Origin of the sequence: Paenibacillus algorifonticola (genome assembly GCF_000971975.1) — a bacterium.
GTDB classification, from domain to species: domain Bacteria; phylum Bacillota; class Bacilli; order Paenibacillales; family Paenibacillaceae; genus Pristimantibacillus; species Pristimantibacillus algorifonticola.
Genome location: NZ_LAQO01000016.1, coordinates 115,344 through 200,917 on the forward strand (window position 1 = coordinate 115,344; position 85,574 = coordinate 200,917).

The window sequence follows — 85,574 nt, forward strand, 5'->3', positions numbered from 1 at the left end:
GTAGAAGGGTGTTTGCATGATGGGGATAGTATAGCTGTACTTAATAGCTCAGGAATTGCCGATACGCTACCTAAAATACAGAATAGATCGGAACAATGATAGCATTATCGTTGTACGATCTATTCTGTATTTAATTATAGCCCCGTTTTCTTGACAACAGCGTATTGGTAATGTCAAAGTAGAAAGAGTTTGGGAAAAGTACAGCAAGTGAGGTGAGCAACCAATGGAAGAGCTTATTGCCAGAATTAATGAATTATCCCGTAAAAATAAAACGGTCGGTTTGACGCCCGAGGAACTGACGGAACGGGCTGAGCTGCGCAGTAAATATATGGAGCAGTTTAAAAGCAATTTTCGCCAGCAGCTTGATACGATTAAGTTTGTAGAAGATGAAGAGAACGAGGCGGGAGACGAGAAGCCACAGCATTAATGATTTTAATGGGAGAGGCGGGCTTTATTTATGAAATATCGTTTGCTTGGACGTAGTGGACTAGCTGTTTCTGAACTTTGTCTTGGAACGATGACGTTTGGCAATACAACGAATGAGCAGGACTCGCTTGAAATGATTAATCGTTTTGTGGAGCGCGGCGGTAATTTTCTGGATACGGCAAACGTCTATGTAAGCGGACGTTCTGAAGAGATTGTCGGCAAAGCGATTAAAGGCCGTCGTTCGGAGATGGTCGTTGCGACGAAAGTTAGAATGACAACATCGCCTGATATTAATGGAGTAGGGTTGTCCCGCAAGCATATCATGGACGGCGTGGAAGCGAGCCTTAAACGACTGCAAACCGACTACATTGACTTGTATCAGGTCCATGTCTGGGATCATGCTACGCCGATTGAAGAGACGCTGCGTACGCTGGATGATCTTGTTACCTCTGGCAAGGTGCGTTATATCGGCTGCTCCAACTTTTTTGCTTGGCAGCTTATGAAATACTTGGCTTGGAGCGATGCTAATCGGTATGTACGCTTTGTTTCGCTACAGCCTCAATATAGCCTTGTTAGCCGCCAGATGGATCGTGAAATGATGTCGCTTTGCCTAGAAGAAAACGTTGGCGTTATTCCATGGGCTCCGCTTGGTGGCGGTTTTCTGACGGGCAGATATGATCGTACAGAGCCGATAGAGGGCAGATTGACAAGCAAAGTAGGCGAAAGTGCTTGGGCAAACCGGGCAAATGAGCAAAATTTTGCTGTTCTGGATGCTGTAATGGCAGCTGCCAAGGAGCTTGATAAAACACCTGCTCAAGTTTCATTGAATTGGCTGCTGCAAAGGGAAGGCATTACGTCCCCAATCTTTGGAGCGAGTACGCTTGCGCAATACGAGGATAATATGGGGGCTATTGGCTGGACGATGCCTGAAGAGGTATGGAACCGTCTGGACGAGGTGAGCGCGCTTGCCGAAGACTATCCGAATCGGTTTATTGCTAAATTCAAACGCCCGTTTTAACAGATGACAGTTAAAGTCAAGAGATATACGGTGTCAGCCTGTATCACTGCTCAAACTTGATTGATAAAGCTTGATTTTGTGCTGCAGCATTATAAGGAGGAACGACTTTGTCACGTACATGGGAGCGCAAAGTGCGCCGAAATACGAATCAAATTAACAAAAATCGCAAAAAACAGGGTGGTCCAAGCTTTAAACCTGCTGGAACCCAGTCAGATCGTTTTGTTGGCCGCAGCTTTATTGCGCCGATTTTGCTCCTGCTGTTTATTGCCATGTACGTTTTGCTTGCACAAATGGACCCGCAATTTAAATTCGACACCTTGCTGGGCGTGACGATTGGTTGTTATGTGTTTTTAGCAGTCGTGTTTTTCCTGCGGCGTCCGTATATCACAATTGGTAAAAACTATGTTCAAACTCGCAAGCTGACCGGCGACAAGCGTCTCGGTGCGGAAGCGATCAAAACGATCCGCGTACAGCCCGGCTATGTGTCGATTGAACCACAAAAAGGGTCGTCGTGGGCATTTTCACGCGTATTTCATCGTTATCCAACGGATGAAATCAGCACGAGATTAGAGCAATTTGCCAAAGAGAACGGCATAACATACGAACAAAAATAAATCGATCAGGAGAGTCAGTGAACAATGGCAAAGCTAGCGGTATTATTTGATTTGGACGACACGCTGCTATGGGATGACCGTAGTGTGAAAGAAGCATTTGATGCGACCTGTCAAGCAGGTGCGGAAGCAGCGGGCGTAGATGCGGTAGAGCTGGAGGAAGCTGTTCGCAAGGAAGCTCGCAGCTTATATGAGTCGTATGAAACGTTCCCTTTCACGAAAATGATCGGAATTAATCCTTTTGAAGGCCTGTGGGCTAACTTCCGTGAGGGCGAGCAGGAGGAGTTTAGAAAGCTGGAGCAGCTTGCACCAACTTATCGTCGTGAAGCATGGACGAAAGGGCTTAAAGCACTTGGTGTAGACAATCAAGAGCTTGGCGCCAGACTGGCTGAGCAGTTTCCAGCAGAGCGCAGAGCGCGCCCGATTGTTTATGATGAAACGTTTCGCTTGCTAGATGCGCTGAAAGGCAAATATAAGCTGCTGCTGCTAACGAACGGTTCCCCTGATTTGCAGCAGGAGAAGCTGACAGGCGTTCCGCAGCTTGCGCCTTATTTTGATCATATCATTATTTCTGGCGCTTTCGGAGAAGGCAAGCCAGCAGTTTCAATTTTCCGCCATGCGCTGGAGCGCCTTGGCATTGAGCCAGAGCAGGGAATTATGGTTGGGGACAAACTGACTACGGATATTTTGGGTGCGAATATAATTGGAATGGATTCGGTATGGATTAATCGCCATGGCGCTGTTCGCTCGGATGAAATTGTGCCTACATATGAAATTAAGCATTTAGAGGAATTGCTGCCGCTGCTTGGATAAGCGCTTATACTCCAGCCATTGCTGCTGCATAAGCATAAGAAGAAGCCCCTTGGTCCATTGGAAATGGCTCAAGGGGCTTGCTGTATAGTTTTCAGTAGGAAAAAACAATTAAGCTTTAATAAAGGCAGGGTCTTCGAACGGATGCGCAATCCAGCCTTCTGTTTCAATAAACAGGCGAACAGCGACGATTTGACGGTTATCCATCAAAGTGAAGAAGTGCGGAATCGTTTCTGGAACCGAAATAACGTCTCCAGCTTCCAGCTCAACGTCGAAATAACCGACATCTTCGCCGCCTTTAATAATAAAGATGCCTCGTCCGGCTGTAATCGCCCGTACTTCATCTTCCGTATGAGTGTGCACTTGCTCAAAACGTTTCAAAATATCATCAAGACCTGGGGTAGCGTCTGAAAGGGCAACGATATCCCATGTTTTGTAACCGCGACGCTCGGCAAGCTCACGAATTTCAACATCGTAAGTAGCGAGAATTTCCGCTTTCTCCTCATCGGATAATACAAATTTATCTTGAAGATGGCCTGGCAACTTGCTAGCATCCCAGTGTTCATAAAGTACTTCTTGGCTTTCCAAAAATGCGCGAACGTTCTGTTCGCCAGAAATTCTTTCCTCAGTATTGCGAATTCTAATCTCAGCCATCACAATTCCCTCTTTTCCTATTGAAATTAAATGTTATATTAAATATATAATGATTATAATGCAAAAACAAGCGATTGTCGATTGCAATTGCTTTTCACATTGCGTCGATTCTGTTAAACTGAATGTTAGTGATTTTCACAGGAAGGGTGCACATAATTGTCGAAACCAACCATACAAGAAATGATGCAAAAGCGGATATTGATTTTGGACGGAGCAATGGGAACGATGATTCAGCAGGCTGACCTTACGGCAGATGATTTTGGCGGTGAGGATATGGATGGCTGTAATGAAATACTCGTGCTGACGCGTCCTGATGTAATCCGTACTATACATGAACAATATTTGGAGGCAGGCACGGACATTTTGGAAACGAATACGTTCGGAGCAACGAGCGTCGTGCTGGCTGAATACGATATACCGGAAAAGGCGCGCGAAATCAACCTTGCTGCGGCAAAAATTGCCCGTGAAGCGGCGGATAAATATTCGACGCCTGAGCATCCGCGCTATGTGGCAGGAGCGCTTGGTCCGACGACGAAGACGCTTTCCGTAACAGGCGGGGTTACTTTTGAAGAGCTTGTAGACAGCTATTACGAGCAAGTTATTGCGCTCATGGAAGCAGATGTAGATGCGCTGCTTCTGGAAACGTCCCAGGATACGCTTAATGTAAAAGCGGGCAGCATCGGCATTCGCAATGCGTTTGAGACGATGGGACGCGAGCTTCCGATTATGATTTCGGGAACGATTGAGCCTATGGGAACGACGCTAGCGGGACAAAGCATCGAATCGTTCTATATTTCACTAGAGCATTTGAAGCCCATATCAATGGGGCTAAACTGTGCGACAGGTCCTGAGTTTATGCGTGACCATATTCGGACGCTCAGCGAAATTGCCAATTCGGCAGTAAGCTGTTACCCGAATGCAGGCTTGCCGGATGAGAACGGAAATTATCATGAGTCCCCGGAATCGCTGGCGAAAAAAATGTCTGCTTTTGCCGAGCAGGGCTGGCTGAACATTGCTGGCGGCTGCTGCGGTACGACGCCGGAACATATCCGCGCACTTGTCGAAACGATGGCGAAATATCCGCCGCGTACAAAATATGGCGAGCATCCTGCAGCTGTATCCGGCATTGATACCGTCTATATTGAGCCGGAAAACCGCCCAATTATGATTGGGGAGCGCACGAACATTTCTGGCTCGCGGAAATTCAAGCGTCTCATTAAAGAAGAGAAGTTTGACGAAGCTTCGGAAATTGCCAGAGCGCAAGTCAAAGGCGGAGCCCATGTCATTGACATCAACTTGCAGGATACGGATATTGATGAGGCGTATGCTGTTCATCAGTTTTTACCGCAAGTCGTCAAAAAGATTAAAGTGCCGCTCATGCTCGATTCGACCTACGATCATATTATTGAGCTGGGCCTTAAATATTCGCAAGGCAAAGCGATCATTAACTCCATTAACCTGGAGGATGGCGAGTCCAAGTTTGAAAAGATTCTTCCGCTTATCCATCAATATGGCGCAGCTGTCGTCATGATTTTAATTGATGAGCGCGGTCAGGCGGTAAGCCGTGAAGCGAAGCTCGAAGTAGCAGAGCGTTCCTACCGTTTGTTAGTAGATAAGTATGGCATGAATCCGGAGGATATTATTTTTGACCCGAATATGTTCCCGGTCGGCTCTGGTGACCCGCAATATATTGGCTCAGCGGTGGAGACGATTGAGGGTATTAAGCTCATTAAAGAAAAATATCCGCTTGCCAAAACCATTCTCGGCCTTAGCAACATTTCATTCGGTTTGCCAGATGCAGGCCGCGAGGTGCTGAACTCCGTTTATTTGTACCATTGTACAAAAGCGGGGCTCGATTACGCCATTGTGAACACCGAGAAACTGGAGCGTTATGCTTCGATTCCTGAAGAGGAGCGCAGACTGGCAGAGGAATTGATTTTTAATACGACAGATGAGACGCTGGCTGCTTTCGTTGCTGCCTTCCGTGAGAAGAAGGTGGTCAAGAAAGAGAAAATCTCCAACCTGACGCTGGAGGAAAGACTCGGTTCTTATGTCGTTGAAGGTACGAAGGAAGGGCTCCTTCCTGATCTGGATTTGGCGCTTGCCAAATACACGGCGCTGGAGGTCATTAATGGACCGCTCATGCGGGGGATGGAAGAGGTCGGCAGACTGTTTAATAATAATGAGCTGATTGTGGCAGAGGTACTGCAAAGCGCAGAAGTCATGAAAGCTTCGGTTGCTCATTTGGAGCAGTTTATGGAGAAGGATGAATCGTCCGTAAAAGGGAAAATTATATTGGCGACGGTAAAGGGCGACGTGCATGACATCGGCAAAAACCTCGTTGAAATTATTTTGTCCAACAATGGTTACAAAATCATTAATCTCGGCATTAAAGTACCGCCTGAGAAGCTCATAGAAGCTTACCGCAATGAGAAGGCGGATGCTATTGGCCTGTCGGGCTTGCTCGTTAAATCGGCGCAGCAGATGGTCATTACGGCTCAGGATATGCGCAGTGCAGGCATTGATGCGCCGATTCTTGTCGGTGGTGCGGCATTGACCCGGAAATTTACGAAGACGCGGATCGGGCCGGAGTATGACGGCTTGGTGCTTTATGCGAAGGACGCGATGGACGGGCTGGATATTGCCAACAAGCTGATGGATAAAACTCACCGTCAACGGATGGAAGATGAAATGGCGGAATACAAAGCGTCGGGCGGGGAAGAAGAGGTTCAAAGCAAAGAGCTGCCTAAGCTCACCCGGATTGAGCGCTCGAAAATTTCTGTAGACGCGCCCGTGTACATTCCACCTGATTTGGATCGTCACATTTTGCGCGATGTTCCGCTGCCACATATTATTCCTTATATTAATATGCAAATGCTGCTCGGTCATCATCTTGGCCTGAAGGGCAATGTGGAAAACCTGCTGAAGGAAAAGAACGAGAAGGCGGTTCATCTCAAAGAAACGGTAGACGGCATTTTGCATGAAGGAACGACGAACGGGATTTTGAAGGCTAACGGCATGTACCGCTTCTTCCCGGCGCAGTCCTCAGGCAATGATATTATTATTTACGACCCTAACAATCAGACGCAGGAAATCAAACGCTTCACCTTCCCGCGCCAGCAGGTAGAGCCATTCCTTTGTTTGGCGGATTTCCTGAAGCCTGTAGATAGCGGCATTATGGATTATGTTGGATTCCTCGTCGTAACGGCTGGCGAAGGCATTCGCGATTTGGCGGGGCAGTGGAAGGATCAAGGCGATTACCTGCGTTCGCATGCGCTGCAATCGGTGGCGCTTGAAGTGGCGGAAGGACTCGCTGAGCGCGTCCACCATATGATGCGGGATATTTGGGGCTACCCGGATCCGCATACGATGACGATGAAGCAGCGCCACGGCGCACGTTATCAAGGGATTCGCGTATCGTTTGGCTATCCGGCCTGTCCGGATCTGGAAGATCAAGGCCCATTGTTCGAGCTGATGAAGCCGGAGGATATTGGCGTTGAGTTGACAGAAGGCTTCATGATGGAGCCGGAAGCATCGGTATCTGCGATGGTGTTTTCCCACCCGGAAGCGCAATATTTTAACGTAGAAAAGGTTGAGCGTTAGGAGCATAAATAGCACCATAAATAGCAGGGAGAGCCTCCGTAAAATCGTTTTTTAACGATTGGCGGAGGCTTTATCCTATTTTTGAACAGGAGGCGGTAGGAGCATGGAAATTTGGTTTCTTGGAACAGGTGCAGGACGGCCGTCAAAAGAACGTAATGTGACGTCGATTGCGCTGCGGCTGCCAGAGCCGGATGGCGGGCTATGGATGTTTGATGCAGGCGAAGGTACCCAGCATCAAATGATGCGCTCCTCGCTGAAAATGGGCAAGCTGAATGCTTTATTCATCACGCATCTGCATGGCGATCATACCTTTGGCATTCCGGGTCTGCTTAGCACAAGGTCTTATTCCGGCGGCAAAGGTCCGCTCCGTTTGTTTGGTCCTGTGGGAATTGAAGAGATGGTACGAACCGCGCTGCGGCTGAGTGGTACGCATATTGATTATGAGCTGTTGATTACCGAGATCAAGGAAGATGGCGTCATTCACGAGGATGAGCGTTTTGTTGTGGAAGCGTGGTCATTAGATCATCGCCTGCCCTGTTATGGCTACCGCTTGATGGAGCGCGATTGTCCAGGCAAGCTCAATACCGAGCGTCTGAAAGAGCTTGGGGTGCCGGCAGGACCGCTGTATGGAAAGCTCAAGCAGGGAGAAGATGTACAGCTGCCAAATGGTACAACTGTGTGTGCTGCTGATGTAGCTGGAGCTCCGTTAAAAGGAAGAATCATCGCAATTACTGGTGACACCAGCCCATGTGCTAACATTGCTCGGCTTGCTCAAAATGCAGATTTGCTCGTGCACGAAGCGACGTTCGCAGAGGGACAGGAAGAGAAAGCGCATGAATACGGACATTCGACCACGGTTGAGGCGGCGCAGGCTGCTAAGGATGCAGGCGTGCAGCAGCTGATTATGACGCATTTCAGCTCGCGTTTTCTGCTTGAGGATATGCCGATGCTGAAGGAAGAGGCGCAGCGTATTTTTCCACAATCCGAAGCGGCTTATGATCTGTTCCATGCTAAAATAGCGCGGCGCAGCGACTGCTAGTCTTGGGGGACTTCTGTTCAGCCTACTACACCCGATGTCCCCCTTACGAAATCAACATATGCTGAAAATAATGCGTTGACATTAGCCCCGTATGATGACTGTGAACAGCAGTATACACATCGGGAGGCTGATACGTGATGGATACAGCAAGCCATTTATTGTTCGGCGCAACACTTGGGGGACTCGCGATGCTCGACCCTGCGCTGGCTGCGCAGCCAACTGCGATGCTTGCCGTATGGACGGCGACGCTGCTCGGCAGCCATGCACCGGATTTTGATACGGTGATGCGGTTTAAAGGTCAAGCGGCCTATGTTCGCCATCATCGCGGCATTACGCATTCGCTGCCTGCACCCGCCATTTGGTCGTTGCTGGGCTTGCCGATTGCGTGGCTTTATGGCGTGCCGGAACTTTCCTGGCAAGTTGTAGGCTGGATGTTCGTAGCGGTCTGTTTTCATGTTTTGCTGGATTTGTTCAATTCCTTTGGGGTGCAATGTGCCAGGCCTGTTTCGCCGAAATGGCTGCATTTAGATACGTTATGCCTATTTGAACCGTATTTGTTTGCTTTGCATGCGTCTGGCTGCATCCTTTGGGCGTCGGGAATAGCTGAGCCTGGTCCGATGTTTGCCATCATATATGCCATCACGGCCCTTTATATCGGCTGGAGGCTGCGGATAAGCCGAAAGGTGAAGCGGCTGCTGCGAGAACATTTTGGCATCCGCACGGGCATAACGCTTGTGCCATCTATGCTAGGCTACAGCTGGCAGTTTACAGCAGACTGCGGCGACCATTATGCGGCGGGAACGGTTGCCGGAGGTGTGGTTACGATTGAGACGACAGTCAGTAAGTCGGATGACGCGGAGCTGGCTCCGGTCGTGCGTGCGGCGATGAACGAAGAAGGCGTGAAAGCTCTCTTGTCCTTTTCCGAGCGGGTTCATGTGAATGTGCAGGAAAAGCTCGATGGTTACGAAGTGACCTGGAGCGATGTGCGTTTTTGGAATAAGCAGCAAATGCCGTTTGGGGTAGCTGTGACGCTCGATTCGGATATGAAGGTGCTCAATCACCGACTGGGATGGAATAAAAAAACGTGGGAGCCACCCCACGTGTAGGTATACATTTTGAAAAAAAGCACAGCTAGCGCTCTTCCAAGGGCGCTAATTTTTTTTGGCAACCAAGACCGAAGAGATAACGGACAGGATCGAAACGAGCACGACCACCGTCAGAAAACTGATGAGCTGCAGCATGCTTGGCAGGAACACCGTCACAATAATGAGAAAGCCGCCCCCGAAAAATATTTTTGCCGAAAGCTGATGCGTTTTGCGCCATACTTGTTCGTTATTCAGCGTTAGCGGTGTTTTGATGCCGACAAAGCGATTGGGCTTCATGCGCGGCAAGTAGTTCCCGATCGTGATGAACAAAATGCCGATAAACGGGATAACGAACATCTGAATATTCAGCTTGACGCCATAGCCATAAGCTATGATGAAGCCTTGTAGAGCGGCTAGGCCAAGCATCAGCACTTGATTGATGATATCGGTGCTTTTAATGGCGCTGGAGCTTGCTGCAAGCTTGGGGTCGATTTTCGGCAAATATTTAAATAATAGCATAAGCAGCACCATCAATGCCGGGATGAGAAATAAAGCAAACATTTTGCCGGTATAACGGTCGGGCTCGCCTAACGCATTCCAATGTACGGGCAAGGTGGCGGGCAGAGAAGAGTAGGAGATTATCCCGGCAATAAACGAGAGTGCGATAATGAGCCAGGTCCAAATGTTCTTTTTCATCATTCATCGTTCCTTTCCAAAGTCAGGTCGTTAATCGGTTGAGATTTATTGAAACGAAGCAATCCATTTGAGTAAATCCTGAAAGACGGTCGTATTTAGCGAGTAGTAAATATGCTGCCCTTTGCGCTCATCCGACACCAGCTCAGCCTGCTTAAGCAAGCTTAAATGATGGGAAATGCTCGGCTTGGTCATTTGAAAATGGTCAGCAATTTCCCCCGCTGTCAAATCCCGCTCTTTCAACAAATCAAGTATCGTGCGTCTCGTAGGATCGGATAATGCTTTAAACGCCTGGTTAATCGACAATGAGGGATTATCTCCTTTCGATATTTAGATAATTATCTAATAATCTAATATAATCACATTGTAATCGCCACGCCCTAAGCTGTCAATAAACGGATACCCAAAAAATAAAATTGCAGGCCGAACATGTATTCTTGTAAAATGAAAGAAACGAGTGAACTTGAAAAGTCAGGATACAAGGAGAGAAACAGTCATGAACCGCTGGACGGGAAAGACCTCGGGACTCGAGGAGTGGCTGGAGCTGCTGAAGCACGACCAGGACATAACGGACAATATTACCCATTGGCGGACCATTCCGCCTCGCGAGGCTTGTACCGCGGCATTGCCTGCGGATCTGCATCCAAAGCTTGCGGAAGCGCTGCGCACAAAGGGGATTGATGAACTATATACACATCAGGAGACGGCCTATCGGTTCGTTCGAGAAGGCCATAGCATTGTTACGGTCACCCCGACTGCCTCTGGCAAAACCTTATGCTACAACCTGCCGGTGCTTCAGTCTTTATTAGAACAGGACGAAGGTCGCGCGCTTTATTTATTTCCGACGAAGGCGCTGGCGCAGGATCAGGTGGCGGAGCTTCAGACGCTCGCCGATCTCATGGGTGTTGATCTCAAGACGAATACATACGACGGGGATACCCCCCCGACTGTGAGGCAGGTGATACGCAACGCCGGACATATCGTCGTGACGAATCCGGACATGCTGCATTCGGCGATTTTGCCGCATCATACGAAATGGGTTAAGCTGTTTGAAAATATTAAATATATCGTGATCGATGAGCTTCACGCATACAGAGGCGTGTTCGGAAGTCACGTTGCAAATGTGATCCGCAGGCTTAAAAGAATTTGCCGGTTTTATGGGTCGACCCCGCAATTTATTTGTGCATCAGCGACCATCGATAATCCCGCCGAGCATGCGGCAAAGCTAATAGGCGAGCCTGTGCGGCTTGTAGATAATAATGGCGCGCCAACGGGCGAAAAGCATTTTATTTTTTATAATCCGCCTGTTGTGAACAGGCAGCTCGGCATTCGCCGCAGCAGTGTGCTGGAGACGAGGAAGCTGGCAGGCTTACTCCTGCGCCAAGGTGTGCAGACGATTGTATTTGCCCGCAGCCGGGTGCGCGTGGAGCTGCTGCTAACCTATTTGCAGGACATCATTAAAGACAAGCTTGATGCGAAGACGATTCGCGGCTACCGCGGCGGGTATTTGCCCAAGCTGCGGCGGGAAATTGAGCGCGGCCTGCGCAGCGGTGAAATTCGCGGCGTCGTCAGCACGAATGCGCTGGAGCTCGGCATTGACATTGGCCAGCTTCAAGCTTGCGTGCTGAACGGTTATCCAGGCACAGTGGCAAGCACTTGGCAGCAATCAGGACGTGCGGGACGCCGGCAGGGCAGCGCGGTTACTTTTTTAGTTGCAAGCAGCAATCCTTTGGATCAATATATGATTCAGAATCCTGATTTTTTCTTCAATCGCCCGCCGGAGCGTGCGCTTATTCATCCCGATAATTTGCTTGTGCTCATTGACCATGTGAAATGTGCGGCATATGAGCTTCCTTTTGAAGAGGGAGAGAAGTTTGGCGAGGAATCGCTTGCGGACATGATGGAGTTTTTAACGGAGGAAAAGGTGCTGCACCGCGCGGGCAGCCGCTGGTATTGGATGGAGCAATCGTTTCCCGCCCATAATATTTCGCTGCGCTCCGCGGCGCAGGAAAACTTCGTCATCATCGATATGACAGAGGGCAGCCGGGTACTGGGCGAAGTGGATCGCTTCAGCGCACCGACGCTTATTCACGAAGAAGCGATCTATATTCACGAGGGTGTGCAGTATCAGGTCGAGAAGCTGGATTATCCTGAAAAGAAAGCATATGTGCGCAAAGTCGATGTCGATTATTACACCGATGCGAACCTCGCAGTTGAGCTGAAGGTGCTTTACGTAGACAAGGAGCGCGAATCGGGCGAGCTGACGAGGCAGTACGGAGAGCTGGCGCTGAATGCGAAGGCGACGATTTTCAAAAAAATTCGGCTGCGCAGCCATGAAAATATTGGCTCAGGTCCGATTCATTTGCCGGAGGAAGAGCTGCATACGAGTGGCTACTGGTTCTCGTTCAGCGAAGAGGCTGCAGCGCGCAAAAGTAAAAATGAGATGCAGTACGCGCTGCTAGGCATTGCGAATGTATTGGTTCATATTGCACCGCTTTATCTGATGTGCGATCCCTATGATATTCGCGTCGTGCCGCAGGTGAAGGCTGTGCATACACAGAAGCCGACGATTTATTTTTATGACCGGTATCCGGGCGGCATCGGACTGAGTGAAAGATTGTTTGAGGTGCATGATGAACTGATCCGGCAGGCAAAGTCGCTCATTCGCGGCTGCACTTGCCTGAGCGGTTGTCCAGCCTGTGTTGGGCCGATTGAAGAGGTCGGTCTGCTTGGCAAAGAGCAGGCGCTAAAGCTTCTGGAAGAAGCGGAGGGAACTACATGAGCAGTTTGCGAGAGCGAATGAATCGCCTGCGCAGCAGCACAGGCGGAACGCCAGAAAGTGCAGTGCAGCAGCCTTCTAGAGGGTCTGATATAGAAACCCCTCTAGAAAGCTATAATGAAACCAATAAAGAAACTAATATAGAAGCGTATGAGCTTCACGATTCCCATACGGACGGCACTGTTTCGGAAGCAGAAGCAGGCACCGAGCAGCTTCCAGAGAGCTGGCTTGCCATGGGCGTTAAGCTGCAAACCAATGAAGTCGGCACCTTCTTGCTGCGTGAAGTGAAATATTCTGCGGACCATCAGCATGGCATTCATCGGCTTTCGGAGCTTGAGGAGGCCAGCAAAGGGCTTTCTGCTTTTCACGGGGAGCAGATTGGAGCAGAGCACTTGCTCATTCTGGATTTGGAGACGACCGGCCTCGGTGTCGGGACAGGCAATGTGCCGTTTATGGTGGGCATCGCCTACTGGCAGGGTCAGCAGTTTATTGTAGAGCAGGCGCTAATTCGCCACCCGGCCGAGGAACGGGCGATGCTGGCCTATTTGAAGGAAAAGCTGACGGCCTATGCGTATCTGGTCACGTACAATGGACGAACGTTCGATTGGCCAGTTATGCTGAATCGATTTATATTGAATGGCTTCGGCAGCAAAGTGTGGGCGCCGCTGCATCTGGATTTTCTGCATCCTGCACGCAGCGTTTGGCGCAATACGCTTACTTCATGCAGGCTCAGCCATGTAGAGGAAGAGCGGCTTGGCATTGAGCGTGTGGATGATGTGCCGGGTTCGCTTGCCCCGCAGCTGTATTTTCAATATTTAGCTGATCAAAATCCGGAGCCGCTGGCAGGCGTATTCCGCCACAATGAAATCGATATGCTTTCTCTCGCGAGTTTAGCGATCCGTTTTGGACATTTGCTGGGCGGCGAAGCAGGCTGCGGCCCGCTGCCGATGCCGGAAGAACCGGAGGAAATCGTGCGAACAGGGCTATGGCTGGAGAAGATGGGACAGGCGGAGAAGGCGGAACGATTATTTGCGGTGGCGGAGCAGCAGCAAGGCATGACGCTTAATGCCTTGCTGCTGCTCGCGGCACGTGACAAGAAGGCTGGAAATTGGCGGCGAGCTGTGTTATTGTGGCAGAAGGCTGTAATGTTGCCTCTCAAATTTGGGGCAAGCGATGACAGCGCCTTTATCGAACTCGCTATGTATTATGAACATAAGCTGAAAGATTATGAATCGGCTTTATTATATGCAGACGAAGCGCTGCAGATGGCGCTTAGTCATCCGCTTCGGGGGCGTCAGACTGCCAAGCAGCGGGCGGAGCTTGCAGAGCTTCGCAAGCGGTCATTGCGCTTGCAGGGCAAGATAGGAAGGAAGCTGGGGAGTCATGGGACATAATTTGCCTGAAATGCGAGGCTTGCTCATCGATCTCGATGGCACGCTTTATCATGGAAAGAGAAGAATTGATGGTGCAGATGCATTGCTGCGCAAGCTTAAAGAGCTGAACCTTCCTTACCGGTTCGTCACGAACAACTCCTCTGCCACGCCGGGAGACGTAGCGGAGCGATTGAACAGGATGGATATCCCGGCGGAAGCGCAAGATGTGTGCACATCGGCGCAGGCTGCTGCTGAATATGTGGCTTCCGTGAAGCCGGGGGCTTCGGTTTTTGTGATTGGGGAGGCAGGCCTGCGTGCAGCTATTGAGGGAGCCGGCTTGCGGTTAACAGAAGAACAACCGGATTTTGTTATTCAAGGTATCGACCGAGAGCTCAGCTATTCGAGGCTTTCGCTTGCGGTTCGCTATATTCATGGCGGAGCCCCGTTTATTTTAACGAACCCGGATTTGCTGCTTCCTTCGGAAGGTGGCTTAATGCCGGGGGCGGGTTCAATTGGAGCTATGCTGCAAGCAGCAGGGGGCAAGGAGCCGATTGTCATTGGCAAGCCTTCATCAATATTGATGGATTACTCCTTAAAACAGCTGGGCCTTCCGGCTGCGGACACTTGGGTAATCGGTGACAATCTGGCTACGGATATTGCGGCTGGCCGCGCTTCGGGCTGTGGGACGCTGCTCGTTTTGACAGGACTTACAACGGAGCAAAATTATAAGCAATATTCGGAACGAGCGGGCTGCGAACCGGATAAAATATGTAGAAATTTAGATGAGCTGATCTCTTATATTACAGAAACTGCGAACAGCTGACATAGAGATAGCGTACAGACAGGAAGGAAGCGAACAGCAATGCCGGAATTGCCGGAAATCGAAAATTATCGCGTATTATTAACAGAACGGCTCGCAGGAGACCGAATTACAGGCACACAGGTGCTGCAAGAGAAGCATCTAAATGTCTCCGCTGAGGAGTTTGATGAGGCGCTTGCGAATAGAACGATCTGGTTTGTAGAGCGCCGTGGCAAGCATTTACTGCTGCATCTTGACAACGGCAAGCGGTTGCTTGCGCAGCTCCATGCTGGAGCCGCGCTGTTTTATGGGCAAGGCGAGGAGCGCCCGCAGAGCGAGGCGCAAATCGTCATTCATTTGGAAAAGGGCAGCCTTTATGTTGCAGGAATGCGGCAGGGCTTCGTGCATCTTTTATCGGTTAAAGAAACTCAGCAGGTGCTCGCAGAGTTGGGGCCTGATCCTTTAGATAAAAGGCTGACGCTTGAAAAGTTTACCCAGCTGTTCCGTAAAAAACGCGGTGCATTGAAGGCTGCGTTAGCTGATCAGCAAGTGATTAGCGGAATCGGCTCATTTTATGCCGATGAAATTGCATTTGCTGCCGCCGTGCGACCAGATATCAAAATTCCGCTTATTCAGGAAGACGCATGGCAGCGTTTATATGAGGCGATGCATGTGGTACTGAAAGATGCAGCGGCTAAGGGAGGCAGCATTGAGCAGCCACTTACAATAGACGACAAGCTGACAGGCGGCTACTACACACAGCGCCGTGTCTACGAGCGTGCGGGGGAAGCATGCGGCACTTGCGGCACCCCAATTGAGGTAGTTGGCACTGCTGCGCGCAAGGCGTTTGTCTGTCCTTCCTGCCAGCCGGAGCAAGAGGAAAGCTAAAGTCGCGAACGGGGGAAACGTTCATGATTCATCTTTTTTTAGACGATTACAGGCATTGCCCAAAAGGGTTTGTCCTGGCTTTGACAGCTGAGCAATGCAAACAAATCATTGATACGGAAGACATTGATATTTTATCCCTTGATTATGATTTGGGCTGGAATCAGGATACGGGTGCGGAGGTTGTTCGCCATATGGTGAGCACGGGACGTTATCCGAAGCAGGTTTTCCTGCACACCTCCAGCGCAGCAGGGCGGGTACAAATGTATCAGATGCTGTACGCCAATGCGCCGAAGGAAACGAAAGTGCATAATGGGCCGATGCCGTTCTCGCTGCTGGAGGAAATTGCTTCATTGTAAAGGTTTGTGTGATGTTAGGGAGGTGGCGTTATGAGCCGGTGGATTGGTACGGCTAATCAAGGATATGCTGCCTATGCGGTAGAAGAGCTGAGGCGTTTATTAGGCCAGCTGAAAGTGACGCAGCTTGCGGCTGGTGAAGTGTTTTTATTTGAAAGTCCGCTTTCAAGGGAAGAAACCTTGGAAGCGGTTCAACGGCAGCTGCCGATTTTTTTGCGGCATTTGCAGCCGGTTGACCGCGTCATTGAGGGTAGCGGCAATGCGGATGATTTGGAAGAGCTATCCAGAGTGGTGAGGAATGCGCAGCTTTCTTTTGTGGACAAGCAGGTATCAATTCATTTGCGCAAGGCGAAGGTGACCGTCTACCCGTATTCTGCGGCGGATACGAAAGCGGTGCTCGATGCGGTGCTCGAAGAAATCGGTGCCGAAACAGCGAGACAAAAGCCGGATATGATTATTGCGATTTACGCGGCAGCAAGGCAGCTTTATGTAGGCTGCGGCACACCAGCAGAGATGTTGTCTGATTGGCCGGGTGGCGCTGTGCGTTTTCAACGGGAGGAAGGGCAAATTTCCCGTGCGAAGTTTAAGCTGCTCGAAGCGGAGCGGGAGTTCGGCCTGCACTATGAAGCATTCCAGCAAGCGCTGGACATTGGTGCAGCACCGGGAGGCTGGACGTCGCTGCTGCTGGAACGGGGCCTTCGAGTAACGGCCGTCGATCCTGGCGAGCTGCATCCTTCGTTAAATGGACATCCCGCTTTGACCTACCATAAGCGTAATGCTTCGGATGTTAAGCTGCCCGCAGAAGCATATGATTTGCTCGTCTGCGATATGAGCTGGAGCCCGATGCAAATGAGCAGGCTTGTGCTTGACCTGCAGCAGTCATTAGCGCGTGAAGCTACAGCGATTATTACAATTAAGCTCATGCACCGCAAGCCGCTGCAAACGATTCGAGATGTGTCAGAGCGGCTCAGCTCTGCTTTTACGATTGAGAGGGCAAAGCAGCTGTTCCACAATCGCGACGAAATTACATTATATTTAAAATATCGCAAGGCCTAGAATAGAAGCAATTCGTGATGAGCGCTCCAACCGGGGCGCTTATTGTCGATAAGGGGGCAGTTCCTTTGCGTAATATGAGAGCGCTTTATGCGAATTTGCGTATTAAACATAAGCTGTTCCTTCTCCTCTCCGCCGTCCTCTTAACCGTTGCGGTGCTTGGCGGCGTTCTTCAGCAATATGCCTTCGACATCTACGATCGGAAAATCTATGAGCAATCTGCCAAAGCGCTAAGTCTCTCTGCTGTAAGCATTGAGAATGAGCTTCGTAAAATCGAGCAGTTGTCCTATACGATTGCAACAGACACCAAAGTACAGGAATATTTGCGGACCATTAAGAGCGGTGGAACGGAATACGATAACTACGTGCTTCAAGTAAATATTCAGGACCGCGTCGTCAATTTGGGCGGCTTGGATAAATATATTCATTCCGTTCAGTTATATGATGTGCATGACAAGGCTTATGCAACCGGAGTGCGAACGATAAATTTGTCCGATTCAAGACTGGAGCGGCTTAAGCTGGAGACGAAGCGAAATGAAGGGGGCAATACGTGGGTAGCGCCAGGCGAAAGTGACAGCGCGTTGTCGGCAGCCCGTGAAATTCGCAGCTATAAAAATTTGGATATGGATTATTTAGGCACCATTGTCGTGCGCGTTGACGCGGTCAAGCTGTTCCATGATTTGTCGGCTGGCCTTGACAGCAGCGGAGCTAATATGATGATTGCCAGAGGTGCGGAATTAATATATCCGGACAAGGCCATTTTTTCTATCGAAGAGCTCTTAAGTTTGACAGCTGGCTCCAGCGGATACCGCATTATGGAGCGGGAAGGCAATTCCTTTTTTGTCACCTACGTCGCTTCCAACCGAATGAATTGGTATTATTATACGATCATCTCGTTTGATGATATTTTTCGCAATTTAGTATGGGTCAAAAATTTCGTTATCGCGGCTTTTGGCTTGCTGTTTATTATATCGGGCATATTTGCACTGCGAGTTGCTAATGGCATCACCAAGCCGATTGAACGGCTTAACGCCAATATGAAGCGCATTCAACTGGGGTATTTCGATTATGTGGAGGACCCGGCGGAGCGGGCGCTTGCGATGGATGAGGTTGGCCAAATGCAGCGCAACTTCCGCATTATGGTCGAGCGAATCAATGAGCTGATTCATGAAAACTATGTCAAGCAGCTTGCGATTAAGGATACGCAGTTCAAGGCGCTGCAAGCGAATATTAATCCGCATTTTTTGTATAATACACTAGATTCAATTAATTGGAGCGCCAAAATGAGCAATCAGCTGCAAATTTCGCAAATGGTGGAAGCGCTCGGCTCCTTGCTTCGCACGTCGATCAACTTGAAGGAGTCGATTATTCCACTGCGGACGGAGCTGGAAATCGTCAATCATTACATTACGATTCAAACGTTTCGCTTTGAGGAACGCCTCGACTTTAAGCTTGATGTTCCGGCGGAACTGCTCAGTTGTGGTTTGCCAAAGCTGGCGCTGCAGCCGCTGATTGAGAATGCCATTCATTATGGGCTGGAAGAAATGATTGACAGCTGTACCATTCGCATTCAGGCTTATACAGAGGGGGAGTACCTGTATATCGTTGTACGGGATAACGGTCCCGGCATGGAGCAGGCCTACGCAGATAAGCTGTTAAGCGGCGAGGTGCAGACGAAAGGAACGGGGCTTGGGCTGCGAAATATTGATGAGCGCATTAAGCTGCTGTATGGCGAGGAATATGGCCTTCATGTGAGCAGCCAGCCGAATGAAGGGGCGGCGGTCAGCCTGAAGCTGCCTTACGAAAGGAAGGATTAGCTTGTTCAAAGTGCTGTTGGTAGACGATGAACGGATTATTTTAGAAGGAATTTCACAAATTGTTCCGTGGACAAGCTCTGGCGCAGAGCTAATCGGCACAGCCAGAAATGGCCTGGAAGCATTGACTTTCATGGAAGAACAACAGCCAGATATTATTATTTCTGATATCAAGATGCCAGGCATGGACGGGCTTCAGCTCGTAGAACGGGTAAAAGAGCTGTATCCGCAAATTGCATTCATATTGCTTTCTGGGTTTAGTGAATTTGACTATGCGCGCACCGCGATGGCTTATGGGGTCAAGCATTATTTGCTTAAGCCTTGCAATGAGACGAAGATTACGGAGGCGCTCACCGAGGTTATCGAAGAGCTCCAGTCGCAGCTCACGCAGCATCAATTCGTTCAAACGATTCAAAGCGAGCTGACCAGAGTGCTTCCCCATGCGAAAGCGCAATTTCTTAAAGAGCTGGTTACGAATAAAACGTATGGCAAGCGCGATTGGGATACGTACCGCAGGATGTTTCATATTACGCATGACACTTTGCCAATCAGGCTCATATTGATGCAGGTGGAAGGAATGTTTGAATACGAGCATATTTTTGCGCTGACGAACATTGCCGAAGAAAAGCTTGGCGAGGAGATTGTGCTGCTTAGTACAACGATTGGTCGTCACGTCCTGCTGCTTATTCAGGAAACGGAGCAGCAGGAGCAGCTGTTGTCGCGACTGTCAGGCATGAAATGCACCTTCACTGATTTTTATAAGCTTGAAACGACGATTGCCGTCAGCGGTGCAGGGGGAATTACCGATGCACGTAAAATGTACCGCGAGACGCTTGAATGCCTGAACTTCCGCTTTCATGTAGGGGAGGGTGCGATTATTACGCCTCAGGATCTTTCTACCGCAGCGGCGGCACGGCTTTCGAGCTTTGACTATGACGAGGAGCAGCTCGGCATGGAGCTGAAAGCGGGAAACTGGGAAGCCGCGAGCGAGGAGCTTGGCCGTTTTTTTCAATTGCTCGCCGATCAGCGCATGGATACGGTGCTGACGAAATCATATGTCATTCCGCTCTTCGTTTCCATTGCACGGCAAAGCGCACCGGAACGATTAAACGATTATTTGCAAATGCTTGCACGGCTTGATGAGCTGGAGACGCTGAAGGCCATTGAAGCTTTCGTGAGTCAGGCGGCTAAGGACATATGCGATGCGAATTTTGATTCATTTGCAAGCAAACAATCGACGGTTATTAAAAAAATGATTGAAGTCATAGCATCCAATCTTGCTGATCCGGCATTGTCACTCAACTGGGTAGCCAATGAAATTTTATATATGAATGCTGATTACTTAGGCAAGCTGTTCAAAAAGGAAACGGGCGAGCGCTTTTCAGCCTACGTCATGAAGCTGCGTGTGGAGAAGGCGATGGAGGAAATTGTGCGGACGGAGGACGTTAAAGTATTCGAGCTTGCGGAGCGTTTTGGCTTCGGTGATAATCCGCAATATTTCAGCCAAGTTTTTAAAAAGCATACCGGCTATACGCCATCCGACTACAAGAGATCACTATAAACGTATAGTGATCTCTGTTTTTTTAACAAAAAAAGCGGTTTTCTTTATTAAGAAAACGCATACAAAACGCTATAATTTGATTTGTAAGCAACGTAAATAATCATTAAGAAGAAATAAGGGGGAATACGAAATGAAGAAGCAAGCTAAAAAAGTTGTTCTCGCCCTCATGGCGTCCGCACTCATGCTGGCTACTGCTTGTGGCAGCAACGCAGGAACGAATTCGGAAACAGGCACAAATGCAGGTACGAACAGCGGTGGCGGCGACAAGCCGATAACGCTTCGCATGGCATGGTGGGGTTCTGAAGCGCGCCACGAATATACGAAAAAAGTCATTGACCTTTACAAAACGAAAAATCCAAATGTAACAATTGAAGTTGAATATGCAAACTATGATGATTATTGGAAAAAAATCGCTCCGCAAGCAGCAGCAAATGAGCTTCCCGACATTATGCAAATTGATACTGGCTACTACGCACAATATGCAGGCAAAGGCCAACTGGCGGACCTAACACCGTATTTTGGCAAAGAAATTGATGTAACAAACATTTCTGAAAATGCTTTGAACGGTGGCAAATTGGGCGATGGCGTGTTCGGGATGAACCTTGGCGTCAACTCCCTCGGCTTCCAATACGATCCGGCAACGCTTGCCAAAGCTGGCATAGACAGCATTCCAGAAAATTGGTCGTGGGATGACTATCTGTCCATCGCGGCGAAAGCGAAGGAGAACGGCATTTATATCGACGGCGGCATGCGAGCAGAAGTTTTCTTCGGCTACTACCTCCGTACAGTAGGCAAGAAGCTTTACAACGATGCAGGTAATGGACTTGGCTATGAAGACGATCAATTGTTCGTAGATTTCTTTGGCAAACTGGCTGATCTCGTGAAATCCGGCGCAGCGCCAACTCCAGATACACTCGCTCAAATTAAGGGCGTTGAAGACGATATGACAGTAAAAGGCACGCAAGTCGGCGTATGGCAGTGGTCCAACCAGTTTGTTGCTCTTCAGCAAGCGGTTAACCGTCCTATGGAAATTGCTCCAATGCTGAACCCAGGAGCAAAAGAAGGCCTGTATCTGAAGCCAAGCATGTTCTTCTCAATTTCCAAAAACTCGAAAGCGAAGGAAGAAGCAGCTAAATTTATTAACTTCTTCGTTAACGATGCAGAAGCAAACAAGCTGATTCTCGGCGAGCGTGGCGTTCCAGTATCCAGTGTTATTAAAGAAGAGCTTAAACCGCTATTGTCCCCAGAGCAAGTTCAAGTATTTGATTATGTAGCTTGGTCGGAAGCAAACAGCTCCCCAATGGATCCGGTTGATCCTATCGGTGCTATCGAAGTATTTGCTTCGCTGAAAAGCTTGACGGAGCAACTGAACTACGGACAAATTTCGGCAGAGGATGCTGCTAAGAAATTTAGAAGTGAAGCAGAAAACGTATTGAAGAAAAATAAATAAAAGTTGGAAAAGCGGGCGATGGCGCTTGTTAGGCGGCCCATCGCCCTTCCCTTAAACCGACTTAATAGACTTCACTAGGAGCAGGAGCTGGTTATGATGAAATCATTGTCCTTGCGTAACAATCTGGTTGGCTATACCTTTATATCTCCGTTTGTCATTGGCTTTCTTATTTTCACCCTCATACCTGCGGCTGCGTCCCTTTATTTCTCCTTTACGGATTATGATTTGCTGTCAGCGCCGAACTGGATAGGGCTTGAAAATTATACGTCCATGTTTACCTCGGATGACCGCTATATGCAATCGCTTAAGGTGACTATGCTTTACGTGTTTCTGGGTGTTCCACTGCGGCTGATTTTCGCTTTATTCGTCGCTATGATCTTGAATACAACCTCGAAAGCTGTCGGGTTATATAGAACGGTGTATTATTTGCCTTCGATTATTGGAGGAAGCGTCGCAGTATCGATTATGTGGCGGAACTTGTTCGGTGATCAAGGGGTTATCAACGTGATGCTGAACTCGATAGGAATAGACAGTGTGCGCTGGTTCGGTGATCCCAATGCCGCATTGTTCATGCTCGTAACGCTATCGGTATGGCAGTTTGGTTCTTCCATGCTGATCTTCCTAGCTGGTCTGAAAAATATCCCGACTGAATTATATGAAGCGTCCGGAGTTGACGGTGCGGGCTTCTTTACAAAGTTTTTCCGTATCACATTGCCAATGCTGACGCCAATTATTTTGTTCAACCTGATCATGCAGTTGATTAGTGCTTTTATGACCTTCGTTCCAGCCTATATTATCTCCAAAGGCGAGGGCGGTCCATTAGATGGCACGCTGCTGTATTCCTTGTATCTGTTCCGTCAAGCCTTCGTGTTTTTCGATATGGGTTATGCATCTGCAATGGCATGGGTTATGCTCATCATCGTTGGTGTTTTGACAGCGGCAGTATTCGCAACATCGAAGCTATGGGTTCACTATGAAACGGAAGGAGGCCGCTAAACATGATATTGAAAAAATTTAAGTGGCCGATTTATCACATTTTCGTTGGCTTGCTGGCGATCGTTATGGTGTATCCCGTTATTTGGCTGCTCATGAGCTCTTTTAAGCCTAGTAATCTTATTTTCACAACTTCAAGCTCGCTCATTCCTGATCCATGGATTTGGAGCAACTACGTTACAGGTTGGATTGGGTCCTCTGGACAATCATTTATGAGTTTTATTACAAACTCGCTGAAAATCGTTATTTTTTCGACGATCGGTGCCGTATTGTCTTCGGCTTTTATCGCCTTCGGTTTTGCACGCCTGCAGTTTAAGGGCAGAGCGATCTGGTTCGCAGTTATGATGGTTACGCTGATGCTGCCGCATGACGTTGTACTCGTTCCGCAATACATTATGTTTTCCAAGCTGGGCTGGATTGGTACGATTTCGCCGATTGTTGTACCTCAATATTTCGGTGTTCCATTCTTCATCTTCCTGATGGTTCAATTTATTCGGACCATTCCAAGAGAGATGGATGAAGCGGCTACGATTGACGGAGTTGGAAAGTTCGGATTGTTTTTACGCATTATCCTGCCGCTCATTATTCCGGCGCTGGCAACAGCTTCGATTTTCTCCTTCTACTGGCGTTGGGAAGATTTGATGGGACCATTGCTTTACCTGAATAAACCAAGCTCTTATACGGTATCGCTCGGTTTGAAAATGTTCCTCGACAGCGAAAGTGTATCCAACTGGGGTGCCATGTTCGCGATGTCGATCGTAAGCTTGATTCCGGTTTTAGGCGTATTCTTCTTATTCCAGCGTTATATTGTTGAAGGAATAAGCACAAGCGGGTTGAAATAGTAATGATGAATAATGAGGAGACGAGTGAAATGACACAACTGCAATTTGATGAACAGCATTTACGTGTTGTGATCGATAAAGTCGTAGACCGTACGTTCCGTATGGATTTTGGCTGGGATTGGCCCGGCGGCGTCGCATTCTTCGGCGTATGTGAAGCTTATGAGGCAACGGGGAATGAAAAATACTTAACGCTGCTTAAAGAATGGGTGGACGAGAAGCTTGAGGACGATCTTCCTAAGCTTTCGGTTAATGGCGTATCGATTGGCCACGCTCTCATTACGTTGTACAAGGCAACCGAAGAGCGTAAGTATTTAGATATTGCAATTAAAATGGCAGATTATTTGCAAAACGATGCGGTACGGTTTGCCGAAGGCATTTTCCAGCATACGGTTAATTCTGAAACGTACAATTTCCCTGAGCAGGCTTGGGTCGATACGATGATGATGGCAGGTTACTTCCTCATTCGCATGGGCGAGCTTCTGGGACGGGAAGATTATTTGGAGGACGGACTGCTGCAATATCATGGTCATGAGCGTGTATTGCAAGACCCTATCAGCAACTTGTATTATCATGGCTGGGATAATATTGCACAAAACCATATGTCGAGCATTTTCTGGGCACGCGGCAATGGCTGGGCTGCGCTTACGATGGCAAAAGCGCTTCCGCTCATTGCAGTACAACACCCATCCTTTATGATTATTGAAGGGTCGCTGCGCGATCAGGCAGCTACGCTAGTGCGCCTGCAATCAGAGAAGGGACTCTGGCATACGATTGTGACCGACCCTACCTCCTATGAGGAAACTTCCGGTTCGGCAGGCATCGCGGCAGGCTTGTTCACTTTTGGGTCGCTGTACAATAAATATATCCAGAAGTCGATCGACGGTATTTTGGAGCAAATTACCGAAGATGGCGCAGTACAAGGTGTATCGGCTGGTACGGCTGTTATGAATGATGCGGAAGGCTATAAAGGAGTATCCTATAAACGGATTCAAGGTTGGGGTCAAGGGCTGACACTCGCTTTCCTGGCAACGGTGCTGCAATCTAAAAAACGCGAGTTTTCGTAGAAGATAGCCAAGGGAGAGAACATTATGCTGCTTGATCAAATCGAGCTTTATAATATTCAGGAAGCAGTAAAGGTGGGGGACGGCTATCGACTTAGCCGCGTCCCCGCTTTTGTGCGAGAAGGCTTGAACGGTCATGCTGCGCTGCGGGCGTTCAATACTTGCGGCTCCGAGCTGCGCTTTCGCATGGTGAGTGATGAAGTGAAGGTGACGCTGCGCCGGGAGCATGCCGATACAGCAACGCGGAACGGGGTAGCGGAGGTTTTTTTTGGTTCTTTTCAAGCGCCATATGGCATTACCCCGCAAGTGATTAGCACAGAAGCGACAACCTTCGTCATTAAGAAGCCTGATCACATAGATCAGCTCAAGCTGCTTGCGAAAAATCAAAGCATGCGTTTTGATGCAGAGCTGGTTCGAGTGCTGCTGCCCTATGATTGGGAATGTCGCTACATAAGTATTGAAGGAGAAGTACTGCCGCCGCTTGCTGAGCAATCACCGACTCGCAAAATGCTGAGCTACGGCTCATCCATTACGCATGGCGGCGATGCGCTTGGGCCAAGTGGTACTTACGCCATGCGGACTGCCGAGAAGCTGGGCGTTGATCTAATCAGCATGGGTTTTGCTGGAAGCGCTCATATGGATGAAGCAGCGGCGCGTTATATCGCATCGCGTGAGGACTGGGAGTTTGCGACATTTGAGATGGGCATTAATGTATTCCGTATTTGGGAGCCAGAGCAGTTTGCGGAGAAGGTCCGCAGCTTTGTTCAGGCAATTGCTGAGCAGCATAGGGACCGCTGGCTGTTTTTTACAGATATGTTCACCTGTGTGCATGATGCTGAAGATAATCCAAAGGCGGAGCAATTCCGCCGTATCGTACAGGAAAATGTGGAACAGCTCGGTTTGCCTAACGCGGTATATATATCGGGCAGGAAGCTGTTGACTTCTTTCGCAGGTTTATCCGCCGATCTTATACATCCTTCCGCTGCGGGCCAAGAAGAAATTTCTGAGCATTTGACGAGGCATATTTTACAGCATATAGGCGGGTAGAGACCAAACAGTGCGATAGGCAGGACAAAAATTTGCAGTAAAAAACGCTTCTCCACTTCAGGTGGGGAGGCGTTTTTTACTATCTGCTTATTTACTCAGCCAAAGCCTTCTCTGCCACAGGCTCAATTCCGCTCTGCAACTTAAATAATGGAAGGAGAATGGCTACACCTAGAAGGAAAAATAAACCTGCAATGATGTACATAGGCACGAGCGTAATGGCATTTTTCATCAAGCCCGATAACATCATCGTTACGACCATCGAGCCCATGAACATCGGAGTTAGGATGCCGTTTACACGGCCGATAAAGGATTCCTTCGTATTTTGTAAAATCAAAGTATTAATTCCAATTTGGATGCATGGCAGCGCAAAACCGCTTATGAATTGCAGACCAAGCGTGAACCAGTAATCCTTCGACAAGCCCATAGCGATCATCGCTAAGCTGTCGACCGTCATGCCAAGCGCTAGAAGCTTCTGCGGCGATAGTTTACTGGAGAAGCTCATCGCAAGCACACCGCCGATAATCATGGCTATGCCGTTCACTAATAGAAACCACTGCAAATAATCCTCAGGTTTCCCAAGCCGCTCCGTAATAAGGAAGATGCCCATTGGCTGAATTAAGCCGAGGCCAAGTCCAGCAGCAATGAAGCCGCCGCCGAGTGTGCGCAGTATTTTACTTGACCATACGTAGCGGAAGCCGGCCTTAATGTCCTCTACCACCCGGGAATTTTGCTGCTCCCCAACATCGTCTCGATCACGCGGCAGGAAAGCTAGCGAAACAGCAGATAATAGAAAGGCAGCACCCATTACGCCAATGGCCGTCTCGATGCCATAGCTTTGGTAGATAAATGTCCCAACGACGGGGCCAAAGATCATAAATACCGCGAACAGCGTTTGATAGAGCGACATCCCCGTCTGCACTAAATGCTCGGGCACATGCAGCTTGAACAGCTTCATGCCAGCAGGTTGAGAAAATTGAGACAATATGGCTGAAATTAATGTGGCAAAAAAGACGGCATGCCAAGTTCCATTTTCCATGGCGAATAGCACGGCCAGAATGGATAAAGCACTTAATATATCGCACCATACCATCGTTTTCTTCGGCCTCCAGCGGTCGGCGAACGTTCCGCCAATAAACGAAAATACGAAGATTGGCGCAAACTCCGCTACGGAGATGAGCGACACGGCAAATGCATCATCATTAGTCATTTTTTTCACATAAAGCAGAACCGCGATATTTCGTACCCAGATGCCGATTTGTAAAAATAAAGTGGACATCAATATCGCTTGCACGAATCGATTGCTCAACAGCGAAAATGCTGAAGCAGGTTGATTGGCTGTCATTTTTTCACCTATCCTTTTTCACTTTTTTGAAGCAGTGTTGTATTCAATAGACATTTTACAGGACATTCCAATGTGTAAAAAGGCTCGCTAGAACGAAAGAGTACTCCGCCTTAAGACCGATAAGTGGAAGCTTTCAGTGGTTAAATTGAAGATCCATAACTATATTACTTTGTAAATCTTGCAGGTGAAATTAGTATTTTTGTCGAAATTCCATGGATGATGTTGAAATCTATCGAATATAGACAAGGGGCTCGTTTACATGCATTTGTTTTTGAGAAAAAGGACTTTTTTGTTACTGCTTATTTTAGCGATTTTGCTGCCTACTCTGGTTGCGGCAAGTGGAGGGGGCTCCAAGCAAGCGATTGTAAACCCAAAGCAGCTCTATAGCTATGAATTAATGACGAGTGATATAAAGAAGCTCGCTGATGCTTATCCTGAGCTGATCCGTTATCGGAGCATCGGAAAAAGTGAATATGGGCGCGAGCTATGGGTGATGGAAATTGGTAACGGCCCCATCAATGTTTTGCTAAATGCCTCCCATCATGCAAGGGAATGGATTACGACAATTACGGTGATGAATATGGCGGAGACGATGGCTGCAAGTACAGCTAAGCAGGGAGTATGGAAGCAGCTTAATACGGCTGATTTATTCGACCATGTCACGTTTCAAATTGTGCCTATGGTTAATCCCGATGGCGTCACCCTTCAACAAAAAGGGCTAGCTGCTTTTCCGCAACAGGATCATGCCGGATTAATCAAAATGAACAAAAATAGCCGGGATTTCAAGCGCTGGAAAGCCAATGGAAAAGGCGTCGATTTGAACAGGCAGTATCCCGCTGACTGGGACACGATTCGCCAAGCCGAATATGCGCCTTCGTATAAAAATTATAAAGGCAAAAAGCCGCTGGAAGCGAAAGAAGCCCAGCTTATGTACAATTTCACAAAACAATTAAAGCCGGAAATCGCGATATCCTATCATTCATCTGGTGAAATTATATTTTGGAATTTTAAGACGAAAGCATCCAATTTGCCAAGGGACCGTGCGTTTGTCCAAGCTTATGCAGCAATGACAGGCTATCGGGCGGTAGCTCCAGAGGCTAATCCTTCGGGAGGCGGCTTTACCGATTGGTTTATTACCGAGTTCGGAAAACCAGCACTTACGCCGGAAATTGCCCCTGCTGTTGGGGAGACGAATGTTCCGCTCAGCTATTGGGATCGAATCTGGAAACAGCATAAGGATACGATGTGGCTAATTGGGACGACGGCTTATGAGCAAGCGATGCTGTCAGAAAAAGCGAAAAAAGCGTCTGCCACTATCGAGCTGACCTCGCCTGCAACAACTTATCGTTATCCGGATCTGAACCGGGAGACAGCTAAGGGCGTTAAACCAGGTGTCTATAAGGTGACGAGGGAAAAAGGAAGTTGGTATGAGATTCAAATAAGCGGGCAAGGGAGCAGATGGATAGCTAAAAGCATGGCGAAGCCGTGGAGCAAGCCAAAGCCGACTCCAACCCCAACACCAAGTCCAACACCGACTGCAAGTCCTGTGGTGACTCCGCCTTCACCTAGCCCGACAGCACCGATCGCGTCGGAGCCATCAGCCGAGCCAACGCCGACTGCTGCTCCAGCAACTGAAATTCCAATAGTGGCGGGATCGCCGGCGAGCACGATTCCGACACCACTTCCAACTCCAAGCTCAACTTGAACATAAAACCATTTTAAAAAGCATGCAGGGAGCAAGTGAACAAAACCCTGCATGCTTTTTTGCTGCGCTTTTTTTGGCGGAAAAAGGGCTGTATTTAGGGCATAACCGCTATAATCCTTAACTCACATTTGGCTGTAACCCTTGCGCCACAAGGGATTGCGCCATAACATATGGCGTGGTGATTATAGGCAAACCGCCCCGGCGGGGTATACGATAAAAGGGTAACAAGAGCACCTAAATGAATTCCAAATTCGGGAGGTCAAAGCATGAGAAAGAAACAAGCGGCATCAACATTTCGCGTCTTGTGTACAACGACATTAGTAGGCTGTATTTTGGCAGGTTGTGCATCAGGATCAGGCGTAAATGAGGGAAGCGCAACATCAGGCACTAATCAAGGAGGCGCACCTACAAGCGAAGCACAAGCTCCTTTTAAACTGACAATAATGACAAACTTGCATACACCAGAAGTTCCTACTGATGCCATTGAGAAAATGCTAGAGGAAAAAACAAACACGGATTTGACGATTAACTGGGTGCCCGACGGCAGCTATGAAGAAAAACTGAACTCGTCTTTTGCAACCGGTTCCTTGCCACAGGCCGTATACATGAAAAATCAGACCACCTACATTTTATTTCGCGACGCGATTCGCAACAATCAATTTTGGGAAATTGGCCCTTTCATCAAGGACTACCCGAACTTAAGCAAGCTGGATGAGCTGGTTGTGAAAAATACAGCGGTAGACGGTAAAACGTATGCCATCTATCAAGAGCGTCCGCTATCGCGTCAAGGCATTATTTTCCGCAAAGACTGGGCGGATAAGCTAGGTCTCGCTGCACCAAAAACGACGGATGAGCTTTACAATATGCTGAAGCAATTTAAGGAAGGCGATCCTGATGGCAACGGCAAGGCGGATACGATTGGTCTGACCGACCGCAGCGATTTGGTGTATGGCGCATTCAAGACGGTTGCCTCGTATTTTGGCACACCGAACAACTGGGGCTTGGCAGACGGCAAGCTGCAGCCGGAATTTATGTTCCCGCAGTATAAAGAAACGATGGACTTCTTCAAGAAGCTGTATGACGAAGGTCTAATCAATAAAGACTTCCCGGTTACGAGCAAGGAAGATCAGCAAAATCTGGTCATTACAGGTAAAGCGGGCATGTACATTGGCTCGATGGCTGATGTGCAAAGCTTGCATCAGAAAACCGTCGAAATTAATCCAAATGCCCTTTACGATGTAGCGAACCAAATTAGCGGACCGGACGGCAATGCGGGGATTTGGTCGATTCCAGGCTATGGAAACTTGGTATTGTTCCCGAAATCGTCCGTTAAATCGGAAGAAGAGCTGAAAAGCATTTTAGCTTTCTATGACAAGCTGATGGAGCCAGAACTGGCTAATCTCGTGAAATGGGGAGTTCCGGACAAGCATTATACGCTCGTAGAAGGCGGCTTAGTGCAAAAAGTCGAAGACACGAAGATGACAGACCGCGAGCAAAAGCCTTACGAAATTTTGCAAGTGGGCGGCGAAAGCACGATTGATATGCTGCGTGCCTACAACAAGCTTCCAGCTAAAGCAAAAGCAGAGGAACTCATTATCGAAAACAACAGCATGCTGATTAACGATCCAACAGCGGCGCTTGATTCCAAAACATATGGCGAGAAGGGCGTAGAGCTTCAGCAAATTATTAACGATGCGACGTACCGCTATATTTTGGGCAACCTGGACGCGGCAGGATTTGATGGTGAAATCGAGCGTTGGAAAAAAGGCGGCGGCGAGAGCATCATCACGGAATACAATGAATCTTTGGCTAAAACGCAATAGGAATAGAACTCCTGTAAAAACAGGGAACTGAAAGGATGTTTCACATGAGCAGCAACTCAGCTTCGGCAGTAGCAGCCGTTAAGCCGGACATGAAGAAGCATGACCTTCGCCGGCGTATATTGAAAAACAAAGCGATCTATCTCATGATTTTGCCGGGACTGCTGTATTTCGTCTTATTCAAATACTTCCCCATGTGGGGACTTGTAATCTCCTTCCAGGAATACCGTCCATACGACGGTATTCTCGGAAGTGATTGGGTAGGATTCAAGCATTATCAGCGTCTATTTACCGAGCCGATGTTTTGGACGATTTTTCGCAATACGATCATCTTGTTTCTGATGAACTTGATCTTCTTTTTTCCCGTCCCTATCATACTTGCGATCTTGTTAAATGAAGTAAGGCTGCAAGCTTTCAAGCGTTTTGTACAAACGATAGTGTACATTCCGCATTTTATGTCCTGGGTCATCATCGTATCGATTTCTTTCGTCATGGTCACGATGGATGGCGGTATGATTAATGAGGGCCTTGATGCGATGGGCATGCAGAAAGTCAACTTTCTGCTAAGCGATGAATGGTTCAGGCCGATGTACATTTTGCAGGTCATCTGGCGCGAAGCCGGCTGGGGAACGATTGTGTACCTCGCGGCCATTGCGGCCATCGATCCGCAGCTGTACGAGGCATCGCGGATGGACGGTGCCAACCGTTTCCGCCAAATTTGGCATATTACATTGCCGTCGATCCGCAGCGTTATTGTAATCCTGCTCATTTTGAAAATTGGCGATGTGCTGGAGCTAGGATTTGAGCATGTGTATTTGCTGCTTAACGCGATGAACCGGAATGTGGCGGAAATCTTTGATACGTATGTGTACACAGCAGGGCTTAAACAGGGGCAGTTCAGCTTTAGTACCGCGGTAGGCTTCTTCAAATCCTTCGTCGGTTTAGTCCTGGTTATGTCCGCGAACTGGCTGGCCAAAAAATTCGGCGAAGAGGGCGTTTATTAAGCTGCACGCTTGCCGCCGAAGCAACATCTTGAGGAGGAAAGGCTATTATGGTGCATGACAAAACGATTGGCGGCCGCCTATTCGATGGCGCTGTCTATGTAATATTATTCCTAGTTGCGTTAGTGACGATTCTTCCTTTCCTGCATATTATTGCCGGATCGCTAACGACGGTTGATGAGCTGGCGCAAAAGCGGTTCGTCCTGTTTCCAACGAAAATTAGTTGGGATGCGTACGCTTATATTTTCTCAACGAATACGATTTTTCGCAGTATGCTGGTATCGATTGGGGTAACTGGTTTTGGTACGCTGTTCAGCATGATACTTACGTCATTGATGGCCTACGGCTTGTCACGACGTGATCTGGTTGGGCGCAAGCAGCTGATGTTTATGATCGTATTTACGATGCTGTTCAGCGGCGGGATGATTCCCACCTTCATCGTCGTCAAGTCGCTAGGCATGATCGACAGCTATGCGGCGCTTATTGTGCCAACGGCTATTAATGCGTTTAACCTGATTATTTTGCGCAGCTTCTTTCAAAATTTGCCGGATGGGCTGGAGGAGTCGGCTAAAATTGATGGCTGTAACGACTGGGGCATTTTGTTCCGTATTGTGATTCCGCTGTCGATGCCAGCGATTGCAACGATCTCTCTCTTTTATGCAGTAACGTATTGGAACACGTATTTGCCGGCAATCTTGTACATTGATAGTGCTGAAAAGTGGCCGATTCAAGTATTACTGCGGCAAATTGTTATTTTGGCAAGCGGCTTGACGGCGGATTCTTCGGGCTTCTCGGATGATTTCGTCACGCCTCCAGATCAGACGATCAAAATGGCTGTAATCGTTGTAGCTACCGTTCCGGTGCTGCTCGTGTATCCATTTTTGCAAAAGTATTTTGATAAAGGCGCATTACTGGGCTCGGTGAAGGGGTAGTCTGCTCGCAGACGCGTCCCTTCGGGGGTTTACGGGTTGTCATCCTTGTATCCTATATGAAGAGAGGTTGAGGTCAAATGAGTCTATCCCCTTTAGCTGAAACGATGCGTATACGCGATGCGTTAGCGCTGGAATGGGGCGTTGCTGCCTGCGATTCCTTAATGGCGAGATTTCCCCAAGCGCGTGACTTGCCTCCAGCAAATCGCTGGCATTACCATCAAGGCGTGTTTTTGTATGGTATGCTCAAGGTATGGGAGCAAAATGGCGACGAGCGATATTTGCTTTATATTAAAAGCTATGCGGATGCCTTGATCGACCCATATGGGAATCTGACTTTTGACCGGGACGAGCTGGATGCGATAATGGCTGGGCTGATTTTGTTTACGCTGGATGAACAGTTTGACGATCCACGGTATCGCCTGGCGGCAGACCGTCTGCTCGGACTGTTCGGAACGCTCAATCAGACAACGGAGGGAGGCTTCTGGCATAAGGACAAATATCCTTATCAAATGTGGCTGGATGGTCTCTATATGGGCGGCGTATTCGCAATGATTTATGGTGCGAAATATGACAAGCCGGAGCTACTGGATATGGCGCTCAAACAGGAGCGGTTAATGAATCGGTATATGAAGGATACACGGACAGGATTGCTGTATCATGCGTGGGATGAGACGCGAAGCATGCCATGGGCAAACCCGGAGACGGGCTGCTCACCGGAGTTTTGGGGCCGGTCACTCGGTTGGTATGGAATGGCGCTTGTCGATTTTCTTGATGTACTGCCGCCTTCTCATCAAGGCAGAGCTGCCATAGAGCTGGAGGTCGCAGCACTTGTTGAAGCGCTCACCGAGTTTCAGGATGAAAAAAGCGGATTGTGGTATCAGGTTGTCAATAAAGGCGAGCGGGAGGACAATTGGCTGGAAACCTCGTGCACAAGCCTCTTTCTATATACGATAGCGAAAGCGATCAAGCATGGCTGCATTCCGAAAGCTTATTCGGAAATTGCAGTAAAAGGCTATGAAGGGCTGCTCCGCACGCTGCATTCCGATGAGACGGGACTAATTGTGACCGGCATCTGCATCGGAACATCAGCGGGGGATTATCGCAACTATGTGACGCGCCCAACAAGCGAAAACGATTTGCACGGTGTAGGTGCTTTCGTGCTCGCTTGTGTGGAGCTGGATGGCGTACTTGGTTTGCAGCCGGTTCAAGAACTAAAGGAATAGCCAGTTGGGCCGGGGGAGCAGCGAGTGGTCACCCCGGCTGATGCAGCTCCCGGTATTTGCCGGGAGTTGTTCCTTCGAGCTTGCGGAAGGAGCGAATGAAATTTTGCGGATTCGTATATTGCAGCCGCTCGGAAATTTCCTTGACCGATATGTTCGTATCCTGAAGCAGTCCAATCGCAATGCGATGACGGTGTGCAGCCAAATATTCGCTGAATGAAATGCCTGTTTCCTTACGGAATACGCTGCTCACATAGTTCGCATTGTAATGCATGCTCGCCGCAATGGCTTCCAGCGTAAGCTCCTGGTCATACTGCTGGTGAATCAAATGAATGATCTCCTCAGAAATGTTTTTATACTGAGAATTGGTCCGCTCCTCTACCGCTATGATAATCGGTTCCACGATGTTTTGAAGAAACCAATTGCGAACTTCCTTCGGAGAGTGCGGCTTGAACAAATACTCAAACAAGGAAGAATGGTCGCCAAGCTCCATCTCGTGAATGCCGAGCGACTGAGACAGGTGAATCAAATCAATTAACAGCCGTGCAGTCGTCAGCTCAAAATCATGGGCGCTCAGCTGCTGCTTAAACACCGCTTCGAATAGCTCCGCCAGCGCTTCGTCGCTTTTGGCCCGATCTCCAAGCTTGATAGCGTCATTTAGCTCCGTTTGCAGGCGTACCGGATAAGAAGTGTTAAAGCTCAGCTTCTGTGGCAGATCCCGATAAAACATCGCCGATGAGTCGCCAAACCTTTTTAAATGCTTATAGGCCTCCATACTTTCCTCAAGGGCTGTACCCGCTGATTTCAGCTTGTCATGATAACCGCTAAAGCCGAAGCTGACGGACAGATTCAGTACTTCTTTTACGGTGTGCGCAATTTGCCCTGCCAGCGGAACCAATTGGGCAAAAAAAGCATCCTGGTTATGCTCACGGTTCAGCAGCAGTGTATTTTGCGACTGTTCGTAGACGATAGGCGCCAGCCTGTCGCTCGCATCAACCAATTCCTCCACAATATTATTCACGGCGAACAGCAGCAAATCCGTATCGCCCTTCGAATAGCTCGTTTCTTCAAAAAAATCAATGCGCAGCGTCATAACCGCATAGCCTTTAAATGACGTAGGTAAGGACAGCGTCTTGAGCCGCTCTTCTATGGTTCGGCTGTTGCTTTTTCCTTGGTACAGCTCCATCATGAACAACGTGCGCAAGCTGTCAATCTGATTGTTCATCGTGCTTTCCAGTTCGCTTTTCTCGCGGATGACATGCCGGATTTGATCCGCAATATAGACGAAGCCGTCGCGGCTTGGTTTATCATGCTTGGACGGAAATAGCTGGAAGACGCTCACAAACAGCTGCTCAATCGGCTTGTACAAGCGTTGGGAGCCGAACCAGGTCACAAGCAGCGTTATGGCGAGGAGCGCTAGGCAAATAAACACGGTAAACCAGCCAATGGCACGTGATTGCTTTGACAACGCATGGAGCGATGTAATAGAAGCATACGTCCAGCCATTATAATCAGACTTGCGGTAAGATACCGTATAGTCTGTTCCTTCGAGCTGCGTATCAAATTGGGCAAGGGAAGAGTCCGATTCGGTAATATCCTGATAAAGCGCGGCAAAAAGGCCTTCAGACGGCAGCAGCTCTTCATTTTGCCCAAACAGCAGCTCGCCTCTATCATTGAATACGAGCACAGCCTCGCTATTTTTGTCAAAGGAAAGCAGCTCGTTCAAATAGCAGGAAGGGATCGTCGATACCGCAAGCCCATTTTTGGTTGAAGCCGTCAGCGGCAGCTTCTTTACGAGGCTGATGCCGTAGGTACAACGACTTGAAGATTGACCAAGCAGCACGGTATTGCTGACAGGCTCCGTAATCCATTGCGAATCGAAGGGCAGCTCCTTATATTGAAGCAGATGGTCTTTTTTGTCCAATTCACTCAGCCGATATAGGCCGGAGTTGTCAATATACCAATTTTCACGGGTGCTTAACAAAATGATATTTTCAATTCCTGTATCAAATGTCTGTAAATGGTTGACTTCTTGCTTGATTTGGTTAAATAATTGAAATTGTTCCACATTAAGCGGTTCCAACATGGCGGACTTCAAAAAAGACGAATTGACGAAATACGTCATGGAATGGTCTACGGTGCGCATGACCTGCTCCACATTCATTTGCATTTGCTCTAGCTGCAACAGTTTGGATGCGTTTACATTTTGCTGAATTGTGTCGGAGGATTTCATGTAGGAGAATAGTCCAACAATAATGACGGGTAATGAACTGATTAGAAAGCCGAACAGCAAAATACGCAAAAAATACCGATTAGGTGGGGCTGCCATCATATCTCCTCCAAAACTATTGCGAGCCACACGCTGCACTGCTTCGCAAACGATAATTACTAGGGTATTATACCAGAAAGTGGGTCAAGTTGCCTATGAATTTTGTGAAGAGACAGATTCATCGCTGCGCAAAATCGGTTTTAACGGCCTTAGCATGCGGAGCAGCTGTGATTATGGTTTCCTGCCAACAGCTCGATGAGAGCGTGGCCGCCCAGAACAAGGAAGCGCCGCTTGCTTTAACGTGGACGGCCGTTCAATACACGGCGAGTCCACCTTCCGATGTCGTGCTTGGGCATATTGAGGAAGCGACCAACTCGAAGCTGTCCATAATCTGGGTAGCTGATGCTATGAAGGAGGATAAGCTGAACATCGCGCTTGCTTCTGATGCGTTGACAAAAATCGTCACGATTCAGGACATTCGCAATTCTGCTTTTTTGAGCGCGGTTCGTGCCGGTACTTTTTGGGAAATCGGCCCTTATTTATCGCAATTTTCGAACCTGAACGCGATGGACAAAACCATTTTGCAAAACACATCAATCGATAACAAAATATATGGCATTTATCGTGAGCGGGACTTGTCCCGTCAAGGCATCATCTATCGCAAGGATTGGCTCGACCAGCTGAAGCTGGAAACGCCGACAGATTTGGAAAGCCTTTATAAAGTGATGGAGGCGTTCACGAAAAATGATCCTGATGGCAATGGCTTAAATGATACTTATGGCCTAACGGATCGCAACGATTTGAAGTTTGGCGCTTTTCAAACGCTGGCCTCTTATTTTGGCACGCCTAATGAGTGGGGCTGGATGGGGGGAAAGCTGCAGCCGGCCTTTATGTTCAGTGCTTATAAAGATACGATGAAATTTATGCGGGAGCTGTATGAAGGGAAATTGATGAATGAGCAGTTTGCGGTCACGAGCAAGCAGCAGCAATGGGAGGAATTTACGGAGGGGCGCGCGGGCGTTTATATCGGAAACATGGATGATGGCCGTAATTTATTTAAGACGCTCATTCAAAGCAATCCGAAAGCTGAAATTGATTTGCTGAACCGGATCAACGGACCTGACGGCAAGCCGCATGTATGGTCGCAGGCTGGGCATAACGGCATATTCGTATTCCCAAAATCGCAGGTAAAAAGCGAGGCTGAGCTGCTGCGCATTCTTGCATTTTTTAATCGGCTGGCTGACCCGGAGCTCATCTATATGCTGAATTATGGCGTTGAAGGCATTCACTATAAGCTGGAAAACGGAGATATGGTTGAGCTGCTTTCCAATGAAAGCGAGCGATGGGAGCAGGAGGTACGGCCGCTTATTTCGCTGATGGGGGTCAGGGCGCTTGCCATTCGGCCCCAAGGTGATCCGCTAAGGGAAAAAAGCGACCGCTTGACAGAGGATAATCGGAGCTTTCTCGTCATTAACCCTGCAGCCTCGCTTGATTCGCCAACCGCCAACGAACGAGGGGGCGAACTGAATATTATCATTCAAAACGCGACCAACTCCTTTATTCTCGGCTTGCTTGATGAGCAAGGGTTCGATAAGGAAGTAGAGCGGTGGAAGCAGCTTGGCGGCGATCAGATTATTCAAGAATTTAATGAGGGGTATGCGGGGAGATCGTAACATTCGCTTGGCCAATAATGCTTAAATTGTCATTCATTTTTTAATGTTTGCATGATATACTAGGCGTTAAAACATAGCATAATGCTATCTTAATACAAGAACGGGAAAGCATCCCGGCTGGAAGACGAACGAGATTCGTCTGTCCAGCCGGGATTTTTTGCATTTATAGGGAAGGGTGGCACGGCAAATTCATGAACCCACACTTTACCAATCGTAAAGGCAATGATTTTTTCGGAATATGACAGACTTCTCCTTTTCATGCATGTTGAAGGTATAAAGACGTTCTTTCCATATAAAAAAGGGGTGGGATTCACCGTCTGATGGGTAAATACTACATTTGATGGAATGCCATGTTAATCAAATGATCGCGATAGTTTACATCCGCGGCTGCGATGACTCTTTTGTTGGGCTTGCTCGTTTTCGGTTGGATTTTGGTTTCATTTTTGAGCACATTGAAGACCATCCGTTTGACGACGGCTAGATTCTGGGCTGCTGCCGTTTCTCTTGTTTGATTGCGGTCATCTCCAAAGGTAACATCCAGACTCCAATGCATGCTTTCGATCCCCCAATGTTTCCTTGCAGCCGTGGCGAAGTCGGTCACATTGTCTACGCTGCTGATATAATAAGCGGTTTCTGTGGTAGTTTTAGTGGGGTCAGCGATAAACGCTACCTTGCGTTTATCGCTGACCCCTGTCAGTTTGGCCCAGTCACCTTGCGCATCGCCCATCCAATCGAGATCCGTTGAATAATAATAGGTCCGTTTTTCGATTCGCCCATGCCCTTGATCAACGGTATGGAGAACCTTGAACGTAGATTCTTCGCTATTGCGCTCCTCGATCGCTGCCCGTTTCCCAGCTTGTTCGGCTTCTACGAAATAGTTTTGGACTTCTTTATGTAGTGTTCCTTGGTTCCCTTTGAGGTTGACAACATAATCCGCTTTATTCTTGTCGACAATTTGTTCAAGGATTTTCTTTTGAGCGCCCATGGCATCCATCGTTACGATGCAGCCTTTGATCATCAATTGTTCCAGTAGGACAGGAATGGCTGTGATTTCATTACTCTTCTCATCGGTCTTTGTCTGCCCAACGACCAGGCCGTGTGAATGACACAAAGCACTCACGATGTGAAGCACTTTGTGATCATTTCCCTTGGAGCCTCGCGACGTTTTTCCATCGACCGACACGATATCCTTGTTCGGTAACGTGATCGTACCTGACATCCAATCGATAAAGCGGGTTAAAAATTCCTGGGGTTGAATCAACGAAAAACCTCGCTTAATCGTGGATAAGGAAGGAATACCGTTCATTAAAGTGATATATTTTTCAAACCATTCCCCATTTGCTGGTACTTTTGCCCACGTGTAGATATCGTCCCATTCATAGTATCCGCAAAGGACGCCGCTTACGACAATAAACAGAATATCCGTTAGTCGATGATACACTTTCCCTTCCTGCCTATTGTCCTGCAAATCACTAAAATACTCAAAAAAAGTCCCTTGATATCTATCGTTGCTCATCATGATCCCTCCGAAAATACGTCTAAGCCCTATCTTACTCCTTGAGAGGCCTTACGGAAAGAGGGATGAGATTTCTGCTTTCTACGGGCATTAAAATGAACCAATATTTGTGTCTATCTACCAGTATGTCTCTTCATGAATTCGCCGTGGTTGTTTATGGCGTCAATGCAAATTGAAATCGGTATAAATTAAACAACAGAAAAATCAAACTCTGTCAAAAATTTTTTTTGTTAGAATTTTTTAATATTTGTAATCTATCAGTAAGACTTCATTCCCAATAATTAGTATGGTATATTATTCAATGTATGGAAAATAACTTGTATGGAGGTTTCGGAAAAAGGTATGAATGGATTCAAAAAGAGTTTATCTATGGTTCTTGCTGTTGGCTTAGTCACAACGTCCCTTGCTGCTACTGGTTTCGCTGTTGAGAAATCTGACACTCAATCAACTCAAACTTCAAGAAATCTTTACACAGCTAACAATGAGTTTCTCGGCACTGTTACCACTAATACTACTATTACACTTAGTAAAGAAGGCCAAGATACTCTCTTTACTGTAACAAAGACTAACGATTATACATTACAACCAAAATATAGTAGCATTAAAGAGTACCAAACTGAGTTTGCGGATGGTACTGAAACAAAGAACTATCGGTTAACAAAAAACAAAGAAATTTATGTTGACGGTGAGTTGTTGGAAACAGGTGAAGCAAATAGCAACGCCATTAGTGGTGGAATTACAGCATTGAATGCTACAGGTGGTGTAGCTGCATATTCCCACTATTATAGTAGCGATTACAAGAAATTTACTTTTGCGACGTACAGCGATGTCGATTTTGCCGCTGATCCTGATAATCTGAAGGCTTCAGGATCTCATGTAACTAAAACGGTTGCTCCTACAGTTACATTCTTTGAGGCAGCACGCTCTAATATTGATATGTTTTCAAATGATTACACAGCCTATAAAGCTGCTCTAGCCTCGTTAGCAGTTGCTTTAGGAACAACAATTGTTACGTGGTCGACCGTCGTTGGTGCTATTGCTGGTGGTGCAGCAACTGCGGCAGCTGCTGGTGTCGCAATCGATCAATTTAATAGTATGGAAAATCATATTGGGCAAGCTTATGGTTATGTTAATAACATGTAATACGCTAAAATATTAATGTTAGGATTTGATAGCTATGAAATTTTCATAGCTATCAAGTCCTTATTCCATTTTGGAGAGGATGTTGTGTTATGATTTATGTTTTTGCAGTATTAGTCGTTGTGCTTATCGACATTCTAATTATTTATAGGTTGTTTAAGTATAAAAATGATGATTACAAAAAATACAGAAAAGAGAATTTAGGTCTGATTTTTTCAGGAACAGTGGTTTTGGTAATAACCAAAATTCCATCTTTATACTTGTTTATTCTCCTGGGAATAAACGCACTCTTGTTCATAATTGTATTAAGTAAATTTCAAAATAACCATGAACGGAAAACTGATTAAATAAGTGAAATTTGTATTCTTCAATTTGTTATTCAGGGGTTGATTTCTTGACGATGCTATTAATGGTCTAGTCAACTATGAATTAACTTAGATTCGCAATGTTTACGAAATAAGTGATTTTAATAAAACGTAAGCGTCCATAACCGCGAACTTGCCTATGCCCTAATACGACAGGTGACCGGGAGCGAAGATGACCATGGCAAATAAGGCTCGAGCGCCTCTGGATTTTGTGGATCCGGAAGCTGCGGAAGTTGCTCGAACAGGTATTTTAAATATTGGAACGGAAGAAGTCCATTTTCCTTCGCCGTCTCGATTACGCTGTAGATCGTTGCACTTGCCCTCGCGCCGTGAGGCGTATTCGCAAATAACCAGTTCTTTCTCCCGATTACGAATGGCTTGATCGAGCGCTCACTGCGATTATTATCGATCTCGAGCCGACCATCCTCCAGGAAGGCAGTCAACTTGTCCCACTGGTTCAGGCTGTAAGTAATCGCTTTTCCAACCAGACTCTTCGGCAGTGTTTGAGAGCGCTGCTGCTTTAGCTATACCGAATAAGCCCCCAGGATCGGTAGGCTTCGCTTCTTTCGCTCGGCATATCGTTCTTCTGGCGAAGCATCCTTCAACTCGCGCTCAATGGCAAAAAGAGCATTGCAGTAAGCCAGTCCTTGACTAGCTACCGAATCCTTGTTACCTCTCGCCGCTGGCGGGGCTGCTTTCAATGCTTCATCGTATTTACGCCGCGCATGTGCCCAGCACCCCACAAGAGTCACAGCAGGAACCTTATGATAGCCCGCATAACCATCAACATGCAGGTAACCTTTGAACCCGGATAAGAAGATTTGTGGATGCTCACCGCCACGTGTCTTCTGGTAATCATAGATGACCACCCGCTTCCAGTGCGATACAGCCACAAATACGAGGAAGATTGAGCAGACTTTCCAGGCTCACGCAGCACCTGCAGCGTCGTCTCATCTGCGTGAAGCACATCCTGTCTAAGCAGATGAGCTTTCATCACGGAGACCAAGGGCATGAGCCATTTCTGTGCACCATAGATCATCCAATTCGCCATCGTCTGACGAGATAACGTGTATCCAAGACGCGCGAAATGCTGCTCTTGCCGGTATAACGGCACACGGCGAATTCATGAAGAAACATATTGGTAGATACGCACAAATATTGGTTCGTTCGAACCAGGACACTGTAAGTGAAAATCTACTGTCACCAACAGCTTTTTGGAAAAATTCCGTAATTTCATACATCAATCTTTCTGAAAGTCTCTCTCTTGAAGTGAAATGATGCCTTCAGAACACATGACAGAAGAATTCTGTCACCTACTGACTAAACAGTTTTCTATTCAATTGGTTAAATATGGGTTCATAAATTCGCCGTGGGAAGGGTGGCCAACATGGAAAGAAGCGAAGTTATCCTTGAAGGAGAACATGAACTCCCACTTTGGGAGGCAGGTTCAATAATAGCAGATCGCTATGCCGTTATCCGGGTGCTGGGCAAGGGCGGAATGGGCATCGTATATGCGGTGGAAGACCGTAAGCTGCAGGGCAAGCTGCGGGCAATTAAAGTTACACCTCTATCGGTAGAGGAGGAGGTGGACGAAGCTCATTCAATTACCGCGGAGGCGGGCATGCTGGTGCGGCTAAATCATCCGAACCTACCTCATATCGTGGATGCTTTTCCGATACATAAACATTCTGTGTATGCGGTTGTGATGGACTTCATTCATGGAGAAACGCTTGCTGTACAATTTCAAAAACGACAGAGCCAAATGCTGCTGCTTGAGGTGGTTCAGCTGGGGCTCCAGTTGTGTTCGGCACTTAACTACCTGCACCGTCAAAGGCCGCAAATCATTCATCGGGATTTAAAACCGTCCAATGTCATGGTGGAGGAAGGGGGCGGATATCTGCGTCTAATTGATTTTGGCATTGCAAGGCAGGGTAAAGCAATGGGAGGCCAAGATACGCAAAAGCTTGGTACACCGGGCTTTGCAGCTCCTGAGCAGTATCAAGGCAGCAGCCAAAGTGATCCCCGAACGGATGTATATGGGCTTGGAGCACTGCTCTATTATTTGGCAAGCGGGGGTGAGCTGTATCAGCCCCTGCCCGTTGTTCCACGGCTAGAGCCTCACTTTCAATGGAAGGATCGAATGAATGCAGAGGGCTCTCTCATGTTGGCTAATGTGCTTAGCAGGATGCTCGCCTATCGACTCGAGGACCGCACCGCAAATATGGGGCAAGTAGAGCGCGAACTGCTGGCAATCGTTCAACTTGCGGGTGGCGATCATGTCAGACCGGCATTCGGCTGCCCCAATAGGCAAGGTCACGTTAGTGCGGCAGCAAATGGCGTAACGATTGGCCTAATGGCATTGTCACCCGGAGCGGGAGCCACTTTTGCCGCTATTACGCTAGCCAAGCTGCTTGGTCGAAGAGGAGTGAGCTGCATCGCAGCTGAATTTCCAAGTAATCAGCCGGAATGGCATGCGCTCCTGCCCTCTCAACACACTAGCGGAAGGCAGGCATTCGGAAATTATTGGACTTGGCAGGAAGGCGCTATCCAATGGCTTGCCCAAAAACCTGGACGTACGGAGCAAGAAGCATACGACTTGGAAAAATGGGAGCTTTTTTTGAATCAGCAGCATTACGGAGTGAAAATTGTCGATTTTCCCAGCTCCAATGAGCCAGCAGCAGGCGAGTGGTTGTCTCGGTGCCAACTGGTCTGTATAGTTGCCGATCCTTTTCCGGCTAAATGGCAGCAGCTTCAGCTGCGTCGCCTTCAAACGCTTCAGCAGGGGCTGAATGCTCGGGAAGGGCGTTTCGTATGGCTGGCGAATAAGGATAATCGCTTCGTGGACCGGGAGCAATGGCTGCAATTACTGCCAGAGCGACCAATAACAGTGCTGCCTATGCTGCCAGCGGCCGAATGGCTTAATGTGCTTTGGAGCGGCGAATGGGTGACGGAGAACAAACGGCTTGGCAAACCTGTAATGCAGGCATTTGATCCGCTGCTTGTGTTAATTAGCCGAATGCTGAATAAGGGGAAAGGGAAATTATGATGCCGATGGATGGTGCCATGCGGTTTAAATTGCTTATCTACCTCACAGCAGCAGCGGCCTGAAGAGACAAAATCCGCACTGAAATTTTACACAATTGAGCAGCTCTTGTGGTACAATGGATCGGGCATAAACTTATATAAGCTTAAAAACGACAAGTATTGCGCACCGACACGAAATCCGAAAAGGCTAGGTGTTGCGGGCGTTTTCATACGATGAGGCTTTGTTAGTCATACTCCCAGCCTGGGAAATGAGCAAATCCTCGCTATAAACAAATGCATGAATGGAGCTAAGAAGAAATGAGTTTATTAACAGTAGAGCAATTATCCCATACGTTTGGTGACCGCGTTTTGTTCAAAAACGTATCGTTCCGCCTGCTGGCTGGCGAGCATGTTGGTCTTGTAGGCGCCAATGGAACGGGAAAATCGACAATGATGAACATTTTGACCGGAAAGCTGCTTAAGGATGAAGGCAAAGTAGAATGGACACCACGCGTCCGCTACGGCTATCTGGATCAGCATACGAAATTAACGCCGGGCAAGTCGATTCGGGATGTGCTGAAGGATGCTTTTGCACCGATGCTGCTGCTCGAGCAGGAATTGAATGATATTGCGCTGCAAATGGGCGATGCCGATCCGGATACGCTGGAGCAGTTGCTGGAGCGGATGGGTGAAATTCAGGAAGAGCTGGAAATTGGCGATTTCTATTTAATCGATGTCAAGGTTGATGAGATGGCCAATGGCCTAGGGCTGAATGCGATTGGGCTTGAACGCGACGTAACGGCCTTGAGCGGCGGACAGCGGACTAAGGTTTTGCTCGCCAAGCTGCTTCTAGAGAAGCCGACCGTCTTATTGCTCGATGAGCCTACGAATTATTTGGATGAAGAGCATATTAACTGGCTCACGAACTATTTGAAGTCGTACCCATATGCTTTCGTCCTGATTTCCCATGATACGGGCTTTATGAACCAAGTGGTGGATATTATTTATCATCTGGAGTTCGCCAAGCTGACTCGTTATTCTGCCAACTATGAGAAATTCCTTGAGATGGCAGATATGAACAAAGCCCAGCATATCGACGCTTATGAGAAACAGAAGGATTTCATCAAGAAGCAGGAAGACTTTATTTCGCGCAATAAAGCGCGTGCTTCGACTTCTGGACGGGCGAAGAGCCGTGAGAAGCAGCTTGACCGGATCGATCGCATTGACAAGCCAGAGGAAGCGGCTAAGCCAACCTTTGGTTTTAAAGAAGCCCGTACTAGCGGCAAAACGGTATTCGAGGCGGAAGGGTTGTCCATTGGCTACAATAAGCCGCTGCTGCCTAAGATGAACATGCTGATCGAGCGCGGTGACAAAATTGCGATCGTTGGCTGCAACGGTGTCGGCAAATCAACGCTGCTTAAAACGATTCTCGGCGTCGTTCCGGCGCTTGACGGTAAAGTTTATCGTGGCGATTATTTGCATCCTGCGTATTTTGAACAGGAAGCCAAGGCGCCAACGATGACGCCGCTGGATGATGTATGGAATGAATTTTCGCATATGACGCAAAGTGAAGTTCGTGGAGCTCTTGCCCGTTGCGGCTTGAAAAATGAGCATATTACGCGGGCGCTCAACCAATTGAGCGGCGGCGAGCAGGCGAAGGTACGTCTTTGCAAGCTGATGCTGCGCGAAAGCAACTGGATTTTGTTCGATGAGCCGACGAATCATTTGGATGTCATTGCAAAAGCCGAGTTGAAGCGCGCGCTTAGCGTATTCAAAGGCACCGTCGTTCTCGTATCCCACGAACCTGATTTTTATGAGGATTGGGTTACGAAAACTTGGGATGTCGAAAGCTGGTCCATGCAAACCCAGATTTAAATGGGTTGCAGCTTGAAATATAGGAAAGTATATGATTTTGCCATACTTTCTCTATATTTCTCGGACTGAAACGTGCCGCGCCGCCAGAGGACGGCTTTCGGCCGTTTCACCTTGATCGTAATAACGCTTGAGGAAAACAAGTAAGCCGGACTGCAAGCGGCAGTAGTCCGGCTTACTTGCATTTGAATTGAATATTCCTTTATGATGAGTACAAAACGGGTCCATGTAGGACTATTTGCTAAGGTAGGTGAACGCTTAAGATGAAAGAACGTGTCCTGGTAGTAGAAGATGAAGCAGGCATATCCCGCATTTTACAGCTTGAGCTTGAGCATGAAGGTTATACAGTAGGCACGGCTTTGGACGGTCGGACAGGCTATGAAATGGCATCGTCCGGGGAGTGGGAGCTCGTGCTGCTGGATGTCATGCTGCCGGAGCTTAATGGTATTGAGGTACTGCGCCGTCTGCGACAGGCGGGCAATGCGGTTCCAGTCATTTTGCTTACAGCGAGAGATACCGTTCCCGATAAAGTAAGCGGTTTTGAGCATGGAGCTAACGATTATATTACGAAGCCGTTTGCGATGGAGGAGCTGCTGGCGCGTGTTCGCAATATTTTGCGCATTTTCCAGCAAAATCCGCGTGAATCCGAAGGCTCGGATATGATTAAGGTTGGCGATTTGACGATTGAACTGCGTACGCGCAAAGTTTTCCGCAAAGATATTATTATCGAGCTTACGCCGCGAGAATTTGAACTGCTCGTTTATTTGGTGGAAAACAAAAATGAAGAGAAATCCCGTGAGGATATCCTCTCCGAGGTATGGGGCTATGATTTTATCGGCGAGACGAATTTGGTCGATGTGTATATCCGTTATTTGCGGCAAAAGCTGGACAAAGGCTATCGCCACAAGCTCATTCATACCGTTCGCGGAGTAGGCTATATGGTCAAGGAGCCTGACGCATGACGCTGCGTAAACGATTTACGCTTTTCACGATATTCTGGCTTATTTTTATATTGATTTTGTTTAATATTTTCGTTTATTTTTATGTCATTAAAATTACGACAGAAAGCGAAGAGCGCGTCATCGCGAACAAAGTCAATCTCATGCTGGAAAATCCGCAAATCCAGAGCGGCAAAGGACTTAACAATTCGGATTTGCTAAGTGAATATTATAATGTGAATGAAATGATTCGCATTGTGCAGCCAGATAACAAGGTCGTCAATATTACAGGCTCGGACCCTGTGCTGCTGGGCCTTCCGGCAGCTTTTGACAGTCAGCATGATACCGGTATGATTTCGAAGGGCGGCGAACGTATTTTGTATATGCGCGTTCCCCTGTACGATGGAACCGATATCGTTGGCATGCTGGAAATTAACAGAGTCCTTAATGAGCTGGATAATTATTTGCAGATTTTAGTTGCAGCTCTCACGGTAACGAGTGCGGGTGCTATTTTGTTTGCGATATTCGGTACGTATTGGTTTACGTCCAGACTGACAGCGCCCATTCAGCAAATGGTCACGACGATGCGGGAAATCGACCGAAGCGGAAAGCTGCGAGTTATTGAGACGACCAGCCACGAGGAATCTGCGGAGCTGCAGCAGCTGATTCGTGCTTTCAATCAAATGATTGAGCGGCTGGATCGTACGTTTGAGAAGCAGAAGCAGTTCGTGGCAGACGCATCCCATGAGCTCAAAACGCCGCTCACAGTCATTTCCAGCTATGCCAATATGCTTAAGCGTTGGGGACGCGACGATGCCGCAGTGCGAGATGAAGCGATTGAAGCGATTGACCGGGAAGCGAAACGGATGCAGAACTTGACCAAGTCCATGCTTACGCTTGCCGAAGCTGAGCAGGAGGACTGGCTGAAGCAGGAGCATTTCGATGTGGTGCAGGCTGTCGATGAGCTGGCAGGCATGCTGCAAACGACGTTTCAGCGTCCAATTCGGATTAAAACAAGCTCGAAAATCGTCAGAATGTATGGCGATAAAGAAAAAATCAAACAACTTCTCGTCATTTTGCTTGATAATGCCATAAAGTATAGCAAGGAACCGATTGATGTTTCGGTTAGCCAGGTGAAAACAATCGTCAAGATTGAAGTCAAAGATAGAGGCGTAGGCATTCCAGAGAGTGACCTGCCGCATTTGTTTGAACGTTTTTATCGGGTCGACGGTGCTAGAAGCCGTGCGACTGGCGGGGCCGGACTAGGTCTTTCCATTGCGAAACGAATTGTTGATTTGCATGATGGCAAAATGGATGTATTTAGCCAACAGGATATTGGCACGACGATTACACTTCAATTTAAACAACGAAAGTAACGGTAGGAGGGTCGGTTTTGAAATATAGAGTAGCGGCCGTTCAATACAAATTGGCCGACATCAGCTCATTTGAGCAATTTGCCGAGCAGGTCGCGCATTATGTGCGCAATGCCTCGGAATACGGCACACAGTTTCTATTATTTCCTGAATTTTTTACAACTCAGCTGCTGTCCATCAGTGATAGCAGCGGCAAAGCCTTAACGTTTGACAAACTCCCTGGCTTTACAGCTGCCTATGAAGAGCTGTTCGCCAAGCTGGCTGCGGAATACAATATGCACATTGTGGCTGGCACGCATGTTGTGGAAGTGGAAGGCGGCAAGCTTCGCAATGTTGCGCATCTGTTCCATCCGGATGGGAAGATCGACCGTCAGTCGAAAATCCATCTGACGCCGACGGAAGTGAGCGACTGGGCGATGTCGCCGGGCGAAGGGTTGGAAGTGTTCCAAACCCCATACGGCACAATCGCTATGCTGACCTGCTATGATATTGAATTTCCGGAAATCGTGCGTATGGCGAGAGCAAAAGGGGCGGACGTCATTTTCTGCCCATCCTGTACGGATGATCGCCACGGCTTTTATCGCGTTCGGTATAGCGCTCATGCACGCACGATAGAAAATCAAGTATATGTGGTGACGACTGGTACAGTGGGCTCGCTGCGAAAGGTCGATTTTATGCGGGCCAACTTTGGGCAAGCGGCGATTTTGTCGCCTAACGATATCCCATTCCCACCGGGCGGCATTTTGGCAGAAGGAATCATTAATGACGATATGCTCGTTGTGGCTGATCTTGATTTGAAGCTGCTTGAAGATGTACGAATCGCAGGCTCCGTTACGACATGGCGGGACCGTCGCACTGATCTTTATACCGATTGGCATTAAAGCTTTCCCTGGCAGAAGGGATGTGGCATTATTCGTAAACAATTATATGTATATCATGAGGGCGCACCGGTAGAGGCTGTAATAAGGCGTTACGCTGAGTTGGATTTTGAAGGGCTGATCGATGTGCAGCGGGAAAGCTTCCCGCCACCGTTTCCTTCGGATTTATGGTGGAGCAAGGAGCAGCTTGTAGAGCATGTTTCCCGTTTTCCGGAAGGAGCGCTTTGTGCTGAAATTGGTGGCAGGCTTATTGGCTCGATGACAGGCCTTATAGTCAATATGGCCGATTACGGACATTCGCACAGCTGGGAAACGATCACGGATAACGGTTTTATTCGCAATCATGACCGCAGCGGCGATACGCTTTATGTTGTAGATATTTGTGTAATCCCAGAGTACCGAAAGTCGGGTATTGGAAAATGGTTGATGCAGACGATGTATGAGACAGTCGTACATTTACAGCTTGAAAGGCTGCTAGGGGGCGGGCGGATGCCCGGCTATCATCGCTATGCAGGAGAAATAACACCGGAAAACTACGTTAGCGGGGTCTTGGCTGGAAAATACAGCGACCCTGTTCTGTCTTTTCTGCTGCGCTGCGGCCGTACGCCGACAGGTGTAGCAGCAAATTATTTGGAAGACGAGCAGTCCTGTGGCTATGCGGCTTTGATGGAGTGGCGTAATCCATTTCTTGCAGCCGATTAATTTAAAAACCGATACATAAGGAGAGGGGATATTTTAATGCTGTATCATCGTATTACCTCGATTGATGACCCTTATTTTGCGGAGCTGCATAAGCTGCTTCAAACGATTTTTCCGCCGGAAGAAGTGCTGGCTTATGAGCTGTGGAGAGAACCTCTTGAGGATGCTGGCATCCATGTTTATGTTGCGGTAGAAGACGGCAAAGTAGTAGGCTCCACTGAATATCGTTATTATCCAGAGCTCCGCGTAGCAATGACCGACTTCACCATTATCGGACAAGCCGGCAAGGGCATCGGGCGCTTCCTGCTGCGTGCACGGGAGAAGGATTTGGCGCGTTTGGCTGAACAATCCGGTACAGAACCGATCGGCATGTTCGCGGAAATATATAATCCTTATGAAAGTGAAGAGCAGCATGCATTTGGGGGCGTAACGCCAATGAATCCATTTGTGCGCCGGGAAGTGCTGTCGCATATCGGTTACAATCGCTTAGATTTCCCATACGTGCATCCTTCCTGGGACCATGAAGGTCAAGCTGTATCGGGCCTTCAGCTCAGCTTCCTGCCTGCTGATGAAAATTTGGCGTTTTTGCCAGCTTCGCTCATCGTGACCTTTCTTGAAGGCTACTATGAGGCGCTGCCTAACAAGCCGCAAGCTTGGCTTGATATGATTAATCAGCTGCGACAGCAGGAGCAGGTCGCACTGCTTCCGCTGTAATGCGCATTACCTTTCGCGGGACAGGCGATTCGATGGGCGTTCCGCGTGTTTATTGCAGCTGTGCTGTATGTGAAGAGGCGAGAAGCACGGGCATTAACCGTCGTTTGCGTTCACTTGTGCAGCTTGACGGATTGGGAGCAGGGCTTGCAGATGAAGCTGATGATGCGGTATGGATTGACTGCGGCCCTGATTGGGGAAAGCAAATGGAAGCTGCAGGCTTGCGGTTCGTCAGACGGATTTTAATTACACATGCCCATTTTGACCATATTGGCGGTCTAGTGGAATGGGCCGATGCCTGCCGCTGGCTGAACGTGAAGGGTGAGGCTTTTGCAGCTGCTGAGGTGATTGTCGAAATTAACGCGCGTTTTCCTTGGCTGCAGCGGCAAATCGATTTTCATGCAATAGACGGGAATCTGCGAATGGGCAACTGGGATATAACAAGCTGGCGAATCAATCATGGCAAAAATGGCTATGCTTACGCTTTTCGTTTTGATCATACGCTCGAAAAGCGTTCCTGGGCTTATTGCTCTGACGCCATTGGGCTAACGGATGAACAGCAGCAGCCGCTTTATGGTCTCAACTTGCTAGTGTTAGGCACAAGCTTTTATAAAGAACCATTCGCATATGACACCCGCTCTGTTTATGATGTAACGGAAGCGCTGGAGCTGATTCAACTTTGGCAGCCGAATCATACGATTTTTACGCATATGTCCCATGACATTGATTTGAATAGCGATTATGGGCTTCCAACTGCTGTACAGTTTGCAAGGGCGGCACTTGAAGTGACGGTATAGCTAGACCTAGACCAATATTGCATAATCAGCAAGAAGTTTTTGACGAAAGCTGTTGGGGTTGACAAGAAGCTTGTTTTTGAAGTAAATTGAAATTATATTTTGTTGGCTGGATGGTTCAGGAAGGGGTTTATTTTATGTTGACAGGTGTTCTTAACTCATAAATTGGATAGATCAGATCGCGTTGAAGGCGAATGGAAGCTTGCTGGCTGCTTTGTGCAGTTGAGGCAGGTTTCTATAAACGGATCTTCATTGGCTGTCTGATACCAAGAGTTAAGAACATGTGGACTCCGCCTGAATGCTATTCGGCAGCGGCCTGACCACCGTGCTCTTGCAGCACGGTTTTTTTGCGTTATTTCCTAATGATAGCCGTTTATATATGGCGGTTGCGTTGGGGTGATTAACGTTCGGTTAGGTATAACAGCCGTTTAAAACAGGAATGGAACGCTCATGCGTTCTGTTCCTGTTTTTTTTTATAAATACGCATCTATACCTATGCGAAACGGTCGTTTTCTCTAAAGGACGGCAACGCCGTTTATGCTCGGTTTATTTCGAATCATTCACGCCAACAAAATAGGAAATACAATCGATTTTAATGAGGAGCGATTGAAAATGATGCACGAAGCTACGCTAAAGCGTTTGGAATATGACAAATTGAAGGAACGATTGATCGGCTACACGGTTTCTCCGGCAGGGAGATTATTGGCGGAGCGACATCTGCCCAGCGTACAAATCAGGCAGATTCAAGCATGGCTGTCGGAGACAGAGGAAGCTTCCGCATTGCTGGCATCAGGGGCAAGCATTCCTTTATCCGCTATGGAGGGAATTGATCCTTTTCTGGCGCTGCTTGGCAAAGGACGAATTTATGTCGAGCAGGAGCTGGAACAATTGCTGACATGGCTCGCTTCTGTTATGCAAATGCGTAGATATATGGCGAGCAAACGGGGGATTGCACCGATCATTGCCAGCTATGCAGATTCCATGCATGATTGTCCGGAGCTGCGTGAAGAGCTCGGCCGCTGTATTCGCTACGGAAGCCTCACCGATCAGGCTAGTGCTGCGCTCGCGGAAATTCGTCGGCATCGCTACGCGGTCGAGGACAAAATCAGTCGTAAAATGGAAGCTTCACTTTCCAAATATAAATCAGCCTTACAGGAGTCGATTGTGAGTAAACGAAGTGGCCGGCTTGTTATCGCAGTGAAGCGCGAGCTGCGCAAGCAGGTACCAGGTACGGTGTGGGATGAATCGGCGAGTGGGCAAACCTTATTCGTAGAACCGGTTGATGTTGCTGATTTGCAAGTAGAGCTGCGGCAGTGGGAGGCTGAGGAGGAGCGCGAACGCACCGTTATTTTATCGGGCTTATCCGATTTGGCTGATGCGCATGAAGCCGAGCTTAGACTTAATTTAGAGGCGATGGCCTCTTTCGATTTCATTATGGCGCGCGGCAAACTTTCGCGTTCATACGATGGTCAATCGTTTCAATTGACCGATGAACCTCTCATCTCTTTATCGCAGGCCCGTCATCCGTTGCTTGGCGAGTCGGCGGTTCCTCTTGATGTGGAGCTCGGCCCGAACTGGAGCCAGCTCATTATTACAGGGCCCAATACGGGCGGGAAAACAGCAACACTGAAAACAATCGGCCTGCTTGCGCTGCTCGCTCAGTCAGGGCTGCTTGTTCCGGCAAGGGAGGGGAGCCGTTTCGGCATTTTCCACACGATTATTGCAGATCTAGGAGATGGGCAAAGCTTGGAGCAATCGTTAAGCACCTTCTCCTCGCATATTCGTGTTTTAGGCGAAATGCTGGAATCTGCCGGACCGCGTTCCTTGCTGCTGCTCGATGAACTGGCGGCGGGCACAGATCCAGGCGAAGGCATAGCGCTATCTATAGCTGTATTGGAGGAGCTTCATCACAGGAGAGCTTTGACGGCGGCAACGACACATTTTAATGAGATTAAGCAATATGCTTCCCGTACGAAGGGCTGCATGAACGCGAGGATGGCTTTTGATCCAGAGACATTGCTTCCGCTATATCAATTGATCGTTGGGGAGGCAGGGGAAAGCCACGCTTTCGCAATTGCCCGTCGATATGGTTTGCCAGAGCGGGTCATGCAACGGGCGGAGCAGCTTGCAGCTAAGCGCCAGCAGAGTGTAACGCTAAGTCAAGATGAATTAAGCTCAGATGATAAAGCAGGACATACCGAAGCTCAAACCGAGGCACAAGTGAAAAATAGCAGCAAAAAAGAAGAGGGCGCAGGCAAAACTGCCATGCAGCCCTTGCAAGCAGGCGACGCGGTATGGATTTATCCACTGAAGCGTCTTGGTATCGTTTTTCGTCCGGCTGATGCCCGAGGAGAGGTCATTGTTCAGGTGCAGGGCCGCAAGCTGGCCTTTAACCGAAAGCGGCTCAAGCTGTCAATCGGCAGGGCGGAGCTGTATCCTGGGGAAGATTATGATATGAGTATCGTCTTTGATTCCAAAGAAAACCGCAAGCTCCGCAAACAGCTGAGCCGCAAGCATGTGGAAGGGCTGGTCATCGAGATGAAGCCAGAGGCTTTTGAATAATGCTCGTGCTGTCAGCTCGTTATTGCTTAATCACGGCTTTGGATTATGAGCAGCATTCCTTCATCAATCGCAATGCTGCCTTCCATCTCTGTCAGTACATTGCTTATGCCAAGAGATTGGCCGATTTGCAAGCTGGCTTTATGTAGAGGGTATTGAAATCCGGTTAACGTAATGCCAGTAACAGCAGAAGATAAGGGCAGCAGAGAAACATTCGCATAAAGCCCTTTCTGTATTATTCGTTTAGAGGAAGTAACAGTAATACAGTTATGTTCGTCGATAATACAGGCGGGGACACCCCGCTGTTCGGCGAGCACAAGCAGCTGCACATTCGATAACGAATGGTCAAAGCGGGTGCCTAACGCGCCTAATAAAATAATTTCATCCGGATTTTGCTCCAGCGAATAGCGCAAAGCCATTTCTGTATCGGTATAATCTTTATAGATAGGGTCACAGGTAATGAGCTCCGTGCTGGCTGAACGTATTTGCTCCAATTGCTCGTCCGTGACCGAATCAAAATCGCCTATTGCGAGCTGCGGTGCATATCCCTGCTCCACCAAAAACAGTGCGCCGCGGTCTGCGCCAATGCGAAAGGCGTCCTGATCCAGATGAGGCAGGGCCCAAGCTCCAAGCTCGCCTCCTGAGCAAATGACTATTCGTTGTGGCATAATCGCTTCCTTCTTTCTTAATAGCTTTTGTTCATACTTGTCGCTTTTGCTAGTATATAGTGACTTTGAGCAGGAACACCAGTAGCAGGTGGAAAATCGGCAGCGAATTGGCGAAATATGTCGTTGCTTTAAGAAAGCAGCGGGGCTAAAATGGGAAAGGACAGACTGTCCGATAGATGACATCGGATGGGAGAACGGAAGCGGGGGCGTACACGTTGGATTTGGAGATTTTTGGCGTATTCAGCATTATCGGCACCATTGCCTTTGCCGTCAGCGGCGCGGTTGTGGCAATGGAGGAGGAATACGACATACTTGGCGTTTTTGTGCTAGGTCTGGTTACGGCGTTTGGCGGAGGGGTCATAAGGAATTTGCTTATTGGCGTTCCGGTCACCTCGCTTTGGAGCCAGGGAAGCTTGCTGAAAATCGCGCTCATCGCGATGACGATTGCTTTTTTGCTGCCGGTTAAATGGATTTATACGTGGCGCAAAAGCGAAGCTTTTTTCGATGCGATCGGTTTATCAGCCTTTGCTATTCAGGGTGCGCTGTATGCAACGCAGATGAACCACCCGATCAGCGCGGTGATGGTGGCGGCTATGCTGACAGGAATCGGTGGAGGCATTATTCGCGATGTGCTGGCAGGGCGCAAGCCGCTTGTGCTGCGGGATGAAATTTATGCGGTTTGGGCGATGGTTGGCGGCCTGGTCATTGGCAAAGGCTGGTTTCATTCGACACTTGATTTGCTGTTCCTGTTCGTGCTCATTATTGTGTTTAGGATGCTGTCGGTGTATTACAAATGGAAGCTGCCGCGTCGCTCGCTGCGGGAGAAAATTGTTCAGGAGAAAGGAAAGGCCTAAATGAAGAAAAAAGTTTTGTTTGTTTGTCTCGGCAATATTTGCCGTTCCCCGATGGCGGAGGCTGTTTTTCGCAGCAAGGTGGAGCAAGCGGGGCTGTCAGACCAAATTATTGTAGACTCGGCGGGTACGGGAGATTGGCATATCGGCCATCCGCCGCATGAAGGCACACGCAAGGAGCTTGATTTGAATGGCATATCCTACACGGGTATGAAGGCGCGTCAGTTCACGCAGCAGGATGATGCGGATTTTGACTTTATCGTCTGTATGGATACGAAAAACGAGCGCGATGTGCGTGAAATTCTCGGAACGCGTGCGGGGAGCGCGGAAGTGCTGACCTTTATGAGCCTGCTGCCTGAGCGCGGTGTAGCGGATGTGCCGGATCCTTATTATACAGGACAATTCGATTATGTCTTTGAACTGGTGGATGCAGGCTGCGAGCGGCTGCTCGACCATGTGAAGCTTAAGTAACCTAGCCGAGCGAGATGCAGCAGGTGGATTGCTTAGAATAAACAAACAAAGCCTTGGCTTCCTCCTTGGGCGGGGGAAATCAAGGCTTTGTCTCATTTTTTGGGCAAGGCTGCGGCGCTTATTGGCGCTCAATAAAATACATTAATGCTTCCGGCAGCTCTTTCTGCCAAAAGCCCCATTGATGTTGGCCTTCTTTTTCCGCATAATAAAAAGGAGCTTGTCTTTCTTCGAGCAGCTTTTTGGCTTCACGATTTAATTCGACAAAATTATGCACGCCTCTATCCGTTGTTTCATAAGCCGTTTCCTGCAGGCCGACAATCATGTAAAGCTCCAGCCAGGAAAGGTCATTCTGTGCAGCGATAATTTCAAGCGAGCGCTCGAAATAGGCGCCTGATAAGGAAAGCACACGGTTGAACAACTCCGGATAGGCTAGCGCAAGATGAAGGGAGATGGTGCCGCCAAGCGAATCGCCGGCAAGTACGCGATGCTCGGCTTCGCGACGGACTGGATATTTTGCTTCTATAAAGGGAAGCAGCTCCTCGCCGAAAAAGCGGACATAAGCCTCATGGCGGTCTCCGTCAGGAGCATATTCCGCTGTGCGAAATGTTTTATTCACATCGACGCCAACAATAATGAAGGGCTCCACGCCTTCATCCAAAATAATGCGATTCGCTGTCGTCGCGATCCGGCCGAAGTTGAAAAAATCCTCTCCGTCCTGGCAGTATACGACTGGATAGCTCAGCAGCTCATTGTAGCCGGGCGGTAAATAGACGCGAAGCGAGCGTTCGCCATCGTGCAAATAGTTGCTTGCAACCGTTTCCCTGAGGACGGTGCGTTTCAAATAACGTTCATCTGTCATCATTTCTTCCTCCGTTGGTTGAATGGAATGGGAGCTTGTGGGTAAACAATAGAGAGATGCCGTAGTGATGCGGGTTCGGCAACAGACGGAAAGGCTGTACAAGCTCCACCGTTTCAACATTGTATTATGCTGTTATATAACTTTTTAGCAGCTGTTACATATACAATTTCTTAACAAAAAAGGCATTAGCGTTGAAAATACAACGTATTTTTTGCTTTTTGCTTTGACCATTTTTGTTAAACAGGTTTATAATAATTCTATAACAGAGTACTGTAATATTCAAATATTAATGATTGAGGTGAGCGTTCACAATGAGCAAAGTGCTTAGCAAACTGCCATATGAAGTTCAAACGGAGCCAGTTACACCATTGTCCGTCTTGTCGCTTGATGGTGAAGTTGTTAACCCGGATGAAATGCCGGAGCTTACGGACGACCAATTAAAAGAAATTATGTACCGTATGGTATTTACCCGTACTTGGGATGATCGTGCCGTGAACTTGGGCCGTCAAGGCCGTCTGGGCTTCTACGCTCCAGTATCCGGTCAAGAGGCTGCCATGATTGGTAGCGAATACGCTTTGAATAAAGATGACTTCATCTGTCCGGGCTACCGTGATATTCCGCAGCTCGTATGGCATGGACTTCCGCTGTACCAAGCGTTCCTATATTCCAGAGGACATCAGCATGGCGGACAAATTCCTGAGGATGTTCACGTCCTGATGCCGCAAATCATCATTGGCGCGCAAATTTTGCACGCGACTGGTGTTGCGATGGCATTCAAGAAAAAGAATGAAAAACGCGTAGCTATTACGTACACAGGCGATGGCGGTTCTTCCGAAGGCGATTTCTACGAAGGCATGAATTTCGCAGGCGCGTTCAAGCTTCCGGTTATTTATGTTGTACAAAACAATGGCTATGCGATTACAACTCCTTATGCTAAACAAACAGCTGCACATTCTGTTGCACACAAAGCGCTTGCTGCTGGTATCAAAGGCGTGCAGGTTGACGGCATGGACGTACTTGCTGTTATTAAAGCAGTTAGAGATGCTGCTGAGCGCGGCCGCAACGGCGAAGGCGCTACGCTGATCGAGCTTCTTACTTACCGTTATCGTGCGCATTCCATGGCAGATGATACGACAAAATATCGCACCAAAGACGAGGAAGCGGAATGGGCTCCTAAAGATCCACTCATTCGTTTCGGCAAATATTTGGAAAGCAAAGGTCTCTGGTCGGAAGAGGATACAGCTCGCGTGAAGGAAGAAGCGAAAGCGACCGTTAACGAGCAAATCAAGAAAGCAGAAGCTGTTGAAAAAATGACGGTTGAAGGCTTGATCGACTCGATGTTCGAAACAACGCCGCAGCACCTCGAAGAGCAAAAAGCTGATTTCCAATAATAGCCTTTAACGAAGGAGGAACTATAGATCATGGCTCAAATGAATATGAAAGAAGCGATCCGTGACGCAATGCGCGTTGAACTTAAACGGGATCCAAATGTACTACTTTTTGGCGAGGATGTTGGTAAAGTCGGCGGCGTGTTCCGTGCGACTGAAGGCCTTCAAGCTGAATTTGGCGAAGACCGCGTATTTGATACGCCGCTTGCCGAGTCCGCTATTGGCGGTTTGGCAGTGGGTATGGGGATTCAAGGTTTCCGCCCAATTGCCGAAATTCAATTCGTAGGTTTCATCTATGAAGCGATGGATCAAATGTTCATTCAAGCGGCTCGTATGCGTTACCGTTCCGGCGGACGCTACAACTCGCCAATCGTATTCCGTACGCCTTTCGGCGGCGGCGTGAAAGCAGCTGAGCTGCACACGGATTCCCTGGAAGGTCTTGCTGTACAGACACCAGGTATCAAAGTTGTTATTCCATCCAATCCTTACGATGCAAAAGGTCTTCTAATTTCGGCTATTCGTGATAATGACCCTGTATTTTTCATGGAGCATTTGAACCTTTATCATGCTTTCCGTGCAGAAGTGCCAGAAGGCGAATATACCGTTGAAATCGGTAAAGCCAATGTTGTTCGTGAAGGCAGCGACGTGACAATCATTGCTTACGGCTTGATGGTTCACACGGCTGTTAAAGCGGCTGACGAGCTTGAAAAACAAGGAATCAAGGCTGAAGTCATCGACCTTCGTTCCCTTGTGCCTCTCGACATCGATACCATTGTAGCTTCGATCCAAAAAACGAACCGTGCAATTGTCGTTCAAGAAGCGCAAAAAACTTCCGGCGTTGCCGCTGAAGTAATCGCTCAAATTAATGAAAAAGCAATTCTGCACTTGGAAGCTCCGGTGCTTCGGGTTGCAGGTCCGGATACCGTTTATCCGTTTGCGCAAGTTGAGGATGCATGGCTTCCAACGGTAGCCCGCATTTCTGCAGCTGTCCAAAAAGTACTGGATTTCTAAAGGAGGATACACGCGGTGGCTAAATTCGAATATCGTTTCCCTGAGCTTGGCGAAGGCTTGCACGAAGGCGAAATTATTAAAGTGCATATTAAAGCCGGCGACAAAGTAACAGATGATGACATTATTATGGAAGTACAAAACGACAAGGCAATTGTTGAAGTGCCTTGTCCGGTTAACGGTACAGTGCTTGAAGTTTTAGTTAAAGACGGCCAAGTTTGCCACGTAGGCGAAGTAGTCGCTTTGATTGATGCGGAAGGCGAAGTGCCTGAGCAAGCAGCTCCGGCAGCTGAAGAGCCTAAGAAGGAAGAGGCGGCTTCGGCCCCAGCTCCAGAAGCGGCAAAAGACGCTCCTGCAGTAGAAGCAGCTAAAGAAGCTCCTAAAGCTACAAATGCTTCTGTGCTTGCTACACCAAGCGTTCGCAAGTTCGCTCGCGAACAAAATGTTGATTTGACGCAAGTAAGCGGCACTGGCAAAAACGGCCGTATTACGCGTGAAGATGTTACAGGCTTTGACGCTTCTGCTCCTGCGGCTTCTGTACAAGCAGCAGCTCCTGCTGAGCAGCAAGACAACACAGCTGTAGATGCAAAAGGTGCTGGCGAAGCGAAAACCGCTCCAGTTGCTTCTGGTACTGCTTACCGTCCGGAAGAGCGCGTACCATTTAAAGGCATTCGTAAAATCATTGCTAATGCAATGTCGAAATCGGTTTACACTGCTCCGCATGTAACGATCATGGATGAAGTGGACGTTACTGAGCTTGTTGCACTTCGTGCGAAATACAAGCCTTATGCAGAGAAAAAAGGCGCTAAGCTTACGTACTTGCCGTTTATCGTGAAGGCACTCGTAGCTGCTGCCCGTGAATTCCCGATTATGAATGCGACGCTTGACGAAGCTAATCAAGAAATTGTTTTGCGCAAATATTACAACATTGGTATTGCAACAGATACAGACAACGGCTTGATCGTTCCTGTTATTGAAGATGCGGATCGCAAAAACATTTGGAAAGTGGCTGACTCTATTCGTGATCTGGCTGTTCGTGGACGCGAAGGCAAGCTTTCGGCTAACGAGCTGAAAGGCAGCACGATTACCATTTCCAATATTGGTTCGGCAGGCGGTATGTTCTTTACACCGGTTATCAACTTCCCTGAAGTTGCGATTCTGGGTACTGGACGTATTTCCGAAAAAGCAATTGTACGCAATGGCGAGATCGTTGCTGCTCCTGTGATGGCTCTGTCACTAAGCTTCGACCACCGTCTGATCGATGGCGCAACCGCTCAAAACTTTATGAACTACATTAAACAGTTGCTGGGCCAACCTGAACTGTTCATTATGGAGGTATAAACAATGGTTGTTGGAGATGCTTCATTAGATATCGATACTTTAGTCATTGGTGCAGGTCCTGGTGGTTACGTAGCGGCAATCCGCGCTGCGCAATTGGGACAAAGCGTGCTTTGTGTAGATAAGGAATATGTAGGAGGCGTGTGCTTGAACGTGGGCTGTATCCCGTCCAAAGCTTTGATTTCCGCTTCCCATCAGTATGAGTCCATTAGCCACGCAGACGCTTTCGGTATTACAGCTAGCGATGTGAAGGTTGACTGGAGTAAAGTACAGGAGTTCAAAAGCGGCATTGTCAAGAAATTGACTGGCGGCGTAGGTTCCTTGTTTAAAGCGAACAAAGTACAGTTTTTCAGTGGTGAAGTGATGTTCATCAATGAAAACGAAGCGCGTGTATTCAACGATCAAGAAGCTCCGCGTTACCGTTTCAAAAACTGTATTATTGCTACAGGCTCCCGTCCTATTGAGCTGAAAGCATTCCCGTATGGCAATCGTATTATCTCCTCTACAGGAGCTTTGTCGCTGCCTGAGCTGCCGAAAAGCGTTATCGTAATCGGTGGCGGCTATATCGGTATTGAGCTTGGTCAAATGTTCTCGAAATTCGGTACGAAAGTAACGGTTATCGAGGGCGGAGACAGCATCCTGCCAGGCTTTGATAAAGACATGTCATCTCTTGTCGTTAAGAAGCTTAAAGGTACGAAAGTGGATATCGTAACAGGAGCTCTTGCACAAAGTGCTGAGCAAACGGATAACGATGTAACGTTGACTTACAAAGTTGGCGATAAAGAAGAGAAAGTAACTGCAGACTATTTGCTTGTTACCGTTGGCCGTCGTCCTAACACAGATGGCGATCTTGGTCTTGAGCTGGCTAACATTACGGTTGGCGAGCGCGGGCTGATCGAGGTTGACGATCAATGCCGTACAAGCAACAAAAACGTTTATGCAATCGGCGATATTATTGCTGGTCCTGCACTTGCTCACAAAGCGATGTATGAAGGACGCGTTGCGGCAGAGGCGATTTCCGGCCTGCCTAGCGTGATTGATTATAAATGTGTTCCTGCTGTCTGCTTCTCCGATCCAGAATGCGCAAGCGTTGGCTACACGGAGAAGGATGCAAAAGACAAAGGGCATAATGTTAAAGTGGGCAAATTCCCATTTGCTATCAACGGACGCGCGATGTCGCTTAATGCGGCTGAAGGCTTCGTGAAGCTCGTTGCGGATGCAGACAGCGGACTCGTACTTGGCGCACATATCGTCGGTATGGAGGCTTCCAATATGATTGCTGAGCTTGGTCTTGCAATCGAAATGGGTGCTACGCTTGAGGATATCGCACTTACTATCCATGCGCATCCAACGCTGGGTGAGATCGTGCTTGACGCTGCAGAAGTAGCGCTTGGCCACCCGATCCACACGGTTCTTAAGTAAGTAATTGATTGTTTCGTTTCTATAAATAGCAGCTGCCGCATTTGCGGCAGCTATAGAAGAGGTCCCGCGGCTGCTGAAGCCTGCGGGCCTTTTTTAATACAAAATTAATAATTATGTGCTTGGATGAGAATTTATACAGAATTAGCACAGGCAACTATTTTAAATGATTGATTATAATGATATAATACAAATCTATATGTCCAAAATAGGAGTTGTAAGTGAATGAGTGTTCATACTAGTGAGAACGAATACTTGCAGCTGCTGCGCAGCGTACTGGAACGCGGCACGGTCAAAGAGGATCGTACCGGAACGGGCACGGTTTCCACGTTTGGCTACCAGATGCGCTTCAACTTAAACGAAGGCTTTCCGCTCATTACGACGAAGCGCGTGTCGTTTAAGTTGGTTGTCAGCGAGCTGTTGTGGTTTATAAAAGGCGATACGAATATTCGTTACCTGCTCCAGCACAATAATAATATATGGAATGAATGGGCGTTTAAGAAGTGGATAGAGAGCACTGATTATACGGGCCCAGACATGACTGGCTTTGGCCTGCGCTCGCAAAGTGATGAAGCTTTTAATGTGCTTTATTTGGAGCAAATGGACCTCTTTAAGCAGCAAATTTTGCAGGATGAAGCTTTTGCAGAGAAGTACGGCGAGCTGGGCAATGTGTATGGTAAGCAGTGGCGCGACTGGAAAACCTCACAAGGCGAGTCCATTGATCAACTGAAGGATGTTATTCACACGATTAAGACCAATCCCGATTCCCGCAGAATGATTGTTACTGCGTGGAACCCAGAGGATGTTCCTAGAAATATGGCTCTACCGCCATGCCATACGATGTTTCAATTTTACGTATCAGAAGGCAAGCTTTCTTGCCAGCTGTATCAGCGCAGTGGAGATATATTTCTCGGAATTCCTTTTAATATTGCCAGCTATGCCTTGCTCACGCTGCTTATTGCCCATGAATGCGGCCTGCAGCCTGGAGAATTTGTGCATACGCTTGGTGACGCACATATTTATTCTAATCATATGGAGCAGATTAAGACGCAGCTTGCCCGCGAGCCTCGCGAGCTTCCACAAGTGCGGATTAATCCAGATGTGAGCTCGTTATTTGATGTAGAAGTGGATGATATTGTACTGGATAACTACCAGCCTCATCCTTCAATCAAAGCGCCTGTAGCCGTATAGAAGGGATGGACAAACGATGTCGATTACATTAATAGCAGCGATGGACCGCAACAGAACGATTGGAATTGGCAATAAGCTGCCGTGGCGGCTTCCGGCGGAGATGGCGCTGTTCACGAAGCACACGCTTGGCAAAACCGTTGTAATGGGCCGTAAAACGTTTGAATCGCTGCCTAAGCCGCTGAAGGATCGTCGCAACGTCGTTGTAACAAGGCAATCTGATTTTGCCTCAGAAGGCTGTGAGACGGTTCATTCGATTGAGGAAGTTTTGTCGCGTTTCAGTGGGGAAGAGCTTATGGTTATAGGTGGAACGGAAATTTACACGCAGTTTTTGCCGATTGCGGACAAGCTTCACCTGACAGCTGTTGATGTAGAAGTAGCGGGGGGCGACGCTTTTTTTCCTGTGTTCAATGAAGCGGATTGGGAATTGGTGGAATCCATTCCTCATCGCAAGGATGAACGCAATTTGCATGATTTTACATGGCAAACATTTAAACATAAAAACCGTTAAATCGGCTTTTTTCGCGAGGGCACAGAGGGCAAATATGACATTGGAAGCTCATTTATTTGAGTCGCCTTGCATAAACGTACGAACATTATGTTATAAAGTGCAAATGATTGTACGGATAATCCATTAACGATGGCAGGTAAGAGTGTTAGGATTTTGTAAAATGGCTCGCGAAAATTGAAAATGTTTGTTATTGAATATTTGCTGAATTCCCGATATAGTTTGTTAGAGAAGCCTTACAACGGTTGACGGGAATAACGGATGGAGGAAAAGCGATCATGTCTACACCTACTGGTTTTATGGAATATCAACGAGAACTCCCAGCCGATCGCGATCCGATTGAGCGGATTAAAGATTGGGAAGAATTTCATAAGCATTTGTCCGATGAACAGCTTCGTACACAAGGTGCGCGCTGCATGGACTGTGGAACGCCTTACTGTCATTCGGGAATGGAGCTAGCTGGTTCAACGTCGGGTTGTCCGATTAACAACCTCATTCCAGAGTGGAACAATTTGATTTATCGCGGTTTATGGCGTGAAGCGCTGGATCGTTTGCACAAAACGAACAATTTCCCTGAATTTACGGGACGGATTTGCCCGGCTCCATGTGAAGGCTCCTGTACGGTTGGCCTGATTGGTGATGCGGTTACGATTAAGACGATCGAGCAAGCGATTATTGACCGTGGCTTTGACGAAGGCTGGGTTGTTCCACAGCCTCCGAAGGTGCGTACAGGCAAACGCGTAGCGGTTGTCGGTTCGGGCCCAGCGGGTCTTGCTTGCGCAGCGCAGCTTAACAAAGCGGGACATCTTGTAACGGTGTACGAGCGTGCGGACCGCATTGGCGGACTTCTCACTTACGGTATTCCTACAGTCAAGCTTGACAAGAAGGTTGTTCAGCGTCGTGTAGACTTGATGGCGGAGGAAGGCATAAACTTCGTTGTAAACACAGAAATCGGTAAAGATGTATCGGCTGATGAGCTGCAAGGCCAGTTTGATGCAATCGTATTGTGCGGCGGCGCTACGAAAGCGCGCCCGGTAGATATTGAAGGCCATGAGCTTGAAGGCGTTCATATGGCGATGGATTATTTGAACGGTACAATTAAGAGCTACCTGGATTCGAATCTGGAAGATGGCAACTACATTTCTGCGAAAGACAAAAATGTCATTGTTATCGGCGGTGGCGACACTGGAACAGACTGCGTGGCAACAGCGCTTCGTCATGGCTGCAAATCGATTACGCAATTCGGTACGCATGCTAAGGCTCCACTAGTACGCGATAACATTAACAACCCTTGGCCGCAGTTCCCGAACGTCTACACGCTGGATTATGCGCATGAAGAGGCAAAAGCGCTGTTTGGTGAAGATCCGCGTGCTTTCTCGGTACTGACGAAAAAATTTGTTGGCGAGAATGGCAAGCTTACAGAGCTTCACACCGTACAGATCGAGCGTACAGTTGATCCGGAAACGGGACGCAGAATTTATACAGAAATCGAAGGCTCCGAGCAAGTATGGCCGGCTGATCTCGTGTTTATCGCGGTTGGTTTTGAAGGCCCAGAAAACACGCTGATTGATGCTTTTGGCCTAGAGCAAGACCGTCGTACAAATGTGAAAGCAGCTTATGGCAAATATACGACGAATGCAGAGAAAATATTCGCAGCTGGCGATATGCGTCGCGGTCAAAGCTTGGTTGTATGGGCGATTAACGAAGGTCGCGAAGCGGCTCGTGAAGTTGATAAGTTTCTAATGGGTTCTTCCTTGCTTCCTTAAATAAATGGTATGATGAATTGAATAGCAGCTTATGAGAAGCGCCTTAGGGCGCTTTTCTTGTCGATAGGAGGAGAATAAAGCGTTATGATTAAATATGGGCTGGATACGGTAACGGAGCTGAAGTTTGAGAAAATCATAGCGAACATGGAGCGGCGCAATGATCAATGGGTGGATATTGAGCTGTTGTTTGAGCTGTCAGAGGCAACGCCTGCGCCCGACGATCTTATTGACTTCAGCGGACTGGTCATTTGTACGCCGGAGGGCAGCATTGCCCAAATTGTGCCGCAGGACGAAGATTGTGACTGTGAATATCAATTTACTACATTTGAGAAGGAACAAATTACGGCCTTTATTTTGCAGGAACAAAATCAGTTGAGAATTAGGCAGCTCCCCTCCCCAATATAAGGAAAGCTGTGGTAAAATCAGTGTGAGATGACGTGAAGGAGCGATTCGTCATGCATGCTGAAGAAGCTTATGTGTTATCCCCGGCAGATGTCAGCAATATTCGAAAATATGTCCAGCATAAATATGGAGCGCTGCCGCAGGAAAAGAAAACCGAAATGATTGCCGATGCGGTAAATCGCATTATACATAAGCAGCTTCCGTCGTTTGACGAGTCGATTAAGCGCCAGGTTACGGCGCAGCTTATTAGAACTGCGGTGCTGGAGCAGAAGCGCCCAGTACGCGCAGATGATATTTTTGCAGCCTGTTTGCTGCTGCTGGACGAACGTGAGCAGGAAATTGAGCAGCCGATGCATCAATGGGTGGAGAAGCAGCTGAGCAGCGTTGTTGAGATCGGGCGCTACCGGCAGGCGATGGACAAGCTGCGTAGTTCTATTGAGCGAACGGACATGAGCGCAGTTCCTTTGCCGAATGCAAGTCTATCGGTGAACGAGAGCTGGCTTCAGTTGAAAAATGATTTGCAGCCAGCAGACGATGATCAGTTGGCTAATGAGCTACTTAGAGCCGAGGGATCCGGCTCCTCCGGGTTGGCGGAGGTCATACCACTTCCATTGCCGCTTGCATCTCAGAACGCGCCAGTTCCTCGTAAACGGAGCAATCACGCTATTGTGTACGGATTACTCAGTCTGCTGCTTGTGAGCGTTTCGCTGCTGTATGGAGAGTCTCTGACGCGCACCTTAAGAGGGACACAGCCGGAACCGGCAATCCTTGCTCCCATTGAACCGGTGGAGATCGTAGAGCTGGATGGTTTGCCGCAAGAGCTGCGCTATGTGGAAATTGATAAGAAGAGGCTGACTCAGTATTTGAAAGGCAAGTCGTCAATCCTTGCTAGGCAGCCTTATTTAGATGCGATTATTGCCCAGGCGAAATCATTTGATATTCATCCGCTGCTGCTGTTTGCAATAACCGGGCAGGAGCAGGCTTTTGTACCTACCACGAACAAACAGGCGAAGGACATTGCGAATAATCCATTCAATGTGTTTCATAGCTGGAAGGAATATAACACGACGATTAGCGATTCTGCTGAAATTGCGTCGCGAACGATTGTGAATTTAAGCAAGGGACGTCCTGAAGGAATGGACCCATTCACATGGATTAACCGAAAATATGCGGAAGATCCGAACTGGTCGAACGGTGTTCGGTCGATATTTGCTTCCATGAAGCAATATGTGGAGACAACAAGCAAGAAGTAAAGAGGCGATTTGTTGAAGATATTAATTATTGCGGAGAAACCGGATATGGGCAGGACGATTGCTGCCGTGCTTGAGCCAAAGGCAGCTAATCGCCGAACGTATTTGGAAGGCGACCGTTATATTATTACATGGGCTATTGGGCATTTGGTATCACTCGCTGAGCCTGATCAATACGATGCGCGCTACAAACGGTGGAATGATCAGGACTTGCCGATCATTCCGCAGGTGTTCAAGCTGTGGCCGAATCCGCGAACGAAGGACCAGCTTAAGACGATTGGTGAGCTTGCCAAGCGATGCGGCAGACTTGTTAACGCATGCGATGCCGGGCGCGAAGGCCAGCTTATTTTTCACCTAATCAGGCAATATTTAAAGCTGGCGCAGCCCACAGACCGATTATGGATATCGGATTTGACGGCGGAGACAATTCGCCGTGGTTTTGATTCGCTGCGCAGTGATGACGAATATGAGCCGCTTACGAAAGCGGCCCATGCCCGTAGTGAAGCCGATTGGCTGATCGGCATGAATGCTTCTCGCGCTTTTACGATTCGCCATAAAGCCTTGCTCTCTGTCGGGCGTGTACAAACGCCAGTTTTGGCGCTGCTGTACGATCGCCATAAGGAAATTACGGCGTTTCAATCGGAGACCTATTTTGTCGTTAAGGCTGCGTTTGACCAATCCGGATTTGGTTATTCCGGCATTTGGCAGGGGGAGCGTCTGACCGATAAAGCGAAGGCGGAGGCGCTGGCAGCAAAAACAGCAAATAAGCCTGCGAAAGTGGAAGATTACCAGGTGGCGGAGAGCAAGGAGTATCCGTTCAGGCTTTATGACCTGACGCTGCTGCAGCGGGAAGCCAATGGCAAGCACGGCTATTCGGCCAAGAAGACGCTGGATATTGCCCAAGCGCTCTACGAAAAGCATAAGGTCATTACGTACCCGCGGACGAACTCCAACTATGTAACCGAGGAGAACATTCCGGTCATGGGCAATGTATTAACGATGCTCCAGGGAACTAGCGGCTATGGCGAGCTTGCGAAGGGAGCGGACCGTTCTCGTGTTCACAAAGGGAACAAAGCCGTTTGCAATCCATCCAAAGTCGAAGATCACCATGCCATTATGCCCACACCGAAGCGTGCTTCTAACCTCAGCCAGGAGGAGCAAAACGTCTATGACATGATTGTCAGACGTTTTCTGTCGCATTATTATCCGCCTGCGGTTTACAAAAACCACACGGTGCTGACAGTCGTCGAAGGCGAAACCTTCCGCACGAAGGCGAAGGAACAACTGGAGCCAGGCTGGAAAGTGGTGCTGCCACAGCAGGATTCCAATGCGGCTAAACCAGCTAAGCGAGGCAAAGGCAAGGATGATAAGGAAGCCGATGATGAGGAAATGGTGACCGATCAGCCATTTAAGCTGGACCCGCATGGAGCGGTTCATTGCAGCAGCGTTGAGGCGATGGAAAAAATGACGCAGCCGCCCAAGTCCTTTACAGAGGGTACGCTGCTCAAAGCCATGGAAGGCGCAGGAAAGTCGATGGAGGATGATGAGCTGCGGGAAGCGATGAAGGATACCGGCCTTGGCACGCCTGCGACACGGGCAGCGACGATCGAGCGGCTGAAGCATGTCGGCTATATTCAGCTGGCAGGAAAGAAGCTGGATATAACCTCCAAAGGGCTCGCTGCAATTGAGCTCATCCGGAATGCAGGCGTTGAACTGCTCGCTTCGCCAGAAATGACGGGACGCTGGGAGCAGCGCTTGCACCAAATTTCCAAAGGCGAAGCTTCGGATGATCGTTTTATTGCGCAGGTGAAGCAATTCGCGGCCGTCATCGTCGACAAGGTTCGTCAGCAGCGTCCTGCCGCACCTGGGACGTTCGAGGACACCTCTGCGAAAGGGAAGAAGGCAGCTGGCTCAGCGAAAAGCAGCAGCCGTACAAGCAGCTCACGCCCGTCAGAAGCGAAAGCAGGCACGAAGTCGCCTGCCGGAGTTGGCAAGAGCAGGAGCTCCACGCGGTCAGCGGGTAGCGAAGCGGCGAAGCCGCCCAAGCAAGCAGCAACGTCTGCGGCTTCAAGAGGGCCGCTAGCTGCCTGTCCGAGGCAGAGCTGCAACGGCAGTGTTATTGAAGGCAAGCGCGGTTACGGCTGCAGCAGCTTTCGCGAGGGCTGTTCTTTTGTTATTTGGAAGGAGCAGCAGGGGAAGAAGATTACGCTGCCGATGCTGCAATCACTGCTGGAGAAAGGGGCAACTAGTCAGCTCACCTTTAAGCAGTCTGATGGTAGCAGCATGAAGGGACGGCTTGTATTGACCGATCGTGACAAAGGGACGCTCACGATTCGGCCTGCTGACTAGTTAGCTGACTTCCGTAACCTCCTTGATTTTTCGATTTGAACACGCGCTAACGAACATCGCAGCAAAATAAGCCGCCGAACCAACAAGTTTGCTGGTAGGCGGCTTATTTAAGTTTAATCTTGTGTTTCTTAAGCTAGCGATTAATATAACCATAGATGGCTTCCGGCACTTCCACTAAATCATTCAAAGTGAAGAAGGCGCCTTTGGGCTCAACTTCAATATTGACGACATTATATTGCCATTCGGCATCCTTGCGCATATGAATGGCATGGATGCCGGCAGTCAGGGCAGGCACAACATCCGTCCGAATGGAATTGCCAACCATCCATGTGCGTGCACGATCCAGCGCGGTTTCCGCTAAAATATCCTCTAATGCCTCATTGGTTTTATGTTGGCGGATATAGATGCGATTATTAAAATATTTGCTCAAATTGAGCTGATCAATTTTGCGGGTTTGAATCAACTGCTCGCCACCTGTATAGAGATGCAGCTCATGACCCTGATTCGCTAAGGAATACAGCGTCTCCTCCATATTTGGATAGGGTTCAGTATCATGCTCGTATACGCTAAGCCCAAGCTTCCATAAAAAGTCCTGCTCAACAGTAGAGCGCTTCCGACCCGTAACGTCGGAGAAATAAGCATAGCTGTCAACGAAGGATTGGGGAAAATGCTCACTCTTGAAACCAAGCACAGCAATTCCAGCGATATCAATTTCCGTTTGTTTATCCCGTACAGCGTTTGCGGTGACGTCTTCATATCCGGCAAACCAGGTTGTCATCGCATCAACAAACTGACTAATAACCAAATAGAAATATTTATTACAATGAATTAATGTATCGTCGAGGTCAAACATAATGTGCTGCTTCATAGAAAGCACGGCTCCTTTAGCGCAAAATAGACTGTGTATGAAATCAATCTACAGTATCAGGAGCCCTACGTCAACGCAGCAAGCCCGTTTCCACGACAGTAAATTAGGAAAATTAAGGATAAACATTAGGACAGCTGGCCATTTTCAGAAAAATCAAGCATATTTAAGCTGCGACACAAGCAGAGTTGTCTTAATAAAGGCAATGCGGCGGCGGATATAGAAATCCAGGCTGTCGCCCCGCAAGTCATTCGGAGAGATCACCTCCTCAGAGCTGTTATCAATAATCGTCAACTCTCCGTTTGCATAAAACTTAAAAGTTAAATCCCGACGTGGCCAATTTTTCTCAACGTAACGAAAATTTTCGCAAGTGCTCTTCATGGTGATCCTGCCTCCCTTATTAGATGTTTAATAAATAGTCAATGAGAACTTTTGTTCCTGTTTTTATTATAGCAAACATTTGTTCGTGTGGAAACTGTTTTTTGTTTCCCGTAAACTAGATTTATATAAATGAGCATTTTGCATAAATCCCCTGAGCGACTTTCAATGTACAATATTTAGAGCGAAGCGGTTCTATCGCTCTAAATATTGCACCCGGGAGCGACCCGAATCGAATTATACAAAATGCTGAAAATATGATGCGTGAAACAAAGGGGCGCGGAAAATGATAAGAATTTCGAATTTGACGAAGGTTATTCCAGGCGGGCCGAAAGTGCTCGACGATATACATTTGGATGTGGAGGATGGAGAATTTATCGCCATTAAGGGAGCGAGCGGAAGCGGCAAGTCGATGCTGCTTAAATGCTTGGCGCTACAGGAAAAATGGACGCGAGGAACTTACAAGCTGGATGGAACGGATATACTAAAACAAGGCCTTACCGGCAGATTTAAAGTTCGCCGCGAGGTGGCCTATTTGGAGGAGAAGCCTGTTCTGTATCCAAGCAAGACCGGGCTCAAAAATGTGATTATCGGGTCGGTGACCCAGACACCGGCTTGGCGGCGATGGACCGGCATGGTGCGCGGCGACGATTATATGGGCGCCATGGATACGATAGAGAAGCTTGGCCTTCTCGATAAAGCTCATCTGAAGGCGGAGAAGATGAGCGGGGGGGAGCGCCAGCGCATCGCCGTTGCCCGCGCGCTTGTGCACGGCGCAAAAATCATTTTGGCGGACGAGCCCGTATCCGGACTTGATCCGCATACGGCCGATCAGGTACTCGCGGATTTGAAACGGCTTTGCACAGAGCAGCGCGTTACGGTTATTGCCGTGCTGCATCAAGGCGATTATGCTGAACGGTTCGCAGACCGCATTATTGGGCTCAACAATGGCAAACTTGTCATCGACATCAGAGGCAGGCGCTTGACCGAACGGGAGAAAATGCTGCTATGAGCGAAGTAAAGCTGAGATTGATTCAGCAGCATGAGCTTTCACAGGCGCTGGAGCTTGAGCAGCGCTGTTATTCACCTGAGGCCGCGGCGACGGAAGCGGGATTCCAGTACCGTTTTCAGGAGTATCCCTCGTATTTCTGGTCCGCTTGGTCGGATGACGGACGTTTGCTTGGCATAGCCAATGGGATTCGAACGGAGCAGGAAAGCTGCGGTGACGAGATGAAGGGCAGTCATCAGGAGGAATACGCGGGAGACAACTTTTGCATACTGACTATAGCTGTAGATCCGGCGTTCAGGCGCAGGGGGATTGCTGCAAAACTGCTGGACAAGCTGATCCAAGCATGCGAAAATGAGAGGCTGAAAGCGATTATTTTGATGTGCGAGCCGCATCTGATTTCTTTTTATGAACAGGCGAAATTTACATACGTAGGCAAGGCTTCTTCCTCACATGGAGGAATTGAGTGGCATGAGATGAGACGTAATCTGCATACAATGGAGCATTCTAGCGAATAGGCAGGTGTAGCCCGATATGGCGTTTCAATCTCCTGTAATCGTTCAGTCTGTCCGCAGTACGTTTCCAAAGGCCGAGCTGTGGCTGCCTCATATTAGCGGGGGATCCAATGAGGCAGCGGATAGTCAAATCAATGGGATCATTCACTCAGCAGCGCAGCATCTCATAGCTGAGCAAGGTACGCTTGAAGACCCGCATGCGGAGATGCAAGGATATTTTGAGCTCAAAAACAACCAAAAGGATGTGCTCAGCCTGTCTTTGTTCAACTACGCCTATACAGGCGGAGCGCATGGACTGACGCTGCAGCAGTCGCTTACCTTCAAGCTGACAACCGGACGATCTTATACGCTTGCTGAGCTGTTTAAGCCTGGCAGCAATTATATCGTCAAGCTGTCCGCGCTGGTCACCGCTCAAATCAGGGCACGAGATATTAGTACGCTGTCGCCGTTCAAAGCCATAAGGCCGGATCAGGATTATTATGTTGCGGACCGGACGCTGGTGCTGTATTTTGCCCTCTATGAGCTAACGCCTTATGCTTTTGGTTTTCCGTATTTCCCCATCTCCGTCTATGACATTGAGGATATGATTAATGAAAATGGCCCGCTTGGACCAATGGTCGTCAATTATTGATATGTGCAACTTTGCAGCAGGAGAGAAGACAGCATGATGTATATCATTTTATTATGCGCTGTATTTGTCACGACGATCGCTTTCGTTGTTTATTTGCAGTATGTGAAAAAGGACAAGGGGCCGCGCCTTTCCGCGCCCCCCGTTCGGCGCCAGTCTTCAAGCTTGCAGCTCAGCCCAGTGAAGAATAGCTTTCCTGGCAAGCTGGATGGCGGGCGCAGCAAACAGGCGCTCAAAGCTTTGGCTGGCAGCGCGGATGCAGCAAAGATAGCTGAAGGGAAGAAGCTGCTTATTGTTGACGACCAGCCGCTCATTCGGCTCATGCTGGCAGAGCTGTTTCAGAAGGCGGGATTTACCGTATATGAAGCTGCAGATGGGCTGAACGCGCTTGAGCAATTCGAGCGTCATGGAGCGGACTGCATTTTGCTTGATTTTATGCTGCCTGATATGGATGGATTGGACGTGCTGTGCGCGATTCGCAAAAGCGATGCCAACGTTAAAGTATTGCTTATTACCGCGTACGGGGAGCCTGAAAAAATGGAGGCGGCAGCTGAGCTGGGCGTTACCGAGTGGATAGAAAAACCGTTTGACACCGATCAATTGCTGAACCGGGTGCTCGCGCTAGTCTAGAGTGCCTGCTTCTGCTCGATAGTTAATGTCATAAATAATTAATGTCATGAGGTATTTCGATGGTTTGCTGGCATGAGCCCTTCCACCTTCACATATACTGCTTAACGATGGGGGTGGTGGAATGATTGCGCTCGTAATCGGGCTAGCTTTATTTTTCGTTGTATGTGCTGCTGCATTAGCCGGAGCTGTCAAGGCGCAGCAAAGTATCAAATCGTCAAGCCATCAGAGCATGACGGCTTATGCCACCTATATTCAAATGCAGCAGGATAAGCATGATTTGAATTTGTTTGGCCTTGCCCAGCAGCTCAGACGCAAATTTGGAGCGGCTGCTTCATTCGGGCTTTCTTTTAACACGATGGGGCTGTGTGCTGCAGCTTTGTTGTTTCTGGCGCCTGCCCTGCAGCAGGGTGGGCCCATTGTCGTTGGTATCGGCATTCCGCTTGCTGCGCTGTTTGCTTTAATGGTAAGTGCATCGCTTGCTGAGTTGTCATCTGCTATACCGACCGCCGGGGGTGTCTATCACTGGTCCTCCGCATTAGGAGGACGCGTATGGGGCTGGCATGCGGGTTGGTTTCACATGGCTGGTTACATGGGGCTCCTGCTGCTGACCAATCTGCTATGCGCCTCATTGCTTGATGGAATGCTAGCTGGCTGGCTCGGTTATATGCCATCAATATGGACGAAAGCAATCATTGCCTTGGCAATGGTGGTCACGCAAGTCGCTTTGCACAGCCGGGGCGTCCATCTGCTGGCCGTTCTGCTGCGCAGCGGACTATGGCTGCAGCTTATCGCTGCAGTCGCTGCAATCGGCATTCTAATGGCGCTGTATTGGCCGGGCGTTTTTTCGCCTGAGCTGTTATTTACGCTTCCTGCCCATAGTGGAGAGGGGAAGGGCCAGACAACCGTCGGTATGCTTGCGGGCTTTCTGCTTCTGCAAAAGCTGTTTCTCGGCATGGACAGCGCTGCTCAAGGAGCTGAGGAGACGTCCGATCCCCGCATTCGCGTGCCATGGGCGATCTATTTATCGACGGCTTACACGTTTATTATCGGCTTTGTGCTGCTGGCTATGCTGACACTTGTGTGGCCTGGATTCTCAAATGGAGGCATTCCGGCTGGCGGGAGCGAGTGGTTTGCGGGCAGTTTGCTAGATGCTATAAGCCGTTCGCCGCTGGTGACAATACTTCTAGTTGTGCTGCTCTACTCAAGCAGCAGCAGCGTACTGATCGCTTGCTCCCGATTATTGTACAGCCTGACGCGCGATAAGGCGCTGCCTTTCAGCAAGCAGCTGGAGGGCGTTCACCCTGCATCTCAATCACCCAGGAAATGCGTCTGGCTCGCTGCCGCTTTGTTTTTCGTTATCCTAGTAACTTCCTGTTTGCTCATTCCAGAGCATCTGCTGACAGCTGCTGTCCCCAGCTTTACGCTGATTTGCCTATACACGGCGTATGCGATACCGATAGCGTTAGCGCTGCGCGCAGGGAAGAAGCACAAGCTGCTCGTCGATGCGCCTTGGCATCTCGGCAGGTGGAGCCGTATGGTGAATATATCTGCGCTGGTCTGGCTGCTCCTCAGCGTTGTGCTGGCAGCGATCGTGCTTGGCAAGGAAGGCATCATAGGGGCGGGGGCTGTGCTGCTTGTATCCGGGGTGCTGGATTTGCGATACCGGAGACGTCATCTCGAGACGCTGCAAAGCCGCCTGAATAAGCCGCATGGGGAAATTATTAGAATTGAGCGAAAATTCAAGCTAACGGAATGAAGAGCAATTGCGGGAAATAGAAAGGTGGAAATGAGCCGTCTATTTCCCGGGGAAGCGCACAATCCAACATGTTTAAAATGATTTCGACAGCAGGCTAACGATTGCCTAATAAAGCTTAAAATACGCTATAACGCTTCCAGCTACAACAGATGGAGGAAGCAAAATCAGGAGAAACTAGATATGGCAAAATGAAGGAGCAAGGAAGCGATAGACCAGCGCCAGACTGTTACAAAATGTGTCGAAGCTTGCCTGTAGAAAGACGGTTCAGTTAAGGGGAAATAGCGAATGGCCTCGGCTGATTTCCGATTTTTTGCCAACTTCTGCCCCCAGCAAGTATAATAAAGGCAGCAACTGGTCGCTGGAGGAGGACAAAACCATTGATTCAGCATGATTTTTCAACGTTTTTAGACCAATATGAGCTTGGCGTGCCATGGGAAATAGCTGCCGGAGACAGCGGCATGAACAATACAACGCGGATCGTACAGGCGGGAAATAACCGCTACGTGCTGCGCATTTATAACAATCATCAGAATAAGTCGACGGTTTTGCTGGAGCATGAGGTGTTATTTGGGCTGCTGGAGCAAGGGAATCGTCATTTTGACATTCCTAAGCCTGTAGCCAATCGCGCAGGGCAGACCGTAACCGAGGCAAAAGACGGCAAACTGGCAACGCTATGCCATTTCATTGAAGGCAAGCGGCCTTCCGTCGAAAATATTTCCCACATTAAGGGGCTCGGCATCGCTACGGCTGCTTTATGTAAGGGATTAAATGCCATTAGGCCGCAAGGTGAGCCTATTTATGATCCCTATTACAAGCTGGAGCAATCTTATGAGGCGATAAGCATTCCAGCTATGCTTGATATTGCTAGTGAAGCCGGACTGCTGCCGGAATTTGAGGAGCAAGTCGTGTGCTTGCAGCAGGAACGGGAGCTTTTACAAAATGACCTGAAAAGCATAGCCGAGCTTCCCCGTCAATGGATTCATGGCGATTTGAATTTCAGCAATTCCGTCGCTCGTGGAGATGCCATAGTCGGCTTGCTTGATTTTGAATTTTGTACCGTCGATGTAAGGGCGATGGAACTGGCTGTCGTTATCGTGGATTTAATTGACTGGGCAGATGAAGGACAGCTGGAGCGAATCGCTTTGTTTTGCGAGGGGTTTGGGTCTGAATTGCGGCTGACAGCTGAGGAGGCAAGTGGTATTACGCTGCTGCTGAAGCTACGGATGCTTGATGTGGCGCTGCATTTTATGACGCGCTGGCGGGAGCAGCTTGACGAAGCGGCGGTATTGCAAAAAATTGTGATCCAAGCGGCAAAAATCGTGAAATGGACAGGCAGCAATGAACGACATTTGAAAGCGCTATTTCTGGAGCTGCTTGCTGGCGTTGATCGACCACTATAATTTGGAGGAGTTGGGCTCATGAGTGTTGCAGCAGCATTAGGATACAGCAGTGATGAAAGACTGCTCATTGTTAATGCCGATGATTATGGCTTATGCGGTTCAGTTAATAAAGCGGTGGAGCAGCTTTTGGAAGAGCGCGCAGTAAGCTCGGCAACGATTATGATGCCTTGTCCCGCAGCACGGGAAGCAGCGAAATGGAGCGCGTTACATCAGGAGCATGATGTAGGCGTTCATTTCACTTTTACAAGCGAGTGGGATAATTATCGCTGGGGGCCCGTGAGCAAGCCTGAGGATGTTCCTTCCTTGCTCGTAGAGGGCGGATATTTCCCGAAAGATAGCCGCACGTTCGAGCTGCAGGCCGACTCCGAGCAGGTAGAGCGCGAGCTGGTTGCCCAGATAGAGCTTGCCCTGCAGCTCGGGATGAAGCCGAGCCATGCCGATAATCATATGGGCAGCCTGTATGGGCTTGCGACAGGCAATCATTTTTTACCTATTGTATTCGACGTATGCGCCAAATATGGCTTGCCTTTTCGCCTTCCGCGTCATTTGCTAGGTGATCGCGCGCAGACAGCCTCTCCAGAGCTTGCCGAGCAGGCGAAGCAGCTCGGAATGCTGGCGGATTCCAAAGGCGTCATCATATTGGATTACTTAGTCGGCTTGCCATTCCAGCTGCAGGCTGGGGAAACGTATGCGTCGTTCAAAGAGGCGATGAAACAGCAGCTGCGCAGCTTGCAGCCGGGTTTGACAGAGCTTATTATTCATCCGTCGCTCGTAACCGATGAGCTGTTCTCCTTCCATGGCCAGCCTGAGAAGCGTGGGCTTGAGTTCCAGCTGTTCCGCGATCGCGAGATCGTGCAGACGCTGCATGGCGAGGACATTCGGCTCGTTCGCTGGTCGGAGCTGCAACGTGTACAGCGCGAGCGCTGTGGCTGGAGCCAATAGAACATCCTATTTTTCGTGAAAAAAGGAGCTGCTAGTATGTCTTACCAATCCATTGCTGTATTATCTGAACAACTGAGAAGCAATATTGGCCGCGTCATCGTAGGGAAAGAGCATATAGCCGACTTATTGTTTATCGCATTAATTACCGGCGGCCATGTGCTGCTGGAGGATGTGCCCGGAACGGGCAAAACGCTGCTTGCCAAATCGCTGGCGAAGTCGCTCAGCCTGACATTTCGGCGTGTGCAATTTACGCCGGATTTAATGCCGTCAGATTTGACGGGCATTCATTTTTACAATCAGAAGCAGGGGGATTTTGAGTTCCGGCCTGGTCCTTTGTTTACGAACATGCTGCTGGCTGACGAGATTAACCGTGCAACTCCACGCACGCAATCCAGCCTGCTCGAATGTATGGAGGAGCGGCAAATTAGTCTCGAGGGCGAGACAATGCCGCTTTCGCGGCCTTTCATGGTTATGGCGACGCAAAATCCCGTCGAGCATCAGGGAACGTTTCCGCTGCCGGAAGCGCAGCTGGACCGTTTTTTATTCAAGGTTAAAATGGGCTATCCAACAACGGATGAGGCGCTGCAAATTTTGAAGCGCTTTAAAGAGGAAGACCCGCTGGAGCAGCTTGCACCCATTGCAGGGGCAGAAGAAATTGCAGAAGCTCAGCAGCTTTACTCCTCTGTACGCGTATCGGATGATGTGCTGCTTTATATGCTGAAGCTAGTGGAGCAGACACGGAGCAGAGAAGAAGTGCAGACGGGCGTCAGCCCTCGCGGCAGCCAGGCGCTGCTGAGAGCCTCGCAGGTGCAGGCGATTTTGCGGGGAAGAGATTTTGTAACGCCGGATGATGTTAAAGCGATGGCGCAGCCCGTGCTGGCCCATCGTCTCGCGCTTCGTGGACTGCAGCGTACACAAGGCAGCGCAGAGAAAATTATCGAAGATATTATTAGGCGAACCGAGGTTCCTGCCGAGGCAGGACTTCTCGCTAAATAGGCTAGTAAATAAACGATGCTCGTCGTTTCTTTTATTATCGCTGCAATCATTATAGTTATGCTTCAAGCTAATGTGTTTCGTAGGTTTGCTCTGCGGAACATTAGCTATTCCAGGCGGTTTAGTCAAAAAACCTGCTTTAGTGGGGATCGTATGGAATTGGTGGAGCAATTGTCAAATGGCAAATGGCTGCCTGTTCCTTGGCTGCGAGTTGAGTCTCAATTATCCTCCCAGCTCATCTTTCGCTCGCAGGACAATCTTGCGGTGAGCAGCGGGGAGCATTACCAGAACCATAAAAGCTTTTTCAGTCTTATGCCTTATACGAAAATTACTCGCACGCATTCGTTCGTCAGCGCCAGGCGCGGGGTGTACAAGCTTCGCTCGGTTGCCCTGACCGGCGGCGATTTGCTGGGCATTCAGCATGATATGAAGCAAATCATGATTGAAGGCGAGCTGCTTGTTTATCCGCTCCCCGCACAAGTTCCAAACGATGAGTTGCCCTCCCACAGCTGGCAGGGCGAGACGTCGGTGCGGCGCTGGATTGTGGAAGATCCCTTCGTTGTCGTAGGCGCAAGGGATTATCGTCCCAGCGACTCCTTCAAGGCGGTCAACTGGAAAGCGACCGCTCGGGCAGGCAAGCTGCAGGTTCATCAATATGATTATACGGCTGACAGGAAGCTGATGATTTATTTGAATGTTGAGGATCATGAAGGCATGTGGCGTACGATTACCGATGAAGCATTAATCGAACGGGGCATTGAATGGGCAGCGGGAGCAGCGGAGGCCGTCACGGCGAGCGGCATGGAAGTCGGCTTCGCCGCCAACATGCCGCTGCAAGGCGAGCTTGAAAGCGCCATGCTGCTGCCGCGCAGCGGCTATGACCAGTGGCTGGCGATATTGGAGCTGCTCGCCAAGCTGTCGCTGACCCGGACGGAGCTGTTCAGCGATCTGCTGCAAAGGGAGAGCGAGCGCGGTGTAAGCGGCTGTGATCTGCTCATTATTTCCGCGTATTGGAATGAAACGCTGGAGCTTGCTGCCCAGCAGCTGCGTTTTGGCGGCAACTCCGTCTCGATTTGGCTGCTAGCAGGGCAAGCTAGCGAACAGCAGCAGGCAGGTGGAGTATCATGAACAAATCGCCTAATGCAAAAATCGCTGGAATAGCTGTAGGGAAAGGCTCGCTGGAGCTGCTGTTTTTGCTGCCCTTCGTATTGCCCTTCGGTGCTTATACGCTCTCAGGCGGCCTGCTTCTCGTTTGGCTGCTCAGTTTGCCAATATGCTATGGAGCTGGTTCCCTGCTGCTGTCCGTTACAGAGAAGCTGCTCAACAGCAATCGGGCAACTAGACTATGCCTCGCCTTGCTAATTGGCATTTTGCTTTCTGATGGTTTGCTTGTTGTATGCGGTGCAATTGCAATGGCATCAGGAGCAAGCTGGGAAGCTTGGTGGCCGGCGCTTGCTATTTTCGGCAGCATCGCTGTTTATCGTGGAATGAATGAACGGCTGCACAGCTGGTCGATTATATTTACAGGAAGTACGATGATGATAGGCATTTTCGGCTATTTAGCGCTGCAATTGGCTCAATTTTGGCTCATGCCGCTGCAGCATTATTCGTTTTGGATGACAGCCGGCGCAATTGTGGCGCTGATGGTTTATTTTTTCATGGTGAATGAGCGGCTGGTGCAGCGCGAGACGGATCAGACGGGGCAGCATCGTCCAATATCAGCCTCTGTAGAAGCCTTCAAACGTCAAAATAGATGGATGCTTGCTTTGCTGCTGCTGCCTGTTATTGCGATTGGCTTTATCAGGCAAATTACGCAGGGGATTGAATGGGCTGTGCGCTCTCTCGTTCAGCTGATACTGTCATTAATAACAGGAGGCGAAGCAGATGCGCCTGCTCAACCGCAGCCGGAAGTATTGCCTGAGCCCGTATTGCCGCCTGTGGAGCAACAAGAGCCTTCCCCATGGCTAGTATGGATTGAAGGCCTATTGAAAGTCGTCATTATCATCATCGTTATTGCTGCGATTGGACTAGTTTTATTTTGGCTTATGCGAGTTGTGTATCGGCTCTCCAAAGCCTTTCTTGCCAAAATGGCGGAGCGCTCCGCTGAAAGGCTGGGAGGCGAGCAGGGCTATACCGATGAGGTCGAAAGCTTAATGACCTTAAGCAAATGGCAGGATGGCTGGCGGCTCCGCAGAAAGCGAAATAAAGCCGAGCAGGCTGTTAAATGGGAGGAGCTCTCGGGAACGAGGGAGCGAATCCGCTATTTGTACAGCCGCTGGGTAAAGCGCAGCATAAGCAAAGGTTATGTGTATCAGCCTCATTTGACGCCTAGGGAAACGGCAGAGGAGCTCGTCAAATGGCAGGTGGCTGCGAAGGATGCGGATAGCTACAGCGAGGCAGATCGTAAGCAGCTGATCAATCTGTATGAAGAGGCGCGTTACAAGGAGGAGGAGCCGCAGGAGGAAGCGGTGAATGCCTTGTATTCACAGCAGCAAAAACACGGCAAATAGTTTTAAGCAGCCTGGCCGGAGAATGACCCGGTCAGGGCTTTTTTAATGGGTGTTCAAAGAAAATAAACGATTAGACCGTGAACGGTATTAAGCTAACTGACAGTTTAGTTGAAGATACATTCCGGTGAACCGTACCATCGATAGTGGTAAAGCAGAGAGTTGAGTTGAATGTGGATGCAGCGATGCTCAATCTGCATATAGCGTAAATGCTCCACACATGTGGAGTGCTGTTTGTCGCTAATGAGAACGTAGTGAATTAGAGCCACATTCGCTTGCTTGAAGGAAACCCGAGCGTATTCAGCGCTCGGGTTTCTGTGTTTGTGCGAGCCAGTTGGATCGAGAAGAATGAACTAGGAGACCTTGAAACAGTACATCCCAATCTGGCGCATTGTTTTCAAACAGTTCCATATAGCAAAGAAAATGATGCTCTGCACGATTATTGGCGGGATAGAGGTTCGAAAAGACGGAATTAGATTCACTTCAAGCTGCGGATCAGCTAGATCATTGGTACGATGGGGGGTTGAGGTTGGTAGTCTGGTGGATTCGGATAAGGGCTTGAGTAAGGAAAATAGAACTAGATTGAGTTGAGGCTCCTGCCGCTAGGGGTCTTTTGTTTGTCGAATTTGGGAATATTTTCTGGATTTTTCTAGCTGGTAGGGATATAATTATTTTAGATTTTCTTACCTATCGAGGTCTGTCATAGATATGTTAAATTCATTTTGACAAAGGAGATTAGCAGATGGAGGTCACAAACGTATACCTTAAAAATAAAATGAAAATTGGGGTTGTAGGTCTTTCTGGAATAGGAAAATCTACATTTTTAAATCATTTAATTGACGAAAAAGTAGCATCTCAATTAATAGGGCTAATTGGCCCACAACATAAGGAAACTAAACTCTCGGGTCAAACTAAGAATCCAGTTAGATTTTACATTGAGCGTGATCTGGAGCAGTGTTCTTGTAAAGTTAGTCAGATTAAAGATGGTGTAGTCGATGAGCAAATCATAGATATTTCTCAGGCAATGGATTTTGCTTGTTTATTAGAAAAGTGTACAGTTTCAATAAGAGTGAAACCTTCTTCTAATTTCGATAAAGTAATGGACCAATATGATTTGAATGAATTGGAGTTTATTGATACACAAGGGCTTCTAGATTCACAAGATAAGGAAACCCAAGTACCCTTAGAAATTAAAGAATGTGCCGTTTTGTTGTATCTTTATAATATCCCAAACTTAGGGAACAGACGCGATTACATTAAAATGTACCAAAATTTTCTCAATTCAATCTCAGATAAGCCTTTGATTTTTTTAGAAACAGATACGCAATGGCAAATTGGGAAAAGAGAATTAGATAATTATGTTGATACGGCTGAGGAAGTATTGAGTGAAAAGGATGAAACTAATTATGTAGCTGCAGAGGTCATCCGTAATAGATATAGTGAATTGACAGGTAATAGTGCTTATAAAAATAATGATACATTTATTCTTACTTCAATTTTAAGCGCTTCTACATCTTCTGTTAATTATTATCAAGTGAAGTTACCTACTGGGGAAGAACATCACTTTAATAATTGTGTTAGAATATGTTCTGCTCATACAATGCAGGAGGTCTTTAAGAGACTTGCAGGAATTAAAGAATCAGTACGGCATGAGTTTGACAACGCAACGGGAAAATTTAATCATATTATTTCATTTGAAAATTGTTATGGTTTATTACACGATGTATTTGTTAAACAAATTAAACGAGTTGACTACAATAATGCAAAAGTTTTACGCTTTGCTAGACATAATTCGGGTAGGTTTAAAGAGGCACTTAAAGCATTACATACAGGTGAGATTTTTGAAGCAGATTTAACAAAAACAACACTAGAAATACATACAACTCATGGATATCATAATTTCTACGAAACGTACAGCAATCAAAAATTTTTAGATTGCATGCAATTGTTACTTGATCTTTATAAAGTTTATTTGTCCAGAATAGAAATTGATGAAAATGGAAATAAACTATCAAAGGCTATTCAAGTTTATCTAGCGCAATCAGTCTCGAATGATTACATGTGCAGGGATACCGGTTACCCTATTCCAATACTTAATGAGGATACTTTCCTTTACTGTATCCGGAAACTTAAAGAACGAATTAAAGAGATACCAGTTGAAAGTGTAGTTTATACTAAATTTAGTGAATACGATTCTGACATATTTGAAAAAAAGGATATTATGTATGAAATAAATAAGTACATTTCCAGTGCAGATTCTTTAATCACAAAGTTGGATGTCTTGTGTCAATCAATTAATGAAGTAATGCAAAGTAGGGCAGAAGATGTACTTATAAATATGACAAAAGAGTTTATTGAAGTTTGAATTCCTTTTTGAGTTGTACTAAAAGGGGAAAGAAGTGTGTGGAATCGTTCAGTAGAAAAGAAGGAAATATTTCTCTTTATCGTGCTTTTCTTTCAGGTATTCGTATAGACAAGTAAACTTTTATGGGTGTGTAAATGACCATCCGTGGAAGAGCGCTTCGCTGGCAGCGATGAGGTCAGGGGTTCGATCCCCTAGGCTTCACAACACCTTAAACTTAAACGGCAGTGATGCCGTTTTTAATGTATTGATTTGATTTTTTTGCAGTACACCAGACATGTGGAGTGTGTAATATTGATGGTTCGCAAGGAATAGAGGAGATGTGACAGGTTGGCTCAAACCTTCAAATCAGAGGTGATTTGAATGCTACTCAACTATGTGCTGATAGTTGATTTAGCCCTTGTTTTTTCCGCGAGGAAGAAATTAGGGAACCGATTTTGGATTTGAAGACAAGAGGGTCTATATCTTGTGTTCGATATAAATGCAGTTTAAATAAAGAGCCTGCCTTTAAGCAGGATTTTTACGTTTTTTAACACTGATATTTCCCTTTTTGTCAGGATTTAACTAGTTTGTTGTCGAAGTACGAAGTATGGTGTCACATGAGTTAGATTCAAACAAATCTAGAGTGGTGAGAAGATGAACAGGACGGAATTATACATGGCAAGGCTCGCGTTCAAATTAAAAATCCACGAATCTGATGGGCAGAGATTCGAAGATTTATTTATCAAGGTAATGGGGAAGGCAAATCTAAATTTTCAACCGGTAAAAGCATGGGGCAGAATTGGCGATATGAAGAATGATGGTTTTGATAGTACTTCGGGTACTTACTATCAAGTTTTTGCACCTGAGAGTACCGAAAAATTATCAACAATAAACTCTGCAGTTAAAAAAGTCCGAGATGATTTTAATGGGCTTAAAAAGCATTGGCACTCAATCTGTCCAATAAAGGAATTTTATTATGTTGTTAATGATAAATATAAAGGAGTGGCAGCACCAATTCATCAAGAGTTGATGAAATTGGAAAAGGGAAATAAAGGGATTAAATGTAAACCTTTCACTTCGAAGAACCTAGAGGATACATTTATCAAGCTTAATAGTGATGATATTATAGATGTCATAAGTTTTATTCCCGATGATACAATCGGATTCCTGGATTATTCGGTACTTAACGAGGCGGTTACACATATTAAAGGTTGTTCAGGGTTCCCGAGTATAGAAGATAATTTGAATGTTCCAGATTTTGAGGATAAACTAATATTCAACAAATTAAGCAACAAAATTCAGCACTATCTTACTTTTGCAAGTTACCAACTTGGCGATTTGGAAGAGTATTTTAAGGTGAATAGCGAATATGTGAGAACGGATTTGCAAAAATGCTTCAAAGAAATGTACGAGGAATCGAAAATAGAGATTCCTGAGGAGGAGGATCTTTGTACCGATAAGCGATTTATGTATATTTTGAAGAAGGCATCACCTAAAGAAGATAAGGCACATAGAGACGCCGTACTTGTACTAATGGCATATTATTTCGAGTCATGTGATATATTTGAGGAACCTGTAAAGGAAATGGTTATATGATACTTCCACAGAAACATGTTTCAATATCAGAATCAATGTATGGTTTTGGTGCTGAACTAGCTGCATTGATAAATCACGAAATTGAGATTGATGAATTATGGAAAAAATATAAGGATAGTAATATCCCTTACAAACATAATTTTGACATGTTTATTTTAGCGCTTGATTACTTATTTATCATTGGCGCAATAAACGTTGACGATAGAGGGTGTATAATACTTGCGTCTGAATAAATTAAGTGCAGATAAACATACTTTTCACACTGTTCCGTTTAAGCCCGGACTTAACTTAATAGTCGGAAAGAAAAATAATCCCTCTGACAACAATGTGAAAAATACTTACAATGGCGTAGGAAAATCGTTAATCATTTACTTAATACACTTTTGTCTTGGTTCTAATAAGATAAAAGTGTTTGAAGAGAAAATTCCAAATTGGCACTTTACATTGGAATTTGAAATTGATGATGTTGTTTTTACTTCTTCAAGAAATACTTCAAAGCAGAACGAGATTTATTTAAATGAAAAAAAGTATACCATTACAAACTTTAGAAGATTAATGTTGAAAAAGGTTTTTAATAATGAAACAGTTACAAAAAACCTCACGTTCAATACACTATTCCCACGATTCATTAGACGAGATAGGGAATGTTATGCCAAGTATGATACTTTTATTCGCAAAGAACAGGATTATAGTAAATTCACTAGCGTTGCATAAACCTTTAGCAAACATTAAAAGTGAATATTCTGAAAATAATTTTTCGAGATAA

General features: G+C 47.9%; 72 protein-coding genes and 1 pseudogene. 62 read left to right on the forward strand and 11 right to left on the reverse strand.

What is annotated here, in order from left to right:
* The first annotated feature begins 223 nt into the window (after positions 1-223).
* The 4 genes from WH37_RS20830 to WH37_RS20845 all read left to right on the forward strand — a co-directional run bounded on the left by WH37_RS20830 (position 224) and on the right by WH37_RS20845 (position 2,868).
* Positions 224-427, forward strand: a complete 204-nt coding sequence (locus WH37_RS20830; protein ID WP_046232545.1) for a DUF896 domain-containing protein — start codon at positions 224-226, stop codon at positions 425-427.
* A gap of 30 nt (positions 428-457) precedes the next feature.
* Positions 458-1,444 carry an aldo/keto reductase gene (locus WH37_RS20835; protein ID WP_046232546.1) on the forward strand — a complete coding sequence of 329 codons (987 nt, stop codon included), beginning with the start codon at positions 458-460 and terminating at the stop codon, positions 1,442-1,444.
* Positions 1,445-1,551: 107 nt separating this feature from the next.
* Positions 1,552-2,058 carry a hypothetical protein gene (locus tag WH37_RS20840; protein ID WP_046232547.1) on the forward strand — a complete coding sequence of 169 codons (507 nt, stop codon included), beginning with the start codon at positions 1,552-1,554 and terminating at the stop codon, positions 2,056-2,058.
* A 24-nt stretch (positions 2,059-2,082) separates the two neighbouring features.
* Positions 2,083-2,868: an HAD family hydrolase gene (locus tag WH37_RS20845; protein ID WP_046232548.1), complete on the forward strand. Its 786-nt coding sequence runs from the start codon at positions 2,083-2,085 to the stop codon at positions 2,866-2,868.
* Positions 2,869-2,976: 108 nt separating this feature from the next.
* Here WH37_RS20845 and WH37_RS20850 read toward each other — a convergent pair whose 3' ends face one another.
* The gene (locus WH37_RS20850; RefSeq protein ID WP_046232549.1) at positions 2,977-3,519 is read right to left on the reverse strand and encodes a 1,2-dihydroxy-3-keto-5-methylthiopentene dioxygenase; all 543 of its coding nucleotides are present in this window, start codon (positions 3,517-3,519) and stop codon (positions 2,977-2,979) included.
* A gap of 180 nt (positions 3,520-3,699) precedes the next feature.
* Between WH37_RS20850 and metH the strand changes: the two genes are divergently transcribed.
* The 3 genes from metH to WH37_RS20865 all read left to right on the forward strand — a co-directional run bounded on the left by metH (position 3,700) and on the right by WH37_RS20865 (position 9,267).
* Entirely contained in the window at positions 3,700-7,122 is a 3,423-nt protein-coding gene (gene metH, locus WH37_RS20855) for a methionine synthase (RefSeq protein WP_414812084.1), read from the forward strand.
* Between the two features lie 103 nt (positions 7,123-7,225).
* A complete protein-coding gene (gene rnz / locus WH37_RS20860) occupies positions 7,226-8,161 on the forward strand; it encodes a ribonuclease Z (protein WP_046232551.1) in 936 nt (311 codons plus the stop codon).
* A 137-nt stretch (positions 8,162-8,298) separates the two neighbouring features.
* A complete protein-coding gene (locus WH37_RS20865) occupies positions 8,299-9,267 on the forward strand; it encodes a metal-dependent hydrolase (RefSeq protein WP_046232552.1) in 969 nt (322 codons plus the stop codon).
* A 45-nt stretch (positions 9,268-9,312) separates the two neighbouring features.
* On the opposite strand, the gene WH37_RS20870 is transcribed toward WH37_RS20865, so the two are convergent.
* Both WH37_RS20870 and WH37_RS20875 read right to left on the reverse strand, forming a co-directional pair.
* A complete protein-coding gene (locus WH37_RS20870; protein WP_052737114.1) occupies positions 9,313-9,945 on the reverse strand; it encodes an SdpI family protein in 633 nt (210 codons plus the stop codon).
* Positions 9,946-9,987: 42 nt separating this feature from the next.
* Complete coding sequence (locus tag WH37_RS20875; protein ID WP_177217948.1) at positions 9,988-10,239, reverse strand: autorepressor SdpR family transcription factor; 252 nt, start codon at positions 10,237-10,239, stop codon at positions 9,988-9,990.
* Positions 10,240-10,435: 196 nt separating this feature from the next.
* Here WH37_RS20875 and WH37_RS20880 point away from each other — a divergent pair, with 196 nt between their 5' ends.
* The 13 genes from WH37_RS20880 (at position 10,436) to WH37_RS20940 (ending at position 25,952) form a co-directional block, all read left to right on the forward strand.
* Positions 10,436-12,721, forward strand: coding sequence for a DEAD/DEAH box helicase (locus WH37_RS20880; protein WP_046232554.1), 2,286 nt, complete (start codon positions 10,436-10,438; stop codon positions 12,719-12,721).
* On the forward strand, positions 12,718-14,112 hold the full coding sequence (locus WH37_RS20885; RefSeq protein WP_046232555.1) for a ribonuclease H-like domain-containing protein: 1,395 nt from the start codon (positions 12,718-12,720) through the stop codon (positions 14,110-14,112). Before WH37_RS20880 ends, WH37_RS20885 begins: the two co-directional genes overlap by 4 nt.
* Positions 14,102-14,914 (forward strand): TIGR01457 family HAD-type hydrolase, encoded by an 813-nt coding sequence (locus tag WH37_RS20890; protein WP_177217936.1) that lies wholly within the window; start codon positions 14,102-14,104, stop codon positions 14,912-14,914. The genes WH37_RS20885 and WH37_RS20890 overlap by 11 nt, the downstream gene beginning before the upstream one ends.
* 39 nt (positions 14,915-14,953) lie before the next feature.
* On the forward strand, positions 14,954-15,778 hold the full coding sequence (locus WH37_RS20895) for an Fpg/Nei family DNA glycosylase (protein ID WP_046232556.1): 825 nt from the start codon (positions 14,954-14,956) through the stop codon (positions 15,776-15,778).
* Positions 15,779-15,801: 23 nt separating this feature from the next.
* The gene (locus tag WH37_RS20900) at positions 15,802-16,134 is read left to right on the forward strand and encodes a cyclic-phosphate processing receiver domain-containing protein (RefSeq protein WP_046232557.1); all 333 of its coding nucleotides are present in this window, start codon (positions 15,802-15,804) and stop codon (positions 16,132-16,134) included.
* 30 nt (positions 16,135-16,164) lie between these two features.
* Positions 16,165-17,187, forward strand: a complete 1,023-nt coding sequence (locus tag WH37_RS20905) for an SAM-dependent methyltransferase (RefSeq protein WP_046232558.1) — start codon at positions 16,165-16,167, stop codon at positions 17,185-17,187.
* 74 nt (positions 17,188-17,261) lie between these two features.
* Positions 17,262-19,001: a cache domain-containing sensor histidine kinase gene (locus WH37_RS20910; RefSeq protein ID WP_046232636.1), complete on the forward strand. Its 1,740-nt coding sequence runs from the start codon at positions 17,262-17,264 to the stop codon at positions 18,999-19,001.
* Between the two features lie 10 nt (positions 19,002-19,011).
* On the forward strand, positions 19,012-20,559 hold the full coding sequence (locus WH37_RS20915; protein WP_331458067.1) for a response regulator: 1,548 nt from the start codon (positions 19,012-19,014) through the stop codon (positions 20,557-20,559).
* Positions 20,560-20,689: 130 nt separating this feature from the next.
* Positions 20,690-22,009, forward strand: coding sequence for an ABC transporter substrate-binding protein (locus WH37_RS20920; protein WP_046232560.1), 1,320 nt, complete (start codon positions 20,690-20,692; stop codon positions 22,007-22,009).
* Between the two features lie 87 nt (positions 22,010-22,096).
* Positions 22,097-23,005, forward strand: coding sequence for a carbohydrate ABC transporter permease (locus WH37_RS20925; RefSeq protein ID WP_414812085.1), 909 nt, complete (start codon positions 22,097-22,099; stop codon positions 23,003-23,005).
* 2 nt (positions 23,006-23,007) lie between these two features.
* Positions 23,008-23,844 (forward strand): carbohydrate ABC transporter permease, encoded by an 837-nt coding sequence (locus WH37_RS20930; protein ID WP_046232562.1) that lies wholly within the window; start codon positions 23,008-23,010, stop codon positions 23,842-23,844.
* A gap of 29 nt (positions 23,845-23,873) precedes the next feature.
* Positions 23,874-24,908, forward strand: coding sequence for a glycoside hydrolase family 88/105 protein (locus WH37_RS20935; protein ID WP_046232563.1), 1,035 nt, complete (start codon positions 23,874-23,876; stop codon positions 24,906-24,908).
* Positions 24,909-24,932: 24 nt separating this feature from the next.
* Positions 24,933-25,952 (forward strand): GDSL-type esterase/lipase family protein, encoded by a 1,020-nt coding sequence (locus WH37_RS20940; protein ID WP_046232564.1) that lies wholly within the window; start codon positions 24,933-24,935, stop codon positions 25,950-25,952.
* A 91-nt stretch (positions 25,953-26,043) separates the two neighbouring features.
* Here WH37_RS20940 and WH37_RS20945 read toward each other — a convergent pair whose 3' ends face one another.
* A complete protein-coding gene (locus tag WH37_RS20945) occupies positions 26,044-27,294 on the reverse strand; it encodes an MFS transporter (RefSeq protein ID WP_046232565.1) in 1,251 nt (416 codons plus the stop codon).
* 259 nt (positions 27,295-27,553) lie between these two features.
* Between WH37_RS20945 and WH37_RS20950 the strand changes: the two genes are divergently transcribed.
* From WH37_RS20950 to WH37_RS20970, 5 genes are all read left to right on the forward strand, one after another.
* Positions 27,554-28,999, forward strand: coding sequence for a M14 family metallopeptidase (locus tag WH37_RS20950; protein WP_052737115.1), 1,446 nt, complete (start codon positions 27,554-27,556; stop codon positions 28,997-28,999).
* A 266-nt stretch (positions 29,000-29,265) separates the two neighbouring features.
* Positions 29,266-30,822: an extracellular solute-binding protein gene (locus WH37_RS20955; protein ID WP_046232566.1), complete on the forward strand. Its 1,557-nt coding sequence runs from the start codon at positions 29,266-29,268 to the stop codon at positions 30,820-30,822.
* A gap of 89 nt (positions 30,823-30,911) precedes the next feature.
* Positions 30,912-31,823: an ABC transporter permease gene (locus WH37_RS20960; protein ID WP_231594306.1), complete on the forward strand. Its 912-nt coding sequence runs from the start codon at positions 30,912-30,914 to the stop codon at positions 31,821-31,823.
* Positions 31,824-31,870: 47 nt separating this feature from the next.
* The gene (locus tag WH37_RS20965; RefSeq protein ID WP_046232568.1) at positions 31,871-32,752 is read left to right on the forward strand and encodes a carbohydrate ABC transporter permease; all 882 of its coding nucleotides are present in this window, start codon (positions 31,871-31,873) and stop codon (positions 32,750-32,752) included.
* Between the two features lie 77 nt (positions 32,753-32,829).
* On the forward strand, positions 32,830-33,975 hold the full coding sequence (locus WH37_RS20970) for a glycoside hydrolase family 88/105 protein (RefSeq protein ID WP_046232569.1): 1,146 nt from the start codon (positions 32,830-32,832) through the stop codon (positions 33,973-33,975).
* 28 nt (positions 33,976-34,003) lie between these two features.
* Here the strand turns inward: WH37_RS20970 and WH37_RS20975 are convergent, their stop codons facing one another.
* Positions 34,004-36,304 (reverse strand): helix-turn-helix domain-containing protein, encoded by a 2,301-nt coding sequence (locus WH37_RS20975; protein ID WP_082110937.1) that lies wholly within the window; start codon positions 36,302-36,304, stop codon positions 34,004-34,006.
* A 170-nt stretch (positions 36,305-36,474) separates the two neighbouring features.
* On the opposite strand from WH37_RS20975, the gene WH37_RS20980 reads away from it, so the two are divergent.
* The gene (locus WH37_RS20980; protein ID WP_046232638.1) at positions 36,475-37,914 is read left to right on the forward strand and encodes an extracellular solute-binding protein; all 1,440 of its coding nucleotides are present in this window, start codon (positions 36,475-36,477) and stop codon (positions 37,912-37,914) included.
* Between the two features lie 331 nt (positions 37,915-38,245).
* On the opposite strand, the gene WH37_RS20985 is transcribed toward WH37_RS20980, so the two are convergent.
* Complete coding sequence (locus WH37_RS20985; protein WP_082110938.1) at positions 38,246-39,433, reverse strand: ISAs1 family transposase; 1,188 nt, start codon at positions 39,431-39,433, stop codon at positions 38,246-38,248.
* 339 nt (positions 39,434-39,772) lie between these two features.
* Between WH37_RS20985 and WH37_RS20990 the strand changes: the two genes are divergently transcribed.
* Positions 39,773-40,573 carry a hypothetical protein gene (locus tag WH37_RS20990; RefSeq protein WP_046232571.1) on the forward strand — a complete coding sequence of 267 codons (801 nt, stop codon included), beginning with the start codon at positions 39,773-39,775 and terminating at the stop codon, positions 40,571-40,573.
* Between the two features lie 499 nt (positions 40,574-41,072).
* On the opposite strand, the pseudogene tnpC reads toward WH37_RS20990, so the two are convergent.
* A pseudogene (gene tnpC, locus WH37_RS21000) lies at positions 41,073-42,058 on the reverse strand (IS66 family transposase); the annotation flags it as partial.
* Positions 42,059-42,322: 264 nt separating this feature from the next.
* On the opposite strand from tnpC, the gene WH37_RS33835 reads away from it, so the two are divergent.
* The 9 genes from WH37_RS33835 (at position 42,323) to WH37_RS21045 (ending at position 53,786) form a co-directional block, all read left to right on the forward strand.
* On the forward strand, positions 42,323-43,981 hold the full coding sequence (locus WH37_RS33835) for a serine/threonine protein kinase (RefSeq protein WP_052737118.1): 1,659 nt from the start codon (positions 42,323-42,325) through the stop codon (positions 43,979-43,981).
* 296 nt (positions 43,982-44,277) lie between these two features.
* Positions 44,278-45,834: an ABC-F family ATP-binding cassette domain-containing protein gene (locus WH37_RS21010; RefSeq protein ID WP_046232573.1), complete on the forward strand. Its 1,557-nt coding sequence runs from the start codon at positions 44,278-44,280 to the stop codon at positions 45,832-45,834.
* A gap of 260 nt (positions 45,835-46,094) precedes the next feature.
* A complete protein-coding gene (locus WH37_RS21015; RefSeq protein WP_046232574.1) occupies positions 46,095-46,793 on the forward strand; it encodes a response regulator transcription factor in 699 nt (232 codons plus the stop codon).
* A complete protein-coding gene (locus WH37_RS21020) occupies positions 46,790-48,145 on the forward strand; it encodes a HAMP domain-containing sensor histidine kinase (RefSeq protein ID WP_046232575.1) in 1,356 nt (451 codons plus the stop codon). The genes WH37_RS21015 and WH37_RS21020 overlap by 4 nt, the downstream gene beginning before the upstream one ends.
* A 17-nt stretch (positions 48,146-48,162) precedes the next feature.
* On the forward strand, positions 48,163-49,023 hold the full coding sequence (locus WH37_RS21025) for a carbon-nitrogen hydrolase family protein (RefSeq protein ID WP_046232576.1): 861 nt from the start codon (positions 48,163-48,165) through the stop codon (positions 49,021-49,023).
* A gap of 27 nt (positions 49,024-49,050) precedes the next feature.
* On the forward strand, positions 49,051-49,722 hold the full coding sequence (locus WH37_RS21030) for a GNAT family N-acetyltransferase (protein WP_046232577.1): 672 nt from the start codon (positions 49,051-49,053) through the stop codon (positions 49,720-49,722).
* A gap of 36 nt (positions 49,723-49,758) precedes the next feature.
* The gene (locus WH37_RS21035) at positions 49,759-50,433 is read left to right on the forward strand and encodes a GNAT family N-acetyltransferase (protein ID WP_046232578.1); all 675 of its coding nucleotides are present in this window, start codon (positions 49,759-49,761) and stop codon (positions 50,431-50,433) included.
* Positions 50,433-51,227: an MBL fold metallo-hydrolase gene (locus WH37_RS21040; RefSeq protein WP_046232579.1), complete on the forward strand. Its 795-nt coding sequence runs from the start codon at positions 50,433-50,435 to the stop codon at positions 51,225-51,227. Before WH37_RS21035 ends, WH37_RS21040 begins: the two co-directional genes overlap by 1 nt.
* Before the next feature lie 609 nt (positions 51,228-51,836).
* Complete coding sequence (locus tag WH37_RS21045) at positions 51,837-53,786, forward strand: endonuclease MutS2 (RefSeq protein WP_231594304.1); 1,950 nt, start codon at positions 51,837-51,839, stop codon at positions 53,784-53,786.
* Between the two features lie 26 nt (positions 53,787-53,812).
* On the opposite strand, the gene WH37_RS21050 is transcribed toward WH37_RS21045, so the two are convergent.
* Entirely contained in the window at positions 53,813-54,454 is a 642-nt protein-coding gene (locus WH37_RS21050; protein ID WP_197091389.1) for a thiamine diphosphokinase, read from the reverse strand.
* A 218-nt stretch (positions 54,455-54,672) separates the two neighbouring features.
* On the opposite strand from WH37_RS21050, the gene WH37_RS21055 reads away from it, so the two are divergent.
* Together WH37_RS21055 and WH37_RS21060 are read left to right on the forward strand one after the other, a co-directional pair.
* Positions 54,673-55,305 carry a trimeric intracellular cation channel family protein gene (locus WH37_RS21055; protein ID WP_046232642.1) on the forward strand — a complete coding sequence of 211 codons (633 nt, stop codon included), beginning with the start codon at positions 54,673-54,675 and terminating at the stop codon, positions 55,303-55,305.
* On the forward strand, positions 55,306-55,773 hold the full coding sequence (locus WH37_RS21060) for a low molecular weight protein-tyrosine-phosphatase (RefSeq protein ID WP_046232581.1): 468 nt from the start codon (positions 55,306-55,308) through the stop codon (positions 55,771-55,773).
* A gap of 118 nt (positions 55,774-55,891) precedes the next feature.
* Here the strand turns inward: WH37_RS21060 and WH37_RS21065 are convergent, their stop codons facing one another.
* The gene (locus tag WH37_RS21065; RefSeq protein WP_046232582.1) at positions 55,892-56,632 is read right to left on the reverse strand and encodes an alpha/beta hydrolase; all 741 of its coding nucleotides are present in this window, start codon (positions 56,630-56,632) and stop codon (positions 55,892-55,894) included.
* A 311-nt stretch (positions 56,633-56,943) separates the two neighbouring features.
* Between WH37_RS21065 and pdhA the strand changes: the two genes are divergently transcribed.
* The 10 genes from pdhA (at position 56,944) to WH37_RS21115 (ending at position 69,248) form a co-directional block, all read left to right on the forward strand.
* On the forward strand, positions 56,944-58,023 hold the full coding sequence (gene pdhA, locus WH37_RS21070) for a pyruvate dehydrogenase (acetyl-transferring) E1 component subunit alpha (protein ID WP_046232583.1): 1,080 nt from the start codon (positions 56,944-56,946) through the stop codon (positions 58,021-58,023).
* A gap of 30 nt (positions 58,024-58,053) precedes the next feature.
* Complete coding sequence (locus tag WH37_RS21075; RefSeq protein ID WP_046232584.1) at positions 58,054-59,031, forward strand: alpha-ketoacid dehydrogenase subunit beta; 978 nt, start codon at positions 58,054-58,056, stop codon at positions 59,029-59,031.
* Between the two features lie 15 nt (positions 59,032-59,046).
* Entirely contained in the window at positions 59,047-60,369 is a 1,323-nt protein-coding gene (locus WH37_RS21080; protein ID WP_046232585.1) for a dihydrolipoamide acetyltransferase family protein, read from the forward strand.
* A gap of 3 nt (positions 60,370-60,372) precedes the next feature.
* A complete protein-coding gene (lpdA, locus tag WH37_RS21085) occupies positions 60,373-61,788 on the forward strand; it encodes a dihydrolipoyl dehydrogenase (RefSeq protein WP_046232586.1) in 1,416 nt (471 codons plus the stop codon).
* A 222-nt stretch (positions 61,789-62,010) separates the two neighbouring features.
* Entirely contained in the window at positions 62,011-62,976 is a 966-nt protein-coding gene (locus tag WH37_RS21090; protein ID WP_046232587.1) for a thymidylate synthase, read from the forward strand.
* A 16-nt stretch (positions 62,977-62,992) separates the two neighbouring features.
* Positions 62,993-63,484, forward strand: a complete 492-nt coding sequence (locus WH37_RS21095) for a dihydrofolate reductase (RefSeq protein WP_046232588.1) — start codon at positions 62,993-62,995, stop codon at positions 63,482-63,484.
* Between the two features lie 275 nt (positions 63,485-63,759).
* Positions 63,760-65,247, forward strand: a complete 1,488-nt coding sequence (locus WH37_RS21100) for a glutamate synthase subunit beta (RefSeq protein ID WP_046232589.1) — start codon at positions 63,760-63,762, stop codon at positions 65,245-65,247.
* Between the two features lie 84 nt (positions 65,248-65,331).
* On the forward strand, positions 65,332-65,652 hold the full coding sequence (locus tag WH37_RS21105; protein ID WP_046232590.1) for a hypothetical protein: 321 nt from the start codon (positions 65,332-65,334) through the stop codon (positions 65,650-65,652).
* A 50-nt stretch (positions 65,653-65,702) separates the two neighbouring features.
* A complete protein-coding gene (locus WH37_RS33840; protein ID WP_052737119.1) occupies positions 65,703-66,902 on the forward strand; it encodes a glucosaminidase domain-containing protein in 1,200 nt (399 codons plus the stop codon).
* 12 nt (positions 66,903-66,914) lie between these two features.
* On the forward strand, positions 66,915-69,248 hold the full coding sequence (locus WH37_RS21115) for a type IA DNA topoisomerase (protein ID WP_046232591.1): 2,334 nt from the start codon (positions 66,915-66,917) through the stop codon (positions 69,246-69,248).
* Positions 69,249-69,381: 133 nt separating this feature from the next.
* On the opposite strand, the gene WH37_RS21120 is transcribed toward WH37_RS21115, so the two are convergent.
* Both WH37_RS21120 and WH37_RS21125 read right to left on the reverse strand, forming a co-directional pair.
* Complete coding sequence (locus WH37_RS21120; RefSeq protein WP_046232592.1) at positions 69,382-70,116, reverse strand: HAD family hydrolase; 735 nt, start codon at positions 70,114-70,116, stop codon at positions 69,382-69,384.
* A gap of 153 nt (positions 70,117-70,269) precedes the next feature.
* Positions 70,270-70,494 carry a hypothetical protein gene (locus tag WH37_RS21125; protein WP_046232593.1) on the reverse strand — a complete coding sequence of 75 codons (225 nt, stop codon included), beginning with the start codon at positions 70,492-70,494 and terminating at the stop codon, positions 70,270-70,272.
* Between the two features lie 283 nt (positions 70,495-70,777).
* Here WH37_RS21125 and WH37_RS21130 point away from each other — a divergent pair, with 283 nt between their 5' ends.
* The 14 genes from WH37_RS21130 (at position 70,778) to WH37_RS21195 (ending at position 85,522) form a co-directional block, all read left to right on the forward strand.
* Positions 70,778-71,503 (forward strand): phosphonate ABC transporter ATP-binding protein, encoded by a 726-nt coding sequence (locus tag WH37_RS21130; protein WP_046232594.1) that lies wholly within the window; start codon positions 70,778-70,780, stop codon positions 71,501-71,503.
* Complete coding sequence (locus WH37_RS21135) at positions 71,500-72,015, forward strand: GNAT family N-acetyltransferase (protein ID WP_046232595.1); 516 nt, start codon at positions 71,500-71,502, stop codon at positions 72,013-72,015. The genes WH37_RS21130 and WH37_RS21135 overlap by 4 nt, the downstream gene beginning before the upstream one ends.
* A gap of 16 nt (positions 72,016-72,031) precedes the next feature.
* Entirely contained in the window at positions 72,032-72,643 is a 612-nt protein-coding gene (locus WH37_RS21140) for a DUF3298 and DUF4163 domain-containing protein (RefSeq protein WP_046232596.1), read from the forward strand.
* Positions 72,644-72,676: 33 nt separating this feature from the next.
* Positions 72,677-73,270, forward strand: a complete 594-nt coding sequence (locus WH37_RS34895; protein ID WP_082110939.1) for a response regulator — start codon at positions 72,677-72,679, stop codon at positions 73,268-73,270.
* A gap of 121 nt (positions 73,271-73,391) precedes the next feature.
* On the forward strand, positions 73,392-75,026 hold the full coding sequence (locus WH37_RS21150) for an amino acid permease (RefSeq protein ID WP_046232597.1): 1,635 nt from the start codon (positions 73,392-73,394) through the stop codon (positions 75,024-75,026).
* 377 nt (positions 75,027-75,403) lie between these two features.
* Positions 75,404-76,426, forward strand: a complete 1,023-nt coding sequence (locus WH37_RS21155; protein ID WP_046232598.1) for a phosphotransferase — start codon at positions 75,404-75,406, stop codon at positions 76,424-76,426.
* Positions 76,427-76,444: 18 nt separating this feature from the next.
* Entirely contained in the window at positions 76,445-77,368 is a 924-nt protein-coding gene (locus WH37_RS21160) for a polysaccharide deacetylase family protein (protein ID WP_046232599.1), read from the forward strand.
* 36 nt (positions 77,369-77,404) lie between these two features.
* Positions 77,405-78,364 (forward strand): AAA family ATPase, encoded by a 960-nt coding sequence (locus WH37_RS21165; RefSeq protein ID WP_046232600.1) that lies wholly within the window; start codon positions 77,405-77,407, stop codon positions 78,362-78,364.
* Between the two features lie 150 nt (positions 78,365-78,514).
* Positions 78,515-79,489, forward strand: coding sequence for a DUF58 domain-containing protein (locus tag WH37_RS21170; protein WP_052737120.1), 975 nt, complete (start codon positions 78,515-78,517; stop codon positions 79,487-79,489).
* Positions 79,486-80,871 carry a DUF4129 domain-containing protein gene (locus WH37_RS21175; RefSeq protein ID WP_046232602.1) on the forward strand — a complete coding sequence of 462 codons (1,386 nt, stop codon included), beginning with the start codon at positions 79,486-79,488 and terminating at the stop codon, positions 80,869-80,871. The genes WH37_RS21170 and WH37_RS21175 overlap by 4 nt, the downstream gene beginning before the upstream one ends.
* Positions 80,872-81,610: 739 nt before the next feature.
* A complete protein-coding gene (locus tag WH37_RS21180; protein ID WP_046232603.1) occupies positions 81,611-83,233 on the forward strand; it encodes a GTPase in 1,623 nt (540 codons plus the stop codon).
* 633 nt (positions 83,234-83,866) lie between these two features.
* Positions 83,867-84,808: an ABC-three component system protein gene (locus tag WH37_RS33845; protein ID WP_052737121.1), complete on the forward strand. Its 942-nt coding sequence runs from the start codon at positions 83,867-83,869 to the stop codon at positions 84,806-84,808.
* Entirely contained in the window at positions 84,805-85,041 is a 237-nt protein-coding gene (locus WH37_RS21190) for an ABC-three component system middle component 6 (protein ID WP_046232604.1), read from the forward strand. Before WH37_RS33845 ends, WH37_RS21190 begins: the two co-directional genes overlap by 4 nt.
* Positions 85,028-85,522: an AAA family ATPase gene (locus WH37_RS21195; RefSeq protein ID WP_046232605.1), complete on the forward strand. Its 495-nt coding sequence runs from the start codon at positions 85,028-85,030 to the stop codon at positions 85,520-85,522. Before WH37_RS21190 ends, WH37_RS21195 begins: the two co-directional genes overlap by 14 nt.
* Positions 85,523-85,574: the final 52 nt, after the last annotated feature.

Coding starts and splice junctions, on each gene's coding strand:
- WH37_RS21015 (WP_046232574.1), top strand. CDS start 46,095: ATGAAAGAACGTGTCCTGGTAGTAGAAGATGAAGCAGGCATATCCCGC.
- WH37_RS21180 (WP_046232603.1), top strand. CDS start 81,611: ATGGAGGTCACAAACGTATACCTTAAAAATAAAATGAAAATTGGGGTT.
- WH37_RS21160 (WP_046232599.1), top strand. CDS start 76,445: ATGAGTGTTGCAGCAGCATTAGGATACAGCAGTGATGAAAGACTGCTC.
- WH37_RS20880 (WP_046232554.1), top strand. CDS start 10,436: ATGAACCGCTGGACGGGAAAGACCTCGGGACTCGAGGAGTGGCTGGAG.
- WH37_RS20945 (WP_046232565.1), bottom strand. CDS start 27,294: ATGACAGCCAATCAACCTGCTTCAGCATTTTCGCTGTTGAGCAATCGA.
- WH37_RS20905 (WP_046232558.1), top strand. CDS start 16,165: ATGAGCCGGTGGATTGGTACGGCTAATCAAGGATATGCTGCCTATGCG.
- WH37_RS21020 (WP_046232575.1), top strand. CDS start 46,790: ATGACGCTGCGTAAACGATTTACGCTTTTCACGATATTCTGGCTTATT.
- WH37_RS21040 (WP_046232579.1), top strand. CDS start 50,433: ATGCGCATTACCTTTCGCGGGACAGGCGATTCGATGGGCGTTCCGCGT.
- WH37_RS20955 (WP_046232566.1), top strand. CDS start 29,266: ATGAGAAAGAAACAAGCGGCATCAACATTTCGCGTCTTGTGTACAACG.
- WH37_RS21125 (WP_046232593.1), bottom strand. CDS start 70,494: ATGAAGAGCACTTGCGAAAATTTTCGTTACGTTGAGAAAAATTGGCCA.
- WH37_RS20930 (WP_046232562.1), top strand. CDS start 23,008: ATGATATTGAAAAAATTTAAGTGGCCGATTTATCACATTTTCGTTGGC.
- WH37_RS20895 (WP_046232556.1), top strand. CDS start 14,954: ATGCCGGAATTGCCGGAAATCGAAAATTATCGCGTATTATTAACAGAA.
- WH37_RS20960 (WP_231594306.1), top strand. CDS start 30,912: ATGAAGAAGCATGACCTTCGCCGGCGTATATTGAAAAACAAAGCGATC.
- WH37_RS21060 (WP_046232581.1), top strand. CDS start 55,306: ATGAAGAAAAAAGTTTTGTTTGTTTGTCTCGGCAATATTTGCCGTTCC.
- WH37_RS20830 (WP_046232545.1), top strand. CDS start 224: ATGGAAGAGCTTATTGCCAGAATTAATGAATTATCCCGTAAAAATAAA.
- pdhA (WP_046232583.1), top strand. CDS start 56,944: ATGAGCAAAGTGCTTAGCAAACTGCCATATGAAGTTCAAACGGAGCCA.
- WH37_RS21135 (WP_046232595.1), top strand. CDS start 71,500: ATGAGCGAAGTAAAGCTGAGATTGATTCAGCAGCATGAGCTTTCACAG.
- WH37_RS21105 (WP_046232590.1), top strand. CDS start 65,332: ATGATTAAATATGGGCTGGATACGGTAACGGAGCTGAAGTTTGAGAAA.
- WH37_RS20975 (WP_082110937.1), bottom strand. CDS start 36,304: ATGATGGCAGCCCCACCTAATCGGTATTTTTTGCGTATTTTGCTGTTC.
- WH37_RS21090 (WP_046232587.1), top strand. CDS start 62,011: ATGAGTGTTCATACTAGTGAGAACGAATACTTGCAGCTGCTGCGCAGC.
- WH37_RS21045 (WP_231594304.1), top strand. CDS start 51,837: ATGATGCACGAAGCTACGCTAAAGCGTTTGGAATATGACAAATTGAAG.
- WH37_RS21100 (WP_046232589.1), top strand. CDS start 63,760: ATGTCTACACCTACTGGTTTTATGGAATATCAACGAGAACTCCCAGCC.
- WH37_RS33845 (WP_052737121.1), top strand. CDS start 83,867: ATGAACAGGACGGAATTATACATGGCAAGGCTCGCGTTCAAATTAAAA.
- WH37_RS21035 (WP_046232578.1), top strand. CDS start 49,759: ATGCTGTATCATCGTATTACCTCGATTGATGACCCTTATTTTGCGGAG.
- WH37_RS21130 (WP_046232594.1), top strand. CDS start 70,778: ATGATAAGAATTTCGAATTTGACGAAGGTTATTCCAGGCGGGCCGAAA.
- metH (WP_414812084.1), top strand. CDS start 3,700: ATGATGCAAAAGCGGATATTGATTTTGGACGGAGCAATGGGAACGATG.
- WH37_RS20950 (WP_052737115.1), top strand. CDS start 27,554: ATGCATTTGTTTTTGAGAAAAAGGACTTTTTTGTTACTGCTTATTTTA.
- WH37_RS20935 (WP_046232563.1), top strand. CDS start 23,874: ATGACACAACTGCAATTTGATGAACAGCATTTACGTGTTGTGATCGAT.
- WH37_RS21065 (WP_046232582.1), bottom strand. CDS start 56,632: ATGACAGATGAACGTTATTTGAAACGCACCGTCCTCAGGGAAACGGTT.
- WH37_RS20865 (WP_046232552.1), top strand. CDS start 8,299: ATGGATACAGCAAGCCATTTATTGTTCGGCGCAACACTTGGGGGACTC.
- WH37_RS20870 (WP_052737114.1), bottom strand. CDS start 9,945: ATGATGAAAAAGAACATTTGGACCTGGCTCATTATCGCACTCTCGTTT.
- WH37_RS20835 (WP_046232546.1), top strand. CDS start 458: ATGAAATATCGTTTGCTTGGACGTAGTGGACTAGCTGTTTCTGAACTT.
- WH37_RS21095 (WP_046232588.1), top strand. CDS start 62,993: ATGTCGATTACATTAATAGCAGCGATGGACCGCAACAGAACGATTGGA.
- WH37_RS33840 (WP_052737119.1), top strand. CDS start 65,703: ATGCATGCTGAAGAAGCTTATGTGTTATCCCCGGCAGATGTCAGCAAT.
- WH37_RS20910 (WP_046232636.1), top strand. CDS start 17,262: ATGAGAGCGCTTTATGCGAATTTGCGTATTAAACATAAGCTGTTCCTT.
- WH37_RS21170 (WP_052737120.1), top strand. CDS start 78,515: ATGGAATTGGTGGAGCAATTGTCAAATGGCAAATGGCTGCCTGTTCCT.
- WH37_RS21175 (WP_046232602.1), top strand. CDS start 79,486: ATGAACAAATCGCCTAATGCAAAAATCGCTGGAATAGCTGTAGGGAAA.
- WH37_RS20980 (WP_046232638.1), top strand. CDS start 36,475: ATGGTTTCCTGCCAACAGCTCGATGAGAGCGTGGCCGCCCAGAACAAG.
- WH37_RS20850 (WP_046232549.1), bottom strand. CDS start 3,519: ATGGCTGAGATTAGAATTCGCAATACTGAGGAAAGAATTTCTGGCGAA.
- lpdA (WP_046232586.1), top strand. CDS start 60,373: ATGGTTGTTGGAGATGCTTCATTAGATATCGATACTTTAGTCATTGGT.
- WH37_RS21120 (WP_046232592.1), bottom strand. CDS start 70,116: ATGAAGCAGCACATTATGTTTGACCTCGACGATACATTAATTCATTGT.
- WH37_RS21150 (WP_046232597.1), top strand. CDS start 73,392: ATGATTGCGCTCGTAATCGGGCTAGCTTTATTTTTCGTTGTATGTGCT.
- WH37_RS20920 (WP_046232560.1), top strand. CDS start 20,690: ATGAAGAAGCAAGCTAAAAAAGTTGTTCTCGCCCTCATGGCGTCCGCA.
- WH37_RS20885 (WP_046232555.1), top strand. CDS start 12,718: ATGAGCAGTTTGCGAGAGCGAATGAATCGCCTGCGCAGCAGCACAGGC.
- WH37_RS21165 (WP_046232600.1), top strand. CDS start 77,405: ATGTCTTACCAATCCATTGCTGTATTATCTGAACAACTGAGAAGCAAT.
- WH37_RS21010 (WP_046232573.1), top strand. CDS start 44,278: ATGAGTTTATTAACAGTAGAGCAATTATCCCATACGTTTGGTGACCGC.
- WH37_RS34895 (WP_082110939.1), top strand. CDS start 72,677: ATGATGTATATCATTTTATTATGCGCTGTATTTGTCACGACGATCGCT.
- WH37_RS21075 (WP_046232584.1), top strand. CDS start 58,054: ATGGCTCAAATGAATATGAAAGAAGCGATCCGTGACGCAATGCGCGTT.
- rnz (WP_046232551.1), top strand. CDS start 7,226: ATGGAAATTTGGTTTCTTGGAACAGGTGCAGGACGGCCGTCAAAAGAA.
- WH37_RS20985 (WP_082110938.1), bottom strand. CDS start 39,433: ATGATGAGCAACGATAGATATCAAGGGACTTTTTTTGAGTATTTTAGT.
- WH37_RS20890 (WP_177217936.1), top strand. CDS start 14,102: ATGGGACATAATTTGCCTGAAATGCGAGGCTTGCTCATCGATCTCGAT.
- WH37_RS20970 (WP_046232569.1), top strand. CDS start 32,830: ATGAGTCTATCCCCTTTAGCTGAAACGATGCGTATACGCGATGCGTTA.
- WH37_RS20845 (WP_046232548.1), top strand. CDS start 2,083: ATGGCAAAGCTAGCGGTATTATTTGATTTGGACGACACGCTGCTATGG.
- WH37_RS20940 (WP_046232564.1), top strand. CDS start 24,933: ATGCTGCTTGATCAAATCGAGCTTTATAATATTCAGGAAGCAGTAAAG.
- WH37_RS21190 (WP_046232604.1), top strand. CDS start 84,805: ATGATACTTCCACAGAAACATGTTTCAATATCAGAATCAATGTATGGT.
- WH37_RS33835 (WP_052737118.1), top strand. CDS start 42,323: ATGGAAAGAAGCGAAGTTATCCTTGAAGGAGAACATGAACTCCCACTT.
- WH37_RS20965 (WP_046232568.1), top strand. CDS start 31,871: ATGGTGCATGACAAAACGATTGGCGGCCGCCTATTCGATGGCGCTGTC.
- WH37_RS20900 (WP_046232557.1), top strand. CDS start 15,802: ATGATTCATCTTTTTTTAGACGATTACAGGCATTGCCCAAAAGGGTTT.
- WH37_RS20990 (WP_046232571.1), top strand. CDS start 39,773: ATGAATGGATTCAAAAAGAGTTTATCTATGGTTCTTGCTGTTGGCTTA.
- WH37_RS21140 (WP_046232596.1), top strand. CDS start 72,032: ATGGCGTTTCAATCTCCTGTAATCGTTCAGTCTGTCCGCAGTACGTTT.